Raw genomic sequence first — 115343 nt, 5'->3', positions numbered from 1 at the left:
AAGGCGTTGCGGGCCAGTTTTGCTTTTAATTGCACGTATGAACCTTGAGAAATGAATTGCGTCCGAGAGAATTATAGAGTCCGCCTTAGTACGATGCGAGTAACGGGTCTTTCTCCATCAGTCTGGCTACACGGTCCAGGTCGGCCTGGGTATCGACAGCCTGGGTATTGAACCGGGTTTCCACCATTTTTACACGATAACCGTGCTCCAATAGCCGCAGCATATCCACCGATTCAAGCTTCTCGAGCGGCGTGGATGGCAGCCTGGAGAATTCGAGCAACGTTTTACGGCGGAAAGGAATGATGCACACCTGTTTGAAGGCCAGAGTATGTGGAAAATCAGAGCCGGCAGACAGGGCGGACGCCGGCACAGTCGGAATCGGCTGGCGTGACATGAAGAGTGCGTCGCCACGCTGGTCTGTAACAACCTTGATTGTATTGAAGTCGTAGAAGTCCCCTTTATTATCGATGCTCCGCATGAGATTCACGCAACCCAGTTCCGGATCATGCCGGAATGGATCCACTGCTGCGTCGATCATCTCCGGGTGAGTCATCGGTTCATCGCCCTGTACCATGACGATAAGTTCAGCATCGATTTCTGCCACCGCCTCGGCCACCCGGTCGCTCGCACGTTCGTGAGTATCTGCGGTCATAATCACCGGCGCACCGAAATTCTCTGCGGCGCGTCGTATTTCGTCATCGCAGGTGGCTATATAGGTTGCATCAAGCGCCTTGCTCAAGGCGACACGCTTATACACATGCTCGAGCATGGTTCGGCCCAGCAGATTCGCAATGGGTTTTCCTGGAAAACGGGACGAACCCATACGGGCCGGTATAACAGCAATTGTTTTCATGTGGGGTTTATGTTAATTGAAGGCGATGAAGCCGAGCTTTTTACTTTGACTGATGACTGCCTTTATTTATCGGGATAGGTTGCCCTTTAAAGGTGCGCATCAGGCATCGGAGGATTATATAGTGAGTGATTTCTGGAGCTATGTTTTGGCGATTGCAGCAGAGGTGCCGCAAAAATCGGGCTAATGGCTCAATGGTGACTCCATTTTAACAGAAGGCCGGGGAAGTAAAAACATCTGTAATGCTAGTAAAATCGGTATCAGCGCGTGTAAAATTGCAAGATTTTTCCCTGAGAATGTCTCAAGGGCCTCAAAATGAGGAGATGCAGCGTATTGCTTGCGTCCAAGGAATAGGTATGCTGGTATGAAAGCTTTATTTTTCCTCCGTCATTATAATGACATCGATCACATTACACCGGTCATTTATAAATGGACCAGCAAGGGTCATACTTGCGACATCGTCCTGATCGGCAATTCGCGATTCCGCACGGATTATCGCATCGGGTTCCTGAAAGGCCTCGAGGGCGTGCGGATGGCCTATATTGCGGATGTATTGCCACCGCTCGACTTTATCAGATGGTTTTTCCAAACGCTGATACTGATCCGCAGCCTGCGTCGCCCCTTCATCGGGCCGATCATGAAGAAACTGGAGGAGGTTTATGATGCCAAGCGGCGCGCTCCGGTTTGGGAGCGCACAGCAAAGCACTTGCTGACCCGGAGTTTCGCAGCGAATGAGGAAGGCGTGGTGGTGTTTGACTGGATAGAACGCAATTCCTCCATCTGTGTGGAATGGGTCAAGGTGGTATTGTCGACGGCGCGCGGGATGGGTCTGGGTACGGTATCGCTGCCGCATGGGGACAGTCCCCACGCTAGTCAGTTGATCCGACGGCGCGAGTTGCGACTGGAGCCTGATACCACATTTGCCAACGCCGGTATTTTCGAGAAGGTTGTGGTGCCGAACGAGTTATGCTCAGTGCGCTTTCGCCCTTTCATGGATAACCAGAAACTTGCGATACTCGGTTCCCCACGCTACTGCGACGAGTGGCTCGCCAAACTGGCAACGTTAATGCCGCCCTCACCGCTGACGCGCTCCGATAGCAACCTCAAGGTGGCGATGTTTCTGAGAAAGAGTAATTTTTCCACTTTCTGGGAAGAAGTGGGAGAGGTGGTGCGCATAGTGGCAGGCTTTCCGGGAGTGGAGCTTATAATAAAGCCGCATACCCGGGGCGGCTGGCAGCAATCCCTGACAAAAGATGTTTCGCTCCGGCGTTTGCCCAATGTGCGGGTAGCGGGCGGCAGTCTTCATTCTATCCATCTGATGAACTGGGCAGATGTCATTATCGATCTTGCCACCTCTGTAGTATTCGAGGCGGTAAAGGTCGGGAAGCCTGTATTGGCGGCGGATTACCTGCACGCCGGCCGCTCAGCTCTTGCTGAATACCTGCCGGAAGCAGAATTGCGTTGCCGCGATGATGTGTATAAACACATGGAAAAATTCCTTACCCAAGGTTGTGATTCTTTTTATATAGAAGAGCATCGTCAACGTTTCCTCAAGGAAATGATCGATGTAGGGGACCCGGACGTGTTATCGCGTTATGTCGGGCTGCTGGAGGGACAAGTGCGGCCAAAGGCAGACCAGAGTCAGCCTGAGTCGCAAAGCAACACCAAAGATTTCGCTTTTGCCTGATTAGCCGGCTTCGCTGGTAGTTTTCTCAAGGAGGTTACTGAGCCGTATGCCGGCGATGCCACCCATCGATGTGGTGATTCCCGTCTATAATGCACCAGTGTTGACACGGCGCTGCATCGATTCAGTCGTTGCCTGCCTGAGCCAATCCATACGCTTCATTTTCATTCAGGACGACGCGTCGGGCATGGAAACCCATACCATGCTGGATCAATTACCGTGCGAGCGCATACGCGTGCACCACGCGCGGGAGAACCAGGGTTTCGGCGCCTCGGTAAACGAAGCAATCGGTCGCTCCGACGCATGCTACGTGCTGGTCCTGAACTCCGACACAGTAGTGCGCGAAGATTTTTTACCGCTCTTATACGCAGCATTCGTCGCTGATTCCCGGTTGGCAGTCATCATCCCCGCAGGGAATGATTTTGCCGGATATGATTTGAACCGGTATGTGCGGCAGCCAGGCGGCTATGTTCAGACACACCGCCTTCGGGGTCACGCGTTTCTCATCCGCCGGGAGGTATTCCGGGATGCGGACGGTTTCGATCTGGCATTCGGCCGCGGCTACTATGAAGATGTCGATCTTGGGCGCCGGCTCAACAAGCGCGGTTGGCGGGTGGGTGTGCATCCGGACGCCCACATACAACATGAGGGGGGAGGATCGTTCGGCCGCGGGCGCTCCTTCAAGAAACTGGTCAGGCGCAATCGTAAGCTTTTTTTTTCGCGCCATCCCAGCGCAAAGCGTAATATTCTCCTTCTTTCCGGAGACTGCCCGCTGGCGGGTTTTCCATTGAGCCTGCTGGAGGCGCTCGACGATGTATTTTGCGGAGGGGGATACGTTTACTGGCTTTCGCCCGAAGCAGCAGGCATGCTTCTCTGTTTGCAGATGAGGAGCCTCTCGTCGGGCGTGGACGCTGCCGTGCGGCTATTCTTATGCAGTTGGCGTGAGGACAAGCGCATTTCGGAAATCTGGATATTGCCCGATGTTCCACGCTTGCGATATGGAGCGCTGACCTTATGGGCGCGTATTTGCGGCTTGCGGATACTGACCTGGGAAAGGGCGCCTGCCGAGGAAAATTGTACTCCTAAGCTACTTTGAATGCTCTACGGAGAGAACGGGGATTTCAGCCGAGGCGATGAATCTCCCGCAAGAACTGCGAGGGCCTGAAGTTTAAGAAAATTCTGCAGTTATCCTTTTGGGCTGTTGTATCCGGGCCGTTACAACCATTTTTTCCAGCGGAATAGTAGCAGCATCGCAACACTGATGATTGCCATGGTGGCCAGTACAACAAAAAAACCCATGTGCCATTCAAGCCCGGGCATGTATATGAAGTTCATTCCGTAAATGCCCGTTATCAGCGTCAATGGCATGAATATCGTGGTAATGACAGTAAGAACTTTCATGACAGTACTGATGCGGAAGCTCACGCTCGATAAATAAATATCGAGCATACCCGCCGTGACATCACGTAGCGATTCAATCGATTCGATAATGTGGATGGTATGATCATACACATCCCGCAGGTAGAGTAGGGTATTGCGGCTAAACAGGGGTGAATCTCCACGCTGCAACGAACTGATCACCTCACGGAGCGGCCACAGCGCTCTGCGTAAAAAAACGCCTTCACGTTTGAGTCTCTGAATGGATTGCAAAGTTCTTGGTTGCGGGTGGGCGACCAGTTCCGTTTCCAGCACCTCCGTTTTTTCGTCGAGGCGTTCAAGAATGCTGAAGTAGGTGTCGACTACTGCGTCAATCAGGCTGTACATCAGGAAATCGGCACCGAGCTTTGCGCTTTGGCCTTTGCCCGATCGCAGGCGGTCGCGGACTGACTTGAATTGAACATCATTCGCTTCCAGAAACGACAGCACGAAATCCTTGCCGAGTACGAGGCTTATCTGTTCGGAATATATTCTCTCTTCCGCGCCTCTGGTTTCATACCCGAAGGTTTTGAGCACCACATACAGGTAATTTCCGTAATCCTCCACCTTGGAGCGTTGCTCTGTGTTGAATATGTCTTCCAGTACCAGAGGGTGGAGGTCAAAACACGCGCCGATTTGCTCGATCATGCGGATGTCGCCCAGTCCCTGCAGGTTAACCCACTTGACCCCGGAAGCATGTTTGATCTTTTCGGCAAGTTCCGCGGGAGCCACCTCGGATTCACGCACGCCTTCCAGACCGTAATCCAGCAAGGTTATGACGGGTGCCACGCCTTTCTTTACCCCGATATGCACCAGCGTGCCCGGGGGCAGGCCTGCTTTAGTGGATCTTTTTTTGGAATGGGATGCCATCGGGTCGGATGAGATGTTCTATGCAGATACGGTCAACTTGCTTCCGTCGGCTCCGGTTATGCCAAAACGAAAACCAAGGGCATCCCACTGTTCAATTTCGGCCAGCAAGGCGTTATGTGTCAGAGGGTTACGTTCCAGCCACTTTCTCTCAAGACATAAACTGAATTCCTTGCCTTGAAGGCTGACCTCGAGCCTTGGAAGCATCATCTCACAGCGGCTGCGATGAAACAATGCCGCGAGGCGAAGCGCAAACAGCAGGGCGAAATCAGGCTGCTCTATCATGTTTCCACGCGCTTTGCCGATATCGCCGCGGTGGACGAGCGCAAGCATGCTTAAGCGCTCCTGCTCCCTTTGGGAAAAACCTGGCATATCTGCATTGCCCAGGATATATGCAGAATGCTTGTGATAACCGGAGTGTGCGACCGAAATACCTACTTCATGCAGCCGGGCAGCCCATGAGAGAACTTGCAGATGTTCTTCTCCCTCACCAGGAAAGGCCGCCAGCAACTGTTCTCCAAGCAAAAGTGCAGTCGATTCCACCCGCTTTGCCTGCGTGCCATCCACATGGTACCGGCGCATGAACTGCCTGACCGTTACTTCGCGCATGTCATGCTTATGGAAGCGACCCAGCAGATCGTACAGCACGCCCTGGCGTAAGGCACCCATGCCTTGCGCCATTTGGGAAATTCCCAGCTCTGAGAATGCGGCGGACATGATGGCGAAGCCCCCGGCTATGACAGGCGCCCGGTCGGCTCGGATACCCGTGAGGTCGAGTTTTTTGATGTCGTCCACCTTGAGCAGATGATTACGAAAATTTTCCAACCCTTCCCGCGTAATCTCTCCGTTGCTGCCCCCACTGTCCAGCTGGTTCAACCGGATGATATCGCCTAAGGCGCGCGCCGTACCGGAGGACCCGTATGCGAGCTGCCAGTGTTCACTGGAAAATTCCCTTGCGATCGCCTGAATATCGCTACGGGCCGAAAGTTCGGCACGGTTCATCGCATCCCTGCTGATCCTGCCGCCCGGAAAAAAGCGCAGGCTATAGCTGACGCAACCCATATAAAGGCTTTCCAGCTTGACCGGCTTCAGCCTGCGGCCAATGATAAATTCAGTAGAGCCGCCCCCGATGTCCATCACCAGGCGAGCATCAGGAGAAGCAGGGAGGCCGTGCGCAACGCCCAGGTAGATGAGGCGCGCCTCTTCGTGACCCGAGATGATTTCAATGGGAAAACCCATCGCTGCCTCGGCTTTTTTGAGAAATACACCCGCATTTTTCGCCACCCTGAGAGTGTTGGTTGCAACCGCACGTACAGCATGGGGAGGGAAGCCGCGCAGGCGTTCACTGAAACGCTTGAGACAGGCCAGTGCGCGAGCCTGGGAATCCTCATCCAGGCGTTTGTCGGGAGTAAGACCGGCAGCAAGACGAACCATTTCGCGCAGATTGTCCAGCGGATAAAGCTGTCTGCCTTCCACTCGCGCGACTTGCAAACGAAAGCTGTTGGAACCGAGATCTACCGCCGCAAGTGTGGAGTATTCGGGCATGAGGTCTGTTGGCAGGCTTCCGGGCGGGGGGAGGCCCTACTCCCGTATTTCGCGCTCGATTTCTTCAACGGTGACGTGACGCACATCCCTGCCCTTTACCATGTATACCACATATTCGGACATGTTTTTGGCATGATCGCCGATGCGCTCGATCGCTTTTGCAATAAACAGGATTTCCAGGGCAGTCGATATCTTGCGCGGATCTTCCATCATGAAAGTGATAAGTTGGCGCATGATCGAGCGGAATTCTTCATCCACGAGCTCGTCCTGGCGCACTACCTGAGCGGCGGCCGTGAGGTCCAGACGCGCAAAAGCGTCCAGCGATTTGCGCAGCATCTCCAGCGCAACGTTGGCCACATGACGTATCTCGACGAAGCGGGGCATGTGCATGCGGTCCGTAGCATAGATGAGTTTGGCCATGCGCGCGATCTTTTCCGCTTCATCCCCGATGCGCTCGAGGTCGGTAATGGTTTTGATGACCGTCATGATCATGCGTAAATCACCCGCGGCTGGCTGTCGGCGCGCGATGATCTGATTGCAGATCTCGTCTATCGATACCTCCATCGCATTGACCCGATGATCATCGGCGATGATATTTTCGATCAGACTCTCGTTGCCGGTGATCAGCGCTTCAATCGCTTTTTCGATCTGTTCTTCCACGAATCCGCCCATATGCAACACACGTGTGCGCACCGCTTCGAGATCCGCGTCAAATTGCTTGGATATATGTTCGTGGCTTCCCATTTCTCACCTGTGGATCGATTGAAAGCAAAAAATAACAAAGGATAATGCCGGTTCGTTGTGACAATTCTACTGATTTTTGGCCTTCCCTCAGATAACAATGGTGCGAACGCCTCCTTCGCTCCCCAGCAACAGCAAATCCGCAGGGCGTCTTGCAAACAGGCCATTGGTTACGATGCCGGTGATCTGATTGAGTTCCGTCTCCAGTTCAATGGGATTCAGGATCTGCAAGCCATGCACATCAAGAATCACGTTACCGTTATCGGTAGTAAATCCCTGCCTGAGCATGGGTTGCCCCCCCAGCCGTATTATCTCGCGCGCCACGTAACCGCGCGCCATCGGGATAACCTCCACGGGCAGTGGAAATTTGCCGAGCACATCCACGAGCTTGCTTTGGTCCGCAATGCAGATAAATTTTTTCGCCACGGCGGCCACGACTTTTTCCCGGGTCAGCGCTCCGCCACCCCCTTTTATCATATGCAGATGGGACGTTATCTCATCAGCGCCATCCACATATAACGGAAGCTCGTCGACATTGTTCAGGTCCATGACCTCGATTCCATGCCCGCTGAGGCGCCGGGCGGTTGCTTCTGAACTTGCTATCGCTCCATCGATCCTGCTTCTGATGTCGGCCAGTGCGTCTATGAAGTAGTTGGCGGTAGAGCCGGTGCCCACTCCGACAATGCAGCCTGCGGGAATATGTTGAATAGCGGCATGCGCGGCCGCACGTTTCTGCTCGTCCTGATTCATGATGTTATTTTTTATGTCTAAAAATATTGATTGTTTATGAGCATAATACTATCAGCCCATTTTAACAATGAAGCTGGACATTTAGAGTTTCGCGACATGTTAAAATGCTCAACCTTTAAAATCGCAACCCCATTTCGATGAAGAATAGTTACCTCGAAAGAATTCTTACCGCGCGGGTTTATGACGTCGCGGTAGAGAGTCCTCTGGAGCTTGCGCCGAATCTGTCCACACGTATAAATAATCAGCTATTCCTGAAACGGGAAGATGTGCAGGATGTTTTCTCGTTCAAAGTGCGGGGAGCTTACAACAAAATGGTCAAGCTTTCTCCCGCGGCGCTCGAACGCGGAGTGGTCACGGCCTCTGCCGGCAACCATGCGCAAGGTGTGGCCCTCGCTGCACAGCGATTGAACTGTCGGGCAACTATCGTGATGCCTGTCACCACGCCCCAGATCAAGTTGCAGGCGGTCGAGGCACGCGGGGCAACAGTGGTTTCCTATGGTGACTCCTATGACGAAGCCTATGCGCACGCACACGAATTCGCCGAAAAGAACCAGGTAACGTTCGTACACCCCTATGACGATCCCGACGTCATTGCCGGGCAGGGAACGATCGGAATGGAGATACTGCGCCAGCATCCGGGGGAAATTCATGCGATATTCGCGCCCATCGGTGGAGGTGGGTTGATTTCGGGTGTTGCGGCTTATGTAAAAAGGCTCTATCCGGAAATCAGGATTATCGGTGTGGAGCCCGTCGACGCCGACTCCATGTATCAGTCGCTGAAAAAGAACCGCCGTGTCCGGTTGCCGCGAGTCGGATTGTTTGCAGACGGGGTCGCTGTCAAGCAGGTAGGGGTGGAAACTTTTCATTTATGCCGCGAACTGGTCGATGAGATCCTGCTTGTAGATACGGATGCCATCTGTGCGGCAATCAAGGATGTGTTCGAGGATACGCGCGCCATACTTGAACCTTCGGGAGCGCTCTCGATTGCAGGGGCCAAGGCTTATGCAAAGCGGGAAGGTATCCGCGGCAAGAACCTGATTGCGATCGCCTCAGGTGCGAATATGAATTTCGACCGATTGCGACATGTATCCGAACGGGCGGAATTGGGTGAGCAGCGGGAAGCGGTCATGGCGGTGACGATTCCCGAGGAACCCGGCAGTTTCAAGAAGTTCTGCGCAATGCTGGGACCGAGAAGTATCACCGAGTTCAACTATCGTTTTGCCGGTCCGAAGGAGGCGCATGTGTTTGTAGGGGTGTCGGTAAAAAACCGGGAGGAAGCGGCGAAACTGATCAAGGACCTGGAGAGCAACGGCTTGCGCACCGAGGATTTGAGCGACAATGAAATGGCAAAATTGCATATTCGCCACCTCGTGGGCGGGCATGCACGTGATGTTAAAAATGAAATCGTCTATCGTTTTGAGTTTCCCGATCGTCCGGGAGCGCTCATGCAATTTCTGAACAGCATGAGCAATCATTGGAATATCAGTCTGTTTCATTACCGTAATCACGGGGCAGACTATGGACGGGTGCTGGTTGGCATGGAGGTGCCGCCGGAGGAGAAAGCAGATTTCAAGGCATTTCTCGCTCAACTCGACAATCGTTATTGGGACGAAACCCAGAATCCGGCCTACAAATTATTCCTGGGATAAGAACAGATAGCGCTGGCTGCTTATCCCCGACAAGTTTTGTGCGCCCTCGAAATCGAGTATTGCGCGGGTTGCAGTGTTAAACCTTCAATAGTCCAATTCAGATGAATATAGTCATGTAAAAAAACGGTTTTGAAGGTTTCACAGCCGTGTCCGGGAGCTAAGGAAAAATTCAGAATGAAATGCATGCGAAAGCGCAGCAGCCGGATTCCGTACGGAGTAGGTTGTTTTTTATTGATCTTCATGAGCAACAGCATTGTTCAGGCGGTTGATATAGCAGGGTGGTTGAAGGAGAACGGTGTAAGGGCGGGAGGGTGGATCAATGCAGGGGCAACCTATAACCCCAGCAATCCCGTCAACGGATACAACGGCCCCGTTACCTTCGCCGACCGCGCAAACCGGTTTCAGTTGAATCAGTTCAATCTATATCTCCAGCGCACGGTGGTTACGGAAGGCAAGGCTTTTGATCTCGGGGGGCGTGTCGATTTCATGTTCGGCACGGATGCGATCTATACCCAGGCTTTCGGTGTTCCGCCATTCGACGTGAATACCGGTCAAGTCTTGAATAGGGGCCACTGGGATCTGAATATATGCTGTTCATCGACACGGACGTACGGCATCGCGCTACCGCAAGCGTATCTCGAAGCCTACATACCGTTGGGTAATGGCTTGAACATCAAGGCAGGTCATTTTTATTCGCCGACAGGATATGAAACCGTTCCTGCACCCGACAATTTTTTTTACACTCACGCCTATACCTTTAACAATGGGGAGCCATTCACCCACACGGGTGCCGTAGGGAACTATACCGTCAACGGGAATTGGTCGGTAATGGGTGGCGTCGTCACCGGCAGCGCAACCGGCGGTTGGGATGGCGGATTTGACAGAGAGCTGGGAAACTGGGGAGGGTTGGGCGGTATTACCTGGGTCAGCGACGACAAAAGGACTTCGGCCAACATCACGGGGAGCTACAGTGCGACGTCCACCCGCAGCAACAGACCATGGGGAATGTACAACATTGTGCTGCAACACAGGATCACACCGAAAACCCATCTGGTTCTACACCACGTTCACGGCTATGCCGGCGGTGTTTTGCTGGGAGGGATGCCAAAGAATGTCGAATGGTATGGCATCAATACTCACCTCTATTATGACCTGTTGGAAGACCTTTCGGTGGGCATTCGCGGTGAATGGTTCCGCGACCGGGACGGTTTTCGCGTCTCTTCGCCCTTTCGCGTGGTAGCTGCGCTCGACCATACCGGAACCAGTTTTGCAGGCGACCCATCCGCCGTGATCGCGGCGCCTGCGGACTACTATGAAATCACCTTCGGGATGAACTGGAAGCCCTCGAAAAGGTTGCGGCTGGGCTGGAAGCCGATGCAAAAACTGAACATTCGTCCAAATATCCGCTATGACCGTGCTGACGGCATTGACCATTCGATCCGGCCTTTCAACAACAAGAAGGATCAGATCATATTTTCCCTCGATGCGATAATTCCCTTCTGATGCGAGGGGGCGCTTTGGAAAAAACTGGCTTATCGCGGAGGGAAGTAAGGGTTGGACAATAGGAAATAGCCTCGCAGCCTGTTATTCTACGAGCCCGGTATCCTGTCCATCCCCATGTCTTTGGACTGCGTGCAGCGGGCGTGGGTGGAGATCGGACTGGGCCTGCTCTCGAGCCACTTTCCGGTGAAAAGCGGCCTGCATCATGTTTTCTTCCGCTTTTTTCATATATTTACGCAATAAAGCTGCAGTATGAGCCTTCAGGTCCTGGGCACGCCTTCCATATAGATAGCTTTTTTCCTCGTAGTGGTCCAGCAACTTTTTCTCTTCCTCGGCCTTTGCCTGCATTTTTCGCGCTGCATCCTCAAAATACTCGCTCAAGGCATCGTGATCGCCGCGCATTCGCGCGTTCTGAACGACGCGGCGTGCGTTCGTGTTCTGAACCGCTTCATGAGGGCTTAACTGCGCGCAAGCGGCTACTAAACTCAGGGATAAGCCATAAAAAAAAGTTCTTTTATTCATGGGTACCTCTTTTTAAGTGCTAATTACGTACTCATCAGAGCGAGAACAAACACCCAATCTTGAAAATACTGAATTGCCGATACTTTGTCAAGCGTCCAATGTTATAAGTACCTGCTCCTGCCTGCCGCTTCCATCGCTTTCGTTCATTCTCCATCTCTTTGTGAGTGAGCAGGATAACTTCACAAATACTTAACAATAATATAACACTTTCTTTATTTATCTCATGTTACGTTGCAAATAGAATAACAATTTTCGTGGTAGTGTTTTGCCAAGGGGAGCCAATCATGAAACGCCTACCGAAACGCAGAAGAGGAATGATCTTCGCCTCTGCGGTCAGCCTGTTTACAACTCTCGAGAATCCCGCCAGCGCTTACGCCAATACCGCGTTGGAATGGTTCAACGACAATGGCATCAGACTCGGCGGCTGGATCAACGGCGGGGCGACTTTCAATCCTAGCCAGCTCACCGGTTTCAATGGTCCAGTAACATTTGCCGACCGCTCCAACCGATTTCAGTTAAACCAGTTCAATATTTATGTGCAACGCCCCGTGGTAGCCGAGGGCAGCACCTGGGATTTCGGGGGACGTATCGATTTCATGTTCGGAACGGATGCAATTTTTACCCAGGCTTATGGCGTTCCCGCATTCGACGTGAATACAGGCCAGCCTTTAAACAGAAGCAATTGGGATCTTGATGTGTGCTGCGCTTCAACCCGATATTATGGGATTGCGTTTCCGCAGGCTTTTGCCGAAGCCTATGTTCCCGTTGGGAACGGATTGAACGTCAAGGTAGGCCATTTTTACACTCCGATCGGCTACGAGTCGGTACCGGCGCCCGACAATTTCTTTTACACTCATGCCTATACCATGCAGTATGGAGAGCCATTCACGCATACCGGGGCGCTGGGCAACTATAAGATCACGCAAAACTGGACGTTCATGGGGGGCGTTACCACAGGTAGCGCCACCGGCGGCTGGGACGGCGGGTTCGACAAGCAGTTGGGCAATTGGGGGGGGATTGCGGGCATTACCTGGACCAGCGAGGATATGGGCACGTCGGCCAATATCAGCGGAACCTACAGCGCAACCTCGACACGCAGCGATGAACCATGGATGTTGTACAGCATCGTGCTGAAGCATAAATTCACCGACAAGACTCATTTTGTGCTGCAACACGACCACGGTTTCGCGGGAAATGTTTTCCTGAATAATGTCTTTTATAGTAACGTGATCAAGGATGCCGAATGGTACGGCATCAACACCCATCTGTATTACGACCTCATGCCGGAATTGACGATCGGAGTGCGGGCCGAGTGGTTCCGCGACCGGGACGGGTTCCGTGTATTTTCACCGGGACGGGTGGCTGCCGCCACCGACAATCGGGGATTCAGTTATGCGCTTGGACGCAATCAGCTTGGCAATAGTACCAGCAGTCCGGCTGATTATTATGCAGTTACGGTAGGCATGAACTGGAGGGCGGCCAAGAGACTGAAGCTCGACTGGAAGCCGTTGCAGCAGTTCAATATTCGTCCAAACGTTCGCTACGATGCCGCCGACGGACTACATGGCATCGATTATCGGCCCTTCGGTGGGCATAAAGATCAAGTGGTTTTATCCCTTGATTTTATGGTTCCGTTTTGATTTCCTGATTTCCATTTTCTCCGCCCGCTACAGGGTCTAATCTGTAACGTCGAAAAGGAGGAGAACGGGACAGGTTAGCGTTTCAGGGCGCTTCTATCGTTAGCGCGGCCGAAATTGCAACATCATTTTCACGTGAGGAATTCCGGCATCCAGGAATTCCGGTCCCGCCTGCTGAAAACCAAACTTGCTATAAAACCCGGTTGCGTGTGTCTGCGCGTTCAAGGTAACTGAAGGAAGCTGCCGGTTTTCCGCTTCCTTCAGCAACCGATCCATGAGTGCGCTACCCACTCCTTTGCAACGCCAATCCCTCAACACGGCCATGCGTCCGATCGAAGCATCCGGTAGCAACCTTGCCGTACCTATCGGATTTCCTGAAGGATTCATCGCCAGCAGATGCAAGCAAACGCCGTCGAACTCGTCCCATTCGAGTTCCGCAGGTACTCCTTGTTCCCTGATAAAAACCGCCTCTCGTACTGCTCGTAGTGCCAGAGCGTCTTCCTGCCAGCTTGCCGCACGTACTATGTAGAGACTCATATTGGTTCGACTGGTCCTGGTAATCTGCGGGTGTGGCGGAGATTTCTGTTCCTGCACCGTCTGCCTCTGCCTCTCTGCCTATCGGGCGACAGGCTTTCCAGCTACTCGAAAGGATGTCGCAATACAATCGTTTCTTCCCGATCCGGTCCGGTCGATATCATGTCTATCGATACCTCACACACTTCTTCCATACGCTTGAGATAATTGCGCGCAGCCATTGGCAGTTGTTCGAAATTGCGGATACCCACGGTACTCCCGCTCCATCCGGGCATTTCCTCGTAAATCGGTTCGCAGGAGGCAAGTTCCTCCGCACCTACCGGCATGATGCCACTGAATATTTCTTCTTCTCCCTTTCCCGTCAGTTTATAGCCCACGCCCAGTCGCAGGGTTTCAACCCCATCCATCACATCGAGCTTGGTGACACACAATCCGGAGACGCCATTAATCTGGATGGAACGTTTCAGGGCGGCGGCATCGAACCAGCCACAGCGCCGCGGACGTCCCGTGGTTGCCCCAAATTCATTGCCACGCTTGGCGAGATGCCTGCCGACCTCATCATCCAGTTCGGTTGGAAAAGGGCCCGCTCCCACGCGCGTGGTATAGGCTTTGGTGATTCCCAGCACATAATGCAACATCTGGGGGCCGATTCCACTTCCTGTTGTCGCGGCGCCGGCAATGCAATTGCTGGACGTAACAAACGGGTAAGTGCCATGATCAATGTCGAGCAGCGCTCCTTGCGCCCCCTCAAACAGAAGATTCGCGCCCGCCCTGTTGGCTTCGAATAAAAGCCGCGGCACATCGGCAACCATCGGGCGGATGCGTTCCACCAGTGAGAGCGTCTCGTCCATGATTTGCTGAAAATCGACGACTGGCGATTGGAAATAGTTCTTCAACACGAAATTGTGATAATCCAGTATCTCGCCCAGCTTTGCCGCAAAGCGGTCACGATGAAACAGATCCTGCAAACGAATGGCGCGCCGCGCCACCTTGTCCTCGTATGCCGGCCCAATACCCCGTCCGGTCGTGCCGATTTTACCCAATCCTCTGGCCATCTCCCGCGCGTTATCCAGGGCCACATGACAAGGTAGAATGAGAGGACAAGCCTCGCTGATACGAAGCCGGTTAAGCACATCGATGCCCGCGCGCTCCAGCATACCGACTTCATCCAGAAGCGCCTGCGGCGACACAACCACGCCATTACCAATATAGCAGGCGACGTCCTTACGGAGAATTCCGGAAGGAATAAGGTGTAGCACGGTCTGCTTGCCACCAATGACAAGTGTATGACCCGCGTTGTGTCCTCCCTGGAAGCGCACCACTCCCTGTGCCTGATCCGTAAGCCAGTCCACAATCTTGCCCTTGCCCTCATCACCCCACTGGGTTCCTATGACAACTACATTTTTACTCATATCGCTTCTTTAACGTTTAAACCTCTGTAATGTTTGAAAGGTAAAGGGAGGAAGACTTTCCTTCCTAAAGCTGGCTAATGACTGACATTCAGATGAGTGCATCCACTATCGACCACACACCGTTTTCCGATACGAGTTTTTTATCGCAATTGAAGGAGCCGACGTCATTTTCATGACCCGGCAGGGCAACTATCACAATCTGGCCTTCGTTACGAAGCTGTTCGATTTTCTTTTCCAGCACTCTGTCCTCCTTTATGAAAGGGGCCAGAATTCCTCTGGGACAAGAGTCCGAGGACATCAAACCGGATAACTCGCGCAGATCCATGCTGAAACCTGTTGCGGGTCGCGCTCTCCCGAATGCCTTTCCGACCTCGTCGTAGCGTCCACCCACTGCGATTGCATTGGGACAATTGTCGGTATATGCGGCGAAGACCATGCCGCTGTGGTAGTGATATCCGCGCAAGTCGGCAAGATCGAATGCCAATGTATCCACGAGCGGGCTCAGTTCGCCCGCTACCATTTCGAGTTCGTCCAGCGCCTTCGTGATTTCGGGGTAGGGCGGGAGGGCGCTGCGCGCCAGCATCAACACATTCTCGTCCCCGTAGAGCTCGGGTAGCAGCAGGAGCGCCTCCCGCACCGAGGCATCCACCTGTTTTTTCAGTCCGGCGCAGAGCTCTTTCAATGCTGCCTTATCCTTCCCCTGCAAGGCTCCGGACAATTCCATTTCCAGGTCGGGGGAAATACCTGTACTTCTGATCAAGCCACGAAATACCGCGACATGGCCAAGATCCAGGTGTATGTTTCCCACACCGGCGATTGCGAGAGATTGCAGCATCAGACGCTGGATTTCCAGATCGCTTTCAAGTCCCTGATGACCGTAAAGTTCCGCGCCGATCTGCAAGGGCTCCCGGGTGCGGGTCAGGCCCGATGGACGTGCGTGCAGCACGCTGCCCGCATAACAAAGTCGGGTGATGCCCTTCCGGTTCAGAAGGTGTGCATCGATGCGAGCTACCTGTGGCGTCATGTCGGCGCGCAAACCCATCATGCGGCCGCTCAGTTGATCCACCACCTTAAGCACGCGCAAATTCATTTGCCCCCCGCTGCCAGTGAGAAGCGATTCCACATATTCCAGCAACGGGGGGCCCACGAGTTCGTAGCCATTCACGAACAACCAGTCCAATACACGCCGGCGCATCATTTCTATCTTCAGCGCTTCGGCGGGGAGAATGTCCTCAATGTATTCGGGAAGAGCCCATGCACTCATATTCATGTCGGGGTCGTGATCAAGACAGGATAAAGGCGGGTATGGAGGGTATGGAAAGAATTATTTCACAAGATAGAGCAGGAGCAACCCGACCAGCATGGAGGTCAAGCCGATAAAACGTATCTGGTTGTCGCCGGCTTCCGTCAGTTTTCTGAAAGCCTCACGCCATGCACCAGGCATCAGAAAGGGGAGCAGTCCTTCAAGCACCAGCATCAATGCAAAGGCCATTAACAGAGTGTCCCACATATTGGAATAACCCGAACAGACCGGACGGCTTACCGCATCAGCCGGCATCGAAGCCGGTGTATGCCCAGAAATTTGCTGGAGAAATTGCCAGGAGTTGCCGCTCTATGTGGGATCATTTACAGCGAGGAAAAAAGACTGGAAAAGCAAGGAGCGATATTCGACCCCATGGAGTTACTGTCGGTAGCCCCGAAGCAGCCAGCCGTATTCCCAGACGGCTGCTTCATCCGAATGAGGTATCTACCGACACATCTATTTCCCTCCTCGCCCCGAATTCCTCATATACTTGAAAAACTCGGAGGTCGGTTCCAGTACCATGATATCGCTCTTGTTTTTTAAGATTTCCGTGTAGGCGTCGAGGCTGCGATAAAAGGAATAGAATTCCGGATTCGACTCGTAGGCGCTGGCATAAATACTCGCCGCTTTCGCATCGCCTTCACCCTTTATTTCCTGGGCTTTCCGGTAGGCTTCGGCAAGAATGACCTCGCGCTGGCGATCCGCATCTGCGCGAATCTTCTCAGATTCCGCGGCGCCGGTCGAGCGCAGTTCATTCGCCACACGTTTCCGCTCAGCTTCCATTCTACGATAGACCGATTCACTTACTTCCTGCGGCAGGTCTACTCTCTTTAAACGAACGTCCACGACTTCCACTCCGATTTTACGCGCATCCGCATCGGCCTTTTGCCGCATGATTTCCATGATTTTGTCGCGCTCGCCGGACACGACGTCATGTACTGTCCGATTACCGAATTCATCACGCAAGCTGGAATTGACCGTTTGCGACAGACGCGTCTGGGCGAGCATCTCGTCCCCACGCACGCTGACATAGTATTGCTTGACGTCCACGATACGCCACTTCACGAACAGATCCACCAGAACGTTCTTTTTTTCGGACGTTATGAAGCGTTCCGGCTCGGCCGTATCCAGCGTCAGAATGCGCGAGTCAAAGTAGCGCACGTTCTGCGCCAGCGGGATTTTGAAATAAAGACCCGGAGATGTCTTTACATCCACCACTTCACCCAACTGGAACAGAATCGCCTGCTGCCGCTGGTCAACTATATACAGTGACGAGCTTGCCACAAGAAACAGGATGATAAGGACAACCAATAACATTGGGGTATAGTTTTTCACTTATCTTGTCTCCCGTTCGCGGCCACGAAATGCTTCCCGGGTGCGGGTAGCGGCGTCTGCCGTAGGTTCCGGCGGCGACGCAGGCTGTGCCTCCGGCATTGTGCCAGACGAGGAAGAAGGTCCGCTCATCTGGATCAGCTTGTCCAACGGCAGATAAAGCAGGTTATTGCCATTTTTCTGGTCCACGATAATTTTGCTGGTGTTGGAAAGCACCTGTTCCATCATATCCAGATAAAGCCGGTCACGTGTCACACCCGGTGCCTTGCTGTATTCAACGAGAACCTGCTTGAAGCGGCTCGCCTCACCTTCGGAACTCGCAATCACCCGTTGCTTGTACCCCTCAGCCTCTTCGAGGAGGCGGGCCGCATTACCTTTGGCCTTCGGAATCACATCATTCGCATAGGCCTGGCCTTCGTTTTTCTGCCGTTCCCTATCCTGTCCGGCTTTGACGGCATCATCGAACGCAGCCTGTACCTGTTCGGGCGGTTGGGCATTCTGCATCGTCACCTTGCTGATGGCGATGCCGATCTTGTAGCGGTCAAGGATGTCCTGCATCAGCTCTGTGGCTTTTGCCGCCACCTGTTCACGCCCTTCATAGAGCACGAAGTCCATCTTGCTCTTTCCGATGATTTCCCGTATTGCGGTTTCCGCTGCTTGTAGCACGGCATTTTCGGGGTCACGATTGGTGAACAGGAACTCCTCCGGATTTTTCAGGATGTATTGCACGGCGAACTGGATATCAATGATGTTCTCGTCGTCGGTCAACATGAGCGACTCCTTCAGCACCTTGCTCCGGACATTGTTACGATAGCCGATTTCAACAGTCCGCACCTGGCTTACGTTAACGGGTTCAACGACCTCGATAGGGTAGGGCAGATGCCAGCGCAAGCCTGCCTGCGTACTCTCCACATATTTTCCGAATCGCAACACGATCCCGCGCTGGCCCTCGTTGACGATATAAAATCCGCTTCCTATCCACAACAGCAGAAGCAATCCGGCAAGCAGTCCGACGCCGCCGCTGTATTTTTTGGGACCGGCCGGAGGACCGCCTTCACCACCTCCTGAACTGTCGTGCCTTCCTCCACCCTTGCGCTTCAACAGGTTGTTGAGCTTCTTGTTAAAATTTCGCCACAACTGATCCAGATCGGGCGGACCGGAATTGCCTTTTTTTCTTCCCCACTGAGGATCATTTAATCCCATGATGATTCCTATTTTTTTGTTTAATGGAGCAGCCCATCAAACTCTACCGTGAAAAAACCCGAACCAGATTTGTGGAAAGCAAAAATTCCTGCATTATTCGACATTCAGTGATACCCGCTCGTTATATCCCGGGCTTTCGACTGATTATCGGGCTCTCGTAAAGCCGCGCGCTCCCCGAGTGCTTCGGATAATGCCAGATTAATAAATTCCAGCCCTTCACCGGTTTTGGCGCTCAATCGAACTTGTACGATTCTACCATACTCGTCCCGCTGGTAACCCGGAGAGCTTGCCGGCAAATCGATCAGATCTGCCTTGTTCAGAATCAGTATTTGTGGAATGCGGTCAGCACCGATTTCCTTCAGCACCTTGTTGACTTCATCAATCTGTTCGCTGCGATTGGAGCTGCTGGCATCCACGACGTGGAGCAACAAATCCGCTTGCACCGTTTCTTCCAGTGTCGCCCGGAATGCTGCCACCAGCGTGTGCGGCAGGTCCCGGATGAAGCCCACCGTGTCGGAAAGTACGAGCGGCCCGCGACCCGCAATAAACAACTTGCGGGTGGTGGCATCGAGGGTTGCAAACAACTGGTCAGCAACATAGGTGTGAGCGCGAGTGAGTCTGTTGAAAAGAGTGGATTTGCCGGCATTGGTATAACCAACCAACGAAACCGACATCACTTGCGCACGTTGCCTGGCGCGCCGTTGCAGGGCTCTTTGGCGCTCGAATTTAGCGAGCTTTTCTTTCAGCACCTTGACACGTTTTCCGAGCAGGCGGCGATCGGTTTCCAGCTGTGTTTCACCAGGGCCGCGCAGACCGATACCGCCCTTCTGGCGCTCCAGGTGTGTCCAGCCCCGCACCAGCCGCGTGGCCAGATGCTCGAGCTGGGCAAGTTCCACCTGCAACTTGCCTTCGTGACTCTTTGCGCGCTGTGCGAAAATGTCCAGGATAAGGCTCGTGCGATCAATGACCCGCCGCCTGAGTCGCTGCTCCAGGTTACGCTGCTGGGCAGGCGAAAGATCATGATTGAAAATAACCAGCGAAGCGCCGGTCTGCTCCACTGCGCCCATTATTTCGTCAACTTTCCCGCTACCTGCGAAAGTCGCAGGATCCGGGCGAAGCCGTTTCCCCAGCACTACAGCGGAAATTGCAAGGCGATCACTGACGGCCAGTTGCCGTAATTCTTCGAGATTTTCTGCAGAGTCGCTGTCATTTAGATCGAGACTTACCAGAACAGCAGAATCAACAGCGGCGTGAGTGTCGGGCGCGTTCCCACTAGAGGAATCAAGCATCAGATATAGGGGGCGCCTCAAATGGAATGTTGACAGCTCTTGCGGGGACTACCGTAGAAATTGCGTGCTTGTAGACCATCTGGGTGACGGTATTCTTCAACAGCACTACATACTGATCGAATGAATCGATGTGTCCCTGCAGTTTGATTCCGTTTACCAGATAAATCGAAACCGGAATATGTTCCTTCCGCAAGGTATTCAGAAACGGGTCTTGTAACAATTGCCCTTTAGCGCTCATACGTGACTCCGTGTTTTAATTATTCAAAAAATAAACTCTACTTGATTTTGAAGCGTAAATCCATATTCCCGCTGAGGTCGACTGAAGGTCGAATCGGGCAGGTATAAAGAGTTATAGGTCAGTTTGCGCCTATTTCCAATATAAATATTCCGCCAACTATCAGGTATGCCATTGCTGCACTCCATCCGGCGCTGCCATACAGCCCGGATAGAGTGCAAGCCTTGTTTTCTCTGCCGATGAACAGAACCTCCCGCTGATCAATCGAACGGATGAGGTCTGGGTGTATCCTTGCCCGAGGGAGGGAGAATAGGCAAGGTGAGATGGGGTTGCTTGCCGCTCAACGTCTTCAGGAACGCCACGATTTTGGCATTTTCGTCCTTGGTGAAATTACGTCCCAATTGTATCCGGCCCATGGTATTTACCGCGTCTTCCAGGGTTGCCGCGGCCCCGTCATGGAAATAGGGATAGGTCAGTTCCACGTTTCGCAATGTAGGCACTTTGAAGAACAGGCGATCCTCCTCTTTGCCGGTTACGGCAAAACGGCCTTCAGCCTTGCTCTGGGTTTTATAGGGTTCAAGTACGCCCATTTTCTGGAACGATGCCCCGCCTACGGCCGCTCCGTTGTGGCAACCCGTGCAGCCCGCGTCCTTGAACAGTTTGTACCCTTCGAGTTCCGTCTTGTTGATGGCGTTCTTGTCGCCTTTGAGCCATTTGTCGAAACGGGAATCCGGCGTTACCAGTGTTTCTTCGAAGGCAGCGATCGCGTCCGTTACCATGCCTATATCGACCTTGTCCGAACTGTATATCTGCTTGAAGCGCGCCCTGTACTGGGGAATGGATTGCAGGACACCCACTGCCAATTCGTGACTGAATGCCATTTCCCCCGGATTGGCAATGGGACCGCCTGCCTGATCTTTCAGGTCCTTGGCGCGACCGTCCCAGAATTGGGCCAGACTCAGGCTGGAATTCAGTACTGTGGGCGAATTGATCGGACCCTGATGCCATTTGTGGCCAATGGATGATGGGAGATTGTCGGATCCACCCATACTCAGGTTATGACAGGAGTTGCACGAGATGAAGCCGGATTTGGAAAGACGGGGATCGAAAAAAAGCATTTTGCCCAGTTCCACCTTGTTTTCATTCTTGGGCTTGGCTGCCTCGATCGGTTTTATGGGTTCGTCGGTGGCACCGGCAGCGGCCAGGGCAGGCGGAGCGGCAATCGTTCCAACAGCTAGCAGCGACGTTATTAATGCCCGCAATATCATCTTAATCTCCTAAAAAGCTCGGCTGTAGTGGCGCAGCCGGTTACGCCTACATCGGAAAACTGAGGGCAGGGCTATCCGCCAGCTGGGGATGAACACAACTGTTCGCGAGTATATCCGATAGCCGCAATATCAATATTAAAGGCAGTGTGTGGCAACTAGCAGCTTTGCTGTCAGCTGTCTGATACGCATCAGTTCCCGTTGCGGCGGCAGCGGCACCTGTGGCGGTGGTACATGTAACGAGCGCGCTTTTGCAATGCGATTGCTTATTCAGACTGCTTGGCGGTGCTGCCTGTAAGCGGCCCGCTGGCGGAATAGTCGTATTTTTCATATCCGCTGTACCCGAAGGGAACAGGTGGGCGATTCAGCAGACGTGCCAGTTCCGTGAGTGCCTGGCGGTAAACCTGGCGTTTAAACTCGACTACCGACTCCAACTCTACCCAGTACTGATTCCACCGCCATGCGTCAAATTCAGGACGTCCGCTGGTGTGGAGCGAAACGTCGCAATCACTTCCTAGCAGGCGCAGCAGATACCAGATCTGTTTCTGCCCCCGGTAATTTCCCCGCCAGTCGCGTTTAATCCATTGGGCAGGTACATCGTATCGGAGCCAGTCGCGTGTGCGGCCGAGGATTTGCACGTGCCAGGGTCGCAAGCCTACTTCTTCAGTCAATTCACGATACATTGCTTGTTCCGGACTTTCGCCGGGCTTGATACCTCCCTGAGGAAATTGCCAGGAATCCTGTCTGATGCGTTTGCCCCAAAAAACCTCGTTCTTCGAATTGAGTAGAATGATTCCTACATTTGAGCGATATCCATTACGGTCGATCATATGATTCACCCGTTTGATCCTTCACGATAGGATTAGATTTTTCCACATTTCGTGCCGGATTGAAAGCTGTCGCTGGTTGGGCGGCATCGGGAGGAGTGGCAACTGCATTATTGTTTGAACACTTTGCTTTTCAGATTCCTCATAGCCAACCTGCGCTGCTTTTCAGAGTAAAATCGGAAATTGGACTTGTTATGGACAGAATATGCGAGCATCAGGTTTTTTTATTTCGACACTCAAGGAAGCGCCCGCCGAAGCGGAATTGATCAGTCACAAGCTGATGCTGAGGGCTGGTCTCATCCGGCGCCTGGGAAGCGGTCTCTACACGTGGATGCCGCTCGGCTTGAAGGTTCTGCGCAAAGTTGAAAACATCGTGCGGGAGGAAATGGATGCCGCGGGCGCACTGGAACTGCTGATGCCGGCTGTGCAGCCTGCGGAGCTATGGCGGGAAACAGGGCGATGGGAGGTCTTTGGTCCCCAGATGCTGAAAATCAAAGACAGACACGAGCGCGATTTCTGTTTTGGTCCAACCCATGAAGAGGTCATTACGGATATTGCACGGCGTGAAATCAAGAGTTACCGGCAGTTACCTCTCAATTTTTATCAGATACAAACCAAATTTCGCGACGAGGTTCGCCCCCGCTTCGGCGTCATGCGCGCGCGCGAGTTCGTGATGAAAGATGCCTATTCGTTCCACACCGATATCCATAGCCTGGAAGAGACCTATCAGGCGATGCATGTGACCTATTGCCGGATATTCGATCGCCTGGGGCTGAGGTTCCGCCCGGTCAAGGCCGATACAGGTGCGATTGGTGGCAGCAGTTCGCACGAATTTCATGTCCTGGCCGATTCCGGCGAAGACGCCATCGCTTTTTGTCCCGATTCCGATTACGCAGCGAACGTTGAAATGGCCGAGTCGCTGCCACCAGCAGTACTGCGGGAGCCGGCGGGGGGCGAGATGCGGAAAGTGCGAACAATCGCGCAAAAGACATGCGAAGAGGTTGCCGCCTTTCTCGATGTATCCATCGAGCAGACGGTAAAAACGCTGGCGGTCATGGCCAATGGCGGAATGCATCTTTTGCTGCTGCGTGGCGATCACCATCTCAACGAGACAAAAGCTCGAAAGATTCCTTTTCTTTCCGATTTCCGGCTTGCCAGCGAGGAAGAAATTCGCACTGAAACAGGTTGTCTTCCCGGGTTTATCGGCCCAACCGGATTGTCTCTTCCGGTTATCGCAGACCGTACCGTAGCGGCCATGAGTAATTTCGTGTGTGGCGCCAACGAAGAGGATTATCACCTCGTCAACGTCAATTTCGGGCGTGATCTGCAAGAGCCGGATCATATTTTCGATATTCGCAACGTGGTTTCCGGTGATTTGTCGCCGGACGGAAAGGGCAAGCTGGAGATCTGCCGCGGCATAGAAGTCGGCCATATTTTCCAATTGCTCACAAAGTATTCGGAAGCGATGAAAGCCAATTATCTCGATGAATCCGGGCAAGCGCGCCCCATGGAAATGGGCTGCTACGGGATCGGGGTTTCACGTATTGTGGCAGCCGCCATCGAGCAGAACCATGATGAACGCGGCATTATATTTCCCGCGGCAATGGCGCCATTCCAGGTAGTCATCATTCCGATCGGGTTGAAGAAGAATGCAGAAGTGAGGGCTGAGGCGGAGAAACTATACGCGGCGCTTTCCAGCGCCGGCATCGAAGTTCTGCTCGACGACCGGGATGACCGTCCCGGTGTCATGTTCGCCGATATGGAACTGATCGGTATTCCTCACCGGGTTGTCGTCGGCGAGCGAGGCTTGAAGGAAGGAAATGCCGAGTACCGGGGGCGGCGCGAGGAAAAGTCCGTGGTCGTTCCGCTTCCTGAGATTGCAGATTTTATAAAATCAAAATTAGCCGGGGGTTGATGACAGAACCTTCTCAGTTTGCCGACCTGATTGGCGCTCAATAGCCCGACTGTAGGCTGTAGGCTGCTCCGAGGAGAACAAGGCTGAGGAATCATTGCCCTCGCAGAGACTCAACCGCTAACGTCCTCTAACGTCCTTTTTGCTGCGCTTTTCCAGCAGGCTGGGAATTCGGAATCTTGTTCGAATTCTCACGCATGAATTCTTCCAACGCTTCGCGGGACACGATCCCGATTTTATAAACTGCCGGCTTGCCTTCGGGATCGAAAACATAGGTAGTCGGCAGCATGGATACCGGGCCGACTTGGCGTGCCAGTTCCTGGTCGCCCAACACGATCGGGTAGGTCACTGAAAGTCGTTTCGCATGCTTGAGCACAACGTCCGGGTTGCGATAATCCATCGCCACGCCGATCACCATTATGTCTTTTTTCCGACTTTCGTAGAGGGAGACAAGATCAGGAATTTCCTTCAGACATGGGGGACACCATGTGGCCCAGAAATTTACCAGCACCCATTTCCCCTTGAAATCGGAAAGGGACAGTTTCTTTCCGGTATGATCGGTAAAGGTAAAACCATAGGTTTGTGCAACCGGTACTGCTGAAAGCATGACGCATAAACAGAACCGGTAAAGCAGAATACTCAAATGGCATCGTTTCATATGACGTCGTTTCATTTTTCCAACAACTCCTCCAACCTTTGCTAAGCTGACATTTCTGCGGGTGGTTCCGGTTCCGCGGAAGCAAAAAGTTGCGACAGCGGAAGGCTCATTTTCTCATCGATCCCCACAGCAATATCATCGAGCAGGTGTTCCAGCCTGGTATCGCCCCCTGCTGTACCCCGTAGTGCTTCGGGACGAAACGCAAACAGGCGGTAGACATCGGCAATGCGGATCTCGGCGGGATCGAGTATTTGAACCCATCCTCCCCCCTGAACCTGTCGCACGAAATTGGCTTTCACCATGAGCTCCAGTATCCGCTCTACTTCTTCGGGACTTAGCATCAACTGCTGCTGCAAGCTGGAGGCGGTTTCAACTTTGCCTGCTTTCAGCGCCTCTCCAAGTATCCCCAATAAACGCAATGCATCAAAAAACTGCTTACCCCTGGCGTTGGGGTCATCGCGCCACTCGCGGAAACGCCAGCTTGAAAGGGATGCGGCAATAACTGCTCCGAGCAGCACCATCAACCATGAAAGATAAAGCCACAGCAGGAAAATGGGAATAGTCGCAAAGGTGCCGTATACTGCCTGATAAGTCGGGAACCAGGTGATGTAGAACGCAAAGCCTTCCTTCATTATCTCGAATCCTATCGCCGCAGCCACCCCACCCGCTATCGCGTGCTGCCATGCTACCTGGCGATTCGGCACGATGAGATAGGAAGTTGAAAAGGCAATACTCGTCAGCACGAGCGGGCCCAACCGCAAAAGCATGATGTCCCCACCCGGGATATCACGGGTAAATCCCATGGAGGCGGTCATGAGCCAGGACGTAAGCGACAGGCTCGCGCCGATGAATAAAGGGCCAATCGTCAGAACGGACCAATATATCAGGAGGCGATGCAGGAGCGGACGTAGCCGGGATACTCGCCAGATGCTGTTGAGCGCCTCGTCTATTGTGAGCATGAGCGCAAGTGCGGTTACGCCCAGGAAGGCGATGCCGATGGCGGTCAGCTTGGCCGCATTGTCAGCGAATTGCTGCATATACACGGAGATGACTTTGTTCGCTGCTTCCGGCACCATGGTGGTGAGAATGAATTCCTTTATCCGGTCCGAGAATTCAGCGAATGCGGGAAATGCCGCTACTACCGATAACCCGATCGCGAGCAGCGGTACCAACGAAAGCAAGGTGGTGAAGGTAAGACTGCCCGCAATCTGGGTGCAGTTGTGCTGGAAAAAGCGCACAAGGACATAGTGCAGGAAATCGACGGGGCGTACGGATTTCATTACTTTCGCGACGGGTCGTGAGGATTGAGAGAAAAGCTCCACGCGCAGCCCCATTTTGGAGGCAGGACAGACAGTCCCCGTTTGTCCTGCCGCGTTCTTCAAGATTTCTACACTTGCGGGTGTGCCCGCTCCAGCTTGCTGTGCAGCTTGTTCAGAGCGCTGAGATACGCCTTGGCGGAGGCGACGACAATGTCCGTATCAGCGCCATTACCATTGACGATACGGCCCGACTTCTGCAGTCGGACCGTGACCTCGCCCTGGGAATCGGTACCGCTGGTGATCGCATTGACGGAGTAGAGCTGCAGTTCCACGCCGCTGTTCAGTATCTTTTCGATGGCGCGGAAAGTGGCGTCGACCGGTCCGCTTCCATCCGACTCCGCACGGGATTCCCTGCCTTCTTCACCGATTACTATACTGGCATGGGGAGTTTCACCGGTTTCGCTGTGCGCTGTCAGTGAGAGGAGCTTATAATGCTCCTGCAAGGCGGCGGCGTCATCGGACACCAGGGCATGCAGGTCTTCATCGAAAATATCATGCTTCTTGTCTGCAAGCTCCTTGAAGCGCATGAAGGTGGCATTAAGGATTTCTTCCGATTCCAGCTCGATCCCGAGCTCTGCCAGTCGACTGCGGAAGGCGTTGCGTCCCGAATGCTTGCCCAGCAGCAATTTGTTTGCCCCCCAGCCCACATCCTCCGCTCGCATGATTTCGTATGTTTCGCGGTGTTTCAATACGCCGTCCTGATGTATTCCGGATTCGTGTGCGAATGCATTTGCGCCCACAATTGCCTTGTTCGGCTGTACCGGAAACCCGGTAATGCCCGAAACCAGCTTGCTTGCGGGCACAATATGGACGGCATCGATGCGGGTATCACAAGGAAAGAAATCCTGGCGGGTGCGCACAGCCATGACGATCTCCTCCAGGGAAGCATTGCCCGCGCGCTCGCCCAGTCCGTTTACCGTGCATTCGACCTGGCGCGCTCCGTTCATCACTGCCGATAACGAATTGGCCACCGCCAGTCCAAGATCATTATGGCAGTGCACCGAGAATACGACTTTATCCGAATTGGGAATCCTCTCGCGGAGGGTACGAATGAGTTCCCCGAATTGCTGGGGCATGGTATAGCCCACCGTATCGGGAATATTCACAGTTCCTGCTCCCGCATCGATGACCGCTTCGAGCACGCGGCAAAGAAAGGTGATGTCAGAGCGCCCTGCATCCTCAGGGGAGAATTCGACGTCATTGGTGTATTGGCGGGCCCACTTCACCGCTTTCACCGCCTGCTCCACCACCTGATCCGGGGACATCCGCAGTTTCTTTTCCATGTGAATGGGTGAGGTGGCGATAAAGGTATGGATGCGCGCCGAATTGGCTCCCTGCAGTGCTTCGCCTGCACGCCTGATATCGCCTTCGATTGCGCGTGCAAGACCGCATATGGTACTGCCCTTGACCGCAGCCGCTACGGCTTTTACCGCTTCGAAATCGCCATTCGAGGCAGCTGGAAAACCCGCTTCAATGACATCAACCCGCATTCGTTCGAGTTGTCGAGCGATCCGCACTTTCTCCTCCCTCGTCATGGAGGCACCCGGACTTTGCTCGCCGTCACGCAAAGTGGTATCAAAAATGATGAGATGGTCTTTCAATTGTTTCTCCGTTTTTCAGAAAGAATACTCGAACTCTGATAGGGAATCCAGAAACGGATTCCATCGATAAAAACTGGTAAAGACTTGAGGGAGATCGGTAATTAGCGCGCGAGGCGCAGCAGCGGTCTTGCAAGAAGCTGCAGGCGAGGCTGAAGGCAGAATGGAATGGACTGAACGAAGTTTGCGAGGCGCATGTCCCAAATATAAAGGGTTTCCGGAACGCGTGCAATAGCGAAATTGAATGCTATATTGAAACTGACCGATATTGAAACTGATCGATTGACTCTCCAGGAAGAGCTCCTCAATAATTTTCGAGGCTTCTCAGTGGGTAAGAACTTTGCCGGAAGCCGGAATTCTGGTTACAACCAACTCGCGGCGGGTCTTGTGATTGCGCTCGCCATGAGCGCATGCAATTCGACAGAACAAGGACATCTAAAGGAGGTCACCGGCCACTTGCCAGATTTGAGTTTTTCCCTCAGCTCCGATGAGGGACAGCCGGTTACAGCCAAAACATATGAGGGAAAAGTATTGCTCATGTATTTTGGATTTACACATTGCCGGGAAGAGTGTCCGATTTCCATGGCGCGTCTTACGCGGGTAATGCATCTCCTCGGGGAAGACGCAGATCGGGCGCATATCCTCTTTGTAACCGTGGACCCGACGCGGGATGGTCCCGGGGAATTGCGCCGCTATCTGACGCAATTCGATCTTGAGCAGGCGATAGGATTGACCGGTACTCCAGATGAAATCGGGGCGCTTGCAAAACGATACCGCAACGCGTTCCGGCCGCATTTTCCCCCTGGCGGAGATGGCGGCCTCATGCATGGCGACGCAGTTTATATATTTGACACACAAGGCCGCGCCCGCCTGCTGGCAACCTCCGCCGATTCGGAAGAGACTTTGGCGGAAGACTTGCGGGATTTGCTTCCTTCCTAAAAACTTCTCCGGGTAGTAACGGATATCAATTGTAATGGAATGGTTTTACTGGCTGGTGCCTTGGGAAGAGTCTACTCTGGTGGTTGCCGCCACTGGTAGCGCCGCTCTTTTCTTTCTGAGAGGCTGCGCCTTGGTTCGCCCGTCGCTTCATCGCAAATTGTGCTTCTGGGGTGGATTAAGTCTGGTATATCTCGTTTCTCACACTCAGCTCGATTATTACTCCGAGCACCAGTTTTTCATTCACCGGCTTCAGCATCTTGCATTGCATCATCTCGGGCCTTTTCTGATTGTATTGAGCAGGCCATGCCCGGTTCTTCTTCGGGGGATGCCGTCAAGGATGAGGCAGGCATTTCATCTGATGGCAGGATGGAAGTCCATTCAATATCCCGTTCAGGCTTTGTGCAATCCAGTCGTCTCAGTCGTACTGTTCAGCACGCTCATCGGCTTCTGGTTGCTGCCTTCGATTCATTTTACGGCGATGATCGATTGGCGTCTCTATCGTGTGATGAACTGGAGCATGTTTCTCAGCGGATTGATTTTCTGGGGACTGGTCTTAACTCCCGGTCCGGTGGTTGGCGTCAAGCTGTCCCCCGGCTCTCGCATTGGCATGATGCTTGCCATAATTCCGCCTCAAATCGTCATCGGCGCCCTCATTTTCTTTACTTCTCACGAGTTGTATCCGATCTACACCATTTGCGGACGTGCTATTGGCGGTATCAACGCCCTTGCGGATCAGCAGATCGGAGGCATCATTCTGTGGATACACGGTGCGATGATGAGCGCGGTCGGGATTCTGGTTGTCATCCTGAGGGAATTGATGCTTGCAGAATATCCGAAACATGGAGAGAAAGTGGCATGAACCTCTGCTTTCCTCTTCTTTCCCGTTTCCGGACGGGTAGAAACAAAATCTTTTGCAATTATTCGTTCAGGGCTTCACGCATCAGATATACATCGCGAGTGGTCACAGGCGGAGCCTTGTTGCCCCAGCTGTTACGGATGAACGTGAGCACTTCAGCGATTTCCCGGTCGGTAAATCTTTCGGCATAGCCTGGCATTTTCTCCGGTTTCGGTCCCGTCTTTGTCCACGGGCCTTTTCCTCCTTCCAGCATGAGCCGGATCAGGGAAGAGGCATTCTCCGAAAGCACGATCGAACTTCCAGATAGGGGAGGAAACTTTGGCGGCTTGCCACTTCCCTCACTCCGATGACATTTGGCGCAGAAGCCACTATATATTCCCGCGCCGGGTTTCTCGAACCGGCTCATTCCGACAGGAACGACAGCGGGTGTTCTACGAGGGTTATACGATGACTTTTCTCCGTTGGCAGGAAGCGACTTGAGGTAATGGGCGATCGCATCGAGGTCCTTCTGACGCAAGTACTGGGTGCTGTTTTCAATGACAGTGACCATACTGCCAAATGCAACGGTATGGCCACTATGGCCTGTCTTGAGAAACCCGGTAATCTCTTCTTCCGTCCATCTGCCCAGGCCCGATGCGGTATTTCCGGTCAATTCCGGAGCAAACCAGTTATCTATCATCGCACCGGTCAAATAGTCGGATGAGGTTTCCGAATAGGCTTTTTCCTGATAGGCCAAACCGCGCGGAGTATGACAGGCCCCGCAGTGACCGAGCGCCTGCACCAGGTACGCACCGCGGTTCCACTTTTCACCCCGATCAGTACGGGGTTCGAACCGTTTGTGTTCCACGAAGGCAAGATCCCAGAACTTGAGGGTCCAGCGCTGATTGAAGGGGAATGGGAGGTGAGTCTGCGAGGGCGTGTGCCGGACCGGTTTCACCCCGTGCATGAAGTAGGCATATAACGCGCGCACATCGTTGTCCGACATTGCCGTGAATGACGGGTAAGGCATGGCCGGGTACAACCATTTGCCGTCCTTCCTGATGCCGCCGCGCACGGCGCGGCTGAAATCCTCATAGCTGTAGCGGCCGATGCCAGTTTCTGGATCAGGCGTAATATTGGTCGAATAAATGGTACCGAAGGGTGAATTGATCGCCAACCCACCCCCAAAAGCGGGGTGAGCGACTCCTGCCGTGTGACATCCGGTGCAGTCTGCGATAGTGGCGAGATAGGCGCCGCGTGTAACCAGTGCATCGAATGTGCTCTCACCCTCCCTGCCAGCATCTGCGGCATGACCGGCAGCGGCAGTCGCAATGGAAACCGGGGTGTCCGCCACGATTGCACCCATGGCAAGCAGGGCAGCACTCAGAAGAATTCCAGTTTCTTTGCCCTTCCGGATGATCCAATCGAAAACCGCCATGTGCGGCTTCATGTGCTTCAGATCCAGGCGCTGCATGATCGGATCGAAAGCACGGCGAAAGTATTGAACAGGATCGCAACGATAAACACAAAGCTCGACATCATCCCCAGCATCGCCAGAAATCGCGCCTGCCCTTCATCTTTCTGAACGGGAAGTTGTTTATTCGACGCGTCTTTCGAGTAGCGGGCGAGGCTCCGCCAGGAGGCAAGAGCGATATAGCCGGAAAATAGAGCGCCGGCCAGGCAGACAAAGCCTATTGTTGCCAGTATTGCCGTCAATCCGGGCCAAAGTGGGGCAGGGAGCGGAAACTGATGCGGATAGCAGGCATAGGCGGCAATCGGCGGGGTCAACGCCATTTGCATTACCCAGGCTCCGGGTGCGCCGAAGAGCGCAAGCAATGTCCTAATCCTTTGCGGGGAATGAAGGAAGTGATGTTCTGTGGAAACAGTTTGTCTTGCATCCATTTGAAGATCATCCGCGCTGGAGATAAGGAGACAAATATAAGGCGGAGAAAACGAACAGCCAGACGACATCGACAAAATGCCAGTAAACCCCGCCGATGGTGATTGCAACATGACGCTTGTGGTCAAAATAACCCATCATGGTCCAGGCGAGCAGGAGCAAAAGCACTCCCAGTCCGATAATCACATGGCACAAGTGAAAGCCGGTGATCGTAAAGTAGAGTGATCCGTACAGGTCGGAGTTGATGCTGAATGTCTTGTTTTTCCACTCCAGAAGCTGTATCGCGACAAAGGCGCTACCCAAGGCAATCGCGGCGATAAATCCGAAAATGCTGGATCGTGTTCCACCTTGCCGGATGCGCCGTTCTCCCGCCCAGAAAGCAGCGCTACTGGCAAGCAGAATGATGGTATTGATGCCCGGAATGAGCAGGCCCGGCAATCCGGTCGGGGGCCAGTCCTGTCCTGTTTGTGCCGCGAGGTAGAAGTAGGTGAACAGCAAGTATCCGAACAGGGAAGCCTCGGTTACGATGAGCGCGATCACTCCCCACCATCCGCCGGAGAGCTTACCGGCGCTTCCCACCGGCAAAGGGGTGACAACGGGGGCAGTCTCGCTCATGGGCCTTCTCCTCCTCTTCCGGCAGAGGCTGGGTCGTGCCTGGTAGTACGCTGCCCCAGGTTCCTGCGCGGCCACATCCAGACACTCAACGCGGCACAGCTTAAGGCCGTCATCAATGCAGTGAATGTCCATGAATGCAGCAACAGGCCGACGAATAGCAACGAGACGAACAAACCGACAAGGAAAGGGGTATAGGAATCCTCCGGCATTTTAAGGATGACAACCGGCTTTGCATCGATGGGCGAGGTGCCGAGTGTTTCCCGGCCCCGCATCAGCAGGTAACCTTCTTCCAGTTTGGTCCGGCTATGTTCTTCTTCTCCTTCGATCCGCCCCTCCCATAACGGGTGCCGGCTGGCAATCGTAGGAATAGTCGCAAAGTTATAAGCGGGCGGCGGGGAAGATACTGCCCATTCCAGAGTCGGCGCATCCCACGGGTTGGCGCCTGCCCGCGCTCCACGTTTCACGCTGAGGACGACATTGACGAGGAAGATCAGCACGCCAACGGCGAATATGAAGGATCCGACAGTCGTAATCAGGTTGACTTCGTCCCACCCCATGCGGGAGGGATAGGTATAAATGCGGCGCGGCATCCCGAGCAGTCCAGCGATATGCATTGGAAAAAATCCGGCGTTGAATCCGATAAACATGGTCCAGAAACTCCACTTGCCCAGTTTTTCACTCATCATGCGCCCGGTGAATTTGGGAAACCAGTAGTAGATCGCTCCTACCACCGGAAACACGTTGATCCCGAGCAGGACATAGTGCAGGTGCGCCACGATGAAGTAGGTTTCGTTAAGTTGCCAGTCGAGCGGCACCGCGGCTGTCATTACTCCCGACATCCCGCCGATGATGAACAGCGCGACGAAACCGGCAAAAAACAGAAAAGGGGTCTTGAATACGGGTTTTCCCAGCCAGATGGTCGCAATCCAGGCGAAGACGGCGACCGCGCTGGGAATGGAGATGACCATGCTGGCGGCACCGAAAATCGACAGAGCCACTGTCGGCAAACCCGTGGCGAACATATGATGGACCCACACCCCGAAACCGAGCAGCATGGTTGCCATGGTGGCCAGCGCCACTGCAGTGTAACCCACGAGCGGCCGGCGACAGAATGTAGGCAGGGCATCGGAAACGATGCCCATTGCCGGAAGCACGACGACATAGACCCAGGGATGGCCGAAAATCCAGAACAAGTGCTGCCAAAGCAGGGGCTGACCGTTATTTGCCACATCAAAAAAATGGGCGCCTATCTGACGATCAAGCCACAACAGAAAGAACGCGAGGCTAACGGCAGGGATTGCGAACAGGTTAGCCACGGAGGCGGTGAGCGTTCCCCACACCAGGATGGGGACGCGGTTTATGGTCATGCCCGGGGCCCGCATCCTGAACAGCGTAACCACGAAATTAACCGACCCTACCGTTGTGGAAATTCCGAGCAACACCATGCCGAGCGCAAAGACGTCGATATTAGGTCCGGTGTTATATACCGGGCCAGAGAAGGGCACATAATTGAACCAGCCCGCATTCGGCGCCTGCCCCAGAGGGAAGCTGATGTACATGAAGAGGCCGGCGAACAGAAAAATCCAGTAGGAAAGTGCATTGAGGCGCGGAAAGGCCATATCCCTGGAACCGAGCAAAAGCGGCCAGAGGTAGTTGGAGAAACCGGACAGAACCGGCAATGCATAGAGGAAAATCATGGTCACGCCATGCATCGTGAAAAGCTGGTTGTATTGCTCCGGCGTCAGAAATCCCATCTCCGGCCCGACAAGCTGGATGCGCAGGAACAGCGCTTCGATTCCGCCGATCACGAGGAAAAGAAAGGCCGTGACGAGATATCGTACCCCGATCGTTTTATGGTCTACTGTGGAGAGCGATCCGCGCCAACCTGGCGCCGTCTCCCAGATCTTCTCCAGACGCGCTTCGATTGGAGATCCCGCGGGAATACGTCCCACTTCCGGGATCCGTTCGAGAGGGGGGTCGATGCGATGCCGGGTGGCGCCGATAGCAGCCATACTCTAGTCCAATGTCGAAAGATAGGAGGCCAGTGCTGAAGCTTCACTGTCCGATAATGCAATACTTGGCATGCGTGCTCCCGGCTTGAAGTATTGGGCGCGGGTAATCCACTCCATCAAGTGATCCGGTGTATTGGTCAACAGTCCGGCAGCAATGCGACCGCGCGAGTTCAGATGCGTGAGATCAGGACCGTGCAGGCCTTCCGCTTCTGTTCCACGCACTGCATGACATCCCCCGCAGCGATCCATGAACAGCTTGTATCCATGCTCATTGTGTTCTGACACCGGGAAAGCCGCGCGGCGCTGCGCCTCTTGCCATTTCTCGAAATCCCGATCGCTTTCTGCAATCACTTCCAGATTCATATGGGCATGGGCCGCTCCACAAAATTGTGCGCATTGACCGGCATAAATGCCGGGCACGTCTGCCTGAATCCACTTCTGATTGACCAAGCCGGGGATCATTTGAGTTTTTCCGGCGAGTACGGGTACCCAGAATGCGTGAATGACGTCCGCGCTTTTCAACTTGAGCAGCACCGGTCTGCCTACAGGTATATGAATTTCATTGGCGGTCACAAAACGTTTCCCCGGATCGGCATGCTCGTATTCAATGTTCCACCACCAGTCGTAACCCGTTACAGTCAGGGTGAGGGCTGGAGTCTCGGTGGGCTTGGCAACTGCATTGAGCACGGTCAGGAAATAAACGGTGAGCCCCGCCAGTATGAAGGTGGAAATCCCTGTGCCGATATAAACCCATTTGAGTCCTCCGCTCTCGGCGCCGATCATGCCGGAGTCGGCAGAGCTGCGCTTGCGAACTATGGCGATTACCAGTAGCAGTATGACGATAAGGGTAATGGCGGAGAGCAAAGCCGTCATCAGCCACCCCAGATGCATTACGGGTGTGGCGGCAGGTCCGTAGCTGTGGAGGAAATAGTTTAAAGGGGTGCTGAGCGTGTCTGCTGCTTCGGATGGTCTTGCAGCGACCATGGATAGCGCCAGAAGCGTTATCCGGAAACGTAGGTTTTTTATTGCCGACCTGGAATTGAAACCTGACTTGGAAGCTTTCATGGGCTTGACCAACTCCAGTGTACGCAGAGATGCAGCGATAAGCACGATTCCGACTGCGACGGAGTGACCAAAGGCCGAACGGACTGCAAGAGAATATCGAGGTCCGCGACCGGTTAACCTGGGCTGGCGTGCGGTCAGGATACACTTTCCAGCATTCAGGGACCGACGATATCGCAGTGTTTTCAAAGATTCTACGCTGCTCATTCCATGCTTCTGTGCGCTAGCGTACGTAGAGTTTCAAAAAAAACCCCTGAACAGGTCAGCACTCCTGTTCAGGGGGGGTCCCTCATGCTCTTTCAGTTTGCGGTTGGGAGGGAGGCCGGAAAACAGGCGCTACATTACTGGAACCGATCGGAAACGCGGGATCTGAAATGCGATTCAGGTGGCTCCAGCGAGTCTTGACCCACGCTTGCAGCCAATAAAACTGATTACCGCGAGCCCGGCGAGGAGCATGCCATAGGATGACGGTTCGGGAACGCTCGTCGCGAGTTTGGATAAGTCGGCCGTGACAGAAACGCTTGCTTCCAGGCCAGGGATCAGTGTACCCAGGAGATTGGGATCGGAGTCATCATGGATGCTGACGAAGCCAGGCACGTCGGTAAGCACGATGCGACCGTTCAAATCCTGAATCTCGCGCGAATTGCCTTCGGGAAACAGGGACTTGAAGGCATTGATTTGACTCCCGGATAGATATAGCGGAGAAGCCAGCTCAACCCAGCTTACTCCTTCTGTAAAAGGCGGCGTCGTCAGAGAACCGGAGTAGCGGAAAGAACCGAGATAATTCGGCAGAAGATTGTTCAGGTTGAAGTGCTCAATATTCAGTGTTTCCTCAGTAGTTTTCGGCAAATCGGAGAAAATGGGAGCGAGTGCCTGGTTCTTGAAGAGACCTTGCTCGATATCCCGGCCGACCACGAGTAGATTGTTCGCAGCATCGCTGAAGACGAGGTGCATTTCCATGGGACTGGCTCGACCATTTATCAAATGCTCCGAGGGAGTGTGAAAGTGGAATTGAGCAAGGTTCCATTGATGTCCTGACAACATCAAGGTTCCTTCGCCGGGACTGACATTAGCCCTGATAGTACTTTCGTGATCAGGGGAGCCGTTATTGATCACGGTAAGCGCAGTATCGGAACTGAGGCTGAAGTTCAACTTGGGCAGATTTCCGTAATAGGTGCTATTCGAGCGAATATCGATCGGACTTTGTGCTTCCATCAATTCCAGATTGCTCGCCAGCGTACCCGCATATGCGGTGTTGAAGCCCAGCAAGAAAAGGACGGCGGCAAGCACGGCCACCCTCAGGGATCGAGATGTTTCATTCATAAAATGACCTCACGAAAAATAGATGTTCATAGGGTTTATAGGATGAAAGTTCTAAAAGCTTGAGAAATTCCGAATGATCGGTTCCAGCGCTCGTCAGATCGGAGAGCAGCCGGTTGGAACAGACGGAGAAGATGAGCTGGTGCTTGGCCAGTCGCTGTTGTTATGAGCCACCGAAGTCCGCGGCCGCTCCACGCACGAAACCTGCTGCAGGCTTGAAACCTTGCGAAGAACGACACCGGGTGGTGACGGAAGGGCCCTTTTTATGCAGCCGGTGATGGTTACGGACCGCACAGGGCGAATGGCCTGCTTTGTCAGACTTTCGTTAGCCTTGTATTGCAGACTCTTGTTGAAATGGAAGTTGATTCAATTCTTGACGTTCGACTCGTCCAGGTCCCTCCACGCAAGTGAAGGGGGCTCATAACAGATGAAACTGTCAGAAGGCAATCTGATATTGCAGAACGAATTGATTCCTGTTTGAAATTTTTTGTCCGGCTGCGTTGAATATGGGCCGGTTCTGGATATCGAAAGTCAGTTTGCTGTTATGTCCCTTGATCAGCCAGTTTATCCCGCCATTGAATACATTCATCTGATCATGCAAACGGTCAAAATCTGCGCTGATGAAAGAGAAGTAAGGCATCAGCTGACCATTGTTTCCACCAAGGAGGTCCTTGGGCAGCAGATATCCTATTTGCCCATACCATTGATTGCCTGTGCCAAACATGGGGAAGGCATTGCCGCCGACACTGGCCGGGTTCACCCCGTTGCCGTTCATGCGCAGATAGTTGGGGCCATAATTGGTATTGAAGTAACCGATATAAGCGGATATCGCCGTTTCCTTCACTTTGTCTACCGGGGCATCCAGATAGGCTGCAACCGACCATAAATTCATATCGTGGAACTGGGCTGTGGCTTCCGTAAGGCCAGTCCAGGTTGCATTTTTCTGTGTAATGAAACCTGCTTCCAGGTTCAGGATGCTTTTCTTGCCCAGATAGGTACCCTGCATGTACGGATTGGTCATCGGTTCCTTATCCCAGAAATTCCACATGAAGAACCCCTGGTACTGTTTCCTGTGGCCGGTTCGAGCAAATTGGGCGTTTACCGGGGAAATGATTTCAGGAGGAAGCCCGGCAGTATTGATGGGGAACGGGTCACTTGCCGTGACGCGATAGTTGAGGGGACCGATCTGGCCTCTCAGGTAGACGCTCAGCTTACGGTTGAATTGGTCGGTACGATCAGCAGTTGCCTGAGCCAGCAGAGGCACATCCATCGTCATGATCGTGCTCACGCTGGGACTGCTGAAGCGGGAGAGACCATTGGCCATGACGAGACCACCCCCCACGATCATCTGATGTCCCTGCGTCAGCCGTAATTCGCCAAAGGCATCGTGAAAGAAGGATTGAAGCTTTCTGTTATCGGCGTTCTGACTTAGGAAATTAAAATTATTCATCCCGTACTGGGTATAAAAATATACCCGATCGGTCAATTGCCCCTGTAATACAAAACGCGTACGACGCAGGCTGATGTCAGTGACATCGTCTACTGACTCACCCAGCACAGTGGAGCCGGGGTTGGTTTGTTCATATCGCGCCCATACCTGATTCAGGAAGCCGAATTTGATGTATTGGCTTCCATCCGGGTTCAGGTTGAACTTGAACGGGTCCTTCTCTTTCCAGTTCGCGTATCCATATCCTCCCTGGGGTTTTTCCTGGGATTTTTCCACGGATTTCGGGACGTCGCGCACCAGCACGCCTCCCTCGCCCTTTGCCTTGCCGTCAGCAACGACCCCATCCTGGCTCGAGGTGGTCACGGGTTTTGCCGGTTTCTCCGAAACTTTTTCAAAGGAACCCATGCGGACACGTCCTTCTCCAGGCTCGGCATAAATCTGTTTTGTTTTGGTATCGACATAGAGGTCGATGACGTAAGACGCTGCGGTATCGGGGTCTGAAGACGCTGGTTTTTCTTCGGCATACAGCGGAGCTGCAAGCAGGCAACCCGATAACAACACAAGCGAAGGTTTATATTTCATTTGACGCTCCCTTTATAGTTATGCCACATGCTTAATTACCCACATTACAAAAGTGGGAAATGCTGAGGTTATGGGGGAAAAATAACATGGCATATGTCAAGAAAATGTCATTCAAAAGTGAAGAAATAGTGAATTTCCTACGAAAAAGCAGGAGAATAGACAAAAATGAAATACAGTATATACACGGGAAACCCGTATGCAAAACGTCTATGACAAGGTATTTTTGGAAGAATCGGGTCTCATGGGGGTAAAGAATTACATTGGAAAATTTCAACGAGTCCCGGAAGAAACTGATCCGTTTCGTTGGAAATGAACGAATAGTTGAAGGCCCCGGCAGGGAAAGTAGAAGAGCGAGCTGTCAGATTCGGTGGGGCGGTAAGGGACGCGACGACACGAAAACCAGACCTGGGGAATGAGGTGTGGAACATCTCAAAAGCGGAAAAGGGTGCTCGCGCGCCACCTGATAACAGCAGAAAACAGGTTTTCGGGTCCGATTCCGGCTCTCAGCCGCCACCCGCACCTCCCGCTGAAATATTGGTGTCTACGTCCGGGTTTGGGCGGCTGGGGGCAGGCGCCACGAAGAAGCGGAGAATTTTATGCAGGAGGTCTTTCCGAGGCTCGGTATCCTGCGGGCAGGGAGCGGTACTTTTTTCTGCAGTCTGTCCCTCTTCTGACGCATTCTCGTGCCTGGGTGCCGCTTTCCCATTCGGAGAGACAGCATTTCCAGATGTCGCTTCCTGGCAATCGATCTGCGCATCGTTCTGATGGAATGCAATCAGTGTCGGGGAAGCGGACGGAGATGGGCGTTCATCCCCGGGCGTATCGGCAGCGACCGGAAGGGACAGGACAGCGACCGAAAAAAACGGCAAACAACCGAAGAGGAAGGAGCGGAAAGTGCTTTTCAAGATCAACCCTCCTGGATTGGAGCAGGCGCTCATTTGCTGCTTAAAGCGGAATCAGCCTCCCGCGCCGCCTGCGGAAATATTCTCGTCCATCTCGCGATTGGGTCCGCGGGGCGTATCAGGTCCATACAGGATGCGTACCATTTTGCACAGAAAATCCTCCTGCTCGGGCGATGCATACTTGCATGAACCGGATCCGGACTCGGAACCCTGCGCAGGCGCCTCCCATCCCTCGGCGGCATTTGCCTGATCTGTTTGCTGGGGCGCAACAGAAGCCTTATCAACAGAAGCCTTATCACTCTCTCCCTTTTCAGTCCTGCTTCCCTTTTCTTCATTGGTCCCCGGGGGAAGCTCCCAGCCCAGCGCATCCTTTTCCAGCGATTGATTCCGCTGGTTCGTATCGACAAATATATCCTGTACCCATCTGTTTGCGCGGTCCGACACACCCGATTGCGCCTGCGACATTCCTGCAGCACCAGATATGACGACGCCGGCAAATAATGCGAATGCGGCTCGCATCGCCCCGGTTTTCAGTATCCGTGGGTGTTTCATGGTCCACCTTCGTTCAAATGAGGGATAGAGCGAATGGTGCGCGCTTGAGGGTGCACGGTCAAGACAGATTTTGCGGATTTGTCGAAATCCTCAAAACTCCGGGGAGAACGGTGCAAAAAGACTATTTGAGGTGGATGAGTACCTACCTTAGGTACTCATCCCTATTGCTTCACGATTTTCAAAAATGAAGGTTACACGGATCCAAGCACAATACAGCCTGCCTCATGCAACAGAACCGGTGGGTACATGACCAGTTAACGGCTTGTTTTTACCCCTGGCAACAAATGCCATGAGGCATAACCCTGCGAGCATCATCGCGTAAGTTTCAGGTTCGGGAACTGCGGTGACGAATCCAGGCACATCCGTCAGGACGATGCGTCCGTTAAGGGCCTGAACTTCGCGTGCATCCCCCTCCGGAAACAGTGAGCTGAATGCATTGATTTGCTCCGAAGACATGAATAGCGGCTGCGATAACATCACCCAACTGACACCTTCATCAAAATCAGGCGTGGTCAGCGAACCGGAATAGCGGAAAGATTCCAGGTTGGAGGGAATGAGCGTATTGAGGTTGAAGTGGTCGATATGGAGTGTCTCGGAAGTGTTCTGCGGAATCTGGGAGAAAATCGGATCGAGATCACTGTTGAATGCGTCGGGGTCCTGGAAGGCTTGGACCCATCGGCCAACTACGAGAAGGTTGTCATTGCTGTCGCTGAAGACGAGATGCATTTCCATTGGAGATGCCACGCCATTCAACAAATGCTCGGAAGGGGTATGAAAGTGAAACTGGGCAAGCTCCCAGTCATGACCGGAAAGCGTGAGGGAACCTGCACCGGGATTGACATTGCCTCGTACTGCGGTTTTTTCAGGATCCGGCGAACCGTTGTTGATGACATCGAGTGAGGTGTCCGAACTCAGGTTGAAGTTGAGCGCCGGCAGGCGGCCGAAATAGGTGCTATCCGAGCGAAAATCGATGGGACTTTGTGACTCCATCATCGCCAAAGCCGATGGAGTGACTTCCGCGTGCGACGTTGACATTCCAAACACCAAAAGGGCTGAAAAGAGTGCGGTTTGCCGCGATAAGCGTAACAATGACATATTCATCAACTCTCCAGAATTATGACGCGCATTATGCACGCCGGGTTATGAAAAATGAATAAGATGTTGTTGCCACCTTAAACTAGCACAGCAGTTGTGAATTTAATGTCCCTGAATTGTAAAAATTTTGTCAGGAGCTCTTCGCATCAGAAGGACAGGAAGGTCTCTGAAAAGAGCAAGATGATATGCAAACTGCGTTTTGCATGAGGATGGGTGGTGGGAAAACATCAGGAGCTTCTTACAGCCCCTCAGCAGGCTCAGAGCGAATGGAGACCAAGGGTTTGGGTGAACAGGGAGATGGAGAAATCTCAGCCAAACTATTAATTCAGCGAGCAAACAGTACAAACGTCATACCGGCAGAAGCCGGTATCCCGTGACGTTCAAAGTACACTGTCATGGGTTTGGGCTGGATTCCGGATCAAGCCCGAAATACGAGATTCATGGGATTTTCAGGTCGGATCAATAGGACCTGCCAACACTTGTTTCACGCCCACGAAACAAGTATTGACAGGCTGGAGGCGCCTACCCCGGATTGTGCCAGCAGCCATCCGGCTTAATCAGGACGTCGGCTGTGGGCGGACCCCAACTGCCGCGCTCGTAGGGCAGGACATGAGGATATGTCTTGAGTACAGGATCGAGGGCCGTCCAGGATGCCTCCACCGCCTCCCTCTTGGTAAACAGAGTGTCGTCGCCAATCATTGCATCATGCAGGAGGCGTTCATAAGGCGATTCACGCCCGAAGTGCTCCTCGACCAGGCACAACTCCTGCTGATCGCCTTTGAACTCTTTTCCTGAATGCTTGACTCTCGCTGCAATGGCAACCGCTGAGACTGGAGACAGGCGGAACCTGAGGTAATTGGCGTCACACGCGGCGCTTGCCGAATCAGCAAAAAGCTTTTGCGGCGGCGGCTTCAACTGGACAAGGACCTCCGCAGCAGTCTTGGCCAGACACTTGCCGGAACGCAGATACCAAGGGACGCCTTCCCAGCGCCAGGAGTCAATGAAAAGCCGCAGGGCGCAGAATGTCTCGACATCCGAGTCCTCCGCCACGCCTGGTTCCTGGCGGTAACCTACATATTGTCCCCGCACCAGGTCCTCGGGTACAAGGGGGCGCATCGCGTGGAATATATTGATTTTTTCGCTTTGGACCGTTCCGAGACCGCGATAAGCGGGAGGTTCCATGGCCAGCAGCGCAACAATCTGGAAAAGATGATTCTGGATCACGTCGCGCAGGCAGCCGGCGGATTCGTAAAATGCGCCTCGTTCTTCAACTCCGAATTCCTCAGCCAATGTAATCTGCACGCTGGCTACATAATTACGATTCCATATCGGTTCCAGAAATGAATTGGCGAATCTGAAATAAAGAATATTCATGATCGCCTCTTTCCCGAGAAAATGGTCGATGCGAAATATCGCTTCCTCGGGGAATACGGAGCGTGCAATACGGTTCAGTTCACGTGCTGACTCAAGATCCCGTCCAAAAGGTTTTTCCACAATGACGCGCGCCCCCGCGGCCAGATCGAGCGCACCAAGACCTCTTATGACATTTTCAAAAAGAAGAGGGGGGATGGCGAGATAGTGCACGGGATGACGTGCATCTCCCAGAGTCTGTTTGAGTTCCTTGAACGTATCGAGGTTGTTGTAGTCTCCACGCACATATCGCAGCAAGGAAAAGAGGTGATCCAGCGCCGGTTTGTCATCGATCTTTCCGGAGTCGCTGATGGATTGGGTTGCTCGTTCCTTGAGTTGGTCGAGGTTCCAGGGTGTCGAGGCGACCCCGACCAGCGGCACATTGAGCATGCCCTTTTTGATCATTGCGTACAGTGCCGGAAAGATCTTTTTATAAGCGAGGTCACCCGTTATTCCAAACAGCACCAGTGCATCGGATGGCTGGGTGTAGTCATTGGTTTTTTGCAATTCGTCACTCCTCCCTTCCTGCAGTAAAAGACGAAGTCTGTTCCGGAGCTGTCGATTGACCGGCTACAGTGGGAATGCCGGTACAAAAACTCTAACTTGCTGAACGACTTTTGGCATGGATACCCTGCAAAGTCGCCAGAAATTCGATGGGGCAATCGTTCTACCACCCAAAAGAAAAAGACGGAGCATCAAGCAAGACTTATTCAGGGTCGCCCTTGCGGGTCCCTGTGAATGCCTCCTCGACGATTGTTTGAGCTTCCGTCACGATGCGATGCAGATGGTCTTTTCCCAAAAAGCTTTCAGCATAAATTTTGTAGATATCTTCCGTGCCGGAAGGACGCGCCGCAAACCATCCGTTATCGGCGATGACCTTGATACCACCGATGGAAGCATTGTTGCCGGGTGCGCAAGTGAGAATAGTGTGAATTGCCTCGCCTGCTATTTCAGTATGCCTTATCTGATCCGGCGACAGCCTGCTCAAAGTTTTCTTCTGCTCGGGGGTGGCCGGAGCGTCGATCCGTTGGAACTCGGATCGCCCGTATTCGCGTTCAAAACCGCTGTATATCTCGCCTGGATCGCGCTCCATGCGCGCCAGTATTTCACCGGAGAGTAGTGCTGCCACGATGCCATCCTTATCGGTTGTCCAGGTTTTGCCATTGATGCGCAGGAACGAGGCTCCCGCACTTTCTTCTCCGCAAAAACCAAGTGACCTGTTGCCCAAACCCTCCACAAACCACTTGAAGCCGACCGGTACTTCATAGAGCTTGCGATCGAGCGCGGCAGTCACACGGTCAATCATCTGGCTGCTTACCACCGTTTTGCCAACTGCGGTATTCGAGGTCCACTCGTGGCGGGACTGGAAGAGGTAGTGGACGGCAACAGAAAGATAATGATCCGCAGGAAGTAAGCCGCTGCTCCGGGTAACGATTCCATGCCGGTCATGATCGGTATCGCATGCGAAAGCAATGTCGAAGCGATCTTTCATATTCAGCATGCCGCGCATCGCATACGGGGAAGAGGGGTCCATGCGGATTTTGCCGTCCCAATCCAAGGTCATAAAACGGAAAGTCGGATCTATCTGGTTGTTGACCACGGTCATGTTCAGCTTGTAGCGCTCCGCGATTGCGTTCCAGTAGTGAACGCCCGCGCCGCCAAGCGGGTCAACACCCATGTGGATCTTCGAATCGGATAGGGCTTTCGTATCCACAACGTTTTGCAGATCGGCAACGTAACTGTTGAGGAAGTCGTGCCGGTGGGTGGTATCCGCACGCAACGATTTCTCGAAAGACATTCTCTTTACATCTGCCAGATTCCTTTCGAGGAAGGTGTTGGAGCTGGATTCGATCCAGGAGGTGACCTCGACTCCAGCCGGTCCTCCATGTGGCGGATTGTATTTGAAACCCCCGCTCTCAGGAGGGTTGTGGGAAGGTGTGATGACAATGCCATCTGCCAGCCCATGCGTGCGGCCCTCGTTGTAAGTCAGTATGGCATGGGAAACAGCGGGAGTGGGCGTATACTCGTCGTTCGCGGCAAGCATGACTTCCACGTCATTAGCGGCCAGCACTTCCAGAGCGCTTGCATAGGCAGGTTCCGACAATGCATGAGTATCGACCCCGAGGAACAGGGGACCGTTGATATCGTGTTGTTTGCGGTATTGGCAGATCGCTTGCGTAATGGCGAGAATGTGCCATTCATTGAAACTACCATCCAATGCCGAACCACGATGTCCGGAAGTTCCGAACACAACGCGCTCGGCGGGCAGGTTCGGGTCGGGGATACGGGTATAATAGGCGGTGACAAGCCGGGGCACATTCACCAGCATCTCGGGTTGGGCGGGTTTTCCGGCGTTAGGATTTATTTTCATGTTGTTTTTTTAAGCAGCAGACTTTTCTCATCCCGCTGGGAACTGGCAACGGGCACCGACGGGAGCGCGAGCATGCGAAGCTCAGCAGGCTTTTTCGCTCTCGCTTTTCGTACTCTTCGTATTGTGCCGGGCAATCTGCTCCTTGGCCGCTGCGACGATGTGTCCGGGTTCGAATCCGAAGCGTCGCGCAACAACTTTTGCCGGCGCGGATAGGCCGAAGCAATGCATGGCAATGATGCAGCCGCCTGCGCCTGTATAGCGCTCCCATCCGAAGCCCGACGCCTCCTCAACCCCCACGCGCGCCAATATCCCTGGGGGCAAAATTTCGTCCCGATATTCCTGGTCTTGATGTTCGAAAACTTCCCATGATGGCATGCTGATCACGCGTGATAATATTCCTTCTTTCTTGAGCTGTTCGTGGGCAGCTATACAAAGCGCGACTTCGCTTCCAGTCGTCAGCAGCAGCACGGCCGGTCTGCCGTCTTTGGCGTCGGCCAATACGTAGGCGCCGCGAGCAAGGCCGCTTGCGGGTGCATAACGGGTCCGGTCGAGAGTCGGCACTGCCTGCCGCGTCAGTATCAGGCAAACGGGCCGGTCAGTGAGTTGCATGATCAGCCGCCACGCTTCCACCACTTCATTCGCATCCGCCGGCCGCAGAACAACTAGACCGGGGGTGGCCCGCAGGGAAGCCAGATGCGCGATGGGCTGATGGGTGGGGCCGTCCTCTCCCAGGCTGATGGAATCATGGGTCCAGACGTAGATAATGGGAATCTCCATCATTGCGCTCAGGCGGAGCGCCGCTCGCCCGTAGTCGCTGAATACGAGAAAGCTCGCTGCATAGGGACGCAATTTCGATAGGCTCATTCCGTTGGCAATGGCGCACATGGCATGCTCGCGTAAGCCGAAGTGAAAATTGCGCCCACGGTAGTTACCCTTGGCGTTTTCGTACTGTTCAGGCGGCTGAAACTGTCCGTAGAAATCACCTTTCAGTTCCGTTTTTGTGGAAGGCGCGAGATCGGCCGCTCCGCCCAGCAACCAGGCAATTTTCCCGGCAATGGCATTCAGTACCTTGCCGGATGACTCCCTGGTGGCCATACCTTTCTCGTCTGCGGGGAAGGTCGGTAGTTCGCTATCCCAACCTGCCGGCAAGCCGCGTTGCTGCATGCGGTCGATCTGCTCCGCCAGATCCGGATATTGCTTCCGATAGGCATCAAACTGTGTGCGCCAGGCGGCGTGTGCAGCTCTGCCGCGCTCACCGAACCCTGTCTGGAAGTACTCCCGGACTCCATCCGGTACATAAAATTGCTTGTCGGGGTCGCACCCATAGAATTCCTTGGCGAGGCGAGATTCTTCAGGCCCGAGCGGTTCGCCATGCGCTTCCCGCGAGTCATGTTTGTGCGGCGCCCCATAACCGATATGGCTATGCACGATGATCAGGGTGGGACGATCATCGGTGCGCAGGAACGTCTCGTAAGCCCCCGCCAGGAGCGGTAACCCATTTGCATCATCCACGTGAGCGACACTCCACCCGTATGCGGAAAACCGCGCGGCTACGTCTTCCGTGAAGGTGAGATCGGTCGATCCTTCGATCGTGATGCGATTATCATCATATATCCAGCACAGGTTTCCAAGCTTGAGATGCCCTGCCAGGGATGCCGCCTCACTGCTGACGCCTTCCATCATGTCGCCGTCACTGCACAAGGCATAAACGTTGTGCTTGAACAATTCGAAATCGGGCCGGTTGTAAGTGTCCGCAAGCCACCGCCCGGCTATAGCCATGCCGACGCTGGCCCCGGTGCCCTGGCCCAGCGGTCCCGTCGTCGTTTCCACTCCTGAAGTCCATCCATATTCCGGGTGGCCGGTACAACGGCTGCCTGCCTGGCGAAATGTCTTGAGGTCATCCATCGTCACCGCCAGCCGGTCTTCACCCTCGTAAGAGGGACTCGTTCCCTTTACTCCTGTCAGATGGAGGAGGCTGTAGAGCAGCGCTGAAGCGTGACCGGCAGAAAGTATGAAACGGTCGCGATTGGGCCAGTCCGGGTTATCCGGATCGTAACGCAGAAAGCGCTGCCAGAGACAAAAGGCTGTAGGAGCTGCGCCCATTGGTGTACCGGGGTGACCGGAGTGGGCTTTTTCCACTTGGTCGATGGAGAGGCTGCGAAGCGTGTTGATACAGATTTGGTCCAGATCGGTCTGTTCGCTCATGAGAGTGCTCCCGTAAAAGCAACCTTACGCGAATTACAGAAATCCGTTAATGGGATTCCATGGGGCTGTGAGCAATGCGCTTTCCGTCTCCCGTCAATATATAAAGTGCGAGTATACGAATATATTACGGGTTTCCCCGACCGTCGCAGTGGAGGCCGACGCGCAAGGGAAGTGGTAGAAAACCATACTTTTCGACTCCCGACAGGAGCCAATGTTCACAGCTATTTTTGTTTCAGCCTGTTGTACCGCTGTATCAGGGCATTGGTTGAGCTATCATGTTTTAGTGGCTCGCCGTTTTCATCCTCCAGTTCCTGCCCGATGCAGCGTGCGAGCACTTTGCCGAGTTCGACACCCCATTGATCGAACGAATCGATCTGCCAGATTGTTCCCTGCGTAAAAACACTCTGCTCATAAAGAGCGACAAGGGCACCGAGGGTGTGGGGTGTGAGGCGCTCGGCAAGTATTGTATTGGTGGGACGATTACCCTCAAAACTGCGATGCGGGCAAAGCCAGTCCGGGACACCTTCGGCTTTGACTTCATCTTCCGTTTTTCCGAAAGCAAGCGCCTCGGTCTGGGCAAACAGATTCGCCATGAGGAGGTCATGGTGATCGCCTAAGGGGTTCAGGGTTTGGCAGAAGCCGATAAAATCACAGGGAATCAATCGGGTTCCCTGATGGATGAGCTGGTAAAACGAATGTTGTCCGTTGGTGCCGGGTTCCCCCCACACGATAGGTGAGGTCTGATAGTCAACCTGGGAGCCAGCCAGTGTAATGTGCTTTCCATTGCTCTCCATTGTCAGTTGCTGGAGGTAAGCCGGAAAGCGCTTCAAATATTGCTCGTAGGGCAGCACGGCGAGTGTCTGCGCGCCAAAGAAATTGTTATACCAGAGTGACAGCAACCCCATCAGGACGGGAAGATTCCTGTCGAATGGAGCGGAATGGAAGTGCTGATCCATTGCGTGGAAGCCGGCGAGCATCTCACGGAAATTCTCTGGGCCGATGGCAATCATGGTCGAGAGCCCGATCGCGGAATCCATGGAATAGCGTCCACCTACCCAGTCCCAGAATTCGAACATGTTGGCGGTATCGATGCCGAATCTGGCTACTTCCTCCGCATTGGTGGAGACAGCGACGAAGTGCTTGCGCACCCCATCCAGATCCTTTATCTGTCGCAGCATCCATCGCCGGGCGGTGTGGGCATTGGTCAGCGTTTCTGGGGTCGTGAATGTCTTGGAGCAGATAATGAACAGGGTTTCTTCGGGATCAAGACCCCGTGTAGCCTCCACGAAATCTGTGCCATCAACATTGGAGATGAAACGAAAGCTGAGATTGTGCAGACTGTAGTGGCGCAGCGCTTCATACGCCATGACCGGGCCCAGATCGGAGCCGCCGATACCGATATTGATGATATTGCGAATTCGCTTGCCAGTATGCCCCTGCCAGTCCCCGCTACGTATCCTGTCGGAGAAATCCGCCATACGGTCGAGCACGTCATGCACCCCGGGCACAACGTCATTTCCGTCGACGAGGATTTTTTCATTACGAGGCGCGCGCAAGGCAATGTGGAGTACAGCACGCTGCTCCGTCATATTGATGGCGTCGCCCCTGAACATAGCTTCAATGCGCTCGCGCAGGCCGCATTCTTCGGCAAGCTGCACCAGTAGATGAAGCGTTTCATCAGTGATGCGATTTTTCGAATAATCCAAGTACAGGCCGACGGCCTCGGCCGTAAATCGCTCACCCCGCTTCGGGTCGTCAGCGAAGAGCTGACGCAAATGCATGCCTTTGATCGTCTGGTAGTGCGCTTCCAGTGCCTTCCAGGCAGGCCTTTGCGTCAGGGGCGTGATCATGGGTTTCGTCATGCTTGCTGTCCCTCAATCATCTTTCGTTTTCTTTTGGCCAGTCGCCGCCAAGTCCACATGGCATAACCCGACAAGGCGTACAGAAAAAACAGGCAGAACAGCACGACCGGTGGATGACTCGGAATCAATGCAAAAAAGAACAGCGCCAATAACAGGGCAGTGATGAATGGCACCGACTTGCGCAGATTGATTTCCTTGCCGCTGTAGTAGGGAATATCGCTCACCATAGTCAGGCCTGCGAACAGGGTAATGCACCAGGCGAGCCATCGTACATCTGTGCCCGCTATGTCAAAATCCAGCATGAGCCATATGAGCCCAGCAATGAGGGCAGCCGCTGCGGGACTGGGTAGACCCTGAAAATAGCGCTTGTCCACAATTCCAATATTGGTATTGAAACGCGCGAGGCGCAGGGCAGCGCAGACGCAATAGATAAAAGCAGCGATCCAGCCCCATTTGCCCATCCCTTTCAGCGCCCATTCGTATATTACGAGCGCAGGTGCGGCGCCAAACGAAACCATATCGGAAAGGCTGTCGTATTCCGCGCCAAATTCGCTTTGCGTATGGGTGAGGCGGGCGACGCGGCCATCGAGCCCATCCAATACCATCGCGATAAAAATCGCCACGGCGGAGTGCTCGAAGCGTCCATTCATTGCCTGGACAATGGCATAGAACCCCGCAAACAGGGCACCGGTGGTGAAGAGATTGGGCAACAGATAAATGCCCCGCCGGCGCAGCTTGGCTTCGAAAACAGGGCGCGACTGAGATTCCTGCATCTTGATGCAATCCCGAAGGGAGATAGATGCATGTTAAACGGTTATCGGGCGGCGGTAAACACCACCAGGTTGGCCTCAGAAAATGTGACCGGCAAAAATGCCAGTCCTTGACGAGGATAATCCGCTGGGGTTTTCAGGGCCATTCCGGGAGTTGGTTTTCGGCGGTGTAAATCGAAACAGGTCTTAGAATGCTCGCCCTGTTTGCAAATTCAGCCAATGTCAGGTCATTGAGAGTCGGGTGACGCCGACTCTCGTTTAGTCCCGCTGCCAGTCTTCGATGATTGCTTTGACCTCTTCCAGCGTTTCAAACCAGTGCAAGTTAAAACACTCGTCCCGGAATGAAGCGCTACTTCAACAATGCGCATTCGGTAGTCCGCCTGGACTATTGTACAGCCCTGACTGGAGGTCTATTTTGCTTGAAGTGGGTATAGGAATAACAACAATTAGGAGCTAAATATGAATACCAAGCTTTTGAGACGGTTATCCAGTCTGGCAATAATAGCCACATCCCTTACTTTTACCGTTCCCGAGCTGCATATACTTTTCGGGATGATCCCTCTTCTGCTTGGGGTCGCGATTCATTAACTGCACCCCATACCAATGGGAACGTCTACACAGTCGAAAATCTTTTGGTTCAAAACACCACTGCGAATTCCTTGCCAGAATTGAACTTCACGATTCCTTTCGCATGGCAGAAGGTTGGCGAGACTTACCTGCCCATGGAATGGCGCAATGACCTAAACGGGTGGTACACCAGCAACTTCAACAATACTGGAACCAGCCTGACCGTTAAATTAACAAGCCCGGTTGCGAACACCGTAGCCATGGGGGAACTTGCGGATTTGAGCGGAAGCCAGCAACTCCCGTTGACGGAGCCATGTTTCTCCGGCTCGCCCAGTTGTCAGAGTGGAATGGGCCAACCGCCCGAAACCCGTAATACAACGGATCTTATCCCTGTTTTTTCATTAGGTTCATTGGCACCAAACGAGGCAAAACGTTTTGATGTCTCGTTTACCTATACTTTCGGAGATAATAGGGCTGGGACTGACGGCGCAACAACTTCGTTTTTTGGCTATACGGTTTCTCCCATTCCAGAAGCGGAAACCTACGCCATGTTTCTAGCTGGTCTGGGCATGATGGTTTTTATGGCGCCCCGCAGGAAGGCATAGACGGGTTCACAGGCGCATTCAGTTCAGCATGCAAACCCCGCTTGGGCGGGGGGGTTGCATGCTGAATTGTTTGAGACCCTTTTTCAAATTCCTGTGATGAGGAAGAGGGAGACGTTTGAGAATGGCTACTAGATCATCAGGATTGTCCATCAATACGTGACACTCCCATAGGCATTCAATCTATTTCTACTTCTGGCAGAGAACGGTCTACGTCTCTTATAGAGTGAGGGGTAGCCGAACAACAGCACTACTACCCTCTCCCAACTGGCTTCCTAATTTTTCGCCTGATCGACCAGCTTGTTCTTTTTGATCCAGGGCATCATATCACGCAGTTTGGCGCCCACCTGTTCGATCTGGTGCTCAGATGCGAGACGACGGCTGGCTTTGAGCATGGGTGCGCCGGCGCGATTTTCAAGGATGAATTCGCGGGCATATTCCCCTGTCTGAATCTGGCGCAAAATCTTGCGCATTTCAGCACGGGTGGCGTCGGTGATCACACGGGGGCCGCGCGAAATATCTCCATACTCGGCGTTGTTGGAAATGGAGTAGCGCATATTGGCGATACCGCCTTCATAGATCAGGTCGACGATCAGTTTGACTTCGTGCAGACATTCGAAATAGGCCATCTCCGGCGCGTACCCGGCTTCCACCAGGGTTTCGAAGCCAGCCTGGATCAAGGCAGTCAGACCACCACACAGCACGACCTGTTCGCCGAACAGATCGGTTTCGGTTTCCTCGCGGAAATTGGTCTCGATCACGCCGCCCCGGGTACCGCCATTGGCTGCGGCATAGGAGAGCGCCAAGTCACGTGCCCTGCCGGACTTGTCCTGATGCACTGCAATAAGTGAAGGCACGCCCCCGCCCTGGAGGTAGGTGGAGCGTACCAGGTGACCCGGCCCCTTGGGAGCGATCATGATGACGTCTAGATCTTCCCGGGGCGCTACCTGGCCATAATGAATATTGAAGCCATGGGCAAAGGCAAGAGTAGCGCCTTTCTTGAGGTTGGGTTCGATTTCGGTCGCGTATACGGCAGCAATCTGCTCATCGGGCAGCAGGGCCATCACGACGTCTGCATCTTTTACCGACTCAGCCACCTCTTTGACGGTAAGGCCGGCCTTTTCCGCCTTGCCCCAGGAAGCTCCCTCCTTGCGCAGGCCAACTGTTACCGCCACGCCGGAATCGCTCAGATTATTGGCGTGGGCGTGACCTTGCGACCCGTAGCCGACAATAGTGACTTTCTTGTCCCGAATGAGCGACAAGTCGGCGTCTTTATCGTAATAAACGTTCATGATTTCCTTTATGTTCAAAATAGAAAAGCGCCGTTAAACGCAAGCCCGCAAGGCTCGGCTCTTCCCGGCGCAACTGCTGCTGGATTTGGTTAAACCTTCAATATCCGTTCGCCGCGACCGATGCCGGATGCACCGGTGCGTACCGTTTCCAGAATGGTCGTGTGATTCATGGCTTCGATGAATGCATCGAGCTTGGAACCGGTACCCGTCAATTCGATCGTGTACGACTTGTCGGTGACATCGATGATGCGACCGCGAAAAATATCAGCCATACGCTTTATCTCCTCGCGATCATGGTCAACCGCCCGCACTTTGATCAGCATCAGTTCGCGCTCGATGTGATTGCCCTCACTCAAGTCAACCACTTTGACCACTTCAATGAGCTTGTTCAGTTGCTTCGTGATCTGCTCGATCACGTCGTCAGACCCGGTGGTGACCAGCGTCATGCGAGACAAGGTGGAATCTTCAGTAGCGGCGACGGTAAGCGATTCGATATTGTAGCCACGTGAAGAAAACAGGCCGGCGACGCGAGACAGGGCGCCTGCTTCGTTTTCCATCAAAAGTGAAATGATATGCCGCATATTTGTTTTTATACCAGAATCATTTCAGAGAGACCCTTGCCGCCCGGCACCATCGGGAATACGTTTTCGGTCTGGTCGGTGACGAAATCCATGAACACCAACCTGCCCTTGAGCTTGAATGCCTCCTGTAAAGCGGCTTCGACATCGCCGGGCTGTTCGATCCGCATGCCGACATGGCCGTAACTCTCCGCCAGCTTCACGAAATCAGGCAGCGCATCCATGTAGGACTCCGCATAGCGGTTGCCATGGAAGAACTCCTGCCACTGCCGCACCATTCCCATATAGCGGTTATTCAGGTTGATGATCTTGAGCGGAAGGTGATATTGCTTGCAGGTCGACAGCTCCTGGATGCACATCTGGATGCTGGCTTCGCCGGTAATGCAGGCTACGTGGGCGCCTGGATTAGCCATCTGAACACCCATGGCCGAAGGCAGACCGAAACCCATCGTTCCAAGCCCTCCGGAATTGATCCACCGCCGCGGCAGGTCGAATTTGTAAAATTGCGCTGCCCACATCTGGTGCTGACCGACATCCGAGGTAATGAAGGCATCGCCATTCGTTACCTTGTAGAGCGTTTCCACCACCATCTGCGGTTTGATGATCGCGCTTGTGCGGTCATACCTGAGACAGTCGCGCTCCCGCCATGAATCGATCTGCGCCCACCAGGCGTCAAGAGCGCTCTGATCGGGTTTTTCCTTGCGCAGTTCAAGCAGCTTTATGAGTTCATCCAGCACATCGGGGACATTGCCGACGATAGGCACGTCCACTTTGACGCGCTTCGAAATGGAGGAAGGATCGATATCTATGTGGATGATCTTGCGGTCCGGATTGTAGAAATGCTTGGGATTGCCGATGACGCGATCGTCGAAACGGGCACCTACCGCCACCAGCACGTCGCAATGCTGCATCGCCATGTTGGCCTCGTAAGTGCCATGCATGCCCAGCATGCCGACAAACTGGCGGTCCGTTGCGGGATAACCCCCTAAGCCCATCAATGTGTTGGTGCAGGGAAAGCGCAGCAGGCGGACGAGTTCCGTCAACCGGGAAGCGGCATCGCTGAGGATGACTCCCCCGCCGGTGTAGATCATCGGACGCCTGGCTTCCAGGATCAGTTGAACGGCTTTTTTGATCTGTCCGGCGTGCCCCCGGATATTCGGATTATAGGAGCGCATCGTGACACGCTCGGGATAAACGAATTTTGTTTTCTGCTGGCTCACGTCCTTCGGGATGTCGACCAGCACTGGACCGGGACGCCCTGTCGAAGCGATATAGAACGCTTTCTTGATGGTAACGGCAAGCTCTGCGACATCCTTCACCAGAAAATTGTGCTTCACGCAGGGACGCGTGATGCCTACGGTATCGACCTCCTGGAACGCGTCCAAGCCGATGGCATGGGTGGGCACCTGGCCGCTGATGATGACGAGGGGAATCGAATCCATATAGGCAGTGGCGATGCCGGTCACGGCATTGGTCACGCCCGGTCCGGAAGTGACCAGCGCCACCCCTACCTTGTTGCTGGAGCGGGCATAGCCGTCCGCGGCATGTACCGCGGCCTGTTCGTGCCGCACCAGGATATGCCTGACCTTATCCTGCTTGAACAATTCGTCATACAGGAACAGCACAGCGCCCCCGGGATAGCCGAAAATATGTTCTACCCCTTCCTCTTGTAAGCAACGCACCGTAATTTCGGCGCCCGTCAGATCCGCGCTCATGCTTTCCTGCGTTTCAAGATGTTGAATATCGGCAATATATGTTGGGTTAAACATTAAACAGTAACGGTTAGGTGACTTTTGGTCAACAGTTCGAGTATGGAATCGACAGGTAGACAGGTATACGGGGCAATTTCAAACGCGCTAAAACCTTATCCGCCGCGTAATTCGCAAGCGGCTCAGGAATGACAGATCAGGAAGCCATGAATCAGAGCAGGGCGGGTCTCAAGACCCTGCTTCTGAAGAACATGCGCATACAACCGCCGTACCGGGCCATAATGTCACGATACTTGACTCTGCGCTCCATGAAGGGATGAAAAGCTTAACTTTTACTATCCTTTTCATCCCCTTTTCGATACGGACATGAGGGCTTGATGCAATCCGCGTAAAGTGAAAGCGAGTGCTCGTGTATGGCAAATCCGCGTTCACGGGCAATTTTAATCTGACGCTTCTCGATTTCGGCGTCATAAAACTCTTCCACCCTGCCGCATTGCAGGCAGACCAGATGGTCATGATGGGCGTCGCTGGCAAGCTCAAACACTGCCTTGCCGCCTTCAAAATGGTGGCGCTCGAGCAACCCGGCCTGTTCAAACTGGGTCAGTACCCGGTAGACCGTGGCCAGACCGATATCATCGCCTTCGCTGATGAGCGTTCTGTAAACATCTTCCGCAGAGAGATGCCTGACAGGACTGCTTTCGAACAGACTCAGTATTCTAAGGCGCGGCAGCGTAGCCTTCAAGCCCATGGTCTTAAGATTGCTCGGATTACTCATAGCGCATCCAATCGTCAAGTTATTTGCTGTATCATATAACGTTAAGTTTGCTTTGGAAACCTACGTCGCCGCGATGCGCGCAAGAATTATCACGTTGGCTGTTTTGCTGCTCGCGGGGTGTTCATCGGTTCCTTCCTTGCTCTACAAGATAGAGATTCAGCAGGGTAATGTCATTACCCAGGAAATGGTGAACAAGCTGAAGCCCGGCATGACTCGTTCGCAAGTACGCTTTGCGCTGGGCTCACCCATGATCAGCGATGCGTTCCATGAAAATCGCTGGGATTATCTGTACCGGTTTGAGCAGAGAGGAAAGTTGGTCGAGCAGAGAAAGCTCACGATCTTTTTTGAAGACGATCATCTGGTGCGTATCGATGGTTCGTTCACTGCTCCGGTTGCCTTTCTTCAGTCTCAACCTCAGGCGCCGGAGGCAGGTACTTCGCCTGAATCAACCGTAGCGCCCGGGGAGGCAGTCATGGAAAAGAGCGCCAGTTCGGTCCCGGCTCAAGTGCCCCCCGAGGTGCCGCTTGCAGCGCCTCTTTCAGCACCTCCTTCGGCGTCCATTTCGGCCGGCACTGAAACAATGGGCACTGTGCCCATCTTGCCCGCATTGCCTGCCTCACCCCCTCCTTCCCCGGCGGCATCTCTCTCAGCCGGTTCGGCCGAAGTTTCTTCGAGTGCTGCTCCAGAGTCACCCTTGCCGGAGAAACCGGGGCCCCGGCAAGTACCCTCGCGGGCGACGGATACCGGAATTATGGATGCGGATCAGCCAAAGGAATAGGATAATTTTGCAAGTCAGTTTATCAGACAAGGAATGTCGACATTGAATATTGCTGTGGCTGGAAGTTCCGGGCGCATGGGACGCGCCTTACTGGAGGCCGTTGAACGGGCTCCGGACATGCGCTTGAGCGCCGCTCTCGAGCGAAGCGGGAGTCCTTATCTTGGAAAGGACGCAGGAGAGTTGATCGGGGCGCCCTGCGGTATTGAAATAACCGATAACGTCGATACGGCGCTTGATGGAAGCGGAGTGCTGATAGACTTTACCCGGCCGGATGGGACGCTGGTTCACGTTGCCCGCTGCCGTGAGAAAAACATAAAAATGGTAATCGGCACAACCGGCTTTTCGCCCGAGCAGAAAGAAGCGCTCTGGATTGCCTCTCGGGACATTGCCATCGTGCTGGCGCCTAATATGAGCGTGGGCGTGAATGTCACTCTGAAACTGCTGGAGACGGCGGCCAGGGTCCTGAATGAGGACTATGACATAGAAATTATCGAGGCTCATCACCGCCACAAGGTGGATGCTCCTTCCGGCACTGCGTTGCTGATGGGCGAGGTGGTGGCAAAAGCTCTGGGTAAAGGACTTTCCGAGGTCGCCGTTTACAGCCGCGAGGGCCATACGGGTGAGCGGGTGGCAGGTTCCATCGGCTTTGCTACCGTTCGCGGCGGAGATATCGTAGGGGATCATACCGTCATGTTCGCGGGAACCGGCGAACGTATCGAAATTTCCCATAAGGCAAGCAGCCGGGCGACATTTGCCGAGGGTGCGTTGAGAGCTGCCCGCTTTCTCGCGGATAAACGGAACGGCATGTTCGACATGCAGGACGTGTTGGGGCTGAGGCAGTAAGCGGCGGCTTCCGCCCTCGCATTCGTTTCGCATTCGTCCTCGCTTCCAGTGCATTCTCTTCCGAGTCCTCGGATCCTCGGGAAGTACCCCGGGGATTGAGTGCACGGATGCAGCGGGGGGATCCGACGGAAATTTTCGATTTGTGAGAGGCGAATACGACAGCCCAGGTTTGGGAAGGCCTCTATAGGAGCAGGTGTCTTGTTCCTCATTCCTTGTTCCCTTACTGTCCCATTCCCGCTCCGCAAGGGATTCGTTGTGCTACACCGCCGGTTCATTGAAGCATCGTCCTTTTGGACGTATAATTTCCACATTTGAAGCGGCGCAAACGGAACTTCGCGTCGTTTCTGCCTTGTCCCAATTCCCAGGAGTCTTCGTGCCACAACATTCGTATGCCGTCCTTGCGCTTGCTGACGGCACAGTTTTTCGCGGCATGTCCATCGGCGCGGAAGGCATCAGCACAGGGGAGGTGGTCTTCAACACCTCGATGACGGGATATCAGGAAATTCTCACGGATCCCTCCTACTGTCGCCAGATCGTTACCCTCACTTATCCCCATATAGGCAATACAGGTACCAATCCGGATGACGTGGAGTCCGGCAATATCGATCGGGTATATGCCGCCGGGTTGGTGATAAGAGATCTGCCATTGGCTTCCAGCAACTGGCGCGAAACCCAGACGTTGCCGGAGTATCTCAGGCAGCAGGGGGTAGTCGCCATTGCCGACATCGATACCCGCAAGCTCACCCGCATTCTGCGGGAAAAGGGCGCTCAGGCAGGTTGCATCATCGCGGGTCAGCCGGACGAAGCGGAGGCGCTGAAGCTGGCCAGGGAATTTCCTGGCCTTGCCGGGATGGACCTGGCCAAAGTGGTAAGCTGCTTGCAGCCTTATGAGTGGAGCGAAGGGGAATGGCGGCTTGGGCAGGGTTACCCGGTTCAATCTCATCCCCGTTTTCATGTTGCAGCGATGGATTTCGGAATAAAACGGAACATTCTGCGCAAGCTCGCGCAGCGCGGCTGCCGAGTCACCGTATTCCCCGCGCAGACAACCGCCGACGAGATTCTGGCATCGCAACCTGACGGAATATTCCTTTCGAATGGACCGGGTGATCCCGAGCCTTGCGACTACGCTATCGAGACAACCAGAAGGCTCCTGGAAAAGGAAATACCGATTTTCGGCGTGTGCATGGGTCACCAATTGCTAGGGTTGGCAACAGGCGCTAGAACCATAAAAATGAAATTTGGCCATCATGGCGCCAATCACCCGGTTCAGGACCTCGAGACGGGAAAAGTGATCATAACCAGCCAGAATCACGGGTTTGCAGTGGATACGGCCACTTTGCCGGCAAATGCAAGAGTTACGCATTTATCTTTGTTCGATGGCAGTTTGCAAGGATTTGAGCTGGCAGGAAAGCCTATATTCTGCTTTCAGGGGCATCCGGAAGCGAGTCCGGGTCCGCACGACCTGGACTATCTGTTCGATAAATTTGCAGGATTGATGGAGAGCAAACGGACGAAAGCGATATGAAGCCGGGAAGTCGTCCGTCCTTTCCCGTTATCGTCCCTCCCACTTATGCCTAAACGTAACGACATCAAGTCTATCCTTATCATCGGCGCGGGTCCCATCATTATCGGGCAGGCGTGCGAGTTTGATTATTCCGGTGCCCAGGCGTGCAAAGCGCTGAGGGAAGAGGGTTATCGGACCATTCTGGTGAATTCCAACCCAGCCACGATCATGACGGATCCGGAAACGGCCGATGTGACCTACATCGAGCCTATCATCTGGCCGATGGTTGAAAAGATCATTGCCATTGAACGCCCGGATGCATTACTGCCCACCATGGGTGGACAGACAGCATTGAACTGCGCGCTGGACCTGGCAAAGAACGGTGTGCTGGACAAATACGGAGTCGAATTGATCGGTGCCTCGCGCGAAGCAATCGACAAGGCCGAGGATCGCGAAAAATTCAAGCAGGCCATGACGCGTATCGGCCTGGGTTCTGCGCGCTCCGCCATTGCCCACAGCCTGGAGGAAGCATTGCAGGTCCAGGCAATGGTGGGTTACCCCGCCATTATCCGTCCGTCATTCACACTGGGGGGGAGTGGCGGCGGTATCGCTTATAACCGCGAGGAGTTTCTCGAAATCTGCGAGCGCGGGCTGGAAGCCTCCCCGACGAGAGAACTGCTGATCGAGGAATCGGTTATCGGCTGGAAAGAGTTCGAGATGGAGGTCATACGCGACAGGAAAGACAATTGCATTATTGTCTGCGCCATCGAAAACGTCGATCCCATGGGTGTTCACACAGGCGACTCCATCACGGTTGCACCCGCGCAAACGCTGACCGACAAGGAATATCAGATCATGCGCGATGCCTCCATAGCGGTCCTGCGCGAAATCGGAGTTGAAACCGGCGGTTCCAACGTGCAGTTTGCCATCAATCCGGAGGACGGGCGCATGCTCGTGATTGAAATGAATCCTCGGGTTTCACGCTCATCTGCACTGGCTTCAAAAGCCACGGGGTTTCCCATTGCCAAGGTGGCAGCCAAGCTTGCCGTGGGTTACACCTTGGACGAACTCAGGAACGATATTTCGGGCGGCGCAATGCCGGCATCTTTCGAGCCGTCCATAGATTACGTCGTCACCAAGATACCGCGCTTTGCCTTCGAGAAATTTCCCCAGGCTAACGATCGGCTCACCACCCAGATGAAATCGGTAGGGGAAGTCATGGCCATCGGACGGACATTTCAGGAATCTCTGCAGAAAGCGTTGCGCGGGCTGGAAATCGGGGTTGATGGACTGGACGAAAAAACGACCGATATTGAAACTGTAGCGGCCGAACTGGCAGATCCTGGTCCCGAACGAATCTGGTATGTTGCGGATGCCTTTCGCTGCGGCATGGCATTTGATGAGATACATGCGCACACCCACATCGATCCCTGGTTTCTGACGCAGATAGAAGATTTGATACGGCAGGAACGATCGATTGCGGGAACGGCGCTGGAGGAGCTTGATTTTTCCACGTTCCGCAAGCTGAAACGCAGCGGCTTTTCCGACCGGCGACTTGCCCGGCTGATGAACGTGACACCCGAGGCGGTCCGCTCACGACGCCATCAACTCAATCTGCGCCCGGTGTACAAGCGAGTCGATACCTGCGCGGCCGAATTCGCGACCTATACGGCCTACATGTATTCCACTTACGAAGAAGAATGCGAGGCGCTGCCAAGCGATAATAAGAAAATCATGGTGCTGGGCGGGGGACCCAACCGCATCGGTCAGGGTATCGAGTTCGACTACTGCTGTGTCCACGCCGCCCTGGCTTTGCGCGAGGATGGTTTCGAGACCATCATGGTCAACTGCAACCCTGAAACGGTTTCGACCGATTACGATACGTCCGACCGTCTTTATTTCGAACCTTTGACGCTGGAGGATGTGCTCGAAATAGTAGCCGTCGAGAAGCCTTCGGGTGTCATCGTGCAATTCGGGGGCCAGACTCCGCTGAAACTTGCGCGCGATCTCGAGGCAAATGGCGTGCCCATCATCGGTACCAGTCCGGATATGATCGATTGCGCCGAGGATAGGGAACGTTTTCAGAAAATGCTGCACCAGCTTGGGCTGAAACAGCCGCCCAACCGTACTGCGCGCACGGCGGAGGAGGCATTCGCGGCGGCGGAAGAGATCGGTTATCCGCTGGTGGTACGCCCGAGCTATGTATTGGGCGGGCGGGCCATGGAAATCGTCCATGAGCAGACGCACCTGGAGCGTTACATGAAAGAGGCGGTAAAGGTCTCGCACGATTCCCCGGTGCTGCTGGATCATTTTCTGAACGATGCGGTGGAAGTGGACGTGGATGCGGTTTCGGACGGAGAGAACGTCCTAATCGGGGGCATCATGGAGCACATCGAACAGGCGGGCGTGCATTCAGGCGACTCCGCCTGTTCGTTGCCTCCCTACAGCTTATCCGCCCGGTTGCAGGACGAGTTGCGCCGTCAGACTGCGGCAATGGCGCGCGCGCTCAACGTGGTGGGGCTGATGAACGTGCAATTCGCCATCCAGAACGATATCGTCTACGTACTGGAAGTCAATCCGAGAGCGTCCCGCACGGTGCCTTTCGTCTCCAAGGCTACCGGCATCCCCCTGGCAAAAATATCCGCTCGTTGCATGACAGGGTTGAGCCTGGTTCACCAGGACAGGGTTCGTGAGGTAATTCCGGACTACTATTCGGTCAAGGAGGCGGTCTTCCCTTTTATCAAGTTTCCCGGCGTGGACACCATACTCGGACCCGAAATGAAATCTACCGGTGAAGTGATGGGAGTGGGGCAGACATTTGCCGAAGCCTTCGTCAAGTCCCAGTTGGCGGCGGGAGTGAAACTTCCGCGGAGTGGGAAGGTCTTCATAAGCGTACGCCAGGCGGACAAACCGCGCGTGGTTGAAATCGCCCGCAATCTTGCTCAGCTAGGGTTTACGCTTTATGCTACCCGGGGCACCGCCGCGGTTCTGAGTGCGGCAGGGCTGTCCGTGATGCCGGTAAACAAGATGTCGGAAGGACGTCCCCACATCGTAGACATGATCAAGAACGGGGAGATGGACCTGATCATCAATACAGTGGAAGACAAGCGGAGCGTCCATGACTCCTACTCGATTCGCCACGCGGTACTGCAGGCGCGGGTAACATACTATACTACGTTAGCCGGGGCGCGGGCTGCCTGCATAGGCATGGCAAACATGCAGGAATTGCATGCCTACGGGTTGCAGCAACTCCACGAATCGCGGGAGGCGGCCTTTCTGAACGCCGCTTCCTGAAGGGAGAACTTTGAATTTAAGTTTTGAATTGCCCGAGGAGGCCGTGCTCCGGTATAGCAATATCGAACAACAGGCACACCCGATCCAAAACAGGTAGCAGAAGAGACTATGAGTACAATTCCCTTGACAGTGACAGGCGCGGGAAAACTGCGCGCCGAATTGCATGAGATGAAAACGGTTCAGCGACCCGCCGTGATTGCGGCCATTGCGGAAGCTCGATCCCATGGTGATCTTTCCGAAAACGCCGAATACGAGGCGGCCAAGGAACGTCAGGGTTTTATCGAAGGACGTATTGCTGAGCTTGAGAGCAAGCTCTCCAATGCACAGATCATCGATCCGACGACGCTGGATGCGGATGGAGCCTGCGTATTCGGTGCAACCATCGATCTGGAGGATGTCGAGTCTGCCACAACCGTTACTTATCAGATTGTCGGGGATGATGAAGCGGATATCAAGGAGGGAAAGATTTCCATCAGTTCCCCTATCTCTCGCGCTCTGATAGGCAAATATCCGGGGGATGTGGCTGAAGTGATGGCGCCCGGCGGGGTGCGGGAGTATGAAATTCTCGATGTGAGATACATCTGAGGAGGTTCCCAGGCGCGGGAGCCGGGAACTCCTGTACTTTTTACCTTGAATTTGAATAACTTGAATATATAGATCCTGTCCGAATGTGTTCTCGGCGGAGCGCGTTCCTCTGGATGCGGATAGGGAATCCACATTAGCCCACGATCGGAGCGGCCAAGGCCAATGGGCACTTCGGTTGATTCATTGCCAGTGGATTCACCCCCGGTTTGGTTTGCTTCAGTTCTTTGTTTTTTCGGGCTCAGGACGGTAAATCACCAGCATCTTGCCGATGTGCTGCACAGGTGCAGCGTTGAGGCGTCCGCAAATTTTCTCCAGTAACGCGTTTCGTATTTCCCAGTCGTCACTCGCCACTTTGATTTTGATCAGTTCGTGGCTTTTAAGTCGCTGATCCAGTTCGTTCACCACGTTGTCCGATAAACCCGCTGCGCCTATCCAGACGACCGGCTTGAGGGCATGCGCGCGAGCCTTGAGCCCACGTCGGAAATCTGGAGTAAGTGCTAACATATCTTCTTTCACGACGATCATTTTACGCGATGAAGCGGACCAAAACCAGCAAGGCCTGGATGAAGGAGCATGTGAATGATTTTTTTGTCAAGCAGGCGAAAAAGGAAGGCTACCGCTCACGCGCGGCCTATAAGCTGATGGAGATCGCCGAACGCGATCACTTGTTCAAGCCGGGCATGACAGTGGTAGATCTTGGCGCCGCTCCCGGCGGTTGGTCGCAGGTAGCAGCGGAGAAGCTCATGGGCAAGGGTAGAGCGGTTGCTGTGGATATCCTGGAAATGGCGCCCATATCCGGCGTAACCTTCATTCAGGGAGATTTCCGCGAAGCGTCTGTCCTGGCCGAATTGAAGGAACAATTGAAGGATTTGCCCGTTGACCTTGTAATTTGCGATATGTCACCTAATATAACGGGCATAGGGATAATTGATCAAACGCGTGGCATGCATCTGGCGGAGTTGGCTCTCGAGTTTTGTACCGAGCGGTTGAACTCTGGCGGCAACTTCCTCGTCAAAGTATTTCAAGGTTCTGGTTTTGACGAGTTTTTTCGCGCGATGCGCGCTACATTCGATCGGGTAGTAACACGTAAACCCTTGGCATCACGGGGTCGGAGCAGCGAAATCTATTTGCTGGGGCTGGGGAAGCGGGATTAGACATTCCAGGTTCGGATGCCAACGCAAGTAAAATATAAGGGGCTGCGAGGTTGCAAATCCCCACGCGACCCTGGAGGCTGGTAGCAGGGATAACGGCTATTCTAAATCTAGAAATGGGTTTAGAATGAAACATTCGAGTATTTTGACGGCGCAAGCCAAGGAGCTACTTTGAACAATCTCATTAAAAACATGGCCATCTGGCTGGTGATTGCTCTTGTGCTGATGACAGTGTTCAATCAGTTCAGTACACGGCAATCGGGGCAAGCACCGATGGAATATTCCCAGTTCATCGACGAGGTGAAGCAGGGCAGGATCGCCAAAGTAACTATAGAAGGTCGCACGCTGAAGGGTACGAAAACCGATGGCAGACGTTTTACGACGTACACGCCCTCGGACCCGTGGATGGTGAGCGATCTGCTTAAGGCGGGCGTCATCATAGATGCCAAGCCGGAGGAGGAACCTTCTCTCCTGATGAATATCTTCGTTTCCTGGTTCCCCATGCTTCTGCTGATCGGGGTATGGATTTTCTTCATGCGGCAGATGCAGGGCGGGGGTCGTGGCGGCGGTGCCTTTTCGTTCGGGAAAAGCAAGGCGCGCATGCTCGACGAATCCACCAACCAGGTGACGTTTGCCGACGTTGCAGGTTGTGAAGAAGCCAAGGAGGAGGTTTCCGAACTGGTGGAATTCCTGCGCGATCCCAGCAAGTTCCAGAAACTGGGAGGGCGTATCCCGCGCGGCGTGTTGATGGTGGGAAACCCGGGTACGGGTAAGACGCTCCTGGCGCGTGCTATTGCCGGTGAAGCCAAGGTCCCCTTCTTCAGTATCTCGGGCTCTGATTTTGTGGAAATGTTTGTGGGGGTAGGTGCAGCCAGAGTGCGCGATATGTTCGAGCAAGCGAAGAAGCATGCTCCCTGCATTATTTTCATCGACGAGATCGATGCGGTGGGGCGTCAACGTGGCGCGGGTCTCGGTGGTGGCAATGATGAGCGCGAACAGACGCTCAATCAGTTGCTGGTGGAAATGGATGGTTTCGAAGGCACTGCGGGTGTGATTGTCATCGCAGCTACCAACCGTCCGGATGTGCTCGACCCTGCGCTGTTGCGTCCCGGTCGTTTCGACCGGCAGGTGACGGTGCCGCTCCCCGATATCCGGGGCCGTGAGCAGATATTGCACGTGCATATGCGCAAGGTACCGATCGCCCCCGATGTACATGCCGAAACCCTTGCCCGTGGAACCCCGGGGATGTCCGGAGCCGATCTCGCTAATCTGGTGAATGAGGCGGCCCTGTTTGCTGCGCGCAGCAACAAGCGGCTCGTCGACATGGAGGATTTTGAGCGGGCCAAGGACAAGATTTTCATGGGTGCAGAGCGCAAATCTGTTCTGATGCCGGAACGTGAGCGGCGCAACACTGCTTATCATGAATCCGGGCATGCGGTGGTTGCCCAGTTGTTACCCAAGACCGACCCGGTACACAAGGTTTCCATTATCCCACGGGGGCGGGCACTGGGTGTGACCATGCAACTGCCGACCGAAGACCGTTTCAGCATGGACCGTGAGGAAATCCTGCAGAATATTGCGGTCCTGTTCGGCGGCCGTATCGCCGAGGAAGTCTTCATGGGCCAGATGACGACCGGCGCATCCAATGATTTTGAGCGTGCGACAGAGATGGCGAGACGCATGGTCACCCAATGGGGCATGTCTGATTCGCTTGGCCCGATGGTTTATGGCGAGAACGAGGGAGAGGTGTTTCTGGGTCGTTCCGTCACAACCCACAAGAATGTCAGCGAAGCGACCATGCAGAAGGTGGATATAGAAATTCGCCGCATCATCGATACGCAGTATAGTCTGGCGCGCAAGCTGATCGAAGAAAACCGCGATAAGATCGAGGTTATGGCCAAAGCGCTGCTGGAATGGGAAACCATAGACGCGGAGCAAATCGGCGACATCATGGAAGGCCGTACGCCCCGGCCTCCCAAGCCAAACAGGACTGCTCCAACGCCGCCCAAGGATAATGCACCCCCCGCGGCGCCTGCGCCTACAGCGACACCCGCGCAGGAAGCTTAGGCAAGGAAGTTACTGTTGAACAGTAAACAATGAAAAAGGCGGGACGAACCCGCCTTTTTCATCCGTTCTTTTTGTCCCATCTTTTTCGTCCCATCTTTTTCATACCGTCTTTTTCCGGTTCATAGAAAAGAAAATTACTCCGCAATGGGTGAGTCTCGGTGTCACCATCTTCTATCCCGCCTGTAGAAATTTTCAGGCGCCCTCATCGCCCTCTTGTAATGGGCGTTGTCAATATAACTCCTGACTCCTTTTCGGATGGCGGCTTGTTCGCTTCGACTGAACATGCCCTGAGTCATGCTTTCCATTTGATGGAAGAAGGGGCAGATCTGCTGGACGTCGGCGGTGAATCAACGCGTCCTGGCAGCACCCCGGTTTCTGTCGAAGAGGAATTACATCGGATTATCCCGGTAGTGGAAGAACTGGCAAACCAGAATGTGCAGGTTTCGGTCGATACTTCCAAACCCGAAGTCATGCGAGCTGCCATCGCCGCGGGGGCCGTGATGATTAACGATGTGAGGGCACTGCAGATCCCGGGTGCGTTGGAGGCGGTCGCAGAAGGAGGTGTGACGGCTTGCCTCATGCATATGCAGGGTGAACCCGTCAATATGCAGGTCAATCCCCAATATGATGAGGTAGTGCAGGATGTCAAGGCTTTTTTGAAGCGGCGTCTGGAGGCTGCGCAAGCCGCAGGTATTCCGCGGGAGCGACTGATAGTCGATCCGGGCTTTGGTTTTGGTAAAAACCAGGTTCATAATATCGAATTATTACGCCATCTCGATCAGTTCCTCGATCTTGGAGTACCGATGCTGGCAGGTCTCTCGCGCAAATCGATGCTCGGAAAAATCACGGGCAGTGACATAAATAACCGGATTCATGCCAGCATAGCGGCAGCACTGATAGCGGCGATGAAGGGCGCGGCCATCCTCCGTGTGCATGACGTCCGGGCAACCCGGGATGCGCTGGCCGTTTACAATGCCGTTTACGACCGAGGCTGTGCACGGGAGAATGCATCATCCGCTCACTTCACGGTGGAAACCCTCAGTTGAATTCAATTCATTTCGATAACCAATGGATTTCTTCCAATGACAAGAAAATATTTTGGAACTGACGGCATACGCGGACGCGTAGGAGAAGCGCCTATTACCCCCGAATTCGTGATACATCTGGGTTATTCTGCTGGAAAGGTTTTGACTTCCTCGGATTGGCATCTTTCAAAAGGAGAGCGCCCGGCAGTATTGATCGGCAAGGATACGCGCATATCGGGCTATATGTTGGAATCAGCGTTACAGGCAGGGCTTTCCGCAGCCGGGGTGGATGTCCTGCTTTCAGGCCCAATGCCCACTCCCGCGGTTGCTTATCTCACCCGCGCCCTGCGTTTGCAGGCAGGCATCGTCATTTCGGCTTCCCACAATCCTTTCGAGGATAACGGCATCAAGTTTTTTTCTGCCCTCGGGACCAAATTACCCGATGCGACCGAGCAGGAGATTGAAGCGGGATTGAATGCGCCTCTCAAGGCAATGCCGTCGGCGCAGCTCGGAAAAGCGCGGCGCGTCAATGACGCAAGAGGACGCTATATCGAGTTCTGCAAAAGCACTTTTCCAAATCACCTCGATCTGCGGGGTCTGCGGATCGTGGTCGATTGCGCCCACGGCGCCACGTATCAGATCGCCGGTCCTGTACTGCATGAACTGGGCGCCGAAGTGGTTGCGATTGGAATCCATCCCGACGGTCTCAATATCAATCACGAGTGTGGGGCGACGCATGGCGCCACCCTGCAGGAAGCAGTCCGGCATCATCAGGCAGATATCGGAGTAGCATTGGATGGGGATGGCGATCGCGTAATCATGACCGATGGCGAGGCCGTGCTTTACGACGGCGACCAGTTGATCTACCTCATCGCGAAACATCGAAAACAAAACGGCCTGCTCAAGGAGGGGGTGGCAGGTACGCTCATGACGAATCTGGCGATTGAAAACGGGTTAAAGAAACTGGATATTTCTTTTGCGCGCGCGAATGTCGGCGATCGCTATGTGCTGGAACTGCTGCAGAAAAAAAATTGGCAGCTGGGCGGCGAAGGTTCCGGCCACATTATCTGCCTCGACAAACATACCACCGGTGACGGAATCATTTCGGCACTACAGGTACTCTACGCGATACGTGATTCCGGCAAGACCTTGGCCGAGCTAGCATCGGACGTGACGCTCTATCCGCAGCAACTGATCAATGTCAGGGTGCCCAAGGGATTTGATGCGCACAACAGCCTGGCCATCAAAACCGCTCAGTCAGAGGCCGAACGCGATCTCGATACCACGGGCCGGGTGCTTCTGCGGGCCTCGGGTACGGAACCATTGATAAGGGTAATGGTAGAAGGTGAGTCCGGGCAGAAAGTCAAATACTGGGCGGAGAAAATAGCGGAGGTTGTGCGAAATGCGGCGGCAGACGAGAGATCGGTTGAAAGGGCCGTGCCGAACTGAATCAAAGGACATCTTCCCTCTTCCCCCGGTCAAAGTTTTTTCTACCCGTTCTTTTTGGGAAAATTAATTCATGGAGGAATCCACCTTATCTGCTCTGGTTGCTCCGGGCACAGGATGTCACAAAAACGCAATAATCATGACCTAGCATGGCAGCTGAAAAAAAAGCATAGTCTGTTTAATTGAACGGGGAATGAAATGTTGAAATCATTGAATCGGATGGGACTGACAAAGTCAGCGGTGCTGGGCGCAGTGTTTAGTGCCGCCAATATAGGTATGATTGCCGGTGCGAATGCGGCGGGGCTGGTTAAGATAGATGGCTCGAGCACTGTTTTTCCCATTACCGAGGCGGTAGCGGAAGATTTCCAGAATGCGAAGAAAGGGGCGGTAAGAGTAACCGTCGGTATCTCCGGTACTGGTGGAGGTTTCAAAAAATTCTGCCGCGGCGAAACGGATATCGTGAATGCTTCCCGTCCCATTCTGCAGAAGGAAATGGAGGAATGCAAAAAATCCGATATCCAGTACGTTGAAATGCCGGTAGCATTCGATGCGTTAACGGTGGTGATCAATCCCAAGAATGACTGGGCAAAAACGCTTACCGTCGCCGAGCTGAAGAAGATCTGGGAACCCGAGGCACAAGGTAAAATCATCAAATGGAACCAGGCAAATCCGGCATGGCCCGATGAAAAACTGAAGCTCTATGGAGCGGGTGCCGATTCGGGCACCTTCGACTACTTTACCGAAGCGATCGTAGGCAAAACCAAATCCAGTCGAGGGGATTTCACTGCTTCCGAAGACGACAACGTACTGGTACAAGGGGTCGCCAGCGACAAGAATGCGCTGGGTTTTTTCGGTTTTGCCTACTATGTTGAAAATCAGAAAAAGCTCAAAGCGGTGGCCATCGATTCGGGAAAGGGTCCTGTGCTCCCCTCTGAAAAAACAGTGGAAGACGGCAGTTATCAGCCTTTATCCCGTCCGATTTTCATTTACGTGAATATCAAATCAGCGGAAAAACCAGAGGTCAGGGAACTGGTTGAGTTCTATATGAAAAATGCGCCGGCGCTGGTGAAAGAAGTCAAATTTTTTCCGCTGCCCTCGCAAGCCTATAGCACCAACCTTGAACATCTCAACAAAAAGAAGGTGGGAACCGTATTTGGCGGACGAACAGAAACGGGTGTCAGGGTAGAAGAATTACTCGAGCGCGAAGCGAGCTTATAACAGCAGGTCCAGCCAGGGACTCTTGATTCGGGATTCCCGTTTTGCACCAAGGATCCGAGTGCGCGGATGATGCACTGTCCGCGCATTCCTTTTTCCGTTCGCCTTGAAGTCTTCGCAAAATCCTCTCTAGCCCCAACCACGAAACCGCTTTTTCCGGCACGTCGCCGCCCCACCCCCCTCCGTGCCGCTGAATCCTGTAAAATCAGGATTTTTAGTCAATCTTACTTATCAAAGGGAGAAGCCGTGGCTGTGGTTCGTTTGCCGGATGGTTCGAAGCGTGTGTATGAGCATCCTGTAACGGTGGGTGAAGTTGCAGCTTCGATAGGCGCCGGGCTGGCTCGTGCTGCGCTTGCAGGCAAAGTGAACGGCAAGCTGGTCGACCTTTCCGCTCGTATCGAAAATGACAGCGACGTAGCCATCATCACGGAAAAGGATGCGGAAGGGCTCGAGATCATTCGTCATTCCAGCGCCCATTTGCTGGCGCATGCGGTGAAAGAATTGTTTCCGGAAGCGCAGGTCACGATTGGACCGGTAATCGAGGACGGCTTTTATTACGATTTTTCCTACAAGCGACCATTCACCCCCGAAGATCTGGCGGCAATCGAGAAACGCATGGCTGAAATCAGCGTGCGCAACCTGAAAGTCGAGCGGCAGGTTTGGGATCGATCCGAGGCAATCAATTTTTTCAAGAACCAGGGCGAACACTATAAGGCGCAGATCATCGAAGCCATTCCCGGCGATGAGGATGTTTCATTATATTCCCAGGGAAATTTCACCGATTTATGCCGCGGTCCCCACGTCCCCGCTACATCCCGTCTGAAAGTTTTCAAGCTGATGAAGCTTGCGGGCGCCTATTGGCGCGGCGATTCGCATAACGAAATGTTACAGCGGATCTATGGCACCGCATGGACCAATAAAGACGATCAGAATGCATATCTGCGCCGTCTTGAAGAAGCGGAAAAACGCGATCACCGCAAGCTTGGTAAGCAACTGGGTCTGTTTCACCTTCAGGAAGAAGCGCCTGGAATGGTGTTCTGGCATCCGAAGGGATGGGTCGTCTGGCAGCAGGTCGAACAGTACATGCGGGACATCTTCCGCAATAACGGCTATCTCGAAATCCGCACGCCCTCCGTACTGGACAAGGGTTTGTGGGAGCGTTCCGGACACTGGGAAAACTTCCGCGAGAATATGTTCGTGACGCAAGCCGAAGACAGGGAATTTTCCGTCAAGCCGATGAATTGTCCGGGACATGTGCAGGTGTTCAAGCAGGGGCTGAAAAGTTATCGCGACCTGCCGCTCCGACTCGCGGAATTCGGTTCCTGTCACCGTAACGAGCCCTCCGGAGCACTGCATGGGATTATGCGGGTGCGAGCTTTCACTCAGGACGATGCTCACATCTTCTGCACCGAGTCCCAAGTGCAAGATGAGGCCGTCCAGTTTATTGATCTGTTGCAGAAGGTTTACAACGATTTTGGCTTTAATGACATCCTGGTGAAACTTTCCACCCGTCCCGCAAAGCGCGTAGGTTCCGAAGAGCAGTGGGACAAGGCGGAGGAGGCGCTGCGATCCGCGCTGAATCACAAAAACCCCATCTGGGAACTGCAACCCGGTGAAGGTGCGTTCTACGGGCCGAAAATAGAGTTTTCGCTCAAAGATAGTATCGGTCGCATCTGGCAGTGCGGCACCTTGCAACTGGATTTTTCCATGCCGGAACGTCTCGGGGCAGAGTTTGTGGCTGAGGATAACTCCCGGCAGATACCGGTAATGCTTCATCGCGCAATCCTCGGCTCACTGGAGCGTTTTATCGGCATTCTTATCGAAAATCATGCGGGAGCACTGCCGCTATGGTTGTCGCCGGACCATGCAGTCGTACTGAATATCTCGGAAGGGCAGGCCGATTATGCCCGAGAAGTGACCGAAGAACTCAGGCGGGCCGGAATTCGAGCGTATGCGGACTTGAGAAATGAAAAAATAACTTATAAAATACGGGAGCATAGTCTGCAAAAACTGCCCTATCAAATCATCGTGGGTGATAAGGAAGTGGCAGCGCAGAGGGTGGCTGTACGTACCCGCACTGGCTCTGATCTTGGTCAAATGACATTGCCGGCGTTGGTGGACCGTCTTGAGGAAGAGATCCGCACCCGAGCCGGGGCGGCTTGATTCATTAACAGATTTTGGGAGTTACTATAGTTCAAGAAAAAGCAGCACGCATCAATTACGAGATTACTGCGCCTGAGGTGCGCTTGATTGGTGTAGATGGAGAGCAGATAGGTATAGTCCCTCTGGCAGCCGCCAACAATCTGGCGGAAGAAGCGGAGGTGGATTTGGTTGAAATCGCACCTACTGCCAAACCTCCCGTATGCCGCCTAATGGATTACGGGAAATTTCGGTATCAGGAAAGCAAGAAAAAGCACGAAGCCAAGCTCAAACAAAAACAGATTCAGATAAAGGAAGTCAAGTTTCGTCCCAATACCGACGAGGGTGATTACAACATCAAGCTGCGCAATCTGATCACCTTCCTGGATGAAGGCGATAAAGCCAAAATTACTCTCCGCTTCCGTGGTCGGGAGATGGCGCATCAGGAATTTGGAGTGCGGTTGCTGGAGCGGATAAAAGGCGATCTGGAATCGCATGCGGTAGTGGAGCAATTTCCCAAAATGGAGGGACGCCAGATGGTGATGGTGTTATCTCCACGAAAGAAAGAAATAAAGAACTCCAAAGAAATAAAAACCTCCAACCCAAAGGAAATAAAACCGAACACTGCCACCGAAAGCCAGCCTGAGCGGCACTAGCCCACTCATTTTTCACCGATTTCAGGTCCCGGTACCTGTACCCGTTGGATGGAAATCGGGAGATGCGAGGCAGGGATGTAGCGTCCAGGATGGAGAGGCAGGTATGGCAATTTCCTGTCGGTCTGACACAGTTTCATTTCATTGAAAACAAGTGATTCCAAGGTTTAAAGCGTTCCATTCGGGAACCACCTTGCATCATGTTAAAGCAGGAGCAAAGTAATGCCAAAGATGAAAACAAAGAGTGGTGCAGCAAAACGGTTTACGGTGAGAGCGGGCGGTACCGTGAAGCGCTCGCAGGCATTCAAACGTCATATTCTTACCAAGAAAACGACGAAAAGCAAGCGCCAGTTGCGGGGTGCCGTGAACGTGCACTTCAGCGATGTGGCGTCCGTGCGCGCCATGATGCCCTACGCGTAGGAGGAGACTGATATGCCAAGAGTGAAACGTGGTGTAACAGCTCACGCCCGCCACAAGAAAATACTGGACCTGGCGAAAGGTTATCGGGGTCGCCGCAAGAATGTCTATCGCGTAGCGAAGGAAGCGGTGATGAAAGCGGGGCAATATGCCTATCGCGATCGCCGTCAGAAGAAACGCGAGTTTCGAGCCCTTTGGATCGCCCGCATCAACGCCGCTGCCAGAGAGTGCGGTTTGTCGTACAGCGTGTTCATGAACGGCCTGAAGAAAGCCGAGATCGAGGTGGATCGCAAGGTCCTGGCGGATCTGGCTGTATTCGACAAGCCGGCCTTTGCAAAAATAGCGGAGCAGGCCAAAGCCAGTTTGGCCATTTAGAAGCGTTTTTGCAAGCCCGGCGTGAACTCGGGGCTTCATTCGCGCGTTTCCGGGATTAAAAGACTGGGAGGAGGCTGAGGCAAAACGCCTGGCCTCCTCTTTTCATATGCAGCGTCCAATTGATCAAACTGTTATTTGAATGACTCACCTGGATCATCTTCTTACTGAAGCAATTGAGCTGTTCAATCGAACAGAGGACATGGCCGAACTGGAACAGGTCAAGGCGCGATATCTGGGCCGGCATGGGCAACTGACCGAGCTGCTCAAGGGATTGGGCAAGATTCCGCCAGAAGAGCGTCCCGCAGTGGGAAGCCGTATCAATCAGGCGAAGGAGTCGCTGGAGGCAGCGCTGAGCCGCCGTCGTGAGGCGATACAGGAAAAGAAGCTGGAAGAGCAGTTAATAGGGGAAAAGCTGGATGTCACTTTGCCGGGACGCGGAACAGGAATGGGTGGGCTCCACCCCATCACGCTCGCGCTCGAGAAAATTCAGTCGCTGTTTCATTCTGTCGGATTCACGGTGGCTTCCGGCCCCGAAATCGAAACCGATTTTTATAATTTCACCGCGCTGAATATTCCAGAAAACCACCCCGCTCGCGCCATGCACGATACTTTCTATGTCGATGACGAAAACGGCGGCGCAGGCGCGCACCTGTTGCGAACTCATACGTCACCCGTTCAAATACGATACATGGAAAGCAATCCACCTCCCCTGAAGGTGATTGCGCCAGGGAGGGTTTACCGTTGCGATTCCGACCTGACGCATACTCCGATGTTCCATCAGGTGGAAGGTTTATGGATCGATGAAAGTGCCAACTTCTCGGCTTTGAAAGGCATCCTGTCTGATTTCATGCAGCATTTTTTCGAGCGCGACGATCTGCCAGTGCGTTTTCGTCCTTCTTTTTTCCCTTTTACCGAGCCTTCAGCCGAAATGGATATCGGTTGTGTAATGTGTAAAACCGGCTGTCGCGTATGCAGTTACACCGGGTGGCTGGAAGTGCTGGGCTGTGGAATGGTACATCCCAATGTCTTCAAGCATGTCAACATAGACAGCCAAAAGTATGTCGGCTTTGCTTTTGGTTTAGGCGTCGAGCGTCTGGGAATGCTGAGATATGGGGTAAACGACCTGCGACTGTTCTTCGAAAATGATTTGCGGTTCCTGAAACAGTTCAACTGAAACTCCTCAGGAATATAAAAAGAAAAAATATAAAAAATCCCCACGAAAAATAATGCATGGTGACGTGCGACGGGATTCAGATCACTTAAGAGTGACTGCGGAGCGATCTTTTGGTCGCAGGGTCAGTGTATGAGAAGAGTATCCAAAGCTGGATACAAGACCCTGGACGACGTTCATTTCTCTGCCGAACGATAAAATTTATGAAATTTTCAGAAAACTGGCTGCGTACCTTTGTAAACCCTCCCTTGTCGACGCGTGATCTTGCCCATGCACTGACGATGGCAGGACTGGAAGTCGAGAGCGTCGAGCCGGTCGCACCAGCCTTTGACAAGGTGGTGGTAGCGGAAGTGTTATCGGTGCAGAAACACCCCGATGCGGATCATCTTCAGATTTGCGAGGTGAAGGCCGATACCGCGGGAAATGATGAGCCGCTGCAAATTGTCTGCGGCGCCACCAATGTTCGCACCGGTATAAAGGTGCCATGCGCTCTTCCAGGAGCGCAATTGCCGGGCATGACCATAAAGCAGACCAGGATACGCGGAGTCGAATCCAGGGGAATGCTGTGTTCAGCCAAAGAACTGGGATTGGAGGATGCTTCGGCCGGCCTGTTGCTGCTTTCGCCCGATGCGCCGGTAGGAACAGATTTTCGGACATATTACGACCTCGAGGACAACCTTCTCGCTCTCAAACTCACGCCAAACCGCGGGGATTGCCTGGGATTGTCCGGCATAGCGAGAGAAGTGGCGGCAATCACTTCCCAAAATCTCCAATCCGTCGAAATCAAGCCTGTGTCAGCACAGATTGCCGAAACCCTGGCAATCCATGTGGACGCAGCTGCCGCCTGTCCACTTTACTGTGGTCGGGTAGTACGCGGCATTTCTCTTGATGTCGCTACCCCACAATGGATGGTGCAGCGACTGGAACGCAGCGGGTTGCGCGCTATCAACGCCGTGGTGGATGTGACCAATTATGTCATGCTGGAGACTGGTCAGCCCCTGCACGCTTTTGATCTTGCAAGGATACAGGGCGGCCTCGCCGGTTCCATTCACATCAGGTTCGCCAGCCAGGGGGAAAGTATCGAATTGCTGAATGGCGAGAACCTTGTGCTGCAACCCGATATGCTGGTTATCGCAGATGAGACCAAGCCGCTGGCGCTGGCGGGTATCATGGGTGGGAATGAAAGCGGGGTCACCTCAGGGGCCGTCGACTTGTTTCTTGAGAGCGCTTTTTTCAGGCCCGACGTTATCGCCGGCAAATCCTTCTCGCTCGGGTTCAGTTCGGATTCGGCCTATCGTTTCGAACGTGGCGTGGATTTTGGCGCCACGCGTGCAGCAATGGAGCGCGCAACTGACCTGATTCTGAATATCTGCGGGGGCAGGGCCGGGCCAATTACTGAACTCCGCGGAAGTTTGCCCACGCGTGATCCCATCCGCCTGGGTCTGGAGCGAGTGGGACGAGTGTTGGGTGTAGAGCTGGATGAAGGCCGCGTAGCGGAGCTGTTGCACCGACTGCAGTTCGGTTTTTTGAATACAGACGCGGTATTTTACGTGACGCCTCCCACTTACCGATTCGATCTTGCCATAGAAGAAGATCTGATCGAGGAGTTGGCGCGTATGTACGGATACAATCGTATAGCTGCGACCGTGCCGCGAGCGAAACTCGACATACTTTCTGCGCCCGAGACCCGCAGAACGCGATCAAGCCTGCGACAAATTCTAGTGGGACGGGATTACCAGGAAGTCATCAATTATGCTTTCGTCGAAACCTCGTGGGAAACAGAGTTGGCGGGCAACAGGACGCCTATCGCGTTGAAAAACCCTTTGTCCAATCAATTGGCGGTGATGCGCAGCAGCCTTTTGGGGGGGCTCATCTCTAATCTTCAGTTCAATCTTAACCGTAAACAATCCAGGATTCGCCTGTTTGAAATTGGCGGTTGTTTCCAGAAAGATGGACAGACCTACTCGCAACAGGAAAAGCTGGCAGGACTCTGCTATGGGGATCTCGTGGAGGAACAGTGGGGTTTGCCTGCCCGCTCCGTGGATTTCTATGATGCAAAAGCCGATATTGAGGCGTTGTTGTGGCCAGGGGAGCTTAGAGCCACTGCCGTTCGTCATCCAGCCCTGCATCCGGGCAAGTCTGCGGAGATTTCCATAGATGGTCGTATTGGCGGTTTTCTGGGGGAGCTTCACCCACGCTGGCAACAGAAGCTGGGGCTGGCTCGATCCGTCGTCCTGTTCGAATTGAACATGGATGTCCTGCTGGCGCGAACGCTGCCAAAGGCTTCAGAAATTTCCAAATATCCCCCGATCCGGCGCGATATCGCTGTGCTCGTGCCGAAGGATGTCAGCGTGCAGGAGATTCTGGACAGCATGCGGAGCGAGAAATTATCCATCATTTCTGAAATTGCGCTCTTTGATGTATACCAGGGGAAAGGGGTGGAAAGCGACAAAAAAAGTCTTGCATTCCGTATGTTATTACAAGATACTGAAAAAACTTTAACTGACGCACAAGCTGATCAGGTAGTCGCAAAGCTGATAAGTGTTCTTGAAAACAGGTTTGGAGCAAGACTGCGCAGTTGACCGGAAGATAGAGCACGATGTTTGAGAGTAATAAAAGTGAGAGGGAGACTATGACCTTAACAAAGGCCGAGCTGGCGGATTTGCTCTTTGAAAAAGTCGGTTTCAACAAACGCGAAGCCAAGGACATGGTGGAGTCTTTTTACGAAGAGGTTCGCATTGCGCTGCAAAATGGCGATGGCGTCAAGCTATCGGGGTTCGGTAATTTCCAGTTACGCGACAAGCCCCAGCGTCCCGGCCGAAATCCCAAAACAGGCGAAGAAATTCCTATCACCGCCCGCAGGGTAGTTACTTTCCACGCAAGTCAGAAACTGAAGGCGATGGTTGAAAAGAATCAGCATGGCAAAGATAACGCCTGATACTGCGCTTACCCCTATTCCCGCCAAACGCTATTTCACGATTGGAGAAGTAAGCGAACTATGCGGTGTGAAGCCGCATGTATTGCGTTACTGGGAACAGGAGTTTACGCAACTGAAACCAGTCAAGCGCCGGGGCAATCGGCGCTACTATCAACACCATGAAGTGCTGCTGATTCGCCGCATTCGGGAGTTGCTCTATGAGCAGGGCTTTACCATCCATGGCGCACGCGCACGCCTGGGACAGGGTTTCGTCAATCCCATGCCGGTTGCGTCACTTTCCTCATCTATCGATCTGGCATCGCTACGTAGTGAGATCCAGGATGTACTGGCGTTGCTTCGCTCCTGAGTGCTCTCTTTTTTCAATTTCATGGACTGCAAGAGGTTGGTAAAGCACTGGCTGACATCCGGTTGCCGTCCATTGGGAATTTCGCAGGTTTCTAACCTTTCGGGTTTATTGTTATAATTCGCCACGTCGGGGCGTAGCGCAGCCTGGTAGCGTACTTGCATGGGGTGCAAGTGGTCGGAGGTTCAAATCCTCTCGCCCCGACCAGTCAAGCTTATCAACAAGTACTGTCATGCGCAGTGGAGGTTGAGCGCATCTATCTCCCCTTTAAGCTGAAACGATCACCTGGGGCATGTTCAAATGCGCATACTGCTCAGTAATGACGATGGGTATTTTGCGCCAGGTCTCGCTTGTCTTGCGGAAGCGCTTTCCGTCATTGCGGACGTCGTAGTCGTCGCCCCAGAGCGCGACCGAAGCGGCGCCAGCAATTCGCTTACGCTGGACCGGCCTCTCAGTCTTCGTAAATCCCACAACGGGTTCTATTACGTCAATGGCACGCCAACAGATTGCGTGCATCTGGCGGTTACAGGCATGCTCGACACCTTGCCTGACATGGTCGTATCTGGAATCAACGATGGCGCCAACATGGGGGATGACACCATTTATTCCGGGACGGTAGCAGCGGCGACTGAAGGCTTTTTACTTGGTGTACCTTCTCTTGCTATTTCACTCGCTGGTTTTTCGGCCGGAAATTTCCCTACTGCCGCCCGTGTTGCGGCTGAAATAGTGCGTCGCTTTGAAACAGATAAACTTCATGGCCCCGTGCTACTGAACATCAATGTACCTGATATCCCGTACGATGAGTTGCAGGGCCTGGAGGTTACGCGGCTGGGGCGCCGGCATAAGGCGGAACCCGTTGTAAAGTATAAAACCCCACGAGGTGAGACAGTATATTGGGTGGGTGCGGCAGGGCCCGCGCAGGATGCCGGAGAGGGAACGGACTTTCTCGCGATTCAGCGCAACCGTGTATCGGTGACCCCCTTGCAAATCGACCTTACCCGGTATGGGCAGCTGGACGCGGTAAAGGAATGGCTGAATAGTCACGCTCTTGTCAGCACGCGGAGCTGAAGGCCGTGTTCAAGGCAGATCGGGATTGAACGTTCACCATTCCGGAATCGGCATGACTTCACAGCGAACGCGTGCGCGCATGGTTGAGCGGCTGCGCATGCAGGGTGTCATGGATGAAGCAGTGCTCGCGGCCATGATTACCATTCCTCGCCACATCTTTGTGGAGGAAGTACTGGCAAACCGTGCTTACGACGACGTCGCGTTGCCGATCAATTTCGAGCAGACGATTTCGAGCCCGTTCACCGTAGCGAGAATGAGCCAGTTGCTGCGCGCAGGTTCCAATCCTAGCAGGGTGCTTGAGATTGGCACGGGCTCCGGCTATCAGACTGCGATACTGGCGCAGTTCTCGCGGGAAGTCTATTCGGTCGAGCGAATCGGGCCTCTGCTGACGCGCACTCGCGGGCGGCTAAGAGAGTTACGCATCAACAATGTGCGCCTGAAGCATGCTGACGGTCTGCTGGGCCTTTCCGAGGCAGCGCCGTTTGACGGAATCATTCTCACGGCTGCAACGCCGCACATACCTCCGGCACTACTTGAACAATTAGCCATTCATGGCAGAATGGTATTTCCCAGGGGAACCACTGAGCAAGTTTTGTGCGTTATCGAACGCAACTTGCAAGGTTATACTGAGACAATACTGAACGAAGTCAAGTTTGTCCCAATGATACCGGGAATCTGGCAGCGTTAGGAAACCGCAACGATATCGAGCAAGGGAAACGAGACAACGATGAGCGCTACACGAATCAGGGATATGAGTCTGAACAGTAATCTTTCCGGTCTTGGAGAAGATCTTCCTCGCACATTTTTCGCGCAGCGGCATGTTGTCCCATACTGTCTGTCCCTCGCATTATGCTTGCTGATTGCCGGTTGTTCATCCACGCCTCGTCAGGGGCCCATGAGTAACAAGGCGGTGCCGGACCGGCAAAAAAATGGCGTTTCAACATCCCCTCAACCTCAGCGAGCTGGCGTGCATATCGTTCGCAGAGGCGACACGCTCTACAGCATTGCGACGAGCAACAATATTAATCCCAGGGATCTGGCGGCGTGGAACAACATCCCTGATCCAGGCGCAATCCGGATTGGCCAGGAAATCTTTTTATCCCGCCCCGAGGGGCCGGTAGCGGCACAACCAACCCTGTTCGCTATTCAGGAGTCCGCCCCATCTTCGTCCGTAGTAGCGCCAGCGTCGCCGGCACAAACCAGACAAGACAGTATGCCGATGCTGGAAGCAAGACAACCGGTTTCGGTGGGGAAGCTGAAAACAGAACCAAAGGCGTTCAAGCTGCCTTACTCGGAACAGGCCCTTGCGCAGGTGAAAAGCCGGGCGGATGCGGCTCTGCCGGTAACGGTGGTAAAAATCGCGCCGGCTATCGAAAAAACAGCGCCCGCCGAAATCAGCACGATTTCCATCCCACCGCCGCCAGAAGCCGTCAGAAATAATGCCCAGGGCGAATGGGTATGGCCCGCCAAAGGCAGGGTATCCGACCTCTTCTCGGAAAGCACCAAAGGCATCGATATCGTCGGGATGAAAGGACAAACGGTGGCCGCGTCCGCAGGAGGGAAAGTTGTTTATAGCGGCGAGGGCCTACGCGGGTACGGCAAATTGATCATTATCAAGCATAGCGATACCTATCTCAGCGCTTATGCACATAACAGCAAGCTCCTTGTGAAAGAAGGGGAGACGGTGATCAAAGGACAGAAAATTGCTGAGATGGGAAGCACGGACGCTGGTCTTGTCAAGCTCCATTTCGAAATTCGGAAGAATGGCAAGCCGGTCGATCCTCTGAAATATTTACCGGGTATTTCCGGATGAATTGAGGATGAGCTCATGATGAATCAGCAAGAATACACTGACGAAGAAGAACTCTTCGAGAAGGAGGATTCACTGGAGCAGGATGATGAGGCTGGCGACACGCCCTCCAGCGCAATAGCGGACACATCCAACGACTTTCTATTGACCGATGTTACTCAAATCTATTTCAACGAGATTGGCCATAACGCCCTGCTGACCGCGAAGGAAGAAGGGGAATTGACTCGTCGAGTCAGACAGAACGATTTTGCCGCACGGCAAAAAATGATTGAGTGTAATTTGCGACTGGTGGTCAATATAGCAAAACATTACACTAATCATGGCGTCGCCCTGCTCGATCTGATAGAAGAAGGTAACATGGGGATGATGCACGCTCTTGATAAATTCGATCCGGAACGAGGATTCCGTTTTTCGACCTATGCGACCTGGTGGATACGACAGAATATCGAGCGTTGCATCATGAATCAGTCGCGGACTATTCGTCTTCCAGTCCATGTCATCAAGGATTTGAACATCATATTGCAGGCTGCCCGCCACCTTGAAGCACATACGGGAAAAGAACCCAAAGCGGAGGATGTCGCTCATCTGCTGGGGCGGACGGTCAAGGAAGTGCAAAGAATGCTGTCTTTGAACCAGAGCATGATGTCACTGGACGCGCCGCTCGATGTTGATCCCTTGCTGTCAATCGGTGATGCAATTGCAGATGACCAGAGTCCCGGTCCCGATCTTATGTGGGAGCAGTCCGAGATAAAAGGTCGTGTACAGGATTGGTTAAACCGGTTAAATGATAAACAGCGCTATATAATCGAGCAGCGCTACGGGCTCAACGGTTATGAAACCCAGACCCTGGAGCAGCTGGCTGCAAGTCTCGATCTTACACGCGAACGCGTGCGCCAGATTCAACTGGAAGCGCTGCAAACCTTGCGCATGATACTGAGGTGCGAAGGCGTATCGAAGGACGGGGTATTTTGAGGAACCGCTGATCAGATCTTCCTTAGCGCGCGTTGCGCCACTGGGGATTTATTCAGCGGCTCCTTAAGTTTTCAACCTCCTGGAGTCTTCAACCCTAGGCAATCAACACGGGTTTGATCGCTTTGGCGACAAACTTTCATTTTACAAATCATTTCACCGATCCGTTCGGTTTGGATTGATTTAAACTCTTTGGTTTAAACTTTGACTACTGAACTTATGACATTCATACTTGTCTAAAGTACGGGATATACTTGAGGTTTGGTCTACTCGCCAAACCATTTCCGAGTAAGTAAGGCTAAGTGTAATCCCGCTTTCGAATATGAATCAGAGCTAAGTCCCGGTATCGCCTTTTGCGATGAAATTCTCACTTTCCAAGATATCACAATCACCGCCATGTCTGAACCACAATTCTTTGCTCCCGATCCAGCCCTGTGTACAGAAGAAGAGATTTCCTATCTAGTTCATACGTTTTATGCAACGGCCAGAAAGGATCCACTGCTCGGTCCGATCTTCGAGGCTCATGTTACTGACTGGGACGCGCATTTCGTACAGATGATCAATTTCTGGTCGATGAAGCTGCGGGGAACAAGCAGGTTTCGCGGCGCGCCCATGCCCAAGCATGTAGCCCTGCCCGGACTGACGCCTGAATTATTCGAACGATGGCTTCAACTTTTTCATCAGACCACGAGTGGGATGGAAAACGCCAATTTACAGTTCAACGCGGATATGCTGGCGCGGCATATCGGCAGCAGGCTTTGGCTAAGATATCAAATGGAGCGCTACCCCAACAGGCAGCTGGTGGAACTCTGCGGTGCGTAGTCCTCACTCTGGGAGCCGCTAACGGATGGTCGGTCGTCCTGACGAAATCAGAAGTGGTGATTGAGTTGAAGGGAAATGATGTGTGCGTCTGTGTTGAATGAGCCGCGCACTACCTGAAGCGATGGGTTCGGGAAGGTGGAGCGCTCGATCTCCGCTCCTTTGAAGAACACATGTGAATACCCTACGTCGATCGACGTTCGTTCGCCAAGTTTCTGGTTGAGACCCACCGCTAACCAGAAACGATCGGAGTCCGGCAGACGTACGGATCGATCCCTGGCGTTACGCACGGGGGATTGGTCGTAGGCGAACCCGGCGTGGAGTCGAAGGCGGTCCGTATATTGATATTGCGTACCAAGACCCACGCGGAAACTGTCTTCGAATCCCAGCCGTTCATTTGCGAGAATGGCGCCGGAAGCACGACTTGTGGCGACAATTGCCGGGATGTGGCCCCAGCCTGTCCAGGTCAGGTCTGCAAGCAATCGCAATCGATCGCTCATCATGTGAAAGATTGCCAGCGACGCAGTGTTTGGAAGCTCGAGAGCGACCGAAGCGGGAATGACAGTGCCAGGCGCGCTCAGTCGGCCGTCAACTTTCAAATCCACCGTTGATCTGTAAGTCAACCCCATGCGCGTGGACGGTGAAAACCGAAACATGACGCCAAGGTTATAGCCAAAGCCTACATCATCCCCTTTCATCTTTGTTTCAACGTCTACCGGGAGGGGCAGCAGGGATGTTACGGGCACCATGCTGCGCAGATCCGCGTCAAACTTCACGATATTCAAGCCCGCGCCAATCGAGACATCCTCGCTCAACTGCCAGGCAAAGCTCGGATTGAAATTAATCGCCAATATTTCAGAGAATCTTCCCTGGTAACGGCCAATAAAGGTCTTGTTCCATTCCGTGGAGTTGCCAAAGGTGGGGGATACTCCCAATCCGAGGCGGAAGGCAGAACCCAGCGACATGCTCCAGTAAAAAGCGGGGATTGGCGAGAGGCCTCCGGCTTGGCCGCCATTATCGCCCAGGGGATAGCTGAGGAAAGGACTGCTGCCCGTATTCTTGAATCTCAAGGACCGGATGAGCAGGTTGCCCGCTCCGGAAACATGATGTCCGGGAGCAAGGTAGGTCATGCCAGCCGGATTGAAATAAATCGTGGATGCGTCTTGCGCGACAGCCGCCGCGCCGGCATAGGCGTAGCCGTTTCCGGCCCCATTCTGGTTTTGCAGAGCGAATCCTGCCGCGACAGCGCAATTGTCAACGAACAGGGCTCCTGCCAACAGCAAAGGCATCAATAGTAATCTGGAAGTTTGCATGATTCGGGCCTGCTGATTTGAGAAATTCTGTTGCTACCGGGATCGATGCGTCCATATGTAATCAAGCATAGTCGATATTTCGGTTCCTGTTAAAAATCCTGCCCTGAGCCTGCCAAAGGAGCACGTCCTGCAGCCCGATACTTGGGACATGTAATGACAGGTTCCATAATCTTACTGAAAGTATCGAGAGCTTCGACGCCGCTCCGGGTAAAGCGGAGACAGCTTTGGGGAGTAACGGCCATTCGTGGGGTTATTGCTGCGCTCGAGCAATTTGTTTCCACACCTGACTTGCAAAAGTGATTGCTGCACGGGGAGCGCTGGGTAGGTATTCCTGTTTTCGGATATACTTGCCCTCATAAATATAATTCTCCCTGCAAGTGCATTACGAAATGGAACTGAAAACTCTGGCTCCGTTTTTTATCCGTATCCTCGGCTCTATTTTGCGGGAGATGTCCAGTATGTCTGGTATCAGGATGCGCTGATCTCTTGTCAAGGTTTCAGAGGAAAGCGCGGCACCGATCAAATTTTTATGTCACCACATGGGAGTGAAAACAATGAGCAATCAAAATACCGGTAGCGCCCCGTATGTTCTGCCACCTTTACCCTATGCGGATAACGCACTGGACCCCGTCATTTCGGCAAATACGCTTGGCTTCCACTACGGGAAGCATCACAAGACATATGTCGATAATCTCAACAAGCTGGTTGCAGGTACAGATCTAGCGGATATGTCTCTGGAGGAGATCATCACTTCCACGGCGGGCAAGGCAGACAAGGCAGGAATTTTCAATAACGCTGCCCAGGTGTGGAACCATACCTTTTACTGGAACAGTTTATCGCCCAAGGGCGGTGGTGAACCACCCGCCTCGCTGAAGCAAAAAATCGAGACCGCTTTCGGTAGCGTGGAGGTTTGCAAAAAGGAACTGGCGACGGCAGCCACAACCCAGTTCGGCAGCGGATGGGCATGGCTGGTAAGCGATGGCGACAGGCTGCAGGTGATAAAGACGGGTAACGCGGATCTGCCGCTCACAAAAGGAATGAAGCCGCTCTTAACGATCGATGTCTGGGAACACGCCTACTACCTTGATTACCAGAACCGGCGCGCGGATTATGTCAATGCCGTGCTCGACAAGCTGATCAACTGGGGCTTTGCCGCTGACAACGATAAATAATCCCGCGACCTGCTGATGTGACGATACCCATTTCAGAACAAATCGAAATCATCAAGCGTGGTTGCAGTGAGCTTTTGCTGGAAGACGAGCTGGAGCAGAAGCTTGCCCAGAATCGTCCACTCAGAATCAAGGCTGGATTCGATCCTACAGCACCTGACTTGCATCTGGGTCATACCGTTCTGCTGAATAAAATGCGCCACTTACAGGATTTAGGGCATCATGCCCTATTCCTGATTGGCGACTTTACAGGGATGATCGGCGATCCCAGCGGCAAGAATACCACGCGCCCCCCACTTTCCCGCGAGCAGGTAGCCGAGAATGCGAAATCCTATCAGGACCAGGTGTTCCGCATACTCAAACCTGAACAGACGGAGGTGGTGTTCAACTCCGCATGGATGGATAAGCTGAATGCCGCCGATCTGATCAAACTGGCTGCAACTCATACGGTCGCGCGTATGCTGGAGCGGGACGATTTTGGCAAACGCTACCGGAGCAATAAACCCATTGCCATTCATGAATTTTTATACCCGTTGATTCAAGGCTATGACTCGGTCGCGCTCCATGCAGATATCGAACTGGGAGGCACTGATCAGAAATTCAATTTGCTGATGGGACGGGAGTTGCAGAAACACTTCGGGCAAGCGTCGCAATGCGTCATCACGATGCCGCTTCTCGAAGGACTGGACGGCGTCAATAAAATGTCCAAGTCTGCCGGCAACTACATCGGAATCACCGAGAATCCGGGGAACATGTTCGGCAAGTTGATGTCTATTTCGGACGAATTGATGTGGCGGTATATTGAGTTGTTGTCGTTCGAGCCGCTGCGCGTTGTTCGTGAGTGGCAGCAGGACGTAGGGAATGGGCGCAATCCTCGCGACATCAAGGTCCTGTTTGCCCAGGAGATCGTTACCCGCTTTCATAGCAGGCAGGATGCCGAGGCCGCTCTCGCCGATTTCGAATCACGCTTCAGGCGGGGAGGTATCCCGGATGATCTGCCGGAAAAGATACTGCAGGCTGGAAAAGAGGGATTGCCGATAGCGCAGTTGCTCAAACAGACCGGACTCACTGCCAGCACCACCGAAGCCTTGCGCATGATCGAGCAAGGTGGTGTAAAATTGAATGGCGAAAAGGTGAGCGACAAAACTTTCAGGCTGCCTTGTGGTCAAATGGTGATAGTGCAGGTGGGCAAACGGAAGTTTGCCAGAGTAAGAATCTCCGAAGAAAAATAAAAAATTTATCAAAAACCCTTGACCGGGTATCTGGCGCTTGTATAATGCCGCCTTTCGCATGATCGAGCAAGGTGGTGTAAAATCGAATGGCGAGAAAGTAAGCGACAAAACTTTTAAGCTGCCTTGTGGTCAGATGGTGATAGTGCAGGTGGGCAAACGGAAGTTTGCCAGAGTAAGAATCTCCGAAGAAAAATAAAAAATTTATCAAAAACCCTTGACCGGGTATCTGGCGTCTGTATAATGCCGCCTTCGCTAGCTGACATTAGTAACAAAGTTTGTTAGCCAGCATCGCTCTTTAAAAATTTACAGCCGATAGGTGTGGGCACTTGAACGGGACATACAACTGTTTCGCCTTTCAGGCGAAACAGTCAGTTCCAAGAATCGAAGTGCTCGCACAACGTACCAAGATTCTGATCATCCCGATCACTCGGGAAAAACAGAATCGAATAACGTCAAGCGAGAGTTTTACCAGTATTGAACTGAAGAGTTTGATCCTGGCTCAGATTGAACGCTGGCGGCATGCTTTACACATGCAAGTCGAACGGCAGCACGGGGGCAACCCTGGTGGCGAGTGGCGAACGGGTGAGTAATACATCGGAACGTATCCTTAAGTGGGGGATAACGCACCGAAAGGTGTGCTAATACCGCATAATCTCCGAGGAGAAAAGCAGGGGATCGCAAGACCTTGCGCTTTTGGAGCGGCCGATGTCTGATTAGCTAGTTGGTGAGGTAAAGGCTTACCAAGGCGTCGATCAGTAGCTGGTCTGAGAGGACGACCAGCCACACTGGGACTGAGACACGGCCCAGACTCCTACGGGAGGCAGCAGTGGGGAATTTTGGACAATGGGGGAAACCCTGATCCAGCCATGCCGCGTGAGTGAAGAAGGCCTTCGGGTTGTAAAGCTCTTTCAGCCGGAACGAAACGGTCACGGTTAATACCCGTGACTACTGACGGTACCGGAAGAAGAAGCACCGGCTAACTACGTGCCAGCAGCCGCGGTAATACGTAGGGTGCAAGCGTTAATCGGAATTACTGGGCGTAAAGCGTGCGCAGGCGGTTTTGTAAGTCAGATGTGAAATCCCCGGGCTTAACCTGGGAACTGCGTTTGAAACTACAAGGCTAGAGTGTGGCAGAGGGGGGTGGAATTCCACGTGTAGCAGTGAAATGCGTAGAGATGTGGAGGAACACCGATGGCGAAGGCAGCCCCCTGGGTTAACACTGACGCTCAGGCACGAAAGCGTGGGGAGCAAACAGGATTAGATACCCTGGTAGTCCACGCCCTAAACGATGTCAACTAGTTGTCGGGTCTTAACGGACTTGGTAACGCAGCTAACGCGTGAAGTTGACCGCCTGGGGAGTACGGTCGCAAGATTAAAACTCAAAGGAATTGACGGGGACCCGCACAAGCGGTGGATTATGTGGATTAATTCGATGCAACGCGAAAAACCTTACCTACCCTTGACATGTGCCGAAGCCCGCCGAGAGGTGGGTGTGCCCGAAAGGGAACGGCAACACAGGTGCTGCATGGCTGTCGTCAGCTCGTGTCGTGAGATGTTGGGTTAAGTCCCGCAACGAGCGCAACCCTTGTCATTAATTGCCATCATTCAGTTGGGCACTTTAATGAAACTGCCGGTGACAAACCGGAGGAAGGTGGGGATGACGTCAAGTCCTCATGGCCCTTATGGGTAGGGCTTCACACGTAATACAATGGCGCGTACAGAGGGTTGCCAACCCGCGAGGGGGAGCTAATCTCAGAAAGCGCGTCGTAGTCCGGATCGGAGTCTGCAACTCGACTCCGTGAAGTCGGAATCGCTAGTAATCGCGGATCAGCATGTCGCGGTGAATACGTTCCCGGGTCTTGTACACACCGCCCGTCACACCATGGGAGTGGGTTCCACCAGAAGCAGGTAGTCTAACCGCAAGGAGGGCGCCTGCCACGGTGAGATTCATGACTGGGGTGAAGTCGTAACAAGGTAGCCGTAGGGGAACCTGCGGCTGGATCACCTCCTTTCTAGAGAAATTCCTGTTTGAGTGTCCACAACCTATCGGTTGTTTAGAAAAGCAAGGCTAGGGGGCTAAGGAAATAGGCTTGAGAACCACAAAAGGCCCATCTCTTTGTTTCCAGGCTCTGTTCAGGGTCTGTAGCTCAGTTGGTTAGAGCACACGCTTGATAAGCGTGGGGTCGGTGGTTCAAGTCCACCCAGACCCACCAACTAAAAGGGGGTGTAGCTCAGATGGGAGAGCACCTGCTTTGCAAGCAGGGGGTCATCGGTTCGATCCCGTTCACCTCCACCAATCAGAAAAGCAACTATCTAATTAGAAGCCAGAAGTAAACGGAAGGGTTTACTTCTGGTTTTTAACCAGCGGCTGTATTTCGGGAGCATTCAGGTTTTCGGGTTGTTTTATTCAACTTTGGATTCCTCGTATTCGTTCTCGACGTTCTTTAACAATCTGGAAGAAGTAAATATTTCGTATCGACGGATACGTTGCCCGTGAGGCTACGTTTTCCCGAGAAACGGAATAATGGGTTAGATTGTATCGACGTATCGCATTTTTAGTCGGATGCGATGCGAAGCAAACACCTGTAACCACCGGTTTGGAAGATGAAGAGTAGTCAGTTTTTCGAGGACATCCGCTTCGGCTTCTAAAGCCCTTAAGGTTATAGGATCAAGCGAATAAGTGCATGTGGTGGATGCCTTGGCGATTACAGGCGATGAAGGACGTGGAAGCCTGCGAAAAGCTTCGGGGAGCTGGCAAACAAGCTTTGATCCGGAGATGTCCGAATGGGGAAACCCGGCCCGCAAGGGTCAACCTTGGCTGAATATATAGGCCAAGCGTGGCGAACCTGGTGAACTGAAACATCTAAGTAGCCAGAGGAAAAGAAATCAACCGAGATTCCCAAAGTAGTGGCGAGCGAAATGGGAGCAGCCTCCAATTTTTAGCACTCGAACTAGTCGAACCGTCTGGAAAGTCGGGCCATAGCGGGTGATAGCCCCGTAGGCGAAAGTTTGAGTGTGGAACTAGGATTGGGACAAGTAGGGCGGGACACGTGAAATCCTGTTTGAATATGGGGGGACCATCCTCCAAGGCTAAATACTCGTAATCGACCGATAGTGAACCAGTACCGTGAGGGAAAGGCGAAAAGAACCCCGGGAGGGGAGTGAAATAGATCCTGAAACCGCATGCATACAAACAGTGGGAGCGGACTTGTTCCGTGACTGCGTACCTTTTGTATAATGGGTCAGCGACTTACATTCAGTAGCGAGCTTAACCGTATAGGGGAGGCATAGCGAAAGCGAGTCTTAATAGGGCGATTAGTTGCTGGGTGTAGACCCGAAACCAGATGATCTACTCATGGCCAGGATGAAGCGGGGGTAACACCTCGTGGAGGTCCGAACCCACTAATGTTGAAAAATTAGGGGATGAGCTGTGGGTAGGGGTGAAAGGCTAAACAAATCTGGAAATAGCTGGTTCTCTCCGAAAACTATTTAGGTAGTGCCTCACGTATCACCTTCGGGGGTAGAGCACTGTTATGGCTAGGGGGCCGTTTAGGCCTACCAAACCATGGCAAACTCCGAATACCGAAGAGTGCGAGCGTGGGAGACAGACATCGGGTGCTAACGTCCGGTGTCGAGAGGGAAACAACCCAGACCCTCAGCTAAGGTCCCAAAGACACAGTTAAGTGGCAAACGAAGTGGGAAGGCTAAAACAGTCAGGAGGTTGGCTTAGAAGCAGCCATCCTTTAAAGAAAGCGTAATAGCTCACTGATCGAGTCGTCCTGCGCGGAAGATGTAACGGGGCTCAAACTGTGCACCGAAGCTAGGGATCTACACGCAAGTGTAGATGGTAGGAGAGCGTTCCGTAGGCCTGCGAAGGTGGCTTGAGAAGGCTGCTGGAGGTATCGGAAGTGCGAATGCTGACATGAGTAGCGATAAAGGGAGTGAAAGGCTCCCTCGCCGTAAGCCCAAGGTTTCCTGCGCAACGTTCATCGGCGCAGGGTGAGTCGGCCCCTAAGGTGAGGCAGAAATGCGTAGCTGATGGGAAACTGGTTAATATTCCAGTACCTTTGTTCAATGCGATGTGGGGACGGAGAAGGTTAGCTCGGCCGGGTGTTGGATGTCCCGGTTGAAGCGTGTAGACGTGCTGCTTAGGCAAATCCGGGCGGCTTAGTTGAGGCGTGATAACGAAACACCCTTCGGGGTGCCAAGTGAGTGATACCCTGCTTCCAGGAAAAGCCACTAAGCTTCAGTTGAATGAAGACCGTACCGCAAACCGACACAGGTGGGCGGGATGAAAATTCCAAGGCGCTTGAGAGAACTCAGGAGAAGGAACTCGGCAAATTGACACCGTAACTTCGGGATAAGGTGTGCCCTCTGTACGTGTAGCGCCTCGCGCGTGAAGCGGAAGGGGGTTGCAAAAAAATGGTGGCTGCGACTGTTTAATAAAAACACAGCACTCTGCAAACACGAAAGTGGACGTATAGAGTGTGACGCCTGCCCGGTGCCGGAAGGTTAAGTGATGGGGTGCAAGCTCTTGATCGAAGCCCCGGTAAACGGCGGCCGTAACTATAACGGTCCTAAGGTAGCGAAATTCCTTGTCGGGTAAGTTCCGACCTGCACGAATGGCGTAACGATGGCCACACTGTCTCCTCCTGAGACTCAGCGAAGTTGAAATGTTTGTGAAGATGCAATCTCCCCGCGGCTAGACGGAAAGACCCCGTGCACCTTTACTGTAGCTTTACATTGGACCTTGACAACATCTGTGTAGGATAGGTGGGAGGCATTGAAGTGGGCTCGCTAGAGCTCATGGAGCCAACCTTGAAATACCACCCTGGTGTTGTTGGGGTTCTAACCTGGGTCCATTATCTGGATCGGGGACCGTGTATGGTAGGCAGTTTGACTGGGGCGGTCTCCTCCCAAAGTGTAACGGAGGAGTACGAAGGTACGCTAGGTACGGTCGGAAATCGTGCTGATAGTGCAATGGCAAAAGCGTGCTTGACTGCGAGACTGACAAGTCGAGCAGATGCGAAAGCAGGTCATAGTGATCCGGTGGTTCTGTATGGAAGGGCCATCGCTCAACGGATAAAAGGTACGCCGGGGATAACAGGCTGATTCCTCCCAAGAGTTCATATCGACGGGGGAGTTTGGCACCTCGATGTCGGCTCATCACATCCTGGGGCTGTAGCCGGTCCCAAGGGTATGGCTGTTCGCCATTTAAAGTGGTACGTGAGCTGGGTTTAAAACGTCGTGAGACAGTTTGGTCCCTATCTGCCGTGGGCGTTGGAAGTTTGAGAGGACCTGCTCCTAGTACGAGAGGACCGGAGTGGACGCACCTCTGGTGTACCGGTTATGACGCCAGTCGTATCGCCGGGTAGCTAAGTGTGGAAGAGATAACCGCTGAAAGCATCTAAGCGGGAAACTCGCCTCAAGATGAGACTTCCCGGGGGTTAAACCCCCCTAAAGGTTCGTCGAAGACTACGACGTTGATAGGTCGGGTGTGGAAGCGCAGTAATGCGTTAAGCTAACCGATACTAATTGACCGTGCGGCTTGATCCTATAACCTTAAGCAAGGACAAGGTGTTTATTCAGATATAATCATTCCCATTTACTTCTTCAAGATTGCGGTTTTCGATAGAAGCCAGGATTGCTCATTGCTTTTGTCGGATGCCACTAAAAGTTACGCTTGGTGGTCATAGCACTTTGGACCCACCCCTTCCCATCCCGAACAGGGTCGTGAAACGAAGTCGCGCCGATGATAGTGTGTTTTCACATGCGAAAGTAGGTCACTGCCAGGCACCTTATAGAAAAAAGCCCCGACTCCTGCGAGTCGGGGCTTTTTTGTTGATACGTCGGAATCAGCTTATTCTTGCGTATGCAAGTTTCCACGGTCGAATTTCAGCGTCAGACGACAAGGGACAAGGAAATCATCAGGCGAGGAAATCATCATGAAACTACAGCGGTTTTTATTCCCCCGATTTTTATCCCTGTTACTGGCGCTGATGATCAGCTTCACAGCGGGACGTGTCGCCGCTCAGTCAGGGAATGAACCCTACCGGGCAACGGTGGACAGTAAGGGCGTGCAACACGTGAACATTCTGGCGGGCGACTATTTCTTCCGCCCCAGGCACATCATCGTCAAAGTCAACGTGCCTGTAATGCTTGTCGTTCGAGTAGAACAGGGCGTCATCCCTCACGGCCTGCTGCTAAAAGTTCCCAAAGCGAATATCTCGATCGATGAAGATCTTGGCCGCGATTCTCAAACATTCACTTTTACCCCGACCGCGTCAGGCAAATATGCTTTCTATTGTCCGAAGAAGCTGCTCTTTTTCAAGAGCCATAGGGAACACGGGATGGAGGGGGTTCTGGAGATTGTCGAGTAGCCGGCATGGCTTGCGGGCTGTCCTCATGCGGCTTCCGCACGGACTGCCGTTCTCCTCTTGTTCCAGGAAACGGTATCAATACCGTTAAATCCGTAGCCTGGTAAGTCAAGCCTGTTAGTGTACCTGCGCCGGGAAGAGATCGAAACGGGAAGGTTTGATGAAAACCTGATCGCCTCGCGTCAGCTGCAGTTCGCGAAAGCGCTCCCTGCTGATTTCGACTTCGATCAATTCCTTATCTTTGCCGTCATCGCGCATCAGCTGGAGGCGAACTACCGGGCCCACCGAGAGAATGTGGGACACATGCGCGGCAATTGCTCCCTCTCCATTCAAGGCATTGTCCACCTTATCCACATGGATGTCATGCGGACGCACATAGGCCACCCCTGAGAGCTCTTCGGTCTCGGTATGCTCCGGCGCATCGATTTCGATCCCCCCTATCCAGGCGCGACCGCGATGGAGCCGTCCATGGAAAAGATTCACCTTGCCCAGGAATTTGTACACGAACGGGCTTGCGGGGTGCTCGTATACCTCATCTGGCGTACCGATCTGCTCGATGCGACCTTCGTTCATGACTACAACCCGATCCGCGACCTCCAATGCCTCTTCCTGGTCATGGGTGACGAACACACTGGTGATATGCATCTCATCGTGAAGTCTTCTAAGCCATGAACGCAATTCCTTGCGCACCTTGGCATCCAGCGCCCCAAATGGTTCGTCGAGTAGCAGGACCTTGGGTTCCACAGCCAATGCTCGTGCCAGGGCGATTCTCTGGCGTTGCCCTCCCGAGAGTTGATGCGGGTAGCGGTCTGCCAGCCAGTCCAGTTGCACCAGTTTTAGCAACTCATGTACGCGTTGCTGAATCTCCGCTGTGGAAGGGCGGAATTTTTTCGGACGTACACGCAGACCGAAGGCTACGTTTTCGAAAATGGTCATGTTCCGGAACAGGGCGTAGTGCTGGAATACAAAGCCCACCTGGCGCTCACGGACGTGCTGATCCGTTGCGTCTTCGCCCTGGAACAGCACTTGGCCGGTATCCGCTGCTTCCAGTCCCGCAATGACACGCAGCAGGGTCGTTTTCCCTGATCCTGAAGGGCCGAGCAGCGCGAGCAGCTCACCGGACTTTACTTCCAGGCTGACGTCGCGTAGAGCGGAAAACGTGCCGAATTGTTTGGAAAGGTTACGAATTTCTATGCTCATTCTTGTATTCCTGCGGTTTCCGGTTTTTCCCGGGTTTTTGATTCAACGATAGTCTTCAATGCCAATGTGATCAGGGCGAGCAGGGCGAGCAGCGACGCCACGGCAAAGGCGGCCGCGAAGTTATATTCGTTATAAAGAATCTCGACATGCAGCGGCAAAGTATTGGTGCTCCCACGGATATGCCCGGATACCACCGATACTGCACCAAACTCTCCCATTGCGCGCGCATTACAAAGGATGACACCGTAAAGCAGGCCCCATTTAATATTGGGAAGCGTTACACGGAAGAATATCTGCCAGCCGCTCGCCCCGAGTACCACGGCCGCTTCTTCCTCTTCGGCCCCCTGGGATTGCATCAGGGGAATCAGTTCGCGTGCGATAAAGGGGACCGTGACGAATATGGTCGCCAGCACAATACCGGGCACCGCAAAGATAATCTTGATGTCGTGTTCCGCCAGCCACGGGCCCAGCCAACCCTGCAAGCCGAAAATAAGCACATAGATGAGCCCGGACACGACAGGTGAAACCGAAAAAGGCAAATCGATGAGCGTGACCAGGAGATTTTTGCCGCGGAACTCAAACTTGGCAACCGCCCATGCTGCCGCTACGCCGAATACCAGATTAAGTGGAACTGCAATGGCGGCTGCGGTCAGGGTAAGCTGAATGGCGGACACTGCGTCTGGCTCGGTAATTGCGGCAATGTAAACATCCCAGCCTTTCTTGAGCGCTTCGTAGAAAACCGATATCAGCGGTACGAAGAGAAAGAGTGTAAGAAAGGCCAGCGCAAGCCCGATCAGGGACCGCCGCACCCACGCGGATTCCTCGACGGGCCGCACCCGGCCTGAAGGGACAGACAACGGAAGAGCAATAGCAGTCATCAGGATATCCTCATGCTCATACTGACGATGAACTCCGGCTGCGACTCCACCATTGCAGCAGGTTGATGATCAGGAGCAACACGAAAGAAATCACGAGCATGACCACGGCGAGCGCCGTAGCGCCTGCATAGTCGTACTGCTCGAGCTTGGTAATGATCAGGAGCGGCGTGATTTCGGAAATCATCGGCATGTTGCCCGCAATAAAAATAACGGACCCGTATTCCCCGATCGCACGGGCAAAGGCAAGCGCAAAGCCGGTTATCAATGCCGGAAAAATCGCGGGAAAAATGACTCGCAGGAACGTCTGCAAGCGGGTCGCGCCGAGCGTAGCCGCTGCTTCTTCCAGTTCAGGTTCGAGGTCTTCCAGCACAGGTTGCACCGTTCGCACTACAAATGGCAATCCGATAAACGTCAGCGCCACGAAGACTCCCGCTGGCGTAAAGGCAACCTTGAGGCCAAGCGGCTCCAGATACTGGCCGAGCCACCCGTTCCCCGCATAGAGCGCTGTCAGGGCAATACCGGCTACCGCGGTGGGCAGGGCAAATGGAAGATCTACCAGCGAATCGATCAGCTTCTTTCCTGGAAAGTGGTAACGCACCAGCACCCACGCAACCAGGAGCCCGAATATCGCATTGAGCAGCGCCGCTGCGAATGAGGCCCCAAATGTCAACCGATAGGAAGCCAATACCCTTGGTGTCGTCACCACATCCCAGAATTCGGGCAAGGTGAGTTCTGCAGTGCGAACAAATGCTGCCGAGATTGGAATCAGAACAATCAGACTCAGATAAAGCAACGTAAATCCAAGCGCCAGATTGAATCCGGGCAGAACGCTGTGTTGCCTGAACGTGCCCATTTCAGATTCCCGCCGCGTCGATATAGTGCTGCAGCGTCCGGATGCGCCGGGAGGAAGCCTCCGCGCTCCGGTACTCTGTCGTTGTAGCAGGTATGAGCAAGTCAAACTCAATCGCCTGCTCGGGTATGCCGAGAAAGCGCCCCTGGAGAAGATCCGCGCCTGCGCGAACAGCATCCGTCAATTGCCGCGCTGTTTCGATTTCACGGAACAAAACCTGCGCGCCGAAGTGGTGAATGGCCTCCACCAGCGGGCCTGCGTCTCCCAACCTTTGAAGGGCCGAGGCTTCCAACCGTACCATGTCCGGATATAGCGGATATAGGCTGGCAAGTTCCGCTACCCAATCTTCGCCGGCATCGTTGTAATTGATCGCTATGCGATAGCCGTGCGAGCGGTAATTGCTGATCACGTGTTTGAGCAGCTTCCAATTGCGGTTCACCTCGGCCGGAATTTCTATTACCACCCGCGAAGTCTCCGCGCCGATGATGTCGAGGATTCGTTTGAAGGCGCGGCCATGGTCGTCTTTAACGCTCTCCAGCAGGCGGGGCTGTACCGTGACAAAAAGATTGCCGTCATGAGAGCTCCCGCTGAAGTAGTTGAGCGCATGCACCGCACGGCACAGCCGGTCAAAACGTACCAGCGGAGCGTCTCCTTCCCCAAAAGACAGGACTTTCCAGGGTGATAGTGGATTTTCCTCGTTCATAACGGAACGGATATAAGCCGCATGCCCAGCCACACTGCGCGTTTTTGCGTCGAACACAGGCTGAAATAAGCTTGACAGCCAGCAGTTGAAGAAATGTCCAACGATGAATCCGTTCTCCGCTCGTTTCACCGCATAGTCGGTTGCCTCCTGGATGCGCGCCAATTCATCCTTTTCCTGTGATGAAGAAATGCTCACTTTTCATCTCCTTTCAAAAATTTCCTGGACGTCGATTTCCTGAATGCCAGCATGGTGTTTTGCGGTTTTCAGTGCAGACGGTACAACTTGTGTTGTTATTTCTGGTAAATCTGATCAAAAGTGCCGCCATCGGCAAAGTGAAGCTTATGTGCGTTCTTCCAGCCGCCAAACGCATCGTCGATTCTGAACAGCTTGATGTCGGGAAACTGACTTGCATATTTCGTCGCAATTCCGGCATTGGTGGGCCGATAGAAATTCTTCGCGGCAATCTCCTGGCCTGTGTCGGAATAGAGATATTGGAGATAGGCTTCCGCGACGGGACGCGTACCCTTCTTGTCGACGACCTTGTCCACCACCGTGACCGACGGCTCGGCAAGAATGCTGATGGACGGTGCGACAATTTCAAATTTGTCGGGTCCGAGCTCCCTGATGGCGAGGAATGCTTCGTTTTCCCACGAAATGAAGACATCGCCGATGCCGCGCTCCACAAATGTCGTGGTTGAGCCACGCGCGCCCGAGTCCAGCACAGGGACATTCCGGTAGAGCTTCGCTACGAACTCCTTCGCCTTGGCATCGTCACCGTATGTTCGCTTGCCGTATTCCCACGCGGCGAGGTAATTCCAGCGGGCACCCCCCGAGGTTTTCGGATTGGGGGTGATTACGGTGACGCCGGGCTTGACCAGGTCGTTCCAGTCTTTGATGTTCTTGGGGTTGCCCTTCCGGACCAGCAGTACGATGGTTGAAGTGTAAGGCGTGCTGTTATGCGGCAAGCGCTTTTGCCAGTCCGCCGGCAGCAGGCTGGCTTTTTCCGCGATTTCATCGATGTCCTTCGCCAGCGCGAGTGTCACGACATCAGCATCAAGCCCGTCGATGACAGAGCGTGCCTGTTTCCCGGAGCCGCCATGAGACTGTTTTACGGCTACTTTTTCTCCGGTCTTGCTCTCCCAATGCTTCGCGAATGCCGAATTGAACTGCTGATACAGCTCGCGAGTCGGGTCATAGGACACATTCAATAATGTTTTATCTCCCCAGGCATTGCCTCCCCACAGGAGGATTGCGGTAAGGCTCGTCGTTATCCATGCTTTCATTTTCGTATTCTTCCTTTAGGCAAAGTGAAGCCAGTAAGTGAAATCAATAAGTGTCAAATAATCAAAATGCGCTCAATACAACTTCAACGTAAAAAAAGTCCGAACTCCCCGGGCTTCTGCCCAAAGCTGCTATTTGCCGGTTGCGCACAAATTCCCCGCTCGTGAAATGCGAATAACCGATGGTCGTGTCGATGTGTTTCGCCAGCTTGTAGCGTGCCCGGATGTCGAAATTGTGCCCGATGAAATCACCGCTGCTTCCGGTCGCATCCCGGTTGGAAAAGCCTCCTCCGTTACTTCCATTGCCTCTGAAGAGGTTATTGAGGCGGTCGGTATCGCTGGCCAGCCAGTACCAGCTGTAGCCGCCATCGATCCGCAGGTCCTTGAACGGCTGGAACTCGAGCTTTATCTTGGGGGATTTGATATTCTCGAAAACGATGTAATCATCCGCTGACCACGGTCGCGCGAAACCGAAGAACCGTTCGAAGCGGTTATTTACGTTGTCATTGGGATTGCGATCGCCGCTGGCATAACCGTAAAAGGCGCTGATACGAGGTTTCCATGCGTGTTTGAGCGTATAGCCTAGCTCGGTGATGTATGCATGGGCCTGATGTTCCTGAGTGCCATTCCGCCCAAACTGGTAGATCAGGTTGAAATCGAAGTCCAGGCCCGTATCGCCTATCTTGCCGTATCCCCTCAGGGCGGGTGAATGAATATGACGGTCGATCTCGCCTGTCTTGCTGCCATCCTGCGTCAGTCCCATGTAATAGGGCTGGAGTGTGATGAAATCCGACCATTTGCGCCAATGGCCAATGGCGCCGTAGAACCATTGGTTCTCGATGCGCTCGTCAAACTCCGTCAGCAGTCGTTGAACAGGCTGGTAGGCCCATAAGTCCCCCTCCCAATCGTTGACTTCCTGTCCCAGGTTGATGCGAAAACCTTCGAAGGTATTGGTCGTATTGCGCCATTCATTGCGGCCGATCAGACGCCGGTCCAGCGCTTCATAGGCCATGCGGCCAACGCGCAACCTGAGCGGGCGCTGCTGTTTCAGGTCGTCTTGACTCAGCGCGCCCTTGAAATACAATTCGGCATAGGCCTGGATGAGTTCGTGCTCATTGAAATCACGATCATCGGGTGGAAAATGGCCGTTGTAGCGGCGGGAATCCTGGAATTCCACCGCGCCGCGCAGCGGATCGAATATTTCGCGGATTCCGAAGTAGGCGCGGGAGCGCAGCAGGAAAGGCTGGTCCAGCCTGAGTTCGTTGCGCCGTATATCGTTGCTGCGGAATTCGTAGCGGGTACGATGATCGATGCCCACATCCAGCCAGTAGATGTCCTTGAAAGCTTCAATCCCGGTTTTGCTGAGGGTGCGCACATAGCGCGGCGGATCGGATTCGGGCTGGGTCGAGTAGCTGCTGGAAGGCCTGAAGTAGCCCGTCGATTTTTTTTCCTCCTTTGTTGCCGCTGCCGCTGTTTTTCCAGCTGATGTATTTCCAGCTGATGTGTTTCCATCTGATTTGCTGCTTGCTCCCGAGGGATCGGCCTTTTCTTTTTCTTCAACAGGGACAGCACCGTTCTGAGCAAACCTGTTTTCCTGTTCTGTCATTTTGAATTTTTCGGTGTCAATTGTGTCTGCATCTGCCTGAGCCCCGCCCCATGGCAGTATCGTGAGAGCAAACGCAATGACTGTTCCCAGATAAAACTTCATTCCTCTCTCCTGTCTCGTCCTTCCGGTTGCCCGGTCAAGGATCGATGTAATCTGTTTTATTTGGCCTCCAGTCATTTGGTCGGCTTTTATGCCTGCGGCTTCCCGCTCTTGCATTATTCCCTTCACTTTCTCTGGCCAGCCTCGCTACGCCCCATCCGGATTTTTTCCCGGCACTCTATCTGGGTAATCTTGCCGTCATGAATGACCACCTCCACCGAGCCATATTCGATATTTGCAATGGCGTACAGAATCCGTTGTTTAACGTCCACGGGTATCCGGCTGCCGGATTGTCCGGACCCGTAATGCTTTTCTTCCAGATCAATGATTTCAGGGGTGGCTGACATGGTCAAAACGGTTGCGGAGTTTGTGGAAGCGACACGTTACCAGTGACCTTTTATAATTCAAACTAATATCATTTGATTTGCTTATCTGTTTTTTGTATATACAGCGTGATCGTTGATACATGCTCGGGCAACTGGGCGGCACTGTCCAAACCGCATCCAATCTGGGAAAATTACTGGTGCAGTTTTTCAGAAGCCGAGATTGAAACCCGAGTCTATGGGGGCGGGAACCGATGAGTATCTTGAGAAAGAGGTTGCAGCGGGAATGGGAATAGGAATGGAAATGTTGTCCAGAAAGGAGCAACATAACGCCAACAAACTGCATAAGCGGTTGAGGCGGCTTGTCGGGACGGCAATTGCTGATTTCAACATGATTGAGCCTGGAGATCGGGTAATGGTGTGTCTCTCGGGCGGAAAGGACAGCTATGCCCTGCTCGATATCCTCCGCAGCCTGCAGGCGCACGCAGCCACACAATTCGAGCTGATTGTGGTAAATCTGGACCAGAAGCAGCCGGGCTTTCCGGAACACGTGTTGCCGAATTATCTTACGGCCATCGGCATGCCTTTCCGCATCGTCGAGCAGGATACATATAGCGTGGTGAAGCGCCTGATACCGGAGGGGAAAACCACTTGCAGCCTTTGTTCACGCTTGCGCCGCGGGGTTCTGTATCGCGTGGCAGGTGAACTGGGTGCAACGAAAATCGCGCTGGGCCATCATCGCGATGATATTCTTGAAACCCTGTTTCTCAACCTGTTTCATGGCGGCAAGCTGAAAACCATGCCGCCCAAGCTGGTAAGCGATGATGGCAAGCATATCGTCATCCGGCCGCTTGCCTATTGCAAAGAGAAGGACCTGGCCGCCTATGCGGAAATGGAAAATTTCCCGATCATTCCCTGCAACCTATGTGGCTCACAGAAGAATATGCAGCGCCAGGCGGTAAAGGAAATGCTGCAGCAATGGGATAAAAAGTTTCCCGGCAGGCTGGAAAACATGTTCAGCTCTTTACAGAACATCCAGCCCTCACATCTGCTCGATTCCTCGCTTTACGATTTTCATGGGCTCAAAACCGGGAATGGGCCGGTCGTCGATGGCGACAGGGCATTCGACCCCGAGCCCTTCGAGCCGGGTATGGAAGAACTCCTGAACCTGAACAAAGAGTGAAAAATCTATTAAATTCGGCCAACCCTGCAACTGGTGAACAAACCAAGTAAAGCACTCCTCAAATGAGAAAATCGACCGGATCAGCTTCGCAACCAGCTTCGCTGTCAGTTTCACTCTGGCTGGTTTTTATCGGCTTGCTGGTCATTGTGCTGCCAGCCTACTCCGCATTGCCTTTCAGTGACACCAAAAATGGTGTGCCGACCTTGGCGCCGGTGCTTCAGGATGTGACCCCGGCGGTCGTCAATATTTCCGTAGTGACGCGCTCGGCTATAGAAGAGAATCCCTTGTTTCGGGACCCTTTCTTCCGCCGCTTTTTCAATCTTCCCGAGCAGGAGGCCCGGCCGGAGCGCAGTGTGGGCTCCGGCGTGATCATGGATGCGGGCAAGGGCTATGTCGTGACCAACTACCACGTGATCAAGGATGCGCAGCAGGTGGTGGTGACACTCAAAGACAGGCGCCAATTTCAGGCGAAGCTGGTGGGAACGGATCCGGGCACCGATATTGCTCTACTGAAAATCGATGCCAAGAACCTGAAGGCACTACGCCTCGGTGATTCCGATCTGCTCAATGTCGGGGATTTTGTCATCGCGATCGGGAATCCGTTCGGCCTGGGGCAAACGGTAACGTCGGGCATCGTCAGCGCATTGGGAAGAAGCGGCCTGGATATCGAAGGCTATGAAGACTTCATCCAGACCGACGCCTCCATCAATCCGGGCAACTCCGGCGGGGCCCTCATCAACCTCAAGGGGGAACTGATCGGCATCAACACCGCCATCATTGGCCCTGCAGGCGGCAACGTCGGCATCGGCTTTGCGGTTCCCAGTGTGATGGTGAAGGCAGTCCTCGATCAAATCCTGCGCTTCGGCGAGGTACGCCGCGGCAGGCTGGGCGCGAGCAGCGAAGATATTACGCACGACCTGGCGGCCTCACTGGGGTTGCCTTCCACGGAAGGCGCCATCATCAGTGCGGTCGAGTCGGGATCACCCGCCGAAAAAGCCGGGGTGAAACCACGTGATGTGATAACGACTGTCAACGGAAAACCTGTACGGAACTCGATTGATTTGCGCAACAAGGTTGGACTGATGCCCATCGGGGAGACGCTGGATCTCGGGCTGATCAGGAATGGGAAGCGGCTGACTGCGAAAGTAAAGATCGCCAAGCTGGCGGAGGTTGCCAGTACAGGTGCGGAGGCCGTGCCCGAGGTCTCAGGCGCAACCGTGGCGAACCTGAAACCTGGCGCCCACCGGGGAATTGAGGGCGTGATGGTAACAGACGTGGAAGTCAATAGTCCTGCCTGGCTGCGGGGCATCCGGCCAGGCGACCTCATCATTGGCGTCAATCGCCGGCAGGTCCGTTCGGTTCAGGAGTTGCTTGCTGCTCTCAAGGCCAGCAGCCAGGGACGCCTCACTCTAAGCCTGATACGAGGAGACTTCAGGGTGACTATCAGGATCAGGTAAATCCGTTTCCTGAAATATTCTGAAACTGAATCGCCCCCGATAGTCTCCTTAGCCGCTCACCGACGCTTCAAAATACACAATCTCTTGCCTTCCTTCCGGGCTCGCTGGAGGCGGCTCTCACCCACGGGAATGCCCGAGTTCGCGGTATAATCCCCAGCTTTATGGCAGAAAGCCGAGCTTATGCAGGAAAAATATCACCCCCAGGAAATCGAGTCGGAAGCGCAACAGTACTGGCAGCAAACCGCCGCATTCAAGGCTGTGGAGGCGCCGGAAAAGCGGAAATACTATTGTCTTTCGATGTTTCCTTATCCCTCTGGCAAGTTGCACATGGGGCATGTGCGCAACTATACCATTGGCGATGTGCTGTCGCGCTATCACCGTATGCAGGGTTACAACGTGTTGCAACCCATGGGCTGGGATGCCTTCGGCCTGCCGGCAGAGAATGCGGCAATGCAAAACAATGTACCGCCGGCAAAGTGGACCTACGACAATATTGCCTACATGCGCAAGCAATTGCAGAGCCTGGGGCTGGCAATAGATTGGGAGCGCGAGCTTGCCACCTGCCAGCCGGATTACTACCGGTGGAATCAGTGGCTGTTTCTGCGCATGCTGGAAAAGGGCCTAGCCTATAGAACGACGGGTATCGTGAACTGGGACCCTGTCGATCAGACAGTGCTGGCCAATGAGCAGGTAATCGATGGGCGCGGCTGGCGCACCGGGGCTCTGGTGGAAAAGCACGAAATCCCGATGTATTACATGAAGATCACCGCGTATGCCGATGAGCTGCTGGAAGCGCTGAATGCGCTTCCGGGCTGGCCGGAGCGGGTGAGAACGATGCAGGCCAACTGGATCGGCAAGAGCTTCGGGGTCGAAGTCCGGTTTCCTGCTGATGCCGAGTCCGGCATGCCGCAGGACCTGAAGGTTTTTACGACTCGTGCAGATACCTTGTTTGGCGTAACGTATGTGGCTGTCGCGGCCGAGCATCCTGTCGCTCAGCATGCAGCGAAAAGTAATCCTGCTCTTGCTGCATTTATCGAAGAATGCAGGCAGGGCGCGATGATGGAAGCGGAACTCGCTACCCAGGAAAAGAAGGGCAGGGATACAGGGTTGTACGTTATCCACCCCCTGACCGGGGCCAGATTGCCTGTCTGGATAGCCAATTATGTGCTGATGGGCTATGGGGAAGGGGCGGTGATGGCGGTTCCCGCCCACGATGAACGCGATTTCGAGTTTGCCACCCAATATTCCCTGCCGATTAGGGCAGTGATCAAGCCTGTCGATTCAGGCCTGCCAGTGCCGCTTGCCCAGGTATATGTGGAACACGGCATTACGTTCGATTCCGACGAATTCTCCGGTCTCGCGTTCCAGCCCGCAGTGGATGCAATCGCTGCTGCGTTGCAACAGAAGGGATTGGGCGAGAAACGCGTGCATTACCGCCTGCGCGACTGGGGTATTTCCCGGCAGCGTTATTGGGGCTGTCCCATTCCTCTCATCTATTGCGATGCGTGCGGCGTGGTGCCGGTGCCCGATGAGCAGCTTCCCGTGGTGCTTCCGGAAGATCTGGTGCCCGACGGCTCGGGCAACCCGCTTGCTAAAACACCGTCATTTTACGAGTGTTCCTGCCCGCGCTGCGATCAGTCCGCCCGCCGGGAAACCGATACGATGGACACCTTCGTCGATTCGTCATGGTATTACATCCGTTATGCCTGCACCGACCAGCACCGGGCAATGGTGGATGCGCGTGTGGATTACTGGCTCCCCGTTGATCAATATATCGGCGGCATCGAACATGCCATCCTGCATCTGCTCTACTCGCGCTTCTGGAGCAAGGTCATGCGCGATCTCGGCCTGGTGCTGTTCGACGAGCCGTTTGCCAATCTGCTGACCCAAGGCATGGTGCTCAATGAGATCATGTTCCGGAAAACGGAAAGCGGGCGCATCGTCTATTTCAACCCTGCGGATGTGGACATCCAGAGCGACGAGCAGGGAAGACGAATCGGAGCGGTGCTGCGCGCCGATGGCCAGCCGGTTGAAGCAGGCGGCATCGGCACGATGTCGAAATCCCGCAACAACGGCGTCGATCCGCAAAAACTCGTCGAGCAATACGGAGCGGATACAGCCCGGCTCTTCATGATGTTTGCCAGCCCGCCCGAACAGACCCTCGAGTGGGCGGATGCCGGGGTGGAGGGCGCATTCCGTTTTCTGAAGCGATTATGGAAACAGGTTTACGATCATCTGCAACAAAGCGGTGCTGTGAATGGTCCAACCCCGGTTGCAGATCTCGGTCCTGAACTCAAGGCCTTGCGTTTTCAACTGCACCAGACCATCGCCAAGGTGGGTGATGACCTGGGCAGGCGGCATACCTTCAATACCGCGATTGCGGCTGTAATGGAGTTGATGAACGCTCTTGGAAAATTGGAGGATTCGAGCCCGGCTGCCCGGGGGTTGATGCAGGAAGCACTGGAAAATATTGTACTGCTGTTGTCGCCCATCGTTCCTCACATCTGTCATGTCCTCTGGCGGGAGCTTCGCCCGGGCACGGAGTTGCTCGATCAGCCATGGCCGCAAGCAGACGTTGCTGCGCTCGTGCAGGATGAAATTGAACTGATTGTTCAGGTCAATGGCAAGCTGCGTGGGAAGATACAGGTTGCCGCAGATACAAAACCGGTAATCATTGAGCAGCTTGCGCTGGAGAATGAACAGGTGCGAAGGTTCATTGATGGAAAAGCAGTTAAAAAAGTGGTGATGGTGCCAGGGAAACTGATCAATATCGTCATTTGAAGATACGAAAACCGGAACTTGAGGATTGCCGATGAAAAAAATCCTGTTGCTTACATGCTGTCTTTTGCTCGCGGCTTGCGGCTTTCAGTTGCGCGGTACCGCGGCGCTTCCGTTTGATACGCTTTATATTTCCTTCCCACAAGGACATCCCATCGGTACCGATCTCCGGCGCCTCGTTCGGACGGGCACCAGCACCCGTCTCGTTGACAACCGGAAAAAGGCCGAGGCCATACTGGAGATTCTCAGCGTCACCAATGACAGACAGATCATGTCCGTATCAGGCGGGGGGCGCGTTCTGGAGTTTGAACTGCGGTATCGGGTTTCCTTCCGGCTGATCGATGCCAAAGGGGAGGAACTCATTCCTACCAATGAACTGATGCTGCGTCGAATCATGCCTTTTACCAATCAGCAGGTGGTCGCCAAGGAAGGGGAAGAGGCACTGCTCGTGCGGGAGATGCAGAGTGACTCGGCAGATCAGATCGTGCGGCGCCTTGGAGCAGTCAAGGTGGCGGACTTGAATAAGTCTCCACAGGTGAATCCCTGACCGTTGGGGCCTGTGTTGCGGTAACCTGAAGGCGAAGGCATGCGTATTGCGCCCGAACAGCTTGCGCGGCATCTCGATAAGCAGCTTGCACCGCTTTATACGGTATCCGGCGACGAATTACTTCTGGCAATCGAAGCTGCCGACCTGATTCGTACAAAAGCGCGTCAGGGCGGGTATATCGAACGGGAGATTTTCAACGTCGATAGCCACTTCAACTGGACAGAGCTGGAACGGTGCAGCAACAGCCTGTCGTTGTTCGGCGAAAGACGTATAATCGATCTGCGCATCCCCTCGGGCAAGCCGGGCAATCAGGGCAGCGCCGTTTTGGAGAAATACTGCCGCGCCCTGCCGCCAGATACCGTCACACTTGTCACCCTGCCCCGGATCGACCAGCAAGGTGCGGCAACCAGATGGTTCAAGGCGCTTGATGCAGCAGGAGCAGTCATTACGGTTTATCCGGTAGAACGCGGGCGGCTGCCCGACTGGATAGGCCAGCGGCTGACCATGCAGGGGCAGAATGCCGACATCGACACGCTACAATTTCTTGCCGACAAGGTAGAGGGCAATCTGCTCGCAGCCTATCAGGAACTCAAGAAACTTGCGTTGCTTTATCCACCCGGAATGCTGTCGTTCGAGCAGGTGAAGGATGCCGTGCTCGATGTCGCCCGTTATGATGCATTCAAACTATCCGATGCAATGGTTGCCGGGGATACCGCGCGCTATACGCGCATCCTGGAGGTTTTGCAGGGTGAAGGCACGGCATTGCCGTTGATCGTCAATACGCTGGCGGGGCAAATCCGCCTTCTTGTCGCGATTCGTACCAGACTCGACACAGGGAAACCACCGGGACAATTGACCAGCCAGTCTCGAGTATGGCGGGACCGGCAGAAAATAATGGAGAACGCCGCTCGCCGCCTGAACCTTGAACAGTTGGCATCGGCGTTGTCACATGCCGCTAAAATAGACAGAGCCAGCAAGGGCGTTGCAAGCGGCGATCCGTGGGATGAGTTGCTGCAACTGGGTTTGCGTTTTGCAAAGATCGGGTAGCGGCAGTAGTTAAAGCATGGCAAAACGATGACACAAATGGAGAATAGCCGGCATAGGCCGAGCTTCGCCCGACCTGCCGCTACTGGACTTCCATCCGGGAACGCCCGGGTGAGGAATTCTGGCACCGGACCCATCAAGGCGCAGCCATACCCCGAAAGCGGGTATCCAGATTTTTTCGAGACAATAATATTATGAATCAGTGGATTTCCGCTTTCGCGGAAATGACGATCAAGGTTTTGCCCAAAGGACTCTACCCTTATTACCCAGCGGCCGTCGTCGTTGCCGATGGAGCTCCCCGGATTTTCACGAATTTTATTCCTGACAATAGTCGGGCTTGACCCGGAATCCAGTTCCGGAACCGCCAGTTATTCCTGCAATTTTAATTTACTGTCTGAATGGAACGATTGACATGGACATCATCGACATCAAGACCTATATGCAATCCATCGGTCGCGAAGCCCGAGCCGCCTCGCGCCTGCTTGCCAAAGCGGAAACCGCAGCCAAGAACCGGGCGCTCACACAGATGGCGATGGCTATAAAACGGGATGAGCAGCAGCTGTTGGCAGCGAATGCCAGGGACGTGGAAAATGCGAAAGAACGGGGATTGGAAGCGGCAATGATAGACCGGTTGACGCTCACGCCCAAAAGCATAGCGAGCATGGCCGAAGGTTTGCTGCAAATAGCAGCGTTAGCCGATCCGGTGGGTGAAATAAGCGATTTGAATTATCGTCCCTCCGGCATACAGGTCGGAAAAATGCGCGTACCGCTGGGCGTGATTGGCATCATTTATGAAGCGCGCCCCAACGTCACGGCCGATGCCGCGGGGTTGTGCCTCAAGGCGGGTAACGCAGCGCTATTGCGTGGGGGATCGGAAGCCATTCACAGCAATCAGGCGATCGCGGCGTGCGTCAGGGAGGGGCTTAAGACTGCCGGTTTACCCGAGACGGCGATACAGGTTATCGAAACAACCGACCGGGCTGCCGTGGGTGAACTCGTCACCATGAAAGAATTCGTCGATGTCATCGTGCCCCGCGGCGGCAAGGGGTTGATCGAGCGCATCTCGAATGAAGCGCGCATCCCCGTCATCAAGCACCTGGATGGCGTATGCCATATTTATATCGACGAAGAAGCGGACCAGGAAAAGGCCATTCGTGTTGCGGACAACGCCAAGACCCAGCGCTACGGCACCTGCAACACACTCGAAACATTGCTGGTGCATGAGAATATTGCCGGGGAAGTGCTGCCGCCGCTGTGCAGAATCTACCTAGACAAGGGCGTGGAACTGCGCGGCGATCCGGCCTCGCAGGCGATCATTCCGGAAATGAAGGAAGCCAAGGAGGAAGACTGGTATACGGAATATCTTGCGCCTATCTTGAGCGTACGGGTGGTAAGCAGTCTTGATCAGGCCGTCGAGCACATTATGATTTACGGCTCCCAACACACGGATTCCATCATTACCGAGAATTACAGCAACGCGCGCCGTTTTCTCCGCGAAGTGGATTCCAGTTCTGTCATGGTGAATGCCTCCACCCGCTTCGCGGACGGATTCGAGTATGGCCTCGGCGCGGAAATCGGTATCTCCACCGATAAGCTCCATGCTCGCGGCCCGGTGGGACTGGAAGGATTGACCAGCCAGAAATTCATCGTCCTGGGTGACGGGCATATCCGGCAGTAGGTTTCCAGGAATAAGGTCCAATTTTATTTCCTTAAACTAATAAGGTTTTCATGGCTCAGTTTACCGAAATCAAAGTACCGGATATTGGCGACTTCAAGGATGTCGCAGTGATTGAAGTGCTGGTGAAACCCGGCGATACAGTGGAAAAGGAAACATCGCTTATCACCCTGGAAACCGATAAGGCATCCATTGAAGTTCCTTCACCCCAAGCAGGGGTGGTAAAAGAACTCAAGGTCAAGGTCGGCGACAAGGTTTCGGAAGGCTCGGTCATACTCATGCTGGAGGCCACAACAGCGGAAGCGGCTGCTCCTGCTAAAGCCTCTGAACCTGGTGGTGTGAGCAAGCAGGAAGAGCCGGCTGAGAAGCCCGCTGCCAACGTTGCTCCTCCATCGGAAAAAGAGGAAGAAGAGAAAACGCCGACCTCAGTCGCCGCTCCTGCTCCTGAATCCGCAGCACCACCCGCTGCGCCTTCGATTCCACAAGGTGATATTCATGCCGACGTAGTGGTATTGGGTGCAGGGCCGGGTGGCTATACCGCCGCCTTCCGTGCTGCTGATCTCGGCAAGAATGTGGTCTTGATCGAGCGCTACCCCACGCTTGGCGGCGTCTGCCTCAATGTGGGCTGCATTCCCTCCAAGGCGCTGCTGCATGTGGCGAAAGTCATCACCGACGCCGAGGAAACAGCGCAACAGGGTATCGCTTTCGCTAAGCCCGGCATAGAAATAGACAAACTGCGGGGATGGAAGGAATCCATCATCGGCAAACTCACCAAGGGATTGGCGGGACTGGCGAAGCAACGCAAGGTGAAGGTAGTGCGGGGAACGGGCAGGTTCACTTCGCCGAATATGATCGAAGTGGAAACCTCCGACGGAAAGAAAACAGTGTCGTTCGAGCACTGCATCATTGCCGCGGGTTCTGCTGCCGCTCGCATTCCCGGTTTCCCCTACGATGACCCGCGCATCATCGATTCTACTGGCGCACTCAAGCTGGAGGGCATCCCCAAGCGCATGCTGATCATTGGCGGCGGCATTATCGGTCTCGAAATGGCGACGGTCTACGATGCGCTCGGCAGCAGGATCAGTGTCGTCGAATTGATGGATCAATTGATTCCCGGCGCGGATGCCGATGTTATCCGGCCGCTGCACAAACGCATACAGAAACGCTACGAGGCCGTCTACCTCAAAACCAAAGTTACCAGAATTGAAGCGCTGCAAGAAGGATTGAAGGTCACGTTCGAAGGCAGCACTGAGGGTACTGCGGCCCCCGAACCGCAAGTGTATGACCGGATCCTGATGGCGGTAGGACGCCGGCCAAATGGCCGCGAAATTGGCGCAGAAAAGGCAGGTATCGCCGTGAACGAACGTGGCTTCATCCCGGTGGATAAGCAGTTGCGGACCAATGTTTCGCACATCTTTGCCATTGGCGACATCGCGGGCGAGCCCATGCTGGCGCACAAGGCATCGCATGAAGGCAAACTGGCGGCGGAAATCATCGCTGGCGGGGAGAAGATGAAGTCGGCAGCGTTCGACGCCCGCGCCATTCCCTCCGTAGCTTACACCGATCCGGAGATCGCCTGGATGGGTCTCACCGAAACCGAAGCCAGAAAGCAAGGTATCGAATTCGAAAAGGCGGTATTTCCGTGGGCTGCCAGCGGTCGTGCTTTGGCAATGGCACGCGACGAGGGCATGACAAAGTTAATCCTGGACAAGAAAACGCGTCGTATTCTTGGCGCGGGCATCGTAGGCATCAATGCCGGTGAACTGATATCCGAAACCGTACTGGGATTGGAAATGGGCGCGGACATGGAAGATATCGGCCTTACCATCCACCCGCATCCGACCTTATCCGAAACCGTGTTTTTTGCTGCCGAGATTGCGGAAGGGACGATTACCGATCTTTATATGCCGAAGAAATAGAGGATCAATGGGGTCGGAGCCGACTGATTTCCGGAAATCAGTCGGCTCCGACCCCATTGATTTTGACTCCATTGATCCGACTTTGCTTATCAGAATAACAGAAGGTTTTATACATACAGGTAGGGTTAAGGGAATCATCTGCTTAATCCATCTTTTTTCTTGGTTACGGTTTCCTGTTTGTCTGATATTTTTGCGATAGAAATCCAGTACTTCGGCATGTAATTCCTGCCATGCCATACCTTCCGGGCATTCGCTGCGTCAGGGCCACCGCCCTTTTAAGTTGAAGTCTCGACTTCCAGTGCTATGGCATCGATTTCCGTAGCTTCCGGTCCTTCGGTATGTGCGAATTCCTCACTATCCTCGTAAGCCAGACGGGTTGTGCCGGTAGCCCTGATGAGCGCGCCAGCGACGAGTCCCGCTATCAGAGCGAGCACGACACTGAAGGCGATGCCGATAAATTGGGCAACTGCTATGCCGGGCACGACCAGGACGGCAACCAATGCACCGAGCAATCCCGGCATTCCATGCAGATTATGGACTCCACAGGTGTCAACGATCTTGAAGCGTCTCTCAAGTTCTGGTTGAATGAACACAAACCCGATGACGCTGACCGCACCGGCAAGCAGGCCGATCGCAAAAGCACCTGTCGGCGACACGATATTGCAGGTCGAACCGATCGCTACTCCGCCGGCCAGCGCCGCATTCGCCATATCGACCATCGAGGTTTTGCCTTTATGGAAATATGTACTCAAAAAGTACGTGGTGATCGTGGCGCCGCACAGTGCGAGTACCGTGTTGACCACTGTCTGCGGCATTTGTTCGAAGGGAACGATGGCAGTGGCGAAACTAGGCCAGAAAAGCCACAGGACCATTGAACCAAGCATTGCGAATCGATCAGAAGTCGCATCTGACTCAATCGGCTGGCTTCGTTGTCGCGCTGTGGTCAGCGCAAGGGATAATCCCAGGCCAAAATATGCACCGAAGGCGTGTATGATGAGCGACCCCGCAGTATCCTGAAATCCCTCGGTCATACCCATTCCATTATCCAGCACCAGCCATTCGTTCAAGAGATAAGCGGGAATCAGGAGCAGCGCCAGCAGTGCGTATTGGAAAACGCGGAGACGACCGAGGACCGCGCCCATGGCGATCAACCCGGACGCCACGGCGAATTCGGCAAAGAGCAATGCCTGCACCGTGTTTGGAGCAATTTCGTGGGCGAATACGCCGTTTGCGCGAAGCAGAATATAAAGCGGAAGACCGACAGCTACTACCAGATATGTTCCGGTCGTGGCCCCAAATCCATATCTTTTGACAAATACCATGAGGAAGCCGAAACCCACCAGCAACATGGCGAGGATATGGATTACATAATTGTATTGAGCTACCTGTCGTGCCTCGTTAAGCTCGGGCGCACTGCCCCCCTCGCTCGCCCAGGCACTTAGATACAGCAGAAAAAAACCGGCTGTGCCACACAACGTCATGCAGAGACTTTTTTTCATTTTTCCCTCCATATTGTTTACGGTTATCTGACTTGCCCAGGCACAGTGTGAACCTCAATAGCCTCAAGTACAATAGGGATATTTCAATAAAGTAAAGGGACTTCAATTTAAAAAAAGAAACACGATGTCGGTGCTTCAAAGTCTCAGCAGGAGCAGGCTGTATTGATCCTAAATATTCGCCGTATGGGAGGGGAGGAAGAGCAGGATTGTGTAGCGAAATTCAAGAAGGACGAGACGAAAAATGTCTGGTTTCTATACTGCGAAGATCGAAACAGCAGATGGCATCTTGCGAAAGAGCGTAGTCACGAGACTTTGAGCCAAAGGGCGATGCCCCTGATCGGGATGGCGGCAAGGAGTGAGGTACTGTTTTGGGGTATCGGGTGGCAAGCTTCCCCGGCGTTTCAGATGGAGAGAGGTATTTTCACGGCAGGGCAACGCGTTGCGGTCTAAGATGAAGAGGGTGCGCTCAGTGCGCCCGTTCGTGCAGTGCGACGGCGAGGCCGTTTTGACGCGCTGATTGCACCACAATTTAGACTAGCGGAGTCTCGGAGATGAAAAGAAATTCAAAATTTGATCTGTGGCCTTTATGTTTTCTTTGTTTCATTTCTTTTACTACAAATGTTCAAGCAGAATGTAAACCTAATTTAGGAGAAAACCATACTTGGCGCTTTTCTGCTTATGCGAAAAAGGATTGTATCGATATCATCGGATCCTGGCACGAAGGCAGTTGCGCTGATAATACATGGAGCAAATGCTATAACATAAAAACGAATTCCGGAGTCGACAGTTATATGTGGCTGGCATTACATAGCATTAAAATAAGGTTATATAAGGATAATAGTTGTAAAGAGGCTTTGAATACTTTTGCGACAGATAGAATAGTGCCTGATACTGAAGAAAGAAGATATTCGTCATTTAGAGTATATTGCGACATCTAAACGGAAGCGAGAGTTTTCCTGAGAGTTTCCCTTTTATCGAGCCCCTTGCCGAATGGGTCGAGCACTTTTTCGGAATGGGGTCGTCACAGAAAACGCAAAAAATCGTACGCTAAGCGTGCGTCGAAGCCGGAATCCAGCAGTATAGCGTTGGTACGGAGATCCCGGGTTCCGGGTCACATCCTCGGGTGCAATATTCCAGCCTGCGGACTCTCGCTCTTCTTCCCCAGGAGCTAAGTTTCGCCGCCCGTTAAAATCCCAGGTTCCCTTCCTAGAGCCTCGTTCTTGACTGATATCTGCGATAGAGATCGAGAACCTTGGGTACGTAATTTCTGGTCTCCTGAAATGGTGGAATCCGGTTTCCGTACTTGATGACGTTGTTTTCGCCAGCATTGTAGGCGGCCAGGGTCAGGCTCAGATTTCCGTTGAACATTCTCAGCAGCTCGGTGAGATATCTCGCGCCGCCATGGAGATTCTGCACGGGATCGAAGCGATCGGTTACGCCATATCTCTGGGCAGTTTCCGGCATGAGTTGCATTAGGCCCGCCGCGCCCTTTTTTGAAACTGCCCGGGGGTTGTAGGCCGATTCGACAGTGACCACGGCGTGGAGCAGCGCGTCTTCGAGGGCATGGGCGCGGGCGACTTCCTTGATTACCGAACCATATTGCGTTCTGAGTGATGCCAGCGGATGCCCGTTATTTGAAGCTGTCCGTGATTTCCCGGGGTTGGCGTTGCTCCCGATGAATGGGACATACCGTTCATCCGCTGGCACGTTGCTGAAATGCACCACGCCATGTTCATCGGTAAACGAGTAGATGATCTCTGCACATGCTAGCTGCGTCAATCCACAGCTCAGCAATATCGCTATGGTCAGCGGTGTCGATGGTTTCAAGCTCATAAAGCTGGGGAGTCCAGGCTTTCGCCTTTCTTGTATGCCCGGAAGTGGCTGCTAGATTATACTCATGCTCATGTTAAAGATTTAATTTTTATAAACAGGTATCTTGCCCGTTTATTAACGAGAAGCGGGGACCGATAGGACGGGTTCGATTGACTTTTTGCTCTGATCTCGGTTCAGAAATTTCGCGCAACACTTCTGCTACTTTCGACTTCAATCGAGTCTGATTCCATTGAAATGGTTTGTGATTGCTACATACTGTGCGATCGATAAATTTTCCGCTCGAAGATTAGAGTCGATCCCCAGCTTGAGATAATCCTCCGCCGTAAGATGATTGCGTAACGTGTTGCGCAGCGTTTTGCGGCGCTGCGAGAAGGCGGCGGAAACGATTTCCGCAAACAATTTTTCCTGGCTCGCCTCGATCAGCGGTTTCTGGAGTGGAATCATGCGAACCACGGCCGATTCGACTTTTGGCGGCGGGCGGAAGCATTCGGGCGAGACGATGAAGAGCTGCTCCATTTCGAAGCGGCATTGCAGCATGACTGAAAGCCGTCCGTAATCCGAAGTAGAGGGTTTGGCTACCATGCGGGCGACCACTTCCTTCTGCAGCATGAAGTGCATATCGCGGATGTGCGCCGCGAACCGGCTCAGGTGGAAAAGGAGTGGAGTGGAAATGTTGTAGGGCAGGTTGCCCACTACCCGCAGACTTTCACCGAGGCTGGAGAAGTCGAATTCGAGCGCATCCCCTTCATGTATCGTCAGCCTTTTCGCGGAAAATTCATCACGTAGCCGCTTCACGATATCCCGGTCGATCTCCACCACATGCAGATGTTCAAGTGACTGGAGTAGAGGTCGTGTCAATGCTCCCAGTCCTGGACCGATCTCTACCATTACATCCTCCCGACGGGGATGGAGGGCGCGAATAATGTCGGCTACGGTTTGGGAATCAACCAGAAAGTTCTGGCCGAAGCGCTTGCGGGGAGTGTGCTGCATGGTTTATGAGAATTTGCAGGCTCGTTTACCCTTCGGCAAGCTCAGGCGAACGAGGATGCAGGATTGAGGGTTATCGCTGATGCGCAACCAGCGATGCCGCCATTTCGATAGCCGCCACCAGGCTGCCCGGATCAGCTTTGCCTGTTCCCGCCAATTCAAGGGCGGTGCCATGATCCACGGAGGTACGGATGATAGGCAAGCCCAGTGTGACGTTGACGGCAGTGCCAAAGCTCGCGTGCTTGAGCACCGGTAGCCCCTGGTCGTGGTACATGGCGAATATGCAGTCGTAATCCTTCAGCTTCGATGGATTGAAAAGTGTATCGGCAGGCAGGGGGCCGATCAGATTCATCCCCTCGGCGCGCAGCTTGTCGAGCGAAGGGATGATGATATCGATTTCTTCCCTGCCCAGATGACCTGATTCCCCTGCATGAGGATTCAAGCCCGCTACGGCGATGCGTGGCTTCGGAATACCGAAGCGAGTGACCAGATCATGCTCGATGATGCGCAGCTTCTGCTCCAAAACATCACTCGTAATGGCACTCGCGACGTCTTTCAGGGGCAGGTGAGTAGTGGCGAGTGTTACCCGCATCCCGCCGCCGGTGAGCATCATGACGGGACGGCCGTTTGTCAGTTGCGCGAGATATTCAGTGTGACCAGTAAAAGAAATGCCGGCATCATTGATGATGCCTTTGTGCACCGGCGCCGTTACCATTGCATCAAACTCGCCATTGATGCATCCGGCAACAGCCCGCTCGAGCGTCTTCAGCACATAGGGCGCATTAGCGGCATCGAGTTTACCGGGAGGGGCAGTCTCGGCCAGGGGAATGTGCAGGACATGCAAAATCCCTTCGTCCGGCCTTAATTCGGTGCGGGAGGGGTAGTCCGTTATTGCCAATGGAAGTCGCAGCAAGCGTGCGCGCTCCCGCAGCAATTCCCTATCGGCAATGACAATGAGCCTGAAAGGCAAACTCAGTTGAGCGACCTGCACACACAGGTCGGGACCGATGCCAGCGGGTTCCCCCGCGGTGAGAGCGAGCTTGGGATTATTCAACATCGGCCGCCCCGTCTATTACAAGTGTTAACAGACCCTAGCCTTCTTCCAGCCGATACTCGACATACGCCCGGTCCCGCAGGCGCTGCAACCATTCCTGGAATGCCGTCTCCGCTTTGCGGGCGCGGATCGCCTGGCGTGCGGACTGGCGTTTTCGCTCCTGGCTTACATCCTGAGTGCGGCGCTCGATGACTTGAATGAGATGCCATCCAAAAGGAGATTGGACAGGGCCGCTGATTTCTCCCGGCTTGAGAGCGCTCATGGCCTGTTCAAATTC

96 protein-coding genes, 3 tRNA genes, 3 rRNA genes and 2 pseudogenes (2 of these 104 cut by a window edge) are annotated in these 115343 nt (G+C 53.7%); 51 read left to right on the top strand and 53 right to left on the bottom strand.

Translation table 11 applies throughout. The annotated features are described in order from the left end of the window. Together BMY01_RS03320 and BMY01_RS03315 are read right to left on the bottom strand one after the other, a co-directional pair. A protein-coding gene (locus BMY01_RS03320) for an HpcH/HpaI aldolase family protein (RefSeq protein ID WP_074744271.1) crosses the window boundary here: on the bottom strand, positions 1-35 show its 5' portion. Its footprint begins 727 nt before the window's first position; only the first 35 of its 762 coding nucleotides appear in the window; its start codon is at positions 33-35; its stop codon lies beyond the left edge, outside the window. Positions 36-85: 50 nt separating this feature from the next. Continuing rightward, complete coding sequence (locus BMY01_RS03315; protein WP_074744270.1) at positions 86-853, bottom strand: 3-deoxy-manno-octulosonate cytidylyltransferase; 768 nt, start codon at positions 851-853, stop codon at positions 86-88. A 361-nt stretch (positions 854-1214) separates the two neighbouring features. Between BMY01_RS03315 and BMY01_RS03310 the strand changes: the two genes are divergently transcribed. Further along, a complete protein-coding gene (locus BMY01_RS03310; RefSeq protein WP_074744268.1) occupies positions 1215-2537 on the top strand; it encodes a hypothetical protein in 1323 nt (440 codons plus the stop codon). A 46-nt stretch (positions 2538-2583) separates the two neighbouring features. Continuing rightward, a complete protein-coding gene (locus BMY01_RS03305) occupies positions 2584-3630 on the top strand; it encodes a glycosyltransferase family 2 protein (protein WP_074744266.1) in 1047 nt (348 codons plus the stop codon). 119 nt (positions 3631-3749) lie between these two features. On the opposite strand, the gene corA is transcribed toward BMY01_RS03305, so the two are convergent. The 4 genes from corA to rpiA form a co-directional block, all read right to left on the bottom strand. Then, positions 3750-4820: a magnesium/cobalt transporter CorA gene (gene corA, locus BMY01_RS03300; protein ID WP_074744264.1), complete on the bottom strand. Its 1071-nt coding sequence runs from the start codon at positions 4818-4820 to the stop codon at positions 3750-3752. An 18-nt stretch (positions 4821-4838) separates the two neighbouring features. Beyond that, the gene (gene ppx / locus BMY01_RS03295; RefSeq protein WP_074744262.1) at positions 4839-6362 is read right to left on the bottom strand and encodes an exopolyphosphatase; all 1524 of its coding nucleotides are present in this window, start codon (positions 6360-6362) and stop codon (positions 4839-4841) included. Positions 6363-6398: 36 nt separating this feature from the next. After that, positions 6399-7106 carry a phosphate signaling complex protein PhoU gene (phoU, locus tag BMY01_RS03290; protein WP_074744260.1) on the bottom strand — a complete coding sequence of 236 codons (708 nt, stop codon included), beginning with the start codon at positions 7104-7106 and terminating at the stop codon, positions 6399-6401. Between the two features lie 87 nt (positions 7107-7193). After that, positions 7194-7853: a ribose-5-phosphate isomerase RpiA gene (rpiA, locus tag BMY01_RS03285; RefSeq protein WP_175463195.1), complete on the bottom strand. Its 660-nt coding sequence runs from the start codon at positions 7851-7853 to the stop codon at positions 7194-7196. Between the two features lie 137 nt (positions 7854-7990). On the opposite strand from rpiA, the gene ilvA reads away from it, so the two are divergent. Further along, a complete protein-coding gene (gene ilvA, locus BMY01_RS03280; RefSeq protein ID WP_074744256.1) occupies positions 7991-9502 on the top strand; it encodes a threonine ammonia-lyase, biosynthetic in 1512 nt (503 codons plus the stop codon). Between the two features lie 174 nt (positions 9503-9676). Further along, a complete protein-coding gene (locus BMY01_RS03275; protein WP_074744254.1) occupies positions 9677-11005 on the top strand; it encodes a porin in 1329 nt (442 codons plus the stop codon). An 81-nt stretch (positions 11006-11086) separates the two neighbouring features. On the opposite strand, the gene BMY01_RS03270 is transcribed toward BMY01_RS03275, so the two are convergent. Then, positions 11087-11524, bottom strand: a complete 438-nt coding sequence (locus tag BMY01_RS03270) for a hypothetical protein (RefSeq protein ID WP_074744252.1) — start codon at positions 11522-11524, stop codon at positions 11087-11089. Between the two features lie 284 nt (positions 11525-11808). Here BMY01_RS03270 and BMY01_RS03265 point away from each other — a divergent pair, with 284 nt between their 5' ends. Then, on the top strand, positions 11809-13164 hold the full coding sequence (locus BMY01_RS03265; RefSeq protein WP_074744250.1) for a porin: 1356 nt from the start codon (positions 11809-11811) through the stop codon (positions 13162-13164). Between the two features lie 99 nt (positions 13165-13263). On the opposite strand, the gene BMY01_RS03260 is transcribed toward BMY01_RS03265, so the two are convergent. The 10 genes from BMY01_RS03260 to BMY01_RS03215 all read right to left on the bottom strand — a co-directional run bounded on the left by BMY01_RS03260 (position 13264) and on the right by BMY01_RS03215 (position 22564). Continuing rightward, the gene (locus tag BMY01_RS03260) at positions 13264-13698 is read right to left on the bottom strand and encodes a GNAT family N-acetyltransferase (RefSeq protein WP_074744248.1); all 435 of its coding nucleotides are present in this window, start codon (positions 13696-13698) and stop codon (positions 13264-13266) included. Positions 13699-13799: 101 nt separating this feature from the next. Then, positions 13800-15107 carry an adenylosuccinate synthase gene (locus tag BMY01_RS03255; protein WP_074744246.1) on the bottom strand — a complete coding sequence of 436 codons (1308 nt, stop codon included), beginning with the start codon at positions 15105-15107 and terminating at the stop codon, positions 13800-13802. Positions 15108-15195: 88 nt separating this feature from the next. Further along, complete coding sequence (locus BMY01_RS03250; RefSeq protein ID WP_074744564.1) at positions 15196-16371, bottom strand: ATP phosphoribosyltransferase regulatory subunit; 1176 nt, start codon at positions 16369-16371, stop codon at positions 15196-15198. 60 nt (positions 16372-16431) lie between these two features. Beyond that, positions 16432-16665, bottom strand: a complete 234-nt coding sequence (locus BMY01_RS03245; protein WP_439331393.1) for a DUF2065 domain-containing protein — start codon at positions 16663-16665, stop codon at positions 16432-16434. Positions 16666-16866: 201 nt separating this feature from the next. After that, complete coding sequence (gene hflC, locus BMY01_RS03240; RefSeq protein WP_439331394.1) at positions 16867-17727, bottom strand: protease modulator HflC; 861 nt, start codon at positions 17725-17727, stop codon at positions 16867-16869. Positions 17728-17745: 18 nt separating this feature from the next. Then, positions 17746-18945, bottom strand: coding sequence for an FtsH protease activity modulator HflK (gene hflK / locus BMY01_RS03235; protein WP_074744242.1), 1200 nt, complete (start codon positions 18943-18945; stop codon positions 17746-17748). Positions 18946-19049: 104 nt separating this feature from the next. Next, entirely contained in the window at positions 19050-20234 is a 1185-nt protein-coding gene (hflX, locus tag BMY01_RS03230; RefSeq protein WP_074744240.1) for a GTPase HflX, read from the bottom strand. After that, a complete protein-coding gene (hfq, locus tag BMY01_RS03225) occupies positions 20227-20472 on the bottom strand; it encodes an RNA chaperone Hfq (protein WP_011379809.1) in 246 nt (81 codons plus the stop codon). Before hfq ends, hflX begins: the two co-directional genes overlap by 8 nt. Before the next feature lie 257 nt (positions 20473-20729). Continuing rightward, a complete protein-coding gene (locus BMY01_RS03220) occupies positions 20730-21737 on the bottom strand; it encodes a cytochrome-c peroxidase (protein WP_074744238.1) in 1008 nt (335 codons plus the stop codon). A gap of 263 nt (positions 21738-22000) precedes the next feature. Continuing rightward, entirely contained in the window at positions 22001-22564 is a 564-nt protein-coding gene (locus BMY01_RS03215; protein ID WP_011379811.1) for an RNA pyrophosphohydrolase, read from the bottom strand. A gap of 202 nt (positions 22565-22766) precedes the next feature. Here BMY01_RS03215 and BMY01_RS03210 point away from each other — a divergent pair, with 202 nt between their 5' ends. Next, entirely contained in the window at positions 22767-24476 is a 1710-nt protein-coding gene (locus BMY01_RS03210) for a proline--tRNA ligase (RefSeq protein ID WP_074744236.1), read from the top strand. Between the two features lie 127 nt (positions 24477-24603). Here the strand turns inward: BMY01_RS03210 and BMY01_RS03205 are convergent, their stop codons facing one another. The 3 genes from BMY01_RS03205 to BMY01_RS03195 form a co-directional block, all read right to left on the bottom strand. After that, positions 24604-25146, bottom strand: a complete 543-nt coding sequence (locus BMY01_RS03205; protein WP_074744234.1) for a TlpA family protein disulfide reductase — start codon at positions 25144-25146, stop codon at positions 24604-24606. Between the two features lie 26 nt (positions 25147-25172). Beyond that, positions 25173-26411, bottom strand: a complete 1239-nt coding sequence (locus BMY01_RS03200; RefSeq protein ID WP_254772584.1) for a YihY family inner membrane protein — start codon at positions 26409-26411, stop codon at positions 25173-25175. Positions 26412-26518: 107 nt separating this feature from the next. Then, complete coding sequence (locus BMY01_RS03195) at positions 26519-28051, bottom strand: 2-isopropylmalate synthase (protein WP_074744232.1); 1533 nt, start codon at positions 28049-28051, stop codon at positions 26519-26521. Positions 28052-28288: 237 nt separating this feature from the next. Here BMY01_RS03195 and BMY01_RS03190 point away from each other — a divergent pair, with 237 nt between their 5' ends. Next, positions 28289-28987 carry an SCO family protein gene (locus tag BMY01_RS03190; protein WP_254772583.1) on the top strand — a complete coding sequence of 233 codons (699 nt, stop codon included), beginning with the start codon at positions 28289-28291 and terminating at the stop codon, positions 28985-28987. 34 nt (positions 28988-29021) lie between these two features. Next, positions 29022-29846 carry a cytochrome c oxidase assembly protein gene (locus BMY01_RS03185; RefSeq protein ID WP_074744230.1) on the top strand — a complete coding sequence of 275 codons (825 nt, stop codon included), beginning with the start codon at positions 29022-29024 and terminating at the stop codon, positions 29844-29846. 58 nt (positions 29847-29904) lie between these two features. On the opposite strand, the gene BMY01_RS03180 is transcribed toward BMY01_RS03185, so the two are convergent. From BMY01_RS03180 to pssA, 15 genes are all read right to left on the bottom strand, one after another. Then, complete coding sequence (locus BMY01_RS03180) at positions 29905-31296, bottom strand: c-type cytochrome (protein WP_074744228.1); 1392 nt, start codon at positions 31294-31296, stop codon at positions 29905-29907. After that, positions 31278-31658 (bottom strand): hypothetical protein, encoded by a 381-nt coding sequence (locus BMY01_RS03175; RefSeq protein ID WP_254772582.1) that lies wholly within the window; start codon positions 31656-31658, stop codon positions 31278-31280. Before BMY01_RS03175 ends, BMY01_RS03180 begins: the two co-directional genes overlap by 19 nt. 73 nt (positions 31659-31731) lie before the next feature. Continuing rightward, complete coding sequence (locus tag BMY01_RS03170) at positions 31732-32337, bottom strand: cytochrome c oxidase subunit 3 (RefSeq protein ID WP_074744225.1); 606 nt, start codon at positions 32335-32337, stop codon at positions 31732-31734. Next, complete coding sequence (ctaD, locus tag BMY01_RS03165) at positions 32334-34349, bottom strand: cytochrome c oxidase subunit I (RefSeq protein WP_074744223.1); 2016 nt, start codon at positions 34347-34349, stop codon at positions 32334-32336. The genes BMY01_RS03170 and ctaD overlap by 4 nt, the downstream gene beginning before the upstream one ends. A 3-nt stretch (positions 34350-34352) precedes the next feature. After that, positions 34353-35414, bottom strand: coding sequence for a cytochrome c oxidase subunit II (gene coxB / locus BMY01_RS03160; RefSeq protein ID WP_074744558.1), 1062 nt, complete (start codon positions 35412-35414; stop codon positions 34353-34355). A 378-nt stretch (positions 35415-35792) separates the two neighbouring features. Next, the gene (locus BMY01_RS03155) at positions 35793-36734 is read right to left on the bottom strand and encodes a carbonic anhydrase family protein (protein WP_074744221.1); all 942 of its coding nucleotides are present in this window, start codon (positions 36732-36734) and stop codon (positions 35793-35795) included. Positions 36735-37167: 433 nt separating this feature from the next. Then, positions 37168-38760 carry a hypothetical protein gene (locus BMY01_RS03150; RefSeq protein ID WP_074744219.1) on the bottom strand — a complete coding sequence of 531 codons (1593 nt, stop codon included), beginning with the start codon at positions 38758-38760 and terminating at the stop codon, positions 37168-37170. 503 nt (positions 38761-39263) lie between these two features. Further along, positions 39264-39665 carry a hypothetical protein gene (locus tag BMY01_RS03145; RefSeq protein ID WP_139176686.1) on the bottom strand — a complete coding sequence of 134 codons (402 nt, stop codon included), beginning with the start codon at positions 39663-39665 and terminating at the stop codon, positions 39264-39266. Positions 39666-39716: 51 nt separating this feature from the next. Next, positions 39717-40214 carry a hypothetical protein gene (locus BMY01_RS03140; RefSeq protein WP_139176683.1) on the bottom strand — a complete coding sequence of 166 codons (498 nt, stop codon included), beginning with the start codon at positions 40212-40214 and terminating at the stop codon, positions 39717-39719. A 222-nt stretch (positions 40215-40436) separates the two neighbouring features. Next, the gene (locus tag BMY01_RS03135) at positions 40437-41249 is read right to left on the bottom strand and encodes a carbonic anhydrase family protein (RefSeq protein ID WP_254772581.1); all 813 of its coding nucleotides are present in this window, start codon (positions 41247-41249) and stop codon (positions 40437-40439) included. Positions 41250-41831: 582 nt separating this feature from the next. Continuing rightward, positions 41832-43226: a glucose-6-phosphate dehydrogenase gene (zwf, locus tag BMY01_RS03130; protein ID WP_074744211.1), complete on the bottom strand. Its 1395-nt coding sequence runs from the start codon at positions 43224-43226 to the stop codon at positions 41832-41834. 199 nt (positions 43227-43425) lie between these two features. Next, positions 43426-45090 carry a phosphoglucomutase (alpha-D-glucose-1,6-bisphosphate-dependent) gene (pgm, locus tag BMY01_RS03125; RefSeq protein ID WP_074744209.1) on the bottom strand — a complete coding sequence of 555 codons (1665 nt, stop codon included), beginning with the start codon at positions 45088-45090 and terminating at the stop codon, positions 43426-43428. Between the two features lie 81 nt (positions 45091-45171). Further along, on the bottom strand, positions 45172-47295 hold the full coding sequence (gene tkt / locus BMY01_RS03120) for a transketolase (protein ID WP_074744207.1): 2124 nt from the start codon (positions 47293-47295) through the stop codon (positions 45172-45174). Between the two features lie 221 nt (positions 47296-47516). After that, a complete protein-coding gene (gene pgi, locus BMY01_RS03115; protein ID WP_074744205.1) occupies positions 47517-49157 on the bottom strand; it encodes a glucose-6-phosphate isomerase in 1641 nt (546 codons plus the stop codon). After that, positions 49154-49930 carry a CDP-diacylglycerol--serine O-phosphatidyltransferase gene (gene pssA, locus BMY01_RS03110; protein WP_074705268.1) on the bottom strand — a complete coding sequence of 259 codons (777 nt, stop codon included), beginning with the start codon at positions 49928-49930 and terminating at the stop codon, positions 49154-49156. The genes pgi and pssA overlap by 4 nt, the downstream gene beginning before the upstream one ends. A 456-nt stretch (positions 49931-50386) precedes the next feature. Here pssA and BMY01_RS18565 point away from each other — a divergent pair, with 456 nt between their 5' ends. Together BMY01_RS18565 and BMY01_RS18235 are read left to right on the top strand one after the other, a co-directional pair. Next, positions 50387-50515 carry a hypothetical protein gene (locus BMY01_RS18565; RefSeq protein ID WP_302848414.1) on the top strand — a complete coding sequence of 43 codons (129 nt, stop codon included), beginning with the start codon at positions 50387-50389 and terminating at the stop codon, positions 50513-50515. 44 nt (positions 50516-50559) lie between these two features. Beyond that, positions 50560-51099 (top strand): PEP-CTERM sorting domain-containing protein, encoded by a 540-nt coding sequence (locus BMY01_RS18235; protein ID WP_074744203.1) that lies wholly within the window; start codon positions 50560-50562, stop codon positions 51097-51099. 272 nt (positions 51100-51371) lie between these two features. Here the strand turns inward: BMY01_RS18235 and ilvC are convergent, their stop codons facing one another. The 4 genes from ilvC to fur all read right to left on the bottom strand — a co-directional run bounded on the left by ilvC (position 51372) and on the right by fur (position 55450). Continuing rightward, positions 51372-52388 (bottom strand): ketol-acid reductoisomerase, encoded by a 1017-nt coding sequence (gene ilvC / locus BMY01_RS03100; RefSeq protein WP_074744201.1) that lies wholly within the window; start codon positions 52386-52388, stop codon positions 51372-51374. Positions 52389-52477: 89 nt separating this feature from the next. Continuing rightward, a complete protein-coding gene (ilvN, locus tag BMY01_RS03095; protein ID WP_074705277.1) occupies positions 52478-52969 on the bottom strand; it encodes an acetolactate synthase small subunit in 492 nt (163 codons plus the stop codon). Between the two features lie 8 nt (positions 52970-52977). Next, the gene (locus BMY01_RS03090; RefSeq protein ID WP_074744199.1) at positions 52978-54735 is read right to left on the bottom strand and encodes an acetolactate synthase 3 catalytic subunit; all 1758 of its coding nucleotides are present in this window, start codon (positions 54733-54735) and stop codon (positions 52978-52980) included. Between the two features lie 265 nt (positions 54736-55000). Beyond that, positions 55001-55450, bottom strand: coding sequence for a ferric iron uptake transcriptional regulator (gene fur / locus BMY01_RS03085; RefSeq protein WP_011379837.1), 450 nt, complete (start codon positions 55448-55450; stop codon positions 55001-55003). A gap of 52 nt (positions 55451-55502) precedes the next feature. Here fur and bamE point away from each other — a divergent pair, with 52 nt between their 5' ends. The 5 genes from bamE to greA all read left to right on the top strand — a co-directional run bounded on the left by bamE (position 55503) and on the right by greA (position 62454). Then, positions 55503-56228, top strand: coding sequence for an outer membrane protein assembly factor BamE (bamE, locus tag BMY01_RS03080; RefSeq protein ID WP_254772579.1), 726 nt, complete (start codon positions 55503-55505; stop codon positions 56226-56228). A gap of 33 nt (positions 56229-56261) precedes the next feature. Beyond that, the gene (gene dapB, locus BMY01_RS03075; protein ID WP_074744195.1) at positions 56262-57071 is read left to right on the top strand and encodes a 4-hydroxy-tetrahydrodipicolinate reductase; all 810 of its coding nucleotides are present in this window, start codon (positions 56262-56264) and stop codon (positions 57069-57071) included. Between the two features lie 373 nt (positions 57072-57444). Then, positions 57445-58596 carry a glutamine-hydrolyzing carbamoyl-phosphate synthase small subunit gene (gene carA, locus BMY01_RS03070; RefSeq protein WP_074744557.1) on the top strand — a complete coding sequence of 384 codons (1152 nt, stop codon included), beginning with the start codon at positions 57445-57447 and terminating at the stop codon, positions 58594-58596. Between the two features lie 45 nt (positions 58597-58641). Then, positions 58642-61869, top strand: coding sequence for a carbamoyl-phosphate synthase large subunit (gene carB, locus BMY01_RS03065; RefSeq protein WP_074744193.1), 3228 nt, complete (start codon positions 58642-58644; stop codon positions 61867-61869). Between the two features lie 108 nt (positions 61870-61977). Next, positions 61978-62454 carry a transcription elongation factor GreA gene (greA, locus tag BMY01_RS03060; RefSeq protein WP_074744191.1) on the top strand — a complete coding sequence of 159 codons (477 nt, stop codon included), beginning with the start codon at positions 61978-61980 and terminating at the stop codon, positions 62452-62454. Positions 62455-62670: 216 nt separating this feature from the next. Here greA and yhbY read toward each other — a convergent pair whose 3' ends face one another. Beyond that, positions 62671-62958: a ribosome assembly RNA-binding protein YhbY gene (yhbY, locus tag BMY01_RS03055; RefSeq protein WP_074744189.1), complete on the bottom strand. Its 288-nt coding sequence runs from the start codon at positions 62956-62958 to the stop codon at positions 62671-62673. 29 nt (positions 62959-62987) lie between these two features. Between yhbY and rlmE the strand changes: the two genes are divergently transcribed. The 19 genes from rlmE (at position 62988) to BMY01_RS02960 (ending at position 82063) form a co-directional block, all read left to right on the top strand. Then, positions 62988-63608: a 23S rRNA (uridine(2552)-2'-O)-methyltransferase RlmE gene (gene rlmE / locus BMY01_RS03050; protein WP_074744187.1), complete on the top strand. Its 621-nt coding sequence runs from the start codon at positions 62988-62990 to the stop codon at positions 63606-63608. Positions 63609-63776: 168 nt separating this feature from the next. After that, positions 63777-65672, top strand: coding sequence for an ATP-dependent zinc metalloprotease FtsH (gene ftsH / locus BMY01_RS03045; RefSeq protein WP_074744185.1), 1896 nt, complete (start codon positions 63777-63779; stop codon positions 65670-65672). A 218-nt stretch (positions 65673-65890) separates the two neighbouring features. Beyond that, positions 65891-66718, top strand: a complete 828-nt coding sequence (gene folP, locus BMY01_RS03040) for a dihydropteroate synthase (protein WP_074744183.1) — start codon at positions 65891-65893, stop codon at positions 66716-66718. A 36-nt stretch (positions 66719-66754) separates the two neighbouring features. Then, a complete protein-coding gene (glmM, locus tag BMY01_RS03035) occupies positions 66755-68146 on the top strand; it encodes a phosphoglucosamine mutase (protein WP_074744181.1) in 1392 nt (463 codons plus the stop codon). Between the two features lie 195 nt (positions 68147-68341). Next, positions 68342-69361 (top strand): PstS family phosphate ABC transporter substrate-binding protein, encoded by a 1020-nt coding sequence (locus tag BMY01_RS03030; protein WP_139176680.1) that lies wholly within the window; start codon positions 68342-68344, stop codon positions 69359-69361. Positions 69362-69604: 243 nt separating this feature from the next. Next, positions 69605-71521 (top strand): threonine--tRNA ligase, encoded by a 1917-nt coding sequence (gene thrS / locus BMY01_RS03025; RefSeq protein WP_074744179.1) that lies wholly within the window; start codon positions 69605-69607, stop codon positions 71519-71521. Positions 71522-71535: 14 nt separating this feature from the next. Continuing rightward, positions 71536-72153, top strand: coding sequence for a translation initiation factor IF-3 (infC, locus tag BMY01_RS03020; RefSeq protein ID WP_368086225.1), 618 nt, complete (start codon positions 71536-71538; stop codon positions 72151-72153). A gap of 219 nt (positions 72154-72372) precedes the next feature. Then, positions 72373-72570, top strand: a complete 198-nt coding sequence (gene rpmI / locus BMY01_RS03015) for a 50S ribosomal protein L35 (protein WP_074744177.1) — start codon at positions 72373-72375, stop codon at positions 72568-72570. A gap of 12 nt (positions 72571-72582) precedes the next feature. Further along, entirely contained in the window at positions 72583-72942 is a 360-nt protein-coding gene (gene rplT / locus BMY01_RS03010; RefSeq protein ID WP_011379852.1) for a 50S ribosomal protein L20, read from the top strand. 139 nt (positions 72943-73081) lie between these two features. Continuing rightward, positions 73082-74116: a phenylalanine--tRNA ligase subunit alpha gene (gene pheS / locus BMY01_RS03005; protein WP_074744175.1), complete on the top strand. Its 1035-nt coding sequence runs from the start codon at positions 73082-73084 to the stop codon at positions 74114-74116. A 200-nt stretch (positions 74117-74316) separates the two neighbouring features. Then, positions 74317-76695, top strand: coding sequence for a phenylalanine--tRNA ligase subunit beta (gene pheT, locus BMY01_RS03000; protein WP_074744173.1), 2379 nt, complete (start codon positions 74317-74319; stop codon positions 76693-76695). Between the two features lie 50 nt (positions 76696-76745). Beyond that, the gene (locus tag BMY01_RS02995; RefSeq protein ID WP_011379855.1) at positions 76746-77051 is read left to right on the top strand and encodes an integration host factor subunit alpha; all 306 of its coding nucleotides are present in this window, start codon (positions 76746-76748) and stop codon (positions 77049-77051) included. Then, entirely contained in the window at positions 77032-77397 is a 366-nt protein-coding gene (locus tag BMY01_RS02990; protein ID WP_074744171.1) for a MerR family transcriptional regulator, read from the top strand. Before BMY01_RS02995 ends, BMY01_RS02990 begins: the two co-directional genes overlap by 20 nt. A 127-nt stretch (positions 77398-77524) precedes the next feature. Beyond that, positions 77525-77601: transfer RNA gene (locus tag BMY01_RS02985), tRNA-Pro, on the top strand. Between the two features lie 93 nt (positions 77602-77694). Further along, positions 77695-78462: a 5'/3'-nucleotidase SurE gene (gene surE / locus BMY01_RS02980; RefSeq protein WP_074744169.1), complete on the top strand. Its 768-nt coding sequence runs from the start codon at positions 77695-77697 to the stop codon at positions 78460-78462. Between the two features lie 25 nt (positions 78463-78487). Beyond that, positions 78488-79150 carry a protein-L-isoaspartate(D-aspartate) O-methyltransferase gene (locus tag BMY01_RS02975; RefSeq protein ID WP_074744167.1) on the top strand — a complete coding sequence of 221 codons (663 nt, stop codon included), beginning with the start codon at positions 78488-78490 and terminating at the stop codon, positions 79148-79150. A 39-nt stretch (positions 79151-79189) separates the two neighbouring features. Then, positions 79190-80275 carry a peptidoglycan DD-metalloendopeptidase family protein gene (locus tag BMY01_RS02970; RefSeq protein ID WP_074744165.1) on the top strand — a complete coding sequence of 362 codons (1086 nt, stop codon included), beginning with the start codon at positions 79190-79192 and terminating at the stop codon, positions 80273-80275. A gap of 15 nt (positions 80276-80290) precedes the next feature. Next, on the top strand, positions 80291-81244 hold the full coding sequence (gene rpoS, locus BMY01_RS02965) for an RNA polymerase sigma factor RpoS (protein ID WP_139176678.1): 954 nt from the start codon (positions 80291-80293) through the stop codon (positions 81242-81244). A gap of 393 nt (positions 81245-81637) precedes the next feature. Further along, positions 81638-82063 carry a group III truncated hemoglobin gene (locus tag BMY01_RS02960; RefSeq protein WP_074744163.1) on the top strand — a complete coding sequence of 142 codons (426 nt, stop codon included), beginning with the start codon at positions 81638-81640 and terminating at the stop codon, positions 82061-82063. 47 nt (positions 82064-82110) lie between these two features. On the opposite strand, the gene BMY01_RS02955 is transcribed toward BMY01_RS02960, so the two are convergent. Further along, a complete protein-coding gene (locus BMY01_RS02955) occupies positions 82111-83373 on the bottom strand; it encodes an OmpP1/FadL family transporter (RefSeq protein ID WP_074744161.1) in 1263 nt (420 codons plus the stop codon). Positions 83374-83927: 554 nt separating this feature from the next. Between BMY01_RS02955 and BMY01_RS02950 the strand changes: the two genes are divergently transcribed. The 9 genes and pseudogenes from BMY01_RS02950 (at position 83928) to BMY01_RS02915 (ending at position 92154) form a co-directional block, all read left to right on the top strand. Then, a complete protein-coding gene (locus tag BMY01_RS02950) occupies positions 83928-84545 on the top strand; it encodes a superoxide dismutase (RefSeq protein ID WP_074744551.1) in 618 nt (205 codons plus the stop codon). Between the two features lie 17 nt (positions 84546-84562). Continuing rightward, the gene (gene tyrS, locus BMY01_RS02945; protein WP_074744159.1) at positions 84563-85774 is read left to right on the top strand and encodes a tyrosine--tRNA ligase; all 1212 of its coding nucleotides are present in this window, start codon (positions 84563-84565) and stop codon (positions 85772-85774) included. A gap of 49 nt (positions 85775-85823) precedes the next feature. Then, positions 85824-85970, top strand: a pseudogene (locus BMY01_RS18940) (tyrosine--tRNA ligase); the annotation flags it as partial. 280 nt (positions 85971-86250) lie between these two features. Continuing rightward, positions 86251-87786: ribosomal RNA gene (locus BMY01_RS02940) — 16S ribosomal RNA — on the top strand. 124 nt (positions 87787-87910) lie between these two features. Beyond that, positions 87911-87987, top strand: a tRNA-Ile gene (locus BMY01_RS02935). Between the two features lie 7 nt (positions 87988-87994). After that, positions 87995-88070 (top strand) — tRNA-Ala (locus tag BMY01_RS02930). Between the two features lie 370 nt (positions 88071-88440). Then, positions 88441-91330, top strand: a 23S ribosomal RNA gene (locus BMY01_RS02925). Between the two features lie 126 nt (positions 91331-91456). Then, positions 91457-91569 (top strand): 5S ribosomal RNA (gene rrf / locus BMY01_RS02920). The 16S, 23S and 5S rRNA genes sit together here with 2 tRNA genes alongside, the layout of an rRNA operon. Before the next feature lie 150 nt (positions 91570-91719). After that, on the top strand, positions 91720-92154 hold the full coding sequence (locus BMY01_RS02915; RefSeq protein ID WP_074744157.1) for a cupredoxin domain-containing protein: 435 nt from the start codon (positions 91720-91722) through the stop codon (positions 92152-92154). A gap of 114 nt (positions 92155-92268) precedes the next feature. On the opposite strand, the gene BMY01_RS02910 is transcribed toward BMY01_RS02915, so the two are convergent. The 7 genes from BMY01_RS02910 to BMY01_RS02880 all read right to left on the bottom strand — a co-directional run bounded on the left by BMY01_RS02910 (position 92269) and on the right by BMY01_RS02880 (position 99114). Further along, positions 92269-93351, bottom strand: a complete 1083-nt coding sequence (locus tag BMY01_RS02910) for a sulfate/molybdate ABC transporter ATP-binding protein (RefSeq protein WP_074744155.1) — start codon at positions 93349-93351, stop codon at positions 92269-92271. Beyond that, a complete protein-coding gene (gene cysW, locus BMY01_RS02905; RefSeq protein ID WP_074744153.1) occupies positions 93348-94229 on the bottom strand; it encodes a sulfate ABC transporter permease subunit CysW in 882 nt (293 codons plus the stop codon). The genes BMY01_RS02910 and cysW overlap by 4 nt, the downstream gene beginning before the upstream one ends. Positions 94230-94245: 16 nt before the next feature. Beyond that, entirely contained in the window at positions 94246-95082 is an 837-nt protein-coding gene (gene cysT / locus BMY01_RS02900; protein ID WP_074744151.1) for a sulfate ABC transporter permease subunit CysT, read from the bottom strand. Between the two features lies 1 nt (position 95083). Then, the gene (locus BMY01_RS02895; protein ID WP_074744149.1) at positions 95084-95977 is read right to left on the bottom strand and encodes an EAL domain-containing protein; all 894 of its coding nucleotides are present in this window, start codon (positions 95975-95977) and stop codon (positions 95084-95086) included. Between the two features lie 95 nt (positions 95978-96072). After that, a complete protein-coding gene (locus BMY01_RS02890) occupies positions 96073-97065 on the bottom strand; it encodes a sulfate ABC transporter substrate-binding protein (RefSeq protein WP_074744147.1) in 993 nt (330 codons plus the stop codon). 61 nt (positions 97066-97126) lie between these two features. Then, entirely contained in the window at positions 97127-98770 is a 1644-nt protein-coding gene (locus BMY01_RS02885) for an alginate export family protein (RefSeq protein ID WP_074744549.1), read from the bottom strand. A 122-nt stretch (positions 98771-98892) separates the two neighbouring features. After that, positions 98893-99114, bottom strand: a complete 222-nt coding sequence (locus BMY01_RS02880) for a YezD family protein (RefSeq protein WP_081353653.1) — start codon at positions 99112-99114, stop codon at positions 98893-98895. 262 nt (positions 99115-99376) lie between these two features. Here BMY01_RS02880 and ttcA point away from each other — a divergent pair, with 262 nt between their 5' ends. From ttcA to lpdA, 7 genes are all read left to right on the top strand, one after another. Next, positions 99377-100273, top strand: a complete 897-nt coding sequence (gene ttcA, locus BMY01_RS02875) for a tRNA 2-thiocytidine(32) synthetase TtcA (protein ID WP_081353696.1) — start codon at positions 99377-99379, stop codon at positions 100271-100273. A gap of 62 nt (positions 100274-100335) precedes the next feature. After that, the gene (locus BMY01_RS02870; RefSeq protein ID WP_139176676.1) at positions 100336-101730 is read left to right on the top strand and encodes a DegQ family serine endoprotease; all 1395 of its coding nucleotides are present in this window, start codon (positions 100336-100338) and stop codon (positions 101728-101730) included. 180 nt (positions 101731-101910) lie between these two features. Then, positions 101911-104511, top strand: coding sequence for a leucine--tRNA ligase (leuS, locus tag BMY01_RS02865; protein WP_074744145.1), 2601 nt, complete (start codon positions 101911-101913; stop codon positions 104509-104511). Positions 104512-104542: 31 nt separating this feature from the next. Then, positions 104543-105055 carry an LPS-assembly lipoprotein LptE gene (locus BMY01_RS02860; protein ID WP_074744143.1) on the top strand — a complete coding sequence of 171 codons (513 nt, stop codon included), beginning with the start codon at positions 104543-104545 and terminating at the stop codon, positions 105053-105055. Positions 105056-105094: 39 nt separating this feature from the next. Then, positions 105095-106102 (top strand): DNA polymerase III subunit delta, encoded by a 1008-nt coding sequence (gene holA, locus BMY01_RS02855; RefSeq protein ID WP_074744141.1) that lies wholly within the window; start codon positions 105095-105097, stop codon positions 106100-106102. A 409-nt stretch (positions 106103-106511) separates the two neighbouring features. Beyond that, positions 106512-107777, top strand: a complete 1266-nt coding sequence (locus BMY01_RS02850) for a glutamate-5-semialdehyde dehydrogenase (protein WP_074744139.1) — start codon at positions 106512-106514, stop codon at positions 107775-107777. Between the two features lie 50 nt (positions 107778-107827). Next, on the top strand, positions 107828-109693 hold the full coding sequence (lpdA, locus tag BMY01_RS02845; protein WP_074744137.1) for a dihydrolipoyl dehydrogenase: 1866 nt from the start codon (positions 107828-107830) through the stop codon (positions 109691-109693). 275 nt (positions 109694-109968) lie between these two features. Here lpdA and BMY01_RS02840 read toward each other — a convergent pair whose 3' ends face one another. Further along, entirely contained in the window at positions 109969-111192 is a 1224-nt protein-coding gene (locus BMY01_RS02840; RefSeq protein WP_074744136.1) for an ammonium transporter, read from the bottom strand. A gap of 159 nt (positions 111193-111351) precedes the next feature. Here BMY01_RS02840 and BMY01_RS02835 point away from each other — a divergent pair. Continuing rightward, positions 111352-111642 (top strand): annotated as a pseudogene (locus BMY01_RS02835) (hypothetical protein); the annotation flags it as partial. A gap of 756 nt (positions 111643-112398) precedes the next feature. Here the strand turns inward: BMY01_RS02835 and BMY01_RS02830 are convergent. From BMY01_RS02830 to BMY01_RS02815, 4 genes are all read right to left on the bottom strand, one after another. After that, entirely contained in the window at positions 112399-113025 is a 627-nt protein-coding gene (locus tag BMY01_RS02830; RefSeq protein WP_074744132.1) for a lytic transglycosylase domain-containing protein, read from the bottom strand. A gap of 210 nt (positions 113026-113235) precedes the next feature. Continuing rightward, positions 113236-114015, bottom strand: coding sequence for a 16S rRNA (adenine(1518)-N(6)/adenine(1519)-N(6))-dimethyltransferase RsmA (gene rsmA / locus BMY01_RS02825; protein WP_074744130.1), 780 nt, complete (start codon positions 114013-114015; stop codon positions 113236-113238). A 70-nt stretch (positions 114016-114085) separates the two neighbouring features. Further along, positions 114086-115069 carry a 4-hydroxythreonine-4-phosphate dehydrogenase PdxA gene (pdxA, locus tag BMY01_RS02820; RefSeq protein WP_074744128.1) on the bottom strand — a complete coding sequence of 328 codons (984 nt, stop codon included), beginning with the start codon at positions 115067-115069 and terminating at the stop codon, positions 114086-114088. A 34-nt stretch (positions 115070-115103) separates the two neighbouring features. Then, a protein-coding gene (locus BMY01_RS02815; protein ID WP_074744126.1) for a peptidylprolyl isomerase crosses the window boundary here: on the bottom strand, positions 115104-115343 show its end. The gene runs 1080 nt beyond the window's last position; 240 of the gene's 1320 nt are visible here — the last part of the coding sequence; its start codon lies off the right edge, out of view; the stop codon is at positions 115104-115106.

The organism is Nitrosospira multiformis (assembly GCF_900110185.1).
GTDB lineage: Bacteria > Pseudomonadota > Gammaproteobacteria > Burkholderiales > Nitrosomonadaceae > Nitrosospira > Nitrosospira multiformis_A.
Note: the sequence above shows the minus strand (reverse complement) of the source record. Positions and strands in the feature narration are given on the sequence as shown.

What these genes read in the sequence shown, in the direction of transcription:
- BMY01_RS03090 (WP_074744199.1), bottom strand. Translation starts at nt 54,735, where the DNA reads ATGTTTAACCCAACATATATTGCCGATATTCAACATCTTGAAACGCAG.
- BMY01_RS03140 (WP_139176683.1), bottom strand. Translation starts at nt 40,214, where the DNA reads ATGAAACACCCACGGATACTGAAAACCGGGGCGATGCGAGCCGCATTC.
- BMY01_RS03150 (WP_074744219.1), bottom strand. Translation starts at nt 38,760, where the DNA reads ATGAAATATAAACCTTCGCTTGTGTTGTTATCGGGTTGCCTGCTTGCA.
- yhbY (WP_074744189.1), bottom strand. Translation starts at nt 62,958, where the DNA reads ATGTTAGCACTTACTCCAGATTTCCGACGTGGGCTCAAGGCTCGCGCG.
- ctaD (WP_074744223.1), bottom strand. Translation starts at nt 34,349, where the DNA reads ATGGCTGCTATCGGCGCCACCCGGCATCGCATCGACCCCCCTCTCGAA.
- BMY01_RS02950 (WP_074744551.1), top strand. Translation starts at nt 83,928, where the DNA reads ATGAGCAATCAAAATACCGGTAGCGCCCCGTATGTTCTGCCACCTTTA.
- BMY01_RS02890 (WP_074744147.1), bottom strand. Translation starts at nt 97,065, where the DNA reads ATGAAAGCATGGATAACGACGAGCCTTACCGCAATCCTCCTGTGGGGA.
- BMY01_RS02880 (WP_081353653.1), bottom strand. Translation starts at nt 99,114, where the DNA reads ATGTCAGCCACCCCTGAAATCATTGATCTGGAAGAAAAGCATTACGGG.
- coxB (WP_074744558.1), bottom strand. Translation starts at nt 35,414, where the DNA reads ATGAAAGCTTCCAAGTCAGGTTTCAATTCCAGGTCGGCAATAAAAAAC.
- rsmA (WP_074744130.1), bottom strand. Translation starts at nt 114,015, where the DNA reads ATGCAGCACACTCCCCGCAAGCGCTTCGGCCAGAACTTTCTGGTTGAT.
- carB (WP_074744193.1), top strand. Translation starts at nt 58,642, where the DNA reads ATGCCTAAACGTAACGACATCAAGTCTATCCTTATCATCGGCGCGGGT.
- BMY01_RS02850 (WP_074744139.1), top strand. Translation starts at nt 106,512, where the DNA reads ATGGACATCATCGACATCAAGACCTATATGCAATCCATCGGTCGCGAA.
- BMY01_RS02830 (WP_074744132.1), bottom strand. Translation starts at nt 113,025, where the DNA reads ATGAGCTTGAAACCATCGACACCGCTGACCATAGCGATATTGCTGAGC.
- BMY01_RS03270 (WP_074744252.1), bottom strand. Translation starts at nt 11,524, where the DNA reads ATGAATAAAAGAACTTTTTTTTATGGCTTATCCCTGAGTTTAGTAGCC.
- BMY01_RS03250 (WP_074744564.1), bottom strand. Translation starts at nt 16,371, where the DNA reads ATGAGTGCATGGGCTCTTCCCGAATACATTGAGGACATTCTCCCCGCC.
- leuS (WP_074744145.1), top strand. Translation starts at nt 101,911, where the DNA reads ATGCAGGAAAAATATCACCCCCAGGAAATCGAGTCGGAAGCGCAACAG.
- ilvC (WP_074744201.1), bottom strand. Translation starts at nt 52,388, where the DNA reads ATGAACGTTTATTACGATAAAGACGCCGACTTGTCGCTCATTCGGGAC.
- BMY01_RS02910 (WP_074744155.1), bottom strand. Translation starts at nt 93,351, where the DNA reads ATGAGCATAGAAATTCGTAACCTTTCCAAACAATTCGGCACGTTTTCC.
- BMY01_RS02840 (WP_074744136.1), bottom strand. Translation starts at nt 111,192, where the DNA reads ATGAAAAAAAGTCTCTGCATGACGTTGTGTGGCACAGCCGGTTTTTTT.
- tkt (WP_074744207.1), bottom strand. Translation starts at nt 47,295, where the DNA reads ATGAGCGAACAGACCGATCTGGACCAAATCTGTATCAACACGCTTCGC.
- BMY01_RS03255 (WP_074744246.1), bottom strand. Translation starts at nt 15,107, where the DNA reads ATGAGTAAAAATGTAGTTGTCATAGGAACCCAGTGGGGTGATGAGGGC.
- BMY01_RS03205 (WP_074744234.1), bottom strand. Translation starts at nt 25,146, where the DNA reads ATGAAACGACGTCATATGAAACGATGCCATTTGAGTATTCTGCTTTAC.
- pdxA (WP_074744128.1), bottom strand. Translation starts at nt 115,069, where the DNA reads ATGTTGAATAATCCCAAGCTCGCTCTCACCGCGGGGGAACCCGCTGGC.
- pheS (WP_074744175.1), top strand. Translation starts at nt 73,082, where the DNA reads ATGACTCACCTGGATCATCTTCTTACTGAAGCAATTGAGCTGTTCAAT.
- BMY01_RS03305 (WP_074744266.1), top strand. Translation starts at nt 2,584, where the DNA reads ATGCCGGCGATGCCACCCATCGATGTGGTGATTCCCGTCTATAATGCA.
- rlmE (WP_074744187.1), top strand. Translation starts at nt 62,988, where the DNA reads ATGAAGCGGACCAAAACCAGCAAGGCCTGGATGAAGGAGCATGTGAAT.
- cysT (WP_074744151.1), bottom strand. Translation starts at nt 95,082, where the DNA reads ATGGGCACGTTCAGGCAACACAGCGTTCTGCCCGGATTCAATCTGGCG.
- pgm (WP_074744209.1), bottom strand. Translation starts at nt 45,090, where the DNA reads ATGAAAATAAATCCTAACGCCGGAAAACCCGCCCAACCCGAGATGCTG.
- hfq (WP_011379809.1), bottom strand. Translation starts at nt 20,472, where the DNA reads ATGAGCGCTAAAGGGCAATTGTTACAAGACCCGTTTCTGAATACCTTG.
- hflC (WP_439331394.1), bottom strand. Translation starts at nt 17,727, where the DNA reads ATGTTATTGGTTGTCCTTATCATCCTGTTTCTTGTGGCAAGCTCGTCA.
- ilvA (WP_074744256.1), top strand. Translation starts at nt 7,991, where the DNA reads ATGAAGAATAGTTACCTCGAAAGAATTCTTACCGCGCGGGTTTATGAC.
- ilvN (WP_074705277.1), bottom strand. Translation starts at nt 52,969, where the DNA reads ATGCGGCATATCATTTCACTTTTGATGGAAAACGAAGCAGGCGCCCTG.
- BMY01_RS02915 (WP_074744157.1), top strand. Translation starts at nt 91,720, where the DNA reads ATGAAACTACAGCGGTTTTTATTCCCCCGATTTTTATCCCTGTTACTG.
- greA (WP_074744191.1), top strand. Translation starts at nt 61,978, where the DNA reads ATGAGTACAATTCCCTTGACAGTGACAGGCGCGGGAAAACTGCGCGCC.
- BMY01_RS03170 (WP_074744225.1), bottom strand. Translation starts at nt 32,337, where the DNA reads ATGAGCGAGACTGCCCCCGTTGTCACCCCTTTGCCGGTGGGAAGCGCC.
- rpoS (WP_139176678.1), top strand. Translation starts at nt 80,291, where the DNA reads ATGATGAATCAGCAAGAATACACTGACGAAGAAGAACTCTTCGAGAAG.
- BMY01_RS02970 (WP_074744165.1), top strand. Translation starts at nt 79,190, where the DNA reads ATGAGCGCTACACGAATCAGGGATATGAGTCTGAACAGTAATCTTTCC.
- BMY01_RS02960 (WP_074744163.1), top strand. Translation starts at nt 81,638, where the DNA reads ATGTCTGAACCACAATTCTTTGCTCCCGATCCAGCCCTGTGTACAGAA.
- surE (WP_074744169.1), top strand. Translation starts at nt 77,695, where the DNA reads ATGCGCATACTGCTCAGTAATGACGATGGGTATTTTGCGCCAGGTCTC.
- pssA (WP_074705268.1), bottom strand. Translation starts at nt 49,930, where the DNA reads ATGCAGGAATCTCAGTCGCGCCCTGTTTTCGAAGCCAAGCTGCGCCGG.
- fur (WP_011379837.1), bottom strand. Translation starts at nt 55,450, where the DNA reads ATGAGTAATCCGAGCAATCTTAAGACCATGGGCTTGAAGGCTACGCTG.
- BMY01_RS03265 (WP_074744250.1), top strand. Translation starts at nt 11,809, where the DNA reads ATGAAACGCCTACCGAAACGCAGAAGAGGAATGATCTTCGCCTCTGCG.
- BMY01_RS03310 (WP_074744268.1), top strand. Translation starts at nt 1,215, where the DNA reads ATGAAAGCTTTATTTTTCCTCCGTCATTATAATGACATCGATCACATT.
- rpiA (WP_175463195.1), bottom strand. Translation starts at nt 7,853, where the DNA reads ATGAATCAGGACGAGCAGAAACGTGCGGCCGCGCATGCCGCTATTCAA.
- BMY01_RS03210 (WP_074744236.1), top strand. Translation starts at nt 22,767, where the DNA reads ATGCGAGCATCAGGTTTTTTTATTTCGACACTCAAGGAAGCGCCCGCC.
- holA (WP_074744141.1), top strand. Translation starts at nt 105,095, where the DNA reads ATGCGTATTGCGCCCGAACAGCTTGCGCGGCATCTCGATAAGCAGCTT.
- BMY01_RS03200 (WP_254772584.1), bottom strand. Translation starts at nt 26,411, where the DNA reads ATGAAATCCGTACGCCCCGTCGATTTCCTGCACTATGTCCTTGTGCGC.
- BMY01_RS02995 (WP_011379855.1), top strand. Translation starts at nt 76,746, where the DNA reads ATGACCTTAACAAAGGCCGAGCTGGCGGATTTGCTCTTTGAAAAAGTC.
- lpdA (WP_074744137.1), top strand. Translation starts at nt 107,828, where the DNA reads ATGGCTCAGTTTACCGAAATCAAAGTACCGGATATTGGCGACTTCAAG.
- BMY01_RS03180 (WP_074744228.1), bottom strand. Translation starts at nt 31,296, where the DNA reads ATGCAGCGCCTGGATCTGAAGCACATGAAGCCGCACATGGCGGTTTTC.
- BMY01_RS03185 (WP_074744230.1), top strand. Translation starts at nt 29,022, where the DNA reads ATGGAATGGTTTTACTGGCTGGTGCCTTGGGAAGAGTCTACTCTGGTG.
- BMY01_RS03315 (WP_074744270.1), bottom strand. Translation starts at nt 853, where the DNA reads ATGAAAACAATTGCTGTTATACCGGCCCGTATGGGTTCGTCCCGTTTT.
- BMY01_RS03220 (WP_074744238.1), bottom strand. Translation starts at nt 21,737, where the DNA reads ATGATATTGCGGGCATTAATAACGTCGCTGCTAGCTGTTGGAACGATT.
- hflK (WP_074744242.1), bottom strand. Translation starts at nt 18,945, where the DNA reads ATGGGATTAAATGATCCTCAGTGGGGAAGAAAAAAAGGCAATTCCGGT.
- hflX (WP_074744240.1), bottom strand. Translation starts at nt 20,234, where the DNA reads ATGCTTGATTCCTCTAGTGGGAACGCGCCCGACACTCACGCCGCTGTT.
- folP (WP_074744183.1), top strand. Translation starts at nt 65,891, where the DNA reads ATGGGCGTTGTCAATATAACTCCTGACTCCTTTTCGGATGGCGGCTTG.
- rpmI (WP_074744177.1), top strand. Translation starts at nt 72,373, where the DNA reads ATGCCAAAGATGAAAACAAAGAGTGGTGCAGCAAAACGGTTTACGGTG.
- pgi (WP_074744205.1), bottom strand. Translation starts at nt 49,157, where the DNA reads ATGACGAAACCCATGATCACGCCCCTGACGCAAAGGCCTGCCTGGAAG.
- BMY01_RS03135 (WP_254772581.1), bottom strand. Translation starts at nt 41,249, where the DNA reads ATGTCAACGTCGCACGCGGAAGTCACTCCATCGGCTTTGGCGATGATG.
- BMY01_RS03215 (WP_011379811.1), bottom strand. Translation starts at nt 22,564, where the DNA reads ATGATCGACCGTAATGGATATCGCTCAAATGTAGGAATCATTCTACTC.
- dapB (WP_074744195.1), top strand. Translation starts at nt 56,262, where the DNA reads ATGTCGACATTGAATATTGCTGTGGCTGGAAGTTCCGGGCGCATGGGA.
- cysW (WP_074744153.1), bottom strand. Translation starts at nt 94,229, where the DNA reads ATGACTGCTATTGCTCTTCCGTTGTCTGTCCCTTCAGGCCGGGTGCGG.
- BMY01_RS18565 (WP_302848414.1), top strand. Translation starts at nt 50,387, where the DNA reads ATGAATACCAAGCTTTTGAGACGGTTATCCAGTCTGGCAATAATAGCC.
- ttcA (WP_081353696.1), top strand. Translation starts at nt 99,377, where the DNA reads ATGGGAATAGGAATGGAAATGTTGTCCAGAAAGGAGCAACATAACGCC.
- BMY01_RS02990 (WP_074744171.1), top strand. Translation starts at nt 77,032, where the DNA reads ATGGCAAAGATAACGCCTGATACTGCGCTTACCCCTATTCCCGCCAAA.
- BMY01_RS03245 (WP_439331393.1), bottom strand. Translation starts at nt 16,665, where the DNA reads ATGCCGGCTGATGCGGTAAGCCGTCCGGTCTGTTCGGGTTATTCCAAT.
- BMY01_RS03260 (WP_074744248.1), bottom strand. Translation starts at nt 13,698, where the DNA reads ATGAGTCTCTACATAGTACGTGCGGCAAGCTGGCAGGAAGACGCTCTG.
- BMY01_RS02860 (WP_074744143.1), top strand. Translation starts at nt 104,543, where the DNA reads ATGAAAAAAATCCTGTTGCTTACATGCTGTCTTTTGCTCGCGGCTTGC.
- BMY01_RS02955 (WP_074744161.1), bottom strand. Translation starts at nt 83,373, where the DNA reads ATGCAAACTTCCAGATTACTATTGATGCCTTTGCTGTTGGCAGGAGCC.
- corA (WP_074744264.1), bottom strand. Translation starts at nt 4,820, where the DNA reads ATGGCATCCCATTCCAAAAAAAGATCCACTAAAGCAGGCCTGCCCCCG.
- BMY01_RS02885 (WP_074744549.1), bottom strand. Translation starts at nt 98,770, where the DNA reads ATGAAGTTTTATCTGGGAACAGTCATTGCGTTTGCTCTCACGATACTG.
- BMY01_RS02870 (WP_139176676.1), top strand. Translation starts at nt 100,336, where the DNA reads ATGAGAAAATCGACCGGATCAGCTTCGCAACCAGCTTCGCTGTCAGTT.
- BMY01_RS03155 (WP_074744221.1), bottom strand. Translation starts at nt 36,734, where the DNA reads ATGAATGAAACATCTCGATCCCTGAGGGTGGCCGTGCTTGCCGCCGTC.
- pheT (WP_074744173.1), top strand. Translation starts at nt 74,317, where the DNA reads ATGAAATTTTCAGAAAACTGGCTGCGTACCTTTGTAAACCCTCCCTTG.
- rplT (WP_011379852.1), top strand. Translation starts at nt 72,583, where the DNA reads ATGCCAAGAGTGAAACGTGGTGTAACAGCTCACGCCCGCCACAAGAAA.
- phoU (WP_074744260.1), bottom strand. Translation starts at nt 7,106, where the DNA reads ATGGGAAGCCACGAACATATATCCAAGCAATTTGACGCGGATCTCGAA.
- glmM (WP_074744181.1), top strand. Translation starts at nt 66,755, where the DNA reads ATGACAAGAAAATATTTTGGAACTGACGGCATACGCGGACGCGTAGGA.
- ppx (WP_074744262.1), bottom strand. Translation starts at nt 6,362, where the DNA reads ATGCCCGAATACTCCACACTTGCGGCGGTAGATCTCGGTTCCAACAGC.
- BMY01_RS03030 (WP_139176680.1), top strand. Translation starts at nt 68,342, where the DNA reads ATGTTGAAATCATTGAATCGGATGGGACTGACAAAGTCAGCGGTGCTG.
- BMY01_RS03275 (WP_074744254.1), top strand. Translation starts at nt 9,677, where the DNA reads ATGAAATGCATGCGAAAGCGCAGCAGCCGGATTCCGTACGGAGTAGGT.